General features: G+C 66.4%; 96 protein-coding genes, 2 tRNA genes and 3 pseudogenes (1 of these 101 only partly in view). 63 read left to right on the top strand and 38 right to left on the bottom strand.

What is annotated here, in order from left to right:
• Nucleotides 1–201 precede the first annotated feature (201 nt).
• Nucleotides 202–405, bottom strand: a pseudogene (locus F8S13_17685) (hypothetical protein).
• A gap of 173 nt (nt 406–578) precedes the next feature.
• On the opposite strand from F8S13_17685, the gene F8S13_17680 reads away from it, so the two are divergent.
• The 4 genes from F8S13_17680 (at nt 579) to F8S13_17665 (ending at nt 3,724) form a co-directional block, all read left to right on the top strand.
• Complete coding sequence (locus F8S13_17680) at nt 579–1,460, top strand: ROK family protein (protein KAB8141959.1); 882 nt, start codon at nt 579–581, stop codon at nt 1,458–1,460.
• 66 nt (nt 1,461–1,526) lie between these two features.
• Nucleotides 1,527–2,471, top strand: a complete 945-nt coding sequence (locus F8S13_17675) for an aldo/keto reductase (GenBank protein KAB8141958.1) — start codon at nt 1,527–1,529, stop codon at nt 2,469–2,471.
• A gap of 97 nt (nt 2,472–2,568) precedes the next feature.
• Nucleotides 2,569–3,354 carry an aminotransferase class I and II gene (locus tag F8S13_17670; GenBank protein KAB8141957.1) on the top strand — a complete coding sequence of 262 codons (786 nt, stop codon included), beginning with the start codon at nt 2,569–2,571 and terminating at the stop codon, nt 3,352–3,354.
• Nucleotides 3,332–3,724, top strand: a complete 393-nt coding sequence (locus tag F8S13_17665; GenBank protein KAB8141956.1) for a DUF3037 domain-containing protein — start codon at nt 3,332–3,334, stop codon at nt 3,722–3,724. Before F8S13_17670 ends, F8S13_17665 begins: the two co-directional genes overlap by 23 nt.
• 76 nt (nt 3,725–3,800) lie before the next feature.
• Here F8S13_17665 and F8S13_17660 read toward each other — a convergent pair whose 3' ends face one another.
• Nucleotides 3,801–6,944 (bottom strand): protein kinase, encoded by a 3,144-nt coding sequence (locus tag F8S13_17660; protein KAB8141955.1) that lies wholly within the window; start codon nt 6,942–6,944, stop codon nt 3,801–3,803.
• Nucleotides 6,945–8,015: 1,071 nt separating this feature from the next.
• Between F8S13_17660 and F8S13_17655 the strand changes: the two genes are divergently transcribed.
• Entirely contained in the window at nt 8,016–10,532 is a 2,517-nt protein-coding gene (locus F8S13_17655; GenBank protein KAB8141954.1) for a U32 family peptidase, read from the top strand.
• A 266-nt stretch (nt 10,533–10,798) separates the two neighbouring features.
• Here F8S13_17655 and F8S13_17650 read toward each other — a convergent pair whose 3' ends face one another.
• Nucleotides 10,799–11,950 (bottom strand): helix-turn-helix domain-containing protein, encoded by a 1,152-nt coding sequence (locus tag F8S13_17650; GenBank protein ID KAB8141953.1) that lies wholly within the window; start codon nt 11,948–11,950, stop codon nt 10,799–10,801.
• A gap of 150 nt (nt 11,951–12,100) precedes the next feature.
• Here F8S13_17650 and F8S13_17645 point away from each other — a divergent pair, with 150 nt between their 5' ends.
• Nucleotides 12,101–12,901: an SDR family oxidoreductase gene (locus F8S13_17645; GenBank protein ID KAB8141952.1), complete on the top strand. Its 801-nt coding sequence runs from the start codon at nt 12,101–12,103 to the stop codon at nt 12,899–12,901.
• A gap of 66 nt (nt 12,902–12,967) precedes the next feature.
• Here the strand turns inward: F8S13_17645 and F8S13_17640 are convergent, their stop codons facing one another.
• The 3 genes from F8S13_17640 to ligA form a co-directional block, all read right to left on the bottom strand.
• A complete protein-coding gene (locus F8S13_17640; protein ID KAB8141951.1) occupies nt 12,968–13,681 on the bottom strand; it encodes an SDR family NAD(P)-dependent oxidoreductase in 714 nt (237 codons plus the stop codon).
• 199 nt (nt 13,682–13,880) lie between these two features.
• Nucleotides 13,881–14,537: a phosphoribosylanthranilate isomerase gene (locus tag F8S13_17635; protein KAB8141950.1), complete on the bottom strand. Its 657-nt coding sequence runs from the start codon at nt 14,535–14,537 to the stop codon at nt 13,881–13,883.
• 10 nt (nt 14,538–14,547) lie between these two features.
• The gene (gene ligA, locus F8S13_17630) at nt 14,548–16,647 is read right to left on the bottom strand and encodes an NAD-dependent DNA ligase LigA (protein KAB8141949.1); all 2,100 of its coding nucleotides are present in this window, start codon (nt 16,645–16,647) and stop codon (nt 14,548–14,550) included.
• A 359-nt stretch (nt 16,648–17,006) separates the two neighbouring features.
• On the opposite strand from ligA, the gene F8S13_17625 reads away from it, so the two are divergent.
• Nucleotides 17,007–17,081, top strand: a tRNA-Asn gene (locus F8S13_17625).
• A 75-nt stretch (nt 17,082–17,156) separates the two neighbouring features.
• Nucleotides 17,157–17,753 (top strand): DUF4291 domain-containing protein, encoded by a 597-nt coding sequence (locus tag F8S13_17620; GenBank protein ID KAB8141948.1) that lies wholly within the window; start codon nt 17,157–17,159, stop codon nt 17,751–17,753.
• 226 nt (nt 17,754–17,979) lie between these two features.
• Here F8S13_17620 and F8S13_17615 read toward each other — a convergent pair whose 3' ends face one another.
• Nucleotides 17,980–18,594 (bottom strand): AP2 domain-containing protein, encoded by a 615-nt coding sequence (locus F8S13_17615; GenBank protein ID KAB8141947.1) that lies wholly within the window; start codon nt 18,592–18,594, stop codon nt 17,980–17,982.
• 322 nt (nt 18,595–18,916) lie between these two features.
• Nucleotides 18,917–19,729 (bottom strand): DUF92 domain-containing protein, encoded by an 813-nt coding sequence (locus tag F8S13_17610; protein ID KAB8141973.1) that lies wholly within the window; start codon nt 19,727–19,729, stop codon nt 18,917–18,919.
• A gap of 1,157 nt (nt 19,730–20,886) precedes the next feature.
• On the opposite strand from F8S13_17610, the gene F8S13_17605 reads away from it, so the two are divergent.
• From F8S13_17605 to F8S13_17595, 3 genes are all read left to right on the top strand, one after another.
• Nucleotides 20,887–21,075 (top strand): hypothetical protein, encoded by a 189-nt coding sequence (locus F8S13_17605; GenBank protein ID KAB8141946.1) that lies wholly within the window; start codon nt 20,887–20,889, stop codon nt 21,073–21,075.
• Between the two features lie 146 nt (nt 21,076–21,221).
• Entirely contained in the window at nt 21,222–22,070 is an 849-nt protein-coding gene (locus F8S13_17600) for a hypothetical protein (GenBank protein KAB8141945.1), read from the top strand.
• The gene (locus F8S13_17595) at nt 22,033–22,596 is read left to right on the top strand and encodes a 6-carboxytetrahydropterin synthase (protein ID KAB8141944.1); all 564 of its coding nucleotides are present in this window, start codon (nt 22,033–22,035) and stop codon (nt 22,594–22,596) included. The genes F8S13_17600 and F8S13_17595 overlap by 38 nt, the downstream gene beginning before the upstream one ends.
• Before the next feature lie 248 nt (nt 22,597–22,844).
• On the opposite strand, the gene F8S13_17590 is transcribed toward F8S13_17595, so the two are convergent.
• A complete protein-coding gene (locus tag F8S13_17590; protein ID KAB8141943.1) occupies nt 22,845–24,224 on the bottom strand; it encodes an Hsp70 family protein in 1,380 nt (459 codons plus the stop codon).
• 309 nt (nt 24,225–24,533) lie between these two features.
• Here F8S13_17590 and F8S13_17585 point away from each other — a divergent pair.
• The 10 genes and pseudogenes from F8S13_17585 to F8S13_17540 all read left to right on the top strand — a co-directional run bounded on the left by F8S13_17585 (nt 24,534) and on the right by F8S13_17540 (nt 31,368).
• Nucleotides 24,534–24,701: pseudogene (locus F8S13_17585) on the top strand (TIGR04222 domain-containing membrane protein).
• 189 nt (nt 24,702–24,890) lie between these two features.
• Nucleotides 24,891–25,511, top strand: coding sequence for an orotate phosphoribosyltransferase (gene pyrE, locus F8S13_17580; protein ID KAB8141942.1), 621 nt, complete (start codon nt 24,891–24,893; stop codon nt 25,509–25,511).
• A 39-nt stretch (nt 25,512–25,550) separates the two neighbouring features.
• Nucleotides 25,551–26,543 (top strand): alpha/beta fold hydrolase, encoded by a 993-nt coding sequence (locus F8S13_17575; GenBank protein ID KAB8141941.1) that lies wholly within the window; start codon nt 25,551–25,553, stop codon nt 26,541–26,543.
• 129 nt (nt 26,544–26,672) lie between these two features.
• Nucleotides 26,673–27,563, top strand: coding sequence for a hypothetical protein (locus F8S13_17570; GenBank protein KAB8141940.1), 891 nt, complete (start codon nt 26,673–26,675; stop codon nt 27,561–27,563).
• Nucleotides 27,564–27,816: 253 nt separating this feature from the next.
• Complete coding sequence (locus tag F8S13_17565; GenBank protein ID KAB8141939.1) at nt 27,817–28,182, top strand: winged helix-turn-helix transcriptional regulator; 366 nt, start codon at nt 27,817–27,819, stop codon at nt 28,180–28,182.
• Nucleotides 28,179–29,564, top strand: a complete 1,386-nt coding sequence (locus F8S13_17560) for an HD domain-containing protein (GenBank protein ID KAB8141938.1) — start codon at nt 28,179–28,181, stop codon at nt 29,562–29,564. The genes F8S13_17565 and F8S13_17560 overlap by 4 nt, the downstream gene beginning before the upstream one ends.
• Nucleotides 29,497–30,111, top strand: a complete 615-nt coding sequence (locus tag F8S13_17555) for a GNAT family N-acetyltransferase (protein ID KAB8141937.1) — start codon at nt 29,497–29,499, stop codon at nt 30,109–30,111. The genes F8S13_17560 and F8S13_17555 overlap by 68 nt, the downstream gene beginning before the upstream one ends.
• 155 nt (nt 30,112–30,266) lie before the next feature.
• Nucleotides 30,267–30,581, top strand: coding sequence for a 50S ribosomal protein L21 (gene rplU, locus F8S13_17550; GenBank protein ID KAB8141936.1), 315 nt, complete (start codon nt 30,267–30,269; stop codon nt 30,579–30,581).
• Between the two features lie 82 nt (nt 30,582–30,663).
• Nucleotides 30,664–30,954: a 50S ribosomal protein L27 gene (locus tag F8S13_17545; protein KAB8141935.1), complete on the top strand. Its 291-nt coding sequence runs from the start codon at nt 30,664–30,666 to the stop codon at nt 30,952–30,954.
• Between the two features lie 60 nt (nt 30,955–31,014).
• A complete protein-coding gene (locus F8S13_17540; protein KAB8141934.1) occupies nt 31,015–31,368 on the top strand; it encodes a type B 50S ribosomal protein L31 in 354 nt (117 codons plus the stop codon).
• A gap of 83 nt (nt 31,369–31,451) precedes the next feature.
• On the opposite strand, the gene F8S13_17535 is transcribed toward F8S13_17540, so the two are convergent.
• Complete coding sequence (locus tag F8S13_17535) at nt 31,452–32,429, bottom strand: transcriptional regulator (protein KAB8141933.1); 978 nt, start codon at nt 32,427–32,429, stop codon at nt 31,452–31,454.
• A 96-nt stretch (nt 32,430–32,525) separates the two neighbouring features.
• Entirely contained in the window at nt 32,526–32,861 is a 336-nt protein-coding gene (locus F8S13_17530) for a hypothetical protein (protein ID KAB8141932.1), read from the bottom strand.
• A gap of 804 nt (nt 32,862–33,665) precedes the next feature.
• On the opposite strand from F8S13_17530, the gene F8S13_17525 reads away from it, so the two are divergent.
• Genes F8S13_17525 through F8S13_17500 form a run of 6 tightly spaced genes read left to right on the top strand, consistent with a single transcriptional unit; the run spans nt 33,666 to nt 42,546 of the window.
• Nucleotides 33,666–35,057 carry a hypothetical protein gene (locus F8S13_17525; GenBank protein KAB8141931.1) on the top strand — a complete coding sequence of 464 codons (1,392 nt, stop codon included), beginning with the start codon at nt 33,666–33,668 and terminating at the stop codon, nt 35,055–35,057.
• 25 nt (nt 35,058–35,082) lie between these two features.
• Nucleotides 35,083–36,423, top strand: coding sequence for a hypothetical protein (locus F8S13_17520; GenBank protein KAB8141930.1), 1,341 nt, complete (start codon nt 35,083–35,085; stop codon nt 36,421–36,423).
• Complete coding sequence (locus tag F8S13_17515; GenBank protein KAB8141929.1) at nt 36,395–37,345, top strand: DUF58 domain-containing protein; 951 nt, start codon at nt 36,395–36,397, stop codon at nt 37,343–37,345. The genes F8S13_17520 and F8S13_17515 overlap by 29 nt, the downstream gene beginning before the upstream one ends.
• A gap of 35 nt (nt 37,346–37,380) precedes the next feature.
• Entirely contained in the window at nt 37,381–39,207 is a 1,827-nt protein-coding gene (locus F8S13_17510) for a VWA domain-containing protein (protein ID KAB8141928.1), read from the top strand.
• A 28-nt stretch (nt 39,208–39,235) separates the two neighbouring features.
• Nucleotides 39,236–41,761 carry a VWA domain-containing protein gene (locus tag F8S13_17505; protein ID KAB8141927.1) on the top strand — a complete coding sequence of 842 codons (2,526 nt, stop codon included), beginning with the start codon at nt 39,236–39,238 and terminating at the stop codon, nt 41,759–41,761.
• A gap of 5 nt (nt 41,762–41,766) precedes the next feature.
• Nucleotides 41,767–42,546: a glycerol acyltransferase gene (locus F8S13_17500; protein ID KAB8141926.1), complete on the top strand. Its 780-nt coding sequence runs from the start codon at nt 41,767–41,769 to the stop codon at nt 42,544–42,546.
• On the opposite strand, the gene F8S13_17495 is transcribed toward F8S13_17500, so the two are convergent.
• Entirely contained in the window at nt 42,491–43,408 is a 918-nt protein-coding gene (locus F8S13_17495; GenBank protein KAB8141925.1) for a carotenoid biosynthesis protein, read from the bottom strand. The two genes, F8S13_17500 and F8S13_17495, sit on opposite strands and share 56 nt — an antisense overlap.
• Before the next feature lie 86 nt (nt 43,409–43,494).
• Here F8S13_17495 and F8S13_17490 point away from each other — a divergent pair, with 86 nt between their 5' ends.
• Entirely contained in the window at nt 43,495–43,896 is a 402-nt protein-coding gene (locus F8S13_17490) for a response regulator (GenBank protein KAB8141924.1), read from the top strand.
• 66 nt (nt 43,897–43,962) lie between these two features.
• Here F8S13_17490 and F8S13_17485 read toward each other — a convergent pair whose 3' ends face one another.
• The gene (locus F8S13_17485; GenBank protein KAB8141923.1) at nt 43,963–45,156 is read right to left on the bottom strand and encodes a glycosyltransferase family 4 protein; all 1,194 of its coding nucleotides are present in this window, start codon (nt 45,154–45,156) and stop codon (nt 43,963–43,965) included.
• 339 nt (nt 45,157–45,495) lie between these two features.
• Between F8S13_17485 and F8S13_17480 the strand changes: the two are divergent.
• From F8S13_17480 to F8S13_17450, 7 genes and pseudogenes are all read left to right on the top strand, one after another.
• Nucleotides 45,496–46,101, top strand: a pseudogene (locus tag F8S13_17480) (hypothetical protein).
• Between the two features lie 639 nt (nt 46,102–46,740).
• Complete coding sequence (locus tag F8S13_17475) at nt 46,741–48,735, top strand: efflux RND transporter periplasmic adaptor subunit (protein KAB8141922.1); 1,995 nt, start codon at nt 46,741–46,743, stop codon at nt 48,733–48,735.
• Between the two features lie 39 nt (nt 48,736–48,774).
• Complete coding sequence (locus tag F8S13_17470) at nt 48,775–49,518, top strand: ABC transporter ATP-binding protein (protein KAB8141921.1); 744 nt, start codon at nt 48,775–48,777, stop codon at nt 49,516–49,518.
• Nucleotides 49,519–49,640: 122 nt separating this feature from the next.
• Entirely contained in the window at nt 49,641–50,894 is a 1,254-nt protein-coding gene (locus F8S13_17465; GenBank protein ID KAB8141920.1) for an FtsX-like permease family protein, read from the top strand.
• A 5-nt stretch (nt 50,895–50,899) separates the two neighbouring features.
• Complete coding sequence (locus F8S13_17460) at nt 50,900–52,150, top strand: FtsX-like permease family protein (protein KAB8141919.1); 1,251 nt, start codon at nt 50,900–50,902, stop codon at nt 52,148–52,150.
• A 496-nt stretch (nt 52,151–52,646) separates the two neighbouring features.
• The gene (locus F8S13_17455; GenBank protein KAB8141918.1) at nt 52,647–52,826 is read left to right on the top strand and encodes a hypothetical protein; all 180 of its coding nucleotides are present in this window, start codon (nt 52,647–52,649) and stop codon (nt 52,824–52,826) included.
• Between the two features lie 227 nt (nt 52,827–53,053).
• Nucleotides 53,054–54,889: a hypothetical protein gene (locus tag F8S13_17450; GenBank protein KAB8141917.1), complete on the top strand. Its 1,836-nt coding sequence runs from the start codon at nt 53,054–53,056 to the stop codon at nt 54,887–54,889.
• On the opposite strand, the gene F8S13_17445 is transcribed toward F8S13_17450, so the two are convergent.
• The 3 genes from F8S13_17445 to F8S13_17435 all read right to left on the bottom strand — a co-directional run bounded on the left by F8S13_17445 (nt 54,886) and on the right by F8S13_17435 (nt 60,848).
• Nucleotides 54,886–55,908 carry an STAS domain-containing protein gene (locus F8S13_17445; GenBank protein KAB8141916.1) on the bottom strand — a complete coding sequence of 341 codons (1,023 nt, stop codon included), beginning with the start codon at nt 55,906–55,908 and terminating at the stop codon, nt 54,886–54,888. The two genes, F8S13_17450 and F8S13_17445, sit on opposite strands and share 4 nt — an antisense overlap.
• A gap of 302 nt (nt 55,909–56,210) precedes the next feature.
• A complete protein-coding gene (locus tag F8S13_17440; protein ID KAB8141915.1) occupies nt 56,211–58,874 on the bottom strand; it encodes a hypothetical protein in 2,664 nt (887 codons plus the stop codon).
• A gap of 120 nt (nt 58,875–58,994) precedes the next feature.
• Nucleotides 58,995–60,848, bottom strand: coding sequence for a hypothetical protein (locus tag F8S13_17435; protein KAB8141914.1), 1,854 nt, complete (start codon nt 60,846–60,848; stop codon nt 58,995–58,997).
• A gap of 429 nt (nt 60,849–61,277) precedes the next feature.
• On the opposite strand from F8S13_17435, the gene F8S13_17430 reads away from it, so the two are divergent.
• From F8S13_17430 to F8S13_17415, 4 genes are all read left to right on the top strand, one after another.
• Entirely contained in the window at nt 61,278–61,742 is a 465-nt protein-coding gene (locus F8S13_17430; protein KAB8141913.1) for a transcriptional repressor, read from the top strand.
• 102 nt (nt 61,743–61,844) lie between these two features.
• Nucleotides 61,845–64,739, top strand: a complete 2,895-nt coding sequence (gene purL / locus F8S13_17425; GenBank protein ID KAB8141912.1) for a phosphoribosylformylglycinamidine synthase subunit PurL — start codon at nt 61,845–61,847, stop codon at nt 64,737–64,739.
• An 80-nt stretch (nt 64,740–64,819) separates the two neighbouring features.
• Nucleotides 64,820–65,635 (top strand): DUF1444 family protein, encoded by an 816-nt coding sequence (locus tag F8S13_17420; protein ID KAB8141911.1) that lies wholly within the window; start codon nt 64,820–64,822, stop codon nt 65,633–65,635.
• A 6-nt stretch (nt 65,636–65,641) separates the two neighbouring features.
• Nucleotides 65,642–66,367, top strand: a complete 726-nt coding sequence (locus F8S13_17415) for a hypothetical protein (protein KAB8141910.1) — start codon at nt 65,642–65,644, stop codon at nt 66,365–66,367.
• 80 nt (nt 66,368–66,447) lie between these two features.
• Here the strand turns inward: F8S13_17415 and F8S13_17410 are convergent, their stop codons facing one another.
• The 3 genes from F8S13_17410 to fabG all read right to left on the bottom strand — a co-directional run bounded on the left by F8S13_17410 (nt 66,448) and on the right by fabG (nt 70,304).
• On the bottom strand, nt 66,448–68,283 hold the full coding sequence (locus F8S13_17410; GenBank protein ID KAB8141909.1) for a SpoIIE family protein phosphatase: 1,836 nt from the start codon (nt 68,281–68,283) through the stop codon (nt 66,448–66,450).
• A 144-nt stretch (nt 68,284–68,427) separates the two neighbouring features.
• Nucleotides 68,428–69,084: an O-methyltransferase gene (locus F8S13_17405; protein ID KAB8141908.1), complete on the bottom strand. Its 657-nt coding sequence runs from the start codon at nt 69,082–69,084 to the stop codon at nt 68,428–68,430.
• Nucleotides 69,085–69,557: 473 nt separating this feature from the next.
• Complete coding sequence (fabG, locus tag F8S13_17400) at nt 69,558–70,304, bottom strand: 3-oxoacyl-[acyl-carrier-protein] reductase (protein ID KAB8141907.1); 747 nt, start codon at nt 70,302–70,304, stop codon at nt 69,558–69,560.
• A gap of 320 nt (nt 70,305–70,624) precedes the next feature.
• Between fabG and F8S13_17395 the strand changes: the two genes are divergently transcribed.
• The 7 genes from F8S13_17395 (at nt 70,625) to F8S13_17365 (ending at nt 77,538) form a co-directional block, all read left to right on the top strand.
• The gene (locus tag F8S13_17395) at nt 70,625–71,965 is read left to right on the top strand and encodes a UDP-glucose/GDP-mannose dehydrogenase family protein (GenBank protein KAB8141906.1); all 1,341 of its coding nucleotides are present in this window, start codon (nt 70,625–70,627) and stop codon (nt 71,963–71,965) included.
• Nucleotides 71,966–72,166: 201 nt separating this feature from the next.
• Entirely contained in the window at nt 72,167–72,589 is a 423-nt protein-coding gene (gene rpsF / locus F8S13_17390; protein KAB8141905.1) for a 30S ribosomal protein S6, read from the top strand.
• A 29-nt stretch (nt 72,590–72,618) separates the two neighbouring features.
• On the top strand, nt 72,619–73,068 hold the full coding sequence (locus F8S13_17385; protein ID KAB8141904.1) for a single-stranded DNA-binding protein: 450 nt from the start codon (nt 72,619–72,621) through the stop codon (nt 73,066–73,068).
• Nucleotides 73,069–73,118: 50 nt separating this feature from the next.
• Nucleotides 73,119–73,391 (top strand): 30S ribosomal protein S18, encoded by a 273-nt coding sequence (gene rpsR / locus F8S13_17380; GenBank protein ID KAB8141903.1) that lies wholly within the window; start codon nt 73,119–73,121, stop codon nt 73,389–73,391.
• Between the two features lie 135 nt (nt 73,392–73,526).
• Nucleotides 73,527–75,197, top strand: coding sequence for a peptidylprolyl isomerase (locus tag F8S13_17375; GenBank protein KAB8141902.1), 1,671 nt, complete (start codon nt 73,527–73,529; stop codon nt 75,195–75,197).
• Nucleotides 75,198–75,275: 78 nt separating this feature from the next.
• Nucleotides 75,276–76,190: a hypothetical protein gene (locus F8S13_17370; protein ID KAB8141901.1), complete on the top strand. Its 915-nt coding sequence runs from the start codon at nt 75,276–75,278 to the stop codon at nt 76,188–76,190.
• Between the two features lie 172 nt (nt 76,191–76,362).
• On the top strand, nt 76,363–77,538 hold the full coding sequence (locus F8S13_17365) for a phosphoglycerate kinase (GenBank protein KAB8141900.1): 1,176 nt from the start codon (nt 76,363–76,365) through the stop codon (nt 77,536–77,538).
• 78 nt (nt 77,539–77,616) lie between these two features.
• Here the strand turns inward: F8S13_17365 and F8S13_17360 are convergent, their stop codons facing one another.
• Nucleotides 77,617–77,868, bottom strand: coding sequence for a hypothetical protein (locus F8S13_17360; protein ID KAB8141899.1), 252 nt, complete (start codon nt 77,866–77,868; stop codon nt 77,617–77,619).
• 444 nt (nt 77,869–78,312) lie between these two features.
• Between F8S13_17360 and F8S13_17355 the strand changes: the two genes are divergently transcribed.
• From F8S13_17355 to F8S13_17345, 3 genes are read left to right on the top strand one after another with little or no spacing between them, the layout of a single operon-like run.
• Nucleotides 78,313–78,891: a sigma-70 family RNA polymerase sigma factor gene (locus F8S13_17355; GenBank protein ID KAB8141898.1), complete on the top strand. Its 579-nt coding sequence runs from the start codon at nt 78,313–78,315 to the stop codon at nt 78,889–78,891.
• On the top strand, nt 78,867–79,355 hold the full coding sequence (locus F8S13_17350; protein KAB8141897.1) for a hypothetical protein: 489 nt from the start codon (nt 78,867–78,869) through the stop codon (nt 79,353–79,355). The genes F8S13_17355 and F8S13_17350 overlap by 25 nt, the downstream gene beginning before the upstream one ends.
• Nucleotides 79,355–80,314: a polymer-forming cytoskeletal protein gene (locus F8S13_17345; GenBank protein KAB8141896.1), complete on the top strand. Its 960-nt coding sequence runs from the start codon at nt 79,355–79,357 to the stop codon at nt 80,312–80,314. Before F8S13_17350 ends, F8S13_17345 begins: the two co-directional genes overlap by 1 nt.
• 491 nt (nt 80,315–80,805) lie before the next feature.
• Here the strand turns inward: F8S13_17345 and F8S13_17340 are convergent, their stop codons facing one another.
• Together F8S13_17340 and lon are read right to left on the bottom strand one after the other, a co-directional pair.
• On the bottom strand, nt 80,806–81,426 hold the full coding sequence (locus tag F8S13_17340) for a DUF4367 domain-containing protein (GenBank protein KAB8141895.1): 621 nt from the start codon (nt 81,424–81,426) through the stop codon (nt 80,806–80,808).
• Nucleotides 81,427–81,538: 112 nt separating this feature from the next.
• Nucleotides 81,539–83,956 carry an endopeptidase La gene (gene lon / locus F8S13_17335; GenBank protein KAB8141894.1) on the bottom strand — a complete coding sequence of 806 codons (2,418 nt, stop codon included), beginning with the start codon at nt 83,954–83,956 and terminating at the stop codon, nt 81,539–81,541.
• Nucleotides 83,957–84,593: 637 nt separating this feature from the next.
• Between lon and F8S13_17330 the strand changes: the two genes are divergently transcribed.
• The gene (locus F8S13_17330; protein KAB8141893.1) at nt 84,594–84,977 is read left to right on the top strand and encodes a response regulator; all 384 of its coding nucleotides are present in this window, start codon (nt 84,594–84,596) and stop codon (nt 84,975–84,977) included.
• Nucleotides 84,978–85,062: 85 nt separating this feature from the next.
• Here F8S13_17330 and F8S13_17325 read toward each other — a convergent pair whose 3' ends face one another.
• Nucleotides 85,063–85,815: a triose-phosphate isomerase gene (locus F8S13_17325; protein KAB8141892.1), complete on the bottom strand. Its 753-nt coding sequence runs from the start codon at nt 85,813–85,815 to the stop codon at nt 85,063–85,065.
• Between the two features lie 107 nt (nt 85,816–85,922).
• Nucleotides 85,923–86,561 (bottom strand): peptidase M50, encoded by a 639-nt coding sequence (locus tag F8S13_17320; protein ID KAB8141972.1) that lies wholly within the window; start codon nt 86,559–86,561, stop codon nt 85,923–85,925.
• Nucleotides 86,562–86,831: 270 nt separating this feature from the next.
• On the opposite strand from F8S13_17320, the gene F8S13_17315 reads away from it, so the two are divergent.
• On the top strand, nt 86,832–87,380 hold the full coding sequence (locus F8S13_17315) for a sigma-70 family RNA polymerase sigma factor (GenBank protein ID KAB8141891.1): 549 nt from the start codon (nt 86,832–86,834) through the stop codon (nt 87,378–87,380).
• Nucleotides 87,381–87,454: 74 nt separating this feature from the next.
• Here the strand turns inward: F8S13_17315 and F8S13_17310 are convergent, their stop codons facing one another.
• The 10 genes from F8S13_17310 to F8S13_17265 form a co-directional block, all read right to left on the bottom strand.
• Nucleotides 87,455–87,910: a hypothetical protein gene (locus F8S13_17310; GenBank protein ID KAB8141890.1), complete on the bottom strand. Its 456-nt coding sequence runs from the start codon at nt 87,908–87,910 to the stop codon at nt 87,455–87,457.
• 150 nt (nt 87,911–88,060) lie between these two features.
• Entirely contained in the window at nt 88,061–88,360 is a 300-nt protein-coding gene (gene gatC / locus F8S13_17305; protein ID KAB8141889.1) for an Asp-tRNA(Asn)/Glu-tRNA(Gln) amidotransferase subunit GatC, read from the bottom strand.
• Between the two features lie 54 nt (nt 88,361–88,414).
• Nucleotides 88,415–89,866, bottom strand: coding sequence for a hypothetical protein (locus F8S13_17300; GenBank protein ID KAB8141888.1), 1,452 nt, complete (start codon nt 89,864–89,866; stop codon nt 88,415–88,417).
• Entirely contained in the window at nt 89,863–90,678 is an 816-nt protein-coding gene (locus F8S13_17295) for a TIGR00159 family protein (protein KAB8141887.1), read from the bottom strand. The genes F8S13_17300 and F8S13_17295 overlap by 4 nt, the downstream gene beginning before the upstream one ends.
• Before the next feature lie 111 nt (nt 90,679–90,789).
• Complete coding sequence (locus tag F8S13_17290; protein ID KAB8141886.1) at nt 90,790–94,125, bottom strand: tetratricopeptide repeat protein; 3,336 nt, start codon at nt 94,123–94,125, stop codon at nt 90,790–90,792.
• Nucleotides 94,126–94,334: 209 nt separating this feature from the next.
• Nucleotides 94,335–95,168 carry an AAA family ATPase gene (locus F8S13_17285; protein KAB8141885.1) on the bottom strand — a complete coding sequence of 278 codons (834 nt, stop codon included), beginning with the start codon at nt 95,166–95,168 and terminating at the stop codon, nt 94,335–94,337.
• Nucleotides 95,056–95,772, bottom strand: a complete 717-nt coding sequence (locus tag F8S13_17280) for a DnaD domain protein (protein KAB8141884.1) — start codon at nt 95,770–95,772, stop codon at nt 95,056–95,058. The genes F8S13_17285 and F8S13_17280 overlap by 113 nt, the downstream gene beginning before the upstream one ends.
• A 14-nt stretch (nt 95,773–95,786) precedes the next feature.
• Complete coding sequence (locus F8S13_17275; protein KAB8141883.1) at nt 95,787–97,379, bottom strand: hypothetical protein; 1,593 nt, start codon at nt 97,377–97,379, stop codon at nt 95,787–95,789.
• 176 nt (nt 97,380–97,555) lie between these two features.
• Nucleotides 97,556–100,333 carry a replicative DNA helicase gene (gene dnaB, locus F8S13_17270; GenBank protein KAB8141882.1) on the bottom strand — a complete coding sequence of 926 codons (2,778 nt, stop codon included), beginning with the start codon at nt 100,331–100,333 and terminating at the stop codon, nt 97,556–97,558.
• Nucleotides 100,334–100,527: 194 nt separating this feature from the next.
• Entirely contained in the window at nt 100,528–101,007 is a 480-nt protein-coding gene (locus tag F8S13_17265; GenBank protein KAB8141971.1) for a 50S ribosomal protein L9, read from the bottom strand.
• Nucleotides 101,008–101,356: 349 nt separating this feature from the next.
• Here F8S13_17265 and F8S13_17260 point away from each other — a divergent pair, with 349 nt between their 5' ends.
• The 10 genes from F8S13_17260 (at nt 101,357) to cobS (ending at nt 109,795) form a co-directional block, all read left to right on the top strand.
• On the top strand, nt 101,357–103,168 hold the full coding sequence (locus tag F8S13_17260) for a potassium transporter TrkA (GenBank protein ID KAB8141881.1): 1,812 nt from the start codon (nt 101,357–101,359) through the stop codon (nt 103,166–103,168).
• Between the two features lie 388 nt (nt 103,169–103,556).
• Nucleotides 103,557–104,366, top strand: coding sequence for an indole-3-glycerol phosphate synthase TrpC (gene trpC / locus F8S13_17255; protein ID KAB8141880.1), 810 nt, complete (start codon nt 103,557–103,559; stop codon nt 104,364–104,366).
• 179 nt (nt 104,367–104,545) lie between these two features.
• A complete protein-coding gene (locus F8S13_17250; GenBank protein ID KAB8141970.1) occupies nt 104,546–104,818 on the top strand; it encodes a DUF4190 domain-containing protein in 273 nt (90 codons plus the stop codon).
• Nucleotides 104,819–104,989: 171 nt separating this feature from the next.
• Nucleotides 104,990–105,535 carry an SH3 domain-containing protein gene (locus tag F8S13_17245; protein ID KAB8141879.1) on the top strand — a complete coding sequence of 182 codons (546 nt, stop codon included), beginning with the start codon at nt 104,990–104,992 and terminating at the stop codon, nt 105,533–105,535.
• A 101-nt stretch (nt 105,536–105,636) separates the two neighbouring features.
• Nucleotides 105,637–106,323 (top strand): HAD-IA family hydrolase, encoded by a 687-nt coding sequence (locus tag F8S13_17240; protein KAB8141878.1) that lies wholly within the window; start codon nt 105,637–105,639, stop codon nt 106,321–106,323.
• A gap of 472 nt (nt 106,324–106,795) precedes the next feature.
• On the top strand, nt 106,796–107,005 hold the full coding sequence (locus tag F8S13_17235; protein KAB8141877.1) for a hypothetical protein: 210 nt from the start codon (nt 106,796–106,798) through the stop codon (nt 107,003–107,005).
• Nucleotides 107,006–107,007: 2 nt separating this feature from the next.
• Nucleotides 107,008–107,916: a ribosome small subunit-dependent GTPase A gene (rsgA, locus tag F8S13_17230; protein KAB8141969.1), complete on the top strand. Its 909-nt coding sequence runs from the start codon at nt 107,008–107,010 to the stop codon at nt 107,914–107,916.
• Nucleotides 107,917–108,118: 202 nt separating this feature from the next.
• Nucleotides 108,119–108,331 (top strand): hypothetical protein, encoded by a 213-nt coding sequence (locus F8S13_17225; GenBank protein ID KAB8141876.1) that lies wholly within the window; start codon nt 108,119–108,121, stop codon nt 108,329–108,331.
• 75 nt (nt 108,332–108,406) lie between these two features.
• Nucleotides 108,407–109,012, top strand: a complete 606-nt coding sequence (locus F8S13_17220; GenBank protein KAB8141875.1) for a histidine phosphatase family protein — start codon at nt 108,407–108,409, stop codon at nt 109,010–109,012.
• A gap of 15 nt (nt 109,013–109,027) precedes the next feature.
• Nucleotides 109,028–109,795 carry an adenosylcobinamide-GDP ribazoletransferase gene (gene cobS, locus F8S13_17215; protein ID KAB8141874.1) on the top strand — a complete coding sequence of 256 codons (768 nt, stop codon included), beginning with the start codon at nt 109,028–109,030 and terminating at the stop codon, nt 109,793–109,795.
• A gap of 90 nt (nt 109,796–109,885) precedes the next feature.
• On the opposite strand, the gene F8S13_17210 is transcribed toward cobS, so the two are convergent.
• The 3 genes from F8S13_17210 to ppk1 form a co-directional block, all read right to left on the bottom strand.
• Entirely contained in the window at nt 109,886–111,091 is a 1,206-nt protein-coding gene (locus tag F8S13_17210; protein KAB8141873.1) for an AI-2E family transporter, read from the bottom strand.
• A 174-nt stretch (nt 111,092–111,265) separates the two neighbouring features.
• Entirely contained in the window at nt 111,266–111,832 is a 567-nt protein-coding gene (thpR, locus tag F8S13_17205; GenBank protein ID KAB8141872.1) for an RNA 2',3'-cyclic phosphodiesterase, read from the bottom strand.
• Nucleotides 111,832–113,952, bottom strand: a complete 2,121-nt coding sequence (gene ppk1 / locus F8S13_17200) for a polyphosphate kinase 1 (protein KAB8141871.1) — start codon at nt 113,950–113,952, stop codon at nt 111,832–111,834. Before ppk1 ends, thpR begins: the two co-directional genes overlap by 1 nt.
• A 360-nt stretch (nt 113,953–114,312) precedes the next feature.
• On the opposite strand from ppk1, the gene F8S13_17195 reads away from it, so the two are divergent.
• Both F8S13_17195 and F8S13_17190 read left to right on the top strand, forming a co-directional pair.
• Nucleotides 114,313–114,387 (top strand) — tRNA-Thr (locus tag F8S13_17195).
• Nucleotides 114,388–114,457: 70 nt separating this feature from the next.
• A complete protein-coding gene (locus F8S13_17190; GenBank protein ID KAB8141870.1) occupies nt 114,458–114,928 on the top strand; it encodes a GNAT family N-acetyltransferase in 471 nt (156 codons plus the stop codon).
• Nucleotides 114,929–115,031: 103 nt separating this feature from the next.
• On the opposite strand, the gene F8S13_17185 is transcribed toward F8S13_17190, so the two are convergent.
• Nucleotides 115,032–115,343, bottom strand: the final stretch of a protein-coding gene (locus tag F8S13_17185; protein KAB8141869.1) for a DUF4268 domain-containing protein. It continues 1,482 nt past the right edge of the window; the window shows 312 of its 1,794 coding nt (coding positions 1,483–1,794); its start codon lies beyond the right edge, outside the window; its stop codon occupies nt 115,032–115,034.

Here is a 115,343-nt window from a genome sequence, read left to right as displayed (position 1 = left end):
ATCCAAGGGTCGTTCCTTTGTGCTATGGGCGGATGCTGGTGCTGCGGTGCCTGTGGCAAGGCGGGTGCCGCCAGCGCGAGCGGTGATGCAGCGGCGGCGCGATGGCTTCTTGTGCTAGATTGTAGCAAGACGCCTGCCGCCTGTCATCTGCCAATAGTTGCTTTTGGATGGTGGTGATGCGCCACGTTTCCCGATACCTATGCCACGTTTCCCGATACCTGCGCCACGTTTCCCGATACCTGCGCCACGTTTCCCGATACCTGCGCCACGTTTCCCGATACCTGCGCCACGTTTCCCGATACCTGCGCCACGTCTCCCGATACCTGCGCCACGTTTCCCGATACCTGCGCCACGTTTCCCGATACCTGCGCCACGTTTCCCGATACCTGCGCCACGTCTCCCGATACCTGCGCCACCTGGCCCAGCTAGTGATGGAAGTCTGTTTTATATTGAGGAGGCATAGCCGCACCTGCCCACTTTGGTGGCTGCGCTCTATTCAATACGTGCGAACATGCGCTTGGTTTCGCGCTAAAGTGGCCTATAATGGGCGAGATGGACAGTGACAGGGAGGTCATGGTATGCCACTCTATGGAGCAATTGAGGCGGGCGGGACGAAGTGGGTGTGCGCGGTAGGGACCGGCCCGGATGATATCCGCGATCTTGTGCGGTTCCCCACCACCACCCCCGAGGAGACGCTGGGGCAGGCGGTCGCATTCTTTAGCTCGATGCCGGATCTCGCGGCGCTGGGCATCGGCTCGTTTGGCCCGGTGGATCTGCACCGCAGCTCGCCGACCTATGGCTATATTACCACCACGCCGAAGCCGGGGTGGACAAATACCGAGGTGGCCGGGGTGTTCGCGCGCGCGCTGGGCGTGCCGGTCGCCTTTGACACCGATGTGAATGCGGCGGCCCTGGGCGAGCATCGCTGGGGTGCGGCGCAGGGCTTGGAGTCGTGCGTGTACATCACGGTGGGCACTGGCATCGGCGGCGGGGTATTTGTGCAGGGGCGGCTGCTGCACGGGCTGCTGCACCCCGAGATCGGCCACATGCTGCTGCCCCGCGACCCCCAGCGCGACCCCTACACGGGCGCGTGCCCCTACCACGGCGACTGCCTTGAGGGTCTGGCGGCTGGCCCGGCGCTGCTGGGGCGCTATGGCCAGCGTGGCGAGACCCTGCCGCCGGACCACCCGGCCTGGGAGCTGGAGGCGCACTACCTGGCCCTGGCCTGCGCCAACCTGGTGCTGACCCTCTCGCCCCAGCGGATCATCCTAGGCGGCGGCGTGATGCACCAGCCGAGCATGTTCCCTATGCTGCGGGCCGAGCTGCTGCGGGTGCTGGGCGGCTATGTGCGCATGCCGCAGATCGAGCAGCAGATCGAGAGCTACGTGGTGCCGCCTGCGCTGGGCGACCGCGCGGGTGTGCTGGGCGCGCTGGCCCTGGCCCAGCAGGCCCTGGCCTAGCGGGGCGGCGCTCCCGCCCCATGGGCCGTAGTGCAGATGACATAAGCAAGCGAGAAGGAGCAAGCTGTGCAGTACCGAAGGCTTGGCGACGCTGGCATGAAGGTGAGCGCGATCGCGCTGGGCGGCTGGATTAACTATGGCGAGGGCAAGGTTGCCGAGGATGCGGCCAGCGCCACGGTGCGCCGCGCCTATGAGCAGGGCATCAACTTCTTCGACATCGCCGACATCTACGGCAACGGCGAGTCGGAGAAGCAGATGGGCGTGCTGTTGAAGGACTACCCGCGCCATACCCTGGTGATCTCCAGCAAGGTGTTCTGGCCGATGAGCGACGACATCAACGACCGCGGCCTCTCGCGCAAGCACATCTTCGAGAGCGTGGAGAAGAGCCTACGGCGGCTGGGCACCGACTACCTGGACATTTACTTCTGCCATCGGCCCGACCCCGAGACGCCGATTGAGGAGACGGTGCGGGCGATGGATGACCTGGTGCACCAGGGCAAGGTGCTGTACTGGGGCACATCCGAGTGGAGCGGCGAGCAGATCGCCGAGGCCTGCGCCATCGCCGACCAGCGCAACCTGTACGCCCCCAAGACCGAGCAGCCGCAGTACTCGATGCTCTACCGCGAGCGGGTGGAGCAGGAGATCCTGCCCGTGACCGAGCCGCACGGCCTGGGGCTGGTGGTGTGGTCGCCGCTGGGCCAGGGCATGCTCACTGGGAAGTATGACGACGGCCTGCCCGCCGACTCGCGCTTTGCCCGCGAGGGCTGGGCCAAGGAGCGCTTCATGACCGAGGCCAACATTGCCAAGGTGCGGGCGCTCAGGCCGATAGCCGAGGGGCTGGGTGTGAGCCGCGCCCAGCTGGCGCTGGCCTGGGTGCTGCGGCAGGGCGGCGTGAGCAGCGCGATCATCGGGGCGACGCGCCCGCAGCAGATCGACGACAACGTGGCTGCCGCCCAGGTGTCGCTGGATGCCGCCGCGCTGGATGCGATCGAGGCGGCGCTGCGCGACTAGATCCGACCTTCGGCGGCGGCGCGGCGCGCGACCCGCGCGGTACAATACCGCAGCGGCGCGCTGTGCTGCCGCATTATCCAACCATGGGTAGGAAACCATGCCCCTGCGAACTGTAGCCGCCACGCGCTATGTCACCCCCCTGCGCGAGGGCGGATCGCTGCCCGGCCTGATCGAGGCCGACGACGACGGGATGTACGTGCTGAAGTTTCGCGGCGCGGGCCAGGGCCTCAAGGCGCTGATCGCCGAGCTGGTGGTGGGCGAGCTAGGCCGCGCGCTGGGCCTGCCCGTGCCCGAGCTGGTGTTTGTGGATGTCGACGCGGCCCTGGGGCGAAACGAGGCCGACTTCGAGATAAAAGACCTGATCGAGAAGAGCGCCGGGCTGAATCTGGCGCTGGATTTCTTGCCCGGCTCGCTGCCCTACGATCCGGTAGTGGCCCCCGCGCTGGATCCCCAGCTGGCCTCGGCGGTGGTGTGGTTCGACGCGCTGACCACGAATGTGGACCGCACGCCGCGCAACACCAACATGCTGCTGTGGCACCGCCAGCTCTGGCTGATCGACCACGGCGCGGCGCTGTATGTGCACCACTCGTGGGACAACTGGCAGCAGCGCAGCCGCCTGCCCTTCGCCCAGATTAAAGACCACGTGCTGCTGCCCCAGGCCACCGCGCTGGCCGAGGCCGACGCCGCGCTCGCGCCCCGGCTCACGCCGGAGGTGATCGACGCCACGCTGGCGCTAGTGCCCGACGCCTGGCTGGCCGAGGATCACGCCTTCGCCAGCGCGGGCGAGGCGCGGGCCACATACCGGACGTATCTGCTTGGTCGGCTGGAATCGCCGCGCCTGTTTGCTGAGGAGGCTGACCGTGCCCGAGCGCGTGCCGTTTGACTATAGTGTGATCCGCGTGGTGCCCCGGATCGAGCGCGGCGAGAGCGTGAACGCGGGCGTGGTGCTCTACTGCCGCAGCCGCCGCTTTCTGGCGGCGCGGGTGGGGCTGGTGCGTGCCAGGCTGCTGGGCGTGGCCCCCGGGGCCGACTGCGAGGACATCGAGGCGCACCTGCGGGCCATCCCGCAGATCTGCGCGGGCGGGCGGGGCACTGGCCCGATCGGCGCGCTGCCGCAGCCCGACCGCTGGCACTGGCTGGTGGCCCCGCGCAGCACGATCATCCAGCCCGCGCCGGTGCACGGCGGGCTGTGCGAAGACCCGGCGACCACGCTGGATCGGCTGTTTGCCCTATACGTGGGCGATCAGGCCTAGGCGCGGGCTGGCGAAGATAAAAGACGAGGGCGGCGGGCATACACCCGCCGCCCTCGCTTTGTGCGCCGTGGTTCTGCTACTTGGTGGCCACGCGCGGGTTCGACCAGTAGAGCCCCACATTGCCGGGGTTCTCGACATTTTCGACATGCAGGGCCAGCGTGCCGCCCTGGCCAGCGAAGCCCGAGAGATCGGCGTCGATAGTCATCAGCTTGCCGTCCGCCGTCTTCTGCTGGTCGAAAATGATCTCGCCATTGAAGATCACTTGCACCTGCATGGTGGTGTTCTTGGTGCCGCTGGGGAAGCCCACCTCGGCGAGGAAGTGCTGGCCCTGGCCGATGCTGTTCAGCTCGAACTCGCCCATGATAAACCCGCTGTCGATGGCGCTGGGCACCGTGTAGAGCAGCCCGGTCACGGGCACCCAGCTGTGCTCTAGCTGGGCCAGGCCCTGGGTCTCGGCCCAGCCGCCTGCGTCTGCGCCCTGGTTGGGCTTGCCGAAGGTCACCGCATCGGATGTGCTGCTCGACCAGTGGGCCAGGGTGGCCCCGTCGTTTAGGCTCACATCCTTGGCCGGGGCCGGGGCCGATGTGGGCGTGGCCGTGGGCGCGCCCTCGGGCGTGGCGGTGGGGATGGGCGTTGCGGTGGGCGGCAGCGCCGTAGGGCTGGCCAGCGGCGTGGGCGAGATCTCCGGTACGGGCGTGGCGGTGGGCGGCACCGGCGTGGCGATCAGCACCTGGATGGTCTGCACCGTCTCTTTGCCGCCGCCCACGGCCTTGATGGTGATGTCGGTGTTGCCGCTGATCAGGTACTGGGTGCTGCCGCTGATGGGCAGATTGTTTGCCACCACGTTCCCATTGACGAGCAAGTCGACGCTCTGCGCATTGGCGACCTCCCAGGTGATGGTGATAGGCTGACCTGACGCCACCGCTCTGGGGCTCACGTCAAACACCGTGAAGCTGGGCGCGCCCGGCTCGGGCGTGGGTGTGAGCGAGGGCAGCGGCGTGGGCGATGGCTGCGCAGTGGTGACAGCTGTGCTGGTGGCCACGCCTGCCGAATTGCCGCCGCTGGGGCGGTTGAGCGTAAAGAACACCACAGCCAGCGCCAGCAGCAGCAGCGCCACCAGCGGCACGGCCGGGGGCATGGCGGCCTTGCGGGTGAACTGGCCGGTGGCGGCGGCTGGCTTCTCGCTGCCAGCCTGGGCGTTGACGGTGAAGACAAAGGTGTCGTCGCCGCCGAGCAGCCGCCCCTGGGCCTCGGCCATCATCATCACTGTGGCGGCCTCGCCCGGTTTCAGCGTCACGGTATCCTCGGAGAAGCTGAACAGCAGCTCCTGGGCGTCGTCCTCGGCGCTCAGCAGGAAGCTCTCGGCCTGGTTGCTATCGTTGCGCACCGTCAGCTGGTAGCCCGCGTCGCGCCGCCCGCTGGCCTTGCGGGGCGAGAGGCTGAGGCTGGATGCGGTGAAGGGCAGCACCGCCCAGCGCCCGCGCGCCGTGGCCGTCTCGCCCGAGGATGCGCGGGCGCGCACCAGGATCTGGTAGTCGCCCGCCAGGCTCTCGGGGTCGCGCGGCACGCCGATAGTGAGCGTCATGGGCGCGCGCCCGTGCGCGGGCACCTGCAGAGCCTGCTGGGGCACGCCCACCCACATGCCGGGCGCGCCCTCGACCGTGATCGTGACGCTCTCGGGCAGATCGGTGTTGTTCACCACGCTCAGGCCCAGCACCTCGCGCTGGCCGGGGGTGATGGTGAGCTGATCCTGCTCAAGCAGCAGCCGCAGCGGCGGGCCAGCGAGCGCGGCGCTGAAGGACTGGGTGGTCTGGGCCGGGGGCGGGGTGGTCTGCTGCTGCGGCGCTGCGGCTGCGCCCAGCATGCCCTGCAGCAGCGGGTCGAGCGCGGGCTTGGGCTGCTGGGCCTGGGCCGCGCCGAAGGGCGGCGAGAGCCGCAGCGTGAACGGCCCGGCCTGCACCAGCTTGTCGTAGGCCCAGGGCACGGGCACATTGGCCGGAAGCCGCAGCCCGTCGAGCAGCGTGCCGTTGGCCGAGCCAAGGTCGGTGATGGTGGTGGTCTGGCCGTTCCAGTCCACGCGCAGGTGGTAGCGCGAGATCTGCTCGTGCTCAAGCACGATCGAGCTGTCGGTGGCGCGGCCCAGCGTCAGGCCGCTGCCGGTGAGGTCGGCCCCGCGCACCGGCGCGCCCTGGCGGTCGAGCAGGTCGACGCGCGGGGTGTTGCTGGCCATCACGGTGGGCTGCTGGGCGGCGGGCACATTGGCCCGCACAGTGGCCTGCTGATCCGAGGGCGCGGGGTCGGCGGCGATCTGCTGGGTGGGCTGGCCCTCGGTGGGCAGCTGCACGGTGGGCACCGACTGCAGCTGCACCGTCTGCGCGGGCGAGCTGGCGCGGATGACGGGCGCGAGGGCCTGGGCCAGGTCGGCGGCGCTGGCGAAGCGCTGGGCCGGGGCCTTGGCCAGGCAGCGCAGGATCACCGCCTCTAGCTCGGGGGCGATCTGCTGGCGCACCATGCGCGGCGGCACGGGCGCGGCGCTGCCGTGCTTGGCCTGCGCGTCCTGCAGGGTCTTCACCGCGAAGGGCACGTAGCCGGTGGCCACCTCGTACAGCACCACGCCCAGCGCGTAGATGTCGCTCTGGGGCGTGAGCGCCACGCCCTGGGTCTGCTCGGGGGTGCTGTAGGCCAGGTTGACCTGCAGCGCGCTGCCCGCCGCCTCCAGCAGGCCGATGTCGCCCACGCGCCCGCGCCAGGTCTCGGCACCGCCCTGGGTGCGGCGCTGGGTCAGGATGTTCTCGGGGCGCAGGTGGCCGTGCACGAAGCCCGCCGCGTGGGCGGCGTGCAGGCCCTCGGCGGCCTGCCGCACGATCTCAAGGGCCTGGGCCAGCTCGCGCTGCTCGCGCTGGCCGATCCGCTTCTGAAGGAAGGTGCGCAGCGAGCCATCCTCGTAGAGCTCCATGGCGGTGTAGAGCCGCCCGCCCTGCTCGCCAAAATCCTCGATGTCGGCGATGTGCGCGCCGCGCACGTTGGCGGCGCGCTGCATGGCGGCGCTGAACCGCTGGGCGCTGCCGGGCAGCTCGGAGAGCCGGGCGCTCAGCACTTTGATCGCGGCGGGCCGGTTGAGCCGTACCTGGCGGGCGCGGAAGACCTGCCCGTTGGGGCCGCTGCCGATCAGCGATTCGAGTATATAGCTGCCAAAAGTCTGGCCTATCAGGTCCGACATTGCTGCTTCCTCTCAGCGGCGCTCGGCTGGGCCGTGCCGCACAAGCTTTGACTGGGCTAAGTGTATCGCGAAGATAGGCGAGATTGCAAGCGAGAAGATCGGTTTTTCTTCACCACGACGGCGCGAAGACACGAAGTTGTAAGCAATTGCGGCGGGCGAGCGGGGTGGCGGGTGCATGATCTGCGGTTTCTTTTCACCGCGAAGGCGCGAAGGGGTAAGCAAATGAGGCGGGCGAGCAGGGATGAAAAGCGGTCTGGCGGCGCGGGGGCGGCCCCGCCGCGTGAGGGGCGAGGCCCTGCGGGCTGGCGGCGGGCGCGGGCATGCGGCCCCGCCCATCCAGCGAAGGCGCGGCGATGCGGCACTGGCCATGATCCCTACCGCAGCGACGAGGCCCGGCCCCCACGAGGCGGGCTGGTTTTTCCAGCTCTGTGGGTCTGCTGCCTGCGCAGATGTCACTTTTGGGGCGGTTCCGCGTCGGGCCGACCGTAGGCAATGCGTGCAGTGTTGCGCGGTCGGGCCGACCGTTGCGGCCTCGATGATGTTGGGTTCTCATGGTTACTGGGTGGATGCCCTACGCGGGCGGCGACTAGGGGCCAGCCCCTAGTAACCCCGCCATGGGGCTACGCCCCCTTGGAACCCCCAATTTTGAGCGTTCCTATGCTGAAAGCTGGTGGCTGGTATTCGTGCATATGGCCATCAAAACGCTAGCGGCACCTTCGCCGCATGGGCCGGGTGGGTAGGGTTGGCGCTGGCGCTTTTTCTATGTTGCGGTGTGCTTTTGGTGTCTTGGTGGTGAATTGGGCTGTTTTCCCCTTCGCGCTTTCGCGTTCTCAAGGTTAGCGGTTGCCCGAATTCCCCTTCCCGCCTTGGAGTCTTGGAGTATTGGTGGTTATTCGTTTCCTCGCGCCTTCGCATCTTCGTGGTATTTGTCTCCTCCCCTTTGGAGCCTTGGAGTCTTGGTGGTAATTGGTTGCCGTGTGCCTTTGTGGGGTCGGCGTTTTGCGGGCGTATCTGCTATACTACCCAGTCGAATAACAAAACCAAGCGAAACGAGAGACTGGCACGCGCCCCATGAACAAGCAGATCAAACCCGAGATTATGAGCCCGGCGGGCTACTGGCCGCAGCTGCACGCCGCCATCGAGGCCGGTGCCGACGCAGTGTACTTTGGCCTCAAGCACTTCAGCGCCCGCGCCAAGGTGGGCTTCACGCTCACCGAGCTGCCCGAGGTGATGCGCACGCTGCACCTGCGCGGCGTGCGCGGCTACGTCACCTTCAACACCCTGGTGTTCGACCACGAGCTGGCCAAGGCCGCCGAGTCGCTGGCCGAGATCGCGGCCTGCGGGGTGGATGCGATCATCGTGCAGGATGTGGGCGTGGCCCAGCTGGCCCGCCAGATCGCGCCCGGGCTGGATGTGCACGGCTCGACCCAGATGTCGATCACCTCGGCGGAGGGCGTGGAGCTGGCCCGCAGCTTCGGGGTGAGCCGCGTGGTGCTGGGGCGCGAGCTGTCGCTGGCCGAGATCGGCGCGATCAGCGCGCAGACCGACTGCGAGCTGGAGATCTTCGTGCATGGGGCGCTGTGCGTGTCGTACTCGGGGCAGTGCTTCTCATCCGAGGCCTGGGGCGGGCGTAGCGCCAACCGTGGGCAGTGCGCCCAGGCCTGCCGCATGCCCTACGAGCTGCTGGTGGATGGCGAGCATAGGCCGCTGGGCGACGCGCGCTACCTGCTCTCGCCCGGCGACATGTACGCGCTGCACCAAGTGCCCGAGATCGTGCGGCTGGGTGTCTCGGCGCTGAAGATCGAGGGTCGCTACAAGGACGCCGACTATGTGGCGCTGACCACCGCCGCCTACCGCAAGGCGGTGGATGAGGCCTGGGCCGGGCTGCCGCTCTCGGCCACGCCGCAGGAGGAGCTGCAGCTGGAGCAGGTCTACTCGCGCGGGCTGGGGCCGCACTTTATCGGCGGCACCAACCACCAGCAGGTGGTGCGCGGGCGCGCGCCGCGCCACCGAGGCGTGCTGATGGGCAGCGTGGTGGCGGTGCGTGGCAGCTCGGTGCTGCTGGAGACCGAGCCAGCTAGCGAGGCCGCGCCGATCAAGGCCGGGGATGGCGTGGTGTTCGACGCGGCGGACTGGCGCAGCCCCCAGGAGCGCGAGGAGGGCGGGCGGGTCTACTACGCCGACGCGGCAGGCGAGGGCATGGTCGAGCTGCGCTTTGGCCCGGGGGCCATCGACACGCGGCGCATCCAGCCCGGCGACCTAGTGTGGCGCAGCCACGACCCCGAGCTGGAGAAGGTGGTGCGGCCCTATATCGAGGCCGCCGCGCCGGTGAGCCGCCAGCCGCTGCGGGCGCACGTGGTGGCCCACGTGGGCAGCCCGCTGACCGTGACGTTTGCGCTGGAGCGCCAGCCGTATGTGGCTGTGACCGTGGCCTCCGCTCAGCCGCTGGGCGCGGCCCAGAACCACGCCCTGGATGAGGCCAGCGCCAGCGAGCAGCTGGGGCGGCTGGGCGGCACGCCCTACGCGCTGGCCGAGCTGACGCTGGATGCGCAGGGCAGCCCCTTCGCGCCCAGCTCGCTGCTGAACCAGCTGCGGCGCGAGGCGGTAGAGCGGCTGGCCGCTGCCCAGGGCGCGTCGCGGGCCACGCCCACGGCCAGCCCGCAGGCCGCGCTGGATGCCGCGCTGGCCGTGCGGCCCGCCGCCGCGCCCGCGCCTGCCGCGCCGCAGCTGCACCTGCTGGTGCGCACCCCCGAGCAGCTAGAGGCCGCGCTGGACATGCGACCGGACAGCATCACGCTGGACTACCTGGAGCTGTACGGGCTGCGCCCGGCGGTGGAGCAGATCCTAGAGCGCGGCATCGCGGCGCGGGTGGCCAGCCCGCGCGTGCTGAAGCCCAGCGAGCAGAAGATCGTGCGCTTCCTGCTGAAGCTTGGCTGCCCCATTCTGGTGCGCTCCACCGGCTTGCTGCAGGCGCTCCAGGCCGAGGATCACCCCGAGCTGGTGGGTGACTTCAGCCTGAACGCGGCCAACGCGCTGACCGCGCGCACCATGCTGGGCCTTGGCCTGGGCCGGATCACGCCGACCCACGACCTGAACGCCGCCCAGATCGCCGCGCTGGCCCAGGAGGTGGGCGCGGGCGCGGTGGAGGTGATCGCGTACCAGCACCTGCCGGTGTTCCACACCGAGCACTGCGTGTTCTGCCGCTTCCTCTCCGAGGGCACCAGCTTCAAGGACTGCGGGCACCCCTGCGAGCAGCACCGCGTGGCGCTGCGCGACCAGCAGGGCCGCGCCCACCCGGTGATGGCCGACGTGGGCTGCCGCAACACGGTGTTCGGGGCCGAGGCCCAGGAGGGCAGCCGCCACCTGGCCGACTGGCTGAGCGCGGGTATCCGCCACCTGCGGCTGGAGTTCGTGCACGAGAGCGGGGCGCAGGTGGCCGAGGTGGTCGGGGCGTTCCGCGCGGCGCTGGCGGGCCAGATCGGCGGGGCCGAGCTGGGCCAGCGGCTGCGCCAGTCGACGCCGCAGGGCACCACACAGGGCAGCCTGTTCGTGCCCGAGGGCTACATGACCATCCCGCTGATGCAGTAGGTGCGGCTGGGCAGCATGGAGTCTTTGGTTTACCACCAAGACATCAAGGCACCAAGGATCTGAAGGGTCGAGCGCTGCGCAGATCCGAAGACGCAAGGTATTTAAACAGAAAAGCAGGGCTGGATGCAGATCCGGCCCTGCTTTTTTGCTGAGCAGCATGCGCTACGAGCCCCTAAGCGGTCGCGACGAGCATATATGTGCATACGCCACGCACCCCTGCTACGCCGAATGTATGCGGTTTGCGGCGTACAAGCGCATACGCAGCGCTAGCTAATGACTAGGCCGCGCACCCCGCGAGTCATGCGCCGCCGCCCAAGCTCGTCGACCACCCGCCGGTTCACCCCGATGGTGAAGCCGTGGGCTGCCAGGGCCTGCGCGAGCGCCTTGGGGCTGCGCGGGGCGCTGCCGCTCTCCGCGCACCAGCGGCGGTAGGAGGCCATAGCCGCGCTGTTTGCCGTCCAGGCCCCCTCGGCGCGGGCGCAGCACGCGGCCAGCCAAAGCCCCACAGTGTCGCCGCCGAGCGAGGGTGTGGGGCTATGCTCCTGTGGCGCGGGGCCGCCTGTGCGCTGCCGCCGCTGCTCGATTAGCTGGGCCAGCTTGCGCGGGGTATCGTGCTCGCCCAGCGGCGTGTAGACCGTGACCTTGAGATCGGGCGTGTCGAAGACCTGGAAGGTGAGCCGCTCGAAGGCCATGTAGCCCGCGTCGGGGTGATCGATCAGTTTGCGCCCCTCCTGCCCGCCGCGCACCTCGTGGTCGGGCCACCAGGTGCGGAACTCGGGGCTGCGCTCCTGCAGGTCGCGCACCAGCGCGGCCAGCTGGGCGTCGTCGGGGTGGCGCGCGCAGCTGGTGCGGAACTGGGCCAGCAGCATGCGGGCGTCCTCCTCCCACCCCACGATGAACTGCCGTGAGGCAGGCTGGGTGAAGATGTTCCAGATCGTGTTGCGTTCGCGCCCGCGCCGCTGCTGGTACTCGCCAAACAGCGCGCACCCCGCATCGTTCCACGCCAGGGTATCCCAGCGCCGTCCCGACACGAAGGCCGGGCGGTCAGCGAAGCCATCGATGAAGCGCTGGAGCGCGGGGGTGATGGCCTCATCCTGCTGCTCCTGGGTGGGCGGGGGCTGCTGCTGGGCCAGCAGGAACAGGTGGGTGCGTTCGTCGGCGCTCATGCGTAGCGCCTGGGCCAGCCGCTCAAGGATCTGGGTGGATGGGCGGATGGGCCGACCCTGCTCAAGCCAGGTGTACCAGTCCACGCTCACGCCCACCAACTGCGCCACCTCGGCCCGCCGCAGGCCGGGGGTCTTGCGGCGCGCGCCGCGCGGCATGCCTACATCCTCGGGGGTGGTGCGCGCCCTGCGGGTGCGCAGGAAGCTGCCTAGCTCGTGCAGGCGCGAGATCGGTGGCTGGGTCTGCTGGCTCATGGTGTCCCTCGCGGCGCGCTACCCTCATGCCAAGGAGCAGCACTCCTATGATCAACGCTCATCTTTTCCTAGTATCTCTGTGAGTATATCATCGAAGTGCGGGCGATGTGTCTGCCCAAATGGTGATGAGACGACAGGGGAGTGGACATAATGGATCTTCAGCTTACAGGAAAGCGGGCGCTGGTCACAGGTTCGAGCGCGGGGATCGGCGCGGCCATCGTGCGGCGGCTGGCCGCCGAGGGCGCGGAGGTGGTGGTGCACGGGCGCGACGAGCTACGCGCCAGCGCGGTGGCCGCCGCCATCCGCGCCAGCGGGGGCAGCGCCAGTGTAGCTCTGGGCGATCTGTCCAGCGACGCGGGGGCCGATGCGGTGGCGGCGGCGTCCACGGCGGGCGGGCCGATCGACATCCTAGTGAATAATGCGGGGGTGCTGGGCATGGCCTCATGGGCCGAGGCCAGCGCCGAGGCCTGGGCGCAGAAGTACAACATCAACGTGATCGGGGCGGTGCGCATGATCCAGCGGCTGGTGCCGCACATGCGCGAGCGCGGCTGGGGGCGCGTGATCCAGATCGGCGGCGGCCTCTCCATGCAGCCCTACGCCATGCAGCCCGACTACAGCGCCACGCTGGCCGCCCGCCACAACCTGGCGGTCTCGCTAGCCCGCGAGCTACGCAGCTCCGGCGTCACATCCAATGTCGTCTCCCCCGGCGCGGTGCTCACCGAGGAGATGCGGCCCATGCTCGTGGGCATGGCGGCAGCCCACGGCTGGGGCAGCGACGAGGCTGAGATGGAGCGTAATGCCGCTCAGGCCATCGCGCCAAACGACGTGGGCCGCTTTGCTCGCCCCGAGGAGATCGCGGCGGCGGTCGCATTCGTTGCCAGCCCGCTTGCGGCCTATGTGAGCGGGGCGACCATCCGCGTGGATGGCGGCACGATCCGCTCGGCGTTCTAGCGGTGGGCGTGGTAAGCGGGCGACCTGGGCATGCCAGGCCGCCCGCTTGTTGCCTGTGTGCCGGGCCTAGTGGCGCGCGGGCATGGCCATCTCGGCGGCCTCGCTGGTGGCGGCCTCCAGCATCTTGCGGGCCACGTCTTCGGCGCTGTCGATTTGATCGACCTCGGGGGCCTGGAAGCTGGGCTTGCCATCGATCATGGCGTTATGGCCAAACTCGGTGGCGGTCTGGCCGGGGTGGAACAGCAGCACGCGGATGTTCTGACCCGCCAGCTCGTTGCGCGCGGTCAGGGTCAGCCCGTTGAGGGCGTATTTGGTGGAGGCATACGCGCCGATCATCGGGATGGCCATCTTGCTCACGCCCGAGCTGATGTTCATGATCACGCCGCCGCCCTGGGCCTGCATCTTGGGGATGACCGCCTGCATCGCGTGCAGCGGCCCCATCACGTTCAGCTCGATGATCTGGCGGTAGCGCTCGGGGCTGATCTCCGCGACCGCGCTGACCAGCGCCTGCCCGGCGTTGTTGATCAGCAGGTCGATCTGGCCGAAGCGCTCGTGTGCGGCATCGACTAGGGCGCGCACCTGCGCCGAGTCGGTCATATCCGTCGGCACCACCAGCGGCTCGGCGTGGGCCGGAAGGCTTTTGGCCACCTCTTCCAGCTTACTAGCCGAGCGCGCCGCCAGCACGATCTTCGCGCCCGCCTCGGCGAACACGCGCGCCGCCGCAGCGCCGATGCCCATCGAAGCGCCGGTGATGATCACAACCTTGCCTGCTACGTCCATGATATTCTTCTCCTCATTATCGATTCTGGTGGTTGCCAAAGTGGTGTGGCGTGTGTAAAATGGAACCACGTTCCGCCTCTTGAAATGATTATATGGAACATTGTTCCGTTTGTCAAGCCCCATGTTTCCCATGAAAAAAGCGAGCTGGACATACATCCAGCCCGCTTTCTTCGCTTCGTGCCCGCGCCCTGGGGCTACATCAGCTCACTTGTGCCGCCGCCGCAATAAAGCGGCGCAGCTTGTCGGCGTCGAGCCTGCCGCTGGTGCGCACGCCCGCGCACACATCCAGCGCAAACGGCCCAACGGTGCGCGTGGCCGCCGCCACATTCTCGTGGGTGAGACCGCCCGCCAGAAACACTGGTAGGCCGCAGCGCTCCACAATGCGGCGGCTGATCTGCCAGTTGTGCACGCGCCCGGTGCCGCCCAGCTGCTCGATCGGCAGCGTGGGGTCGCCCGGGTCGAGCAGCAGCGCATCCACATGAGTCGCCGCGCGGCACGCCTCCTCCACCGCCGCCTCGCCAGCGACATGGATGACCTGCACTAGGCGAATGCCGGGCAGCGCCTGGCGCAGCGCCGCGTAGGTGGCGGGCTGCTGCGCATCCACCAGCTGGATGGTGCTGGCCCCCATGCGCCGCTGCTGCTCTATGATCGTGGCCGCATCCTGCGCGCTGGTAAGCAGGAAGGTGGCGATCGGCGGCGGCACCGTCGCCACAATCGCGGCGATCATGTCCTCGCCGATCGCGCCCGGCCCGCTGGGCATAGCCGACACGAAGCCCAGCGCCGCCGCCCCCGCCATGATCGCCAGCTGGGCCTCCTCCATCGAGCGGATGCAGCAGACCTTCACCCGTGTGTACATCGCGGCGCTCCTACAGATCCATCGATATCTGGCCGCCGTCCGGCGCGCTTGGGGCCTCGGGCGCTGGCTCGTCACCCGCTGGCGCGGTATCCTGCGGGCCGACCAGGGCCAGCAGCGCATCCTCGTCGAGCTGCGCGATGCCCAGGGCCACCGCCTTGGTGTACTTCGAGCCGCCCGGGTCGGCCCCCACCACCAAGTAGCTGGTCTTCTTGGTCACGCTGCCTGTCACCTTGCCGCCGTTCGCCTCGATCAGCTCGCTGGCCTGCTCGCGGCTGAGCGTGGGCAGCGTGCCGGTGATCACGAATGTCTTGCCCGCCAGCGCGGCGCTGGCCAGCGGCAGCTGCGGGGCGGCGGTGGGGTTCACGCCCAGCTGCTTGAGCTTGGCCACCAGATCGCGGTTGGCCTGGATGGCGAAGAACTGGCGCACGCTCTTGGCCACCGCCGGGCCGATGCCCTCCAGCGCCACGATCTCCTCCTCGGTCGCGTCGGCCAGCGCATCCAGCGACCCGAAGCGCAGCGCCAGCGCCTTGGCCGCCACCTCGCCCACAAAGCGGATACCTAGGCCCGTGATCAGGCGGAACAGCGGGCGCTGCTTGGCCTCCTCGATCGCCGCCAGCAGGTTGCTGATCCGGCGCTCGCCGAAGCCCTCCATCCCCGCGAACGACTCGCGCCCCAGCAGGAATAGGTCGCCCACATCCTTTACCAGCCCGATCTCCACAAACAGCTGGGCCTGCTTTTCGCCGATGCCCACGATGTCCATCGCCCCGCGCGAGACAAAGTGCTCGATCCGGCGCACCAGCTGGGCCGGGCAGATCGCGAAGTTCGGGCAGCGGTAGGCCGCCTCGCCCTCGATCCGCTCCAGCGCGGTGCCGCAGGCCGGGCATGTCAGCGGCATCGTCCAGGGCTGCTCGCTGCCATCGCGGCGCGACACCACCGGCCCCACGATGTAGGGGATCACGTCGCCCGCCCGCTTCACCGTCACATAGTCGCCGATCCGCAGGTCGCGCTCGGCGATGTAGTCGGCGTTGTGCAGGCTCACGTTGCGCACCGTCACGCCGCCCAGGCTCACCGGCTCGATGATCGCGCCCGGCGTGATCACGCCGGTGCGGCCCACGTTTACGGTGATGTCCACCAGCTTGCTGGTGGTCTCGCGGGCCGGGAACTTGAACGCGATCGCCCAGCGCGGGTCGCGGCCCACCACGCCCAGCCGCTCCTGCTGCGCGAAGCTGTCCACCTTCAGCACGATCCCGTCGACCTCGTAGGCCAGCGTGTCACGGCGCGACATCCACTCGCGGCAGTACTCCAGGGCCTGCTCAAAATCCTCAAACCGGCGGGCGTCGCTGTTCACCGGGAAGCCCAGCTGGCGGAAGTAGCCCAGCAGCTCCCACTGGCTCGCGATCTCCACACCCGCGAACGGCCCCACCGCGTAGGCGAAGAAGCTCAGCGGGCGCGTGGCTGTCACGCTCGGGTCTTTCTGGCGCAGCGATCCGGCGGCGGCGTTGCGCGGGTTGGCCGCGATCCGCTCGCCTGCCGCCGCCAGCCGCTGGTTCAGCTTCTCGAAATCGGCGGAGCGCATGTAGACCTCGCCGCGCACCTCGATCCGGCTGGGCTGCGGGGCCGAGGGCTGCAGCGCGAGCGGGACAGACTTGATCGTCCGCAGGTTGGCGCTCACGTCCTCGCCCACCGCGCCGTCGCCGCGCGTCGCGCCGTGGTGGAACTTGCCCTGCTCATAGGTGAGCGCGATGGCCAGCCCGTCGATCTTCGGCTCGCACACCCATGCCACCTCGGCGCCCTGGCCCAGCAGCTTCAGCACGCGGTCGCGCCAGGCCCGCAGGTCGCCGTCGTCAAACGCGTTGCCCAGCGAGAGCATCGGCACGGGGTGCTCGACCTTGGCGAACTTCTCCGAGGGCGCGCCGCCCACCCGCTGCGTGGGCGAGTCGGGCGCGATCAGCTCGGGGTGCGCCGCCTCGATGGCGCGCAGCTCGCGCAGCAGCGCGTCGTACTCGGCGTCGCTCACGCTGGGGTCATCCAGCACATAGTAGCGGTAGTTATGGTCGCGGATCTGCGCGGTCAGCTCGGCCACGCGCGCGGCAGGGTCTGTAGTTGTCATCGTCGGCTCCAACAGTCGATCACTTGTTCGTCTCCATTATAGCCTATCGCCCAAATCCCCACCTGGGGCGCTGGTGCGAGCTATCATCAGGGAAAAAACAGCCCATCCTCGGCCATGCTAGCCTCGTCGCTGCGGTGCAGATCATGGCCAGCGGCACCCCGCACCCCCCCGCGCGTGATGGGCGAGGCCGCAGCGTTTTTTGCCAAAACCGCGACAATAGCCCCTTCGCATACACGCCCAGCGGCACACCGCTATGGCTTCTGGATGGGCTATTCCCGCCGATTTGACAAGATCGGGTGCTGCGTGTATAATCACCCACGTTGCGAGCGAGAGAGAAACAAGCGAACAACAACAACTGATCCCCGATAGCTCAATGGTAGAGCGACTGACTGTTAATCAGTAGGTTCCTGGTTCGAGACCAGGTCGGGGAGCCAACGCATAGGCGGTAGACGGGAATAACCCACTCGTCTGCCGCCTTTGTGTTTTTCCTGCCCAAGTGCCAACCCCCTATGCCCAGCACCAACCAGATCCGCGCCGACTACGACGCCCAGAGCATCACTATCTACCAGGCCTATGGTTCAGCCATCGCCCAGGCGGCGCTCAAGGCCCAGCGCTTCGTGCCGCCCTTCTCGCTTTCCCGCATGACATGGATCAAGCCCTCGTTCCTCTGGCTGATGGAGCGCAGCAACTGGGGCCAGAAATCCGGCCAGGAGCACATCCTGGCGGTGCGGATCACACGGGCAGGCTGGGATGCCGCACTGGAGCAGGGTGTGCTCACCAGCTTCGAGCCAGCCGCCCACGGCACCAGCCAGCGCTGGCAGCAGCAGTTTGCCCAGGCCGCTGTCCACATCCAGTGGGACCCCGAGCGCTCCCTCCGTGGGGCTGACATGGGCTGTGGCAGTATTCAGGTCGGCCTCAGTCGCCATGTTATCCAGCGCTATGTGGAGGAGTGGGTGCTAGAGATCCGCGACCTCACCCCACAGGTGCGCAAGATCCACGCGCTGCTGCGGGCTGGCCAGGCCGAAAAGGCCCGCCGCCTGCTGCCGCCCGAGCGCACCTACCCCGTCGCCCCCAAGATCGCCAGTTGGCTGCTGATCGATGGGTAGCCGTTCGATCGGGCCGAATCGCATGCGGGGCGGGCTTTGGCAGCCCTAGCCGATGAAATTGCATAGCCAAAGGCTGCTCTCACATCCGTAGGGCCTAGCTTGTTCATGGAAAGCGCTTCTACCAGCTTTTATCACAGAATGCTTATCGTTGAGATACATTTGTAATAGAAAAGCCACCTGCGATATTCGCAGGTGGCTTTCGTTTCTGTTCCAGCGGAGGTATGCGTTATGCGCGCTTCTGCTTGAGCATCTGGGTCAGCTCGGGCCAATCGGGCAAATCGGCCCACTCGTTCTCGGGGGCCACCGGTACCTCGGAGATCGCGATCTCCTTCAGCGGCTCGGCCTCGGGCTGGCGCTTGGGGCGGGTGGTGCGGTTGGTGTGCACCTCCTCGATCGGCGTCAGCTGGCGCTTCGACTCGTGCTCCATGCGGGCCTTCACGGCCAGCTTGAAGGCCTTGCGCTCGCCGTGGCGGGCGATCGAGTAGGTGGTGCGGCCCACCTTGCCCTCGTCGGTGATCCAGGTGGCCTCGTAGACTTCGGTGTTGCCGCGCTTGCGGCGGCGCACCCCGATCACGCCAGTCTTATTGCGCGACGAGAGGCCGACCACCTGCCGGGTGGTGTGGGGTTTGCCGATGGTCTTCTCGGTGGTGTCGCGCCACTCGATGGCGTCGTGAAGCGCTGCGAGGCGATCGCCGCACACATTATCGCTGAAGAACTTCGTGTAGAGCTGGCCCTTCCATTGAATACGAACATTGTAGCCATGTGTATTCTTTGAAGGTTGATCAACACGCGTGATGTTTTTGTGTTTGGTAGTTCGATTCTTGTTAGAACGCACAGTCATTGTTGGTCTACCCTTCTTTACTAACGTGTATGATGGCGATCTGATTGCGGCTGGTATACGTGGATACCGCCTGTCGAACCTATCGCCGTTGACGATTGGCCGTAGCAGCGAGACGTGGCTGCGGCCGCCAGCTGGCTTGTTGCCCGGATGAAGGTGCGAAATACCGGGTGGTGAGAAAAAGGCAACAACGAGCTATCAACACCCAACGAAGAATGGGCGTTGCTGGTATCTCCATGGAAACTCGTCGACGTACTTCAATACACCGCTAGAACTATAGTATGACACAAGAAATATTCTTGCGCAAGAGGAAGTTGAAGATTCGTTAAGATATCGTCATATACAGCAGGAGCGCCACGATCCCGCCGATCAGCGAGCTGAGCAAGTTCACGGCGTCGTTATTCATCCAGCGCCAGCCACGTGCAAGGGAATGTGTGACGCCTTGGGCTGCCGGGCGCTCAGTCTCGTTGCCCAGCGGGTCGTGGTACATAGCCTGCACGGTTGCGCCCAGCAGGCTATCGGCCAGGTTGCCGCAGGTGCCGCCCACGCAGGCGATCAGCGGCAGCCAGAGCAGCGCATTTCCACGCTCGACCAAGGTGATAAGCGCGAAACATGCGCCGATGGCGAGTGCTCCCAGCGCCCCAGCTGCTGTGCCCACAAGGCTGATGCCCCCAGAGGTACCGCGTGGTACGGGTTTCATGGTCAGGATGCTGTGTGGCGCTGCGCTGCTCAAGATGCCAAGCTCGGTGGCCCAGGTGTCGGCGGTGACGGTCGCAAGCACGCCAACAAACAGCAGCAGCTGCCAAGGCTCCCCGCTCAGCCCAAATGCCAGCGAGATCAGCGCGCCGACCCCGCCATTTGCCATGGCCTGGGCAAAATCACGCTGGCCGCCTTTCTCGAATTTTTCGCCAGCCAGGGCCTGTTTCCTGCGCTGTTTATAGTGCGAAAGCAGGCTGGATGTGGTGAAGAAGAAGATCAGGGTGAGGCCGAATGCCCAGCCTCCAAACCCAAAAGTTAGGGTACCTGTTATAACAGCTCCAATCCAGCCATCCCATGTAAGCGATTTCCGTCGATATGCGATCCAGCCGATCAAGGTGCTGAGAATCAGCCCTAGAAAAATGCGTAGAGGAGAGATCATAGTTGGTAAGGAGCAGAAAAAAGGAAGCGTATAGCTAGGCAACGTATTTATTTCGTTGGGTTGCGATTTTCTAGATGAAAGTGATTGTTGGAAAATCCTCACCCAAAGCCTTTTGTTTAGTGGATTATAGGAGCAGTATCGAACACTGGAATAACCAAAAGTAGCGGTCTGCTTCAGCTCTACTAATGCTATTAGTTGGTTTTAAATCGACCATCTTCGCAACTCCATGGTGAAGACCATGATGGTTGAAGCGATGTAATTGCCTGATACCAAGCCCAATGCGCTGTGTCAGTAATGTGTGAGATATGCAGTCGCAGCCAGATTGCGCATGTGGGCGATGCCACAAGCGTAGGGTGGCGCACTCGCAGGTGGGTTGTGCTGAGTGCTAGCTGAGCCTAGTAGGAAGCTGCGTGTGGGCGACGGTGCCTGCAAGCGCTACCAATACCGCGACAGGGCGATACCCCATGATCGTGCTACAAGAATCGTGCTTGTCTGTCTGTGCAACGTTGCAGTGCTTTTGTAGATGCGTATAGCAATTATACGCCAGAACAGAAGTAGACGTTGCAGGGATTGTTCAGGTATGACGTATATAGATACTACTATACAGCAAGAAATCGGCCATGATAATGAGGATTCTGTGATGATTGGAGAGCGCTTTTTGCCGCGCGTACGCTTCGGCATGAATATGGCAGCACAACCACAAACCTGGCTTAAAGCAACTATCTTGATCTCAATCAGCTGCATCCTTGTGGTGCGTATTTCTCTCTTCTTGCCTTCTCGGTGGTAAAAAATAGTCTGTGTATCCAGACTGCATAGGCCCGGGCTGCGGCCATCGGAGCTATGGGTTCTCCAGACGCGATGCGCTGGGGAAAATTGGCACCGTTCTCTTCAGCACGCTATGTCTCTCTGCAACCAGTTGCCCTCTTGCCCTCGCGCCTTCATGGCTTCGTGGTCTTCGTTTTCTTGTGTTTCCGTGGCCTCTTGGCGGCTTGGTGGTAAAAACTGCTGCCGGACGAGAATGTATTGGCCTTGGTTGCCCCAGACCTTCTGGGCATAGGTTTATGATATGTGGTATAATGCTTCAAGCCGTCGGTAGACATACAGTATGGTGTCCTGTTTGCCGAGCAAATTTTTTCAAAACGGGAGCGAAGAAAGCAATGGCTGAGAAGAAGTCAAAGACGGACGTTACGTCCCGCGACAAGAGCGGACGCGCTACGAACCATACCTGCACCAACTGTGGCGAGAACATCGGCAACGACCGCGAGATGGTGGTTGTGATGGATGGCCGCCGCAGCAACAAGACGTACCACCACCGCACATGCTTCCAGAAGAGCATCGGCCAGTAGCCGCCGCCCTTTCAGGATTTCAGAGCAGCCCCGGTTCTCGGGGCTGCTTTTTGTTTCCGCCCATGCCCCTTGCAGCCGCCGATGGCCGCGCCCCGGAGTGCAAGTCGGGCGCTACCCCTGCTCTTCGCTGAGCATGGCGCACACCCATGGATGATCGCACATCTCTTGAATTCCCGCGAAGCGGCGCGACCACTGTGGCATTTGCCTTCGAGCCACAGCTGCTGCGCTGCAAGGCCGTAGGCCCTGGCGGCACACCGCTGTGGGTGCTAATTGATACCGGCACCGACCCATCGGCGCTGGACGTGCGGCTTGCGCGGCGGCTGGCCCTGCCCGTGGGCGGCAGCGGCCAGGGCTATAGCGCGAGCACGGTGGTGGCCTTTACCGAGACCACGCTGCCCTGGCTGCGGCTGGGCGATCTGACCATCCGCAACCTATTTGCCCCAGCCCTTGACCTCAGCTTTTTTCCCTTCCCGGTGGATGTGGTGCTTGGCTACAATGTGCTGCATCAGCTGGCGCTGCATATCGACTATGCCCAACGCCAGCTTACGCTGCTGCACCCCGAGCTTGGCGTAGGCGCGCTGGGCGGTGCGGCGCGCGTGCTGCCGCTGGTGTTTGCCGAGCACCTGCCGGGGCTGCAGGGGCTGGAGCTGGATGGGGTGGCCTTGCCGATCGCCGCGATCGACACCGGCTCGAACGGCGATCTGTCGATGGGCGCGGCGGCTGCGGCGCTGCTTGGCATCGGTGCGCCGCCCGATGCGCAGCCATGCGAGGCGATCGACTTCGGCGGGCGGCGAGAGATCGCGGTGCGCCCCAGCGGCGTGGTGCGGCTTGGCCCCTGGGCGCTGCACGATGTGGTGGTCGATGCGCAGGTGGGCGGTGGGTGCGCGGCGGGCGGTGCTGGGCGTGTTACTATTGGCAACGGGCTACTCTCGCGCTTTCGCAGGGTGGCGCTCGACTATGAGCGGGCGCTGCTGGCGCTGGAGCCGAGACCGTAGGTTTGTTGTTCTAACCGCCGAGGAGTGTATGGGCCAGTTCTGTGTGCATGTGAGTAAGGATAATCTGATTTTTGCCGCTGGTCACTTTGTCTCCTACAACGGGGGCCGGGTCGAGCCGCTGCATGGCCATAACTATCGTCTGAGCGTCACGGTGGAAGGCCCGGTAGAGGAGAACGCCTATGTGTTCAACTTTGTGACGCTCAAGCGCATGATGAAGCGGATCGCCGATGAGCTTGACCACCGCATGCTGCTGCCGCGCAATAACCCGATCATCCAGGTGGAGCCGCAGGGCGATGGCGGTGTGGTGGTGCGGGTTGCCGAGCGCTGGTACCGCTTTCCTGGCGAGGACGTGGTGGTGCTCGATATTCCCAACACCACCGCCGAGATGCTGGCGCAGTACCTCTGCTCGCGCTTTGTGGCCGAGCTGGCGCTGCTGGGTGATGCAGGGCACCTGACGGCGATCGAGGTGACAGTCGAGGAGACCTTTGGCCAAGAGGCGGTGTACCGCGAGACGCTTGGCGCGTAGCTCCCGCCGCGCGACGATGAGGAAAGCCCTGCCACCAAGCTCGGTGGCAGGGCTTTTCTGTTGGGGCTGGGCGTGCCCGCGCTGGCTAGCACTTGGGGCAGTCGTCGTCGGCGTAGGGGCCGTGCTCGGGGCAGTCGTTGCCTGGCTCATCTAGGTCGTTCGGCTCGCTGTGTGCCATTGCTGTGCTCCTTTCAGAAGTTCTGAGCACAGCTTAGCTTTTGCGGCCACCTACTACCAAGATACACAGATTACGTCAGTGTGACCGATTGCTCCTCGGCGAGCTGGCGCCAGAATACCTCCTCGCCAGCGGCCACGGCCAGGCCTGAGGCCACACCGGTGAACACATCCATCTCGCGCAGCTTCTCGGCCCCGAACTTCTCGGTGAGCAGGGTGACAAAGCGCGGGATGCGCGAGGATCCGCCGGTGCGCAGCACCACGTCGATGTCGGCGGGGCGCTTGCCCGAGGCCTCCAGCGCACGGTCGATGCAGGCCCCCACCTCGCGCACGTCGGGGCCGATCAGGCGGTTGAAATCCCAGCGCTCCAGCGGCTCGTCGAAGTCGATGCCGGGCACGTGCATGCTGATCGCCGTCTCTCGCGCGTCGCTGAGGCCCACCTTGGCGCGCTCAACCGCCTCGTACATAGGCAGGCCGTAGTTCTCGCGCACCAGCGTGCGCAGGGCCTGCAGCTCGTGGGGCTTGTCGCCGGTGCGGATGGCCTCGTCGATCAGGTCGAGGTAGCGCGGCTGTGTCAGGTCGACGATGCTCTGCCACTCGCTCAGGTGGTCGAGCAGCACGGCGGGCAGCGGCAGCTTGCGCGCGCCCAGGGTCGCGCCTGCGCCGAAGTGCGGCAGCAGCTTGCCCATCACAATCCGCCGGTCCAGCAGGTCGCCGCCGATCGGCACGCCGTCGGTGGCCAGCACCTCGCGGTTGCCCTTGCCGTCGATCCGCATCACTGTCACATCCAGCGTGCCGCCGCCGAAGTCGAACACCAGGATGTGCTGCTGCTCGTGGGCGGTGGAGGCGTAGGCCAGCGCCGCCGCCGTCGGCTCGGGAAGGAAGGTGATGGGCGGCAGCCCGGCCAGCTCGGCGGCCTGGCGCATGCGGCTGATCGCCAGCGCGTCGAGCCGGGGATCGTGGGCGTAGTGCACTGGCCTCCCGACCACCATGCCCTCGACCTTCTCGCCCAGATCTTTTTCGATCTGCGTGAGGATCATCTTCAGCACGATGCCGATCAGGGCCTCAAGCGTGTAGCGGGTGCCGAACACATCGGTGCCGGTGAATGAGGAGTCGCGCAGGTGCGACTTGAGCGACTGGAATAGCCGACCCGGCGTGTTGGTGTCGACCACGGCGTAGAGCGACTGCATCACCGTGCCGACCTCGGCCATGGTCACTTCGGCCTCGCCGATGTAGCGCCACTCGTACTCGATCTCGCGCCCCACGTTGCCCTCGGCGAAGCGGTTGATCGCCTCGCGACCGATGCTGGGCACGCCCTCGCGGGTGATAAACAGCGTCGAGCGCATGACCGTCGGGCTGGCGTTGACCGGATCGAGGTTGAGGAGCGAGATGCGTCCATCGCGGTAGATGGCCGCGCTGGAGTTGGTGGTTCCAAAATCAAGTCCGACGCGCATGTGCAGACCTCCTTCGTTGTTTATCAGGCGGCGCTCCCTTTTTTTGCATGACAAAAGAAGCCGATGGCCGGGGCGCATCGACTTTCGGGAGTTCCACGTTTTCGCACAGGGGCGCAGTATAGCGCATTCTTCCCCCTGCGACAATACGCCATGAGGCGGAGCTAGGGTCTCTATGTTCTCGACAGAGTGCTGATTCTTCTACTACCAAGACTCCAAGACTCCAAGGAACACAAGACCCGATGGAAGAACCGAAGACACGATGGAGGGATCGCTTCATCTTTCTGTGGTGGTGGGTCGATCTGCGGTGGTGGGTCGATCTGCGGTGGTGGTGGGTCGATCTGCGGCGGTGGTGGGTCGATCTGCGGCGGTGGTGGGTCGATCTGCGGCGGTGGTGGGTCGATCTGCGGTGGTGGTGGGTCGATCTGCGGTGGTGGTGGGTCGATCTGCGGCGGTGGTGGGTCGATCTGCGGTGCCTGATCGGGGATCAGGGATGCGCCCTCTTTTTTCTCTAGCATCTTCGCGTCTTTGTGGTGCATGCGTTTCTTTGCTCCCTTGGTGGTAAAAAATCTTCCGCCCTAGCAGCGATCTGCGCTGCTATTTGCGGCCCCCTAGGCGGTATGTTAGCATTGCGGCGATGAGCGTTTTCGATACCCATAAGGGGCAACTATGCCAGTAACTTCTGCTGAGGTGGCGCGCACGCTGCTGGGCGCGCATGCGGTGCTGCTGCGACCCGACTCGCCTTTTACCTTCGCATCCGGCCTGCGGTCGCCGGTGTACTGCGACAACCGGCTGCTGCTGGGCGATGTGGCGGCCCGCCGCGTGGTGGCGCAGGCCTTCGCCGAGCGCGTGACCGGGGCCGAGGTGCTGGCCGGGCCAGCCACCGGCGGCATCCCATGGGCGGCCTGGGCATCCGAGATCTGCGGGCTGCCAATGGCCTATGTGCGATCCGAGCCCAAGGCCCACGGGCGCGGCCAGCAGATTGAGGGCGCACCGCTAGAGGGCCGACGGGTGCTGCTGCTGGAGGATACGGTGAGCACGGGCGGCAGCGTGCTGAACGCGGCGGACGCCGTGCGCGCCGCCGGGGCCGAGCTGCTGGGCGTGATCTGCATCTTCACCTGGGGCTGGGCCGAGACCGACTCCGCCTTCGCGCAGCGCGACCTGCCGCTGACCCCGCTGGCCACGCTGGCCGACCTGCTGGCGGTGGCGGCGGAAGATGGCGCGCTGGCCGACTCGCAGCGGGCTGCGGTGGAGGCGTGGGCCGCCGACCCGAAGGGCTGGGGCAAGTAGCGCTGTGGCCATGTGGCGCATCCCTGTGGGGTGCGCCACATGGCATGCCAGCTAGGGCTTGGCCACAACCTTGCCGCGCGGCACGTTCACGATCTCGGCCTCGTCCTCCTCTTCGGCGGGGGCCTGCGCGGAGTGGTCAACGTTGTACCCGCTGATCTGGCTGGCGCGCAGGGTGCGCCGCCGGTACTCGTCGGTGATCTTCTGGGCCAGTTTCTGAAGCCATGCTGGCATATGCGACTCATTTCTGCGCTCATTCTTTCCGCTGTGTCTGATTATAGCGACATGTTCTCTTTGTATCAAAAGGTGAAGCCGATGACCTCCTCGTATGGCATGCTGATCTTGCATGGCTTCACGGGCACGCGGGCGACGGTCGCGCCGCTGGTGCCGGTGGCCGAATCGCTGGGCATGGCCTGGTCGCTGCCGCAGCTGCGCGGCCACTGGACGAAGCCCGAGGACATGGTGGGCGCGACCTACCAGGACATGCTGGCCGATGCGCTGGCCGCCTACGACGGGCTGCGGGCCAGGGTGGACCATGTGGTGGTGGCCGGGCTGTCGGTGGGCGGCCTGATCACGCTGGATCTGGCCACGCGCCGCCCCGATGTGCGGGCGCTGGCCGTGCTGGCCCCGGCGCTGCGCTACGCCAACCGGCTGGCCCCACTGGCCCCGCTGCTGTCGCGGTTCATCGCGCGCTTTGGCGGCGGCGACCCCTACAGCGGCTACTCCGACCCGCGCTACGCCGAGGGCATCGGCAACTACGAGTGGTTCCCCACCGCCACCTTCGCCACCGTCATCCAGGCGGTGGGCGGCGTCGAGCGGCGGCTGGGCCAGATCACCGCGCCCGTGCTGGTGGCGGGGTCGCGGGTTGATCGCGTGATCCCCGCGCGGGCATCGCAGATCGTGTACGACAAGCTGGGGTCGCGCCAGAAGGAGATGGCCTGGTTCGATCAGACCGGCCACGAGATGCTGATCGACTGCGAGGGCGAGGCGGTGTGCCAGCGGGTGCGCACCTTCTTCGCGCCGCTGGTGGGCTAGATTGCGGCTGCGGCGCAAGATTGATCCAGAATGGTACCTTTGAAAATGAGCACGCATGTGCTATACTGTAGGCTACACCGTCCGCATACGGCGGGCACAGGGTGGAGAAACAGACACAGAGGTACGAGTATGGATGATGTGAGCTTCTCTCGCGGGCCAGCGCGCCGCCCGCAGCCACGCGTGGCCGATCCGCTTCTGCAGTGGGCGACCGGGCTTCAGACCAACGACCGCAGGCTGTACGCCGGCTGGCTGGCCGAGGCCGGGCGCTCGCAGGCCCTGGATGAGGCCATGCAAGAGGCCGGGTTCAGCCAGGTGACGATCAAGCACGGCAGCGGCAACCTCGTGACGCACTGGGCGGTTGAGACCGCGAACCTGTATGTGATCGCCGACGGCGTGCAGACCATCGCCGAGATGCAGCACAGCGCCGACCGCTTCGGGATCGCGTTTGGCTGGCGCACGCTGCAGGGTGGGCGGCAGCAGTCGCAGATCCGCTTCCGCGCGCTGCTGGATGAGCTGACCGAGGTGGGCTACACCGAGCCGCTGCTGGTGACGGCCAAGGGCACGCTGACGGGCGACATCATCGCCGCGCTGGCCCGCCAGTACGAGGTGCTGGATGCGGTCGATGCCTTCCGCAAGCAGCAGGGCAAGCCCGAGCTGCAGCCGCCCTTCTACGCCTGCAGCATCCCGCTCGGCCCCGGCAAGGATGTGACGCGCGGCACCGGCGGGCAGACCAAAGATATCACCCCTGTGGTGGCTGCCATCCCCCAGCCTGTGACCCGCGACTATCTGATGGCCCACTGGATCAAGAAGCCGCTGGTGCCGATCATCGAGTCGCTGATGGAGCCGACCATCGCGTGGTCGGTGGCCACATCCACCCAGATCGCCGCTGGCGAGGACACCTCGGCCCAGCCGCAGGGCGAGGAGGAGCTTCAGGTGGCTGGCGCGCGTGGGGCCGCACCGCAGCGCGCCGCCGCAAGCAACGGGGCCGCTCGGCGCGGGATGGACGAAGATCTTCTCTAGCGTGCCCCAAAAATAGGCGGGTACTCCGTTTATTCCTCTGCAAGAGCGTTCGTGGGGGCAGTGCTGCGCAGGCGGCACTGCCCCCACACGTGTTTTTGGCACCGCTATGGCCGATGGTAGCGGAATTCGCTGCACATAACAAAGAGATCTACCTTGTCAAGTCACTTTTGATTTGCTAGTATGAACCTATTCACTATGTCTCCATGTGCAAGGTCGCGTATGTGGTCTAGTCTCATGGAACGGGAGCGACACGATGCGTTATAGCGATCAGATTTGTATGCGCTACCAGCATGCCATAGAAATTATTGGGAAACGCTGGACTGGCCTTATTCTCAAAGTGCTTATCGATGGCCCGCTGCGCTTTAACGAGCTGGCCGAGCGGCTGCAGGTGGTGAGCGACCGGATGCTCTCCGAGCGCCTGAAGGAGCTTGAGGCGGTGGGGGTGATCGAGCGGCGCGTGCTGCCCGAGACGCCGGTGCGGGTTGAGTACCGCCTGACCGAGAAGGGCCGCGCGCTCAGCCCGGTGATCGAGGCCATCGAGGCCTGGAGCCAGTCGTGGTGCGACTCCTCCACCTGCGAGCACGCCGAGCACGCACAGGCTGTGGCCGAGGTCGCATGACCCAGCCCGCCGAGCAGATCGAGGCGGCGCTGGCGCTGGCCCGGCCTGCGCTGGAGCGGATAGCGGCGGCGGGGGGCTATGGTCTGCTGGTGGGCGGCGCGGTGCGCGATGCGCTGCTGGGTCGCCCAAACAGCGATATCGATATCGAGGTGTATGGGCTTGGCCCAGCCGAGCTTGCCGCCGCGCTGTCCCCGTTGGGCAGCGCGCATGCGGTCGGTCGGTCATTCGGCGTGATCAAGCTGCAGCTGGCCGATGGCGTGGCGCTAGATGTGGCCCTGCCGCAGCGCCGCAGCCGCCCGGTGGCGGGCGCGCGCGGCACCATCGCCGCGCCCGACCCCACGCTCACCCCGCGCGAGGCATCCGCCCGCCGCGACTTCACCATCAACGCCCTGGCGATCACCGCCGAGGGCGAGCTGCTCGACTTCTGGGGCGGGGCCGACGACCTGCGCCAGGGGCGGCTGCGGCATGTCTCCGACAGCTTCGGCGACGACCCGCTGCGCGTGCTGCGCGCCGTGCAGTTTTCGGCGCGCTTCGGGTTCCAGCTCGACCCTGGCACAGCCGCATTGTGCCGCAGCCTGCTGCCGCAGGCCCAGGGCATCGCCAGCGAGCGGATCTGGGGCGAGTGGCAGAAGTGGGCCTCGGCGCGGCACCCTATGGCTGGGCTGCGCACGCTAGATGCCAGCGGCTGGCTGGCGCTCTACCCCGAGCTGGCGGCGCTGCAGGGCTGCCAGCAGCCCCCCGAGTACCACCCCGAGGGCGACGTGTGGATGCACACCTGCTATGTGTGCGAGAGCGCCGCCGCGATCGCCGAGCGCGAGGGGTTAGGCGACGAGGCGCGGCGCACCCTGGTGCTGGCCGCGCTCTGCCACGACCTGGGCAAGCCAGCCACCACCACCCACGAGCGCGGGCGGATCCGCAGCCCCGGCCACGCCGAGGCGGGCGCGCCGCTAGCCGAGGCCCTGCTGGCGCGCATGGGTGCGTTCGCCCATGTGGTGGCGCAGGTGCTGCCGCTGGTGCGCGAGCATATGAGCCACTTCGAGAAGCCTCGGGCGCGCACTGTGCGGCGGCTGGCGGCCCGGCTCGCGCCCGCCACCATGGAGCAGTGGGCGCAGCTGGTGGAGGCCGACCGCAGCGGTCGCCCGCCGCTGCCGCCCGAGAACCCCGCCGCCACGTTCCTGGCCTACGCCCGCGATCTGGCCGTGGCCATAGCGCCGCCCCAGCCGCTGCTCACCGGGCGCGCGCTGCTGGCGGCGGGCTACGCCCCCGGCCCAGCGCTGGGCGCGGTGCTGCGCGCCGCCTACGAGGCCCAGCTCGATGAGCGCTTCGCCACGCCCGAGGAGGCGCTGGGCTGGGCGCTTGCCGCCTATCCAGCCGAGAGGTGAGATCTTCAGCATGGTCATACCCACCCCTGCCCACGCGCTGGTCATGCGCCGCGCCACCCAGGCCGATGCCGTCGCCATAGGCGAGATCATGGCCGAGGCGGGCCAGTGGCTGCTGCGGCGCGGCATCCGCCAGTGGCCGGGCTACCCCGAGCCAGATCTGATCCAGCGCCGCCTGCAGCATGCCGAGATCTACATGGCCGAGCTTGGCGGCGCGGCGGTCGGCACGCTCACGCTGCAGCAGCAAGACCCCGAGATCTGGGGCGAGCTGCCGCCCGACGCGCTGTATGTGCATGGCCTGGCCATCCGGCGCAGCGCTGGCGGGCGGGGCCTGGGCGGGCGCATGCTGGCCTGGGCCGCCGAGCAGGCGGCAGTGCGCGGCAGGGCCTTTCTGCGGCTGGACTGCATGGGCCAGAATACCGCGCTCTGTAGCTACTACGAGCGGCATGGCTTCGCCCCCTGCGGCGTGGTGCAGCTGGGCGGCTGGCAGTGCGCTCGCTACCAGCGTAGCGCGGCGCTGCCCTGGCCAGAAGCGGCGCGGCGCGCCTGAGAGAGGATTCTTTTGGCGCATGGGGCTGCGCCGCAGCGCCCATTTGACAGCCGCCTAGCGCTTTGCTATAATGCGCAACAGCTTGAAATGTGACGACAGTGAGGGTGGCTACACCACTCTCTTTTTTCGTGTCGGACCGAATAGGGAGTGGCACCGTGTACGCTATAATCCGAGACCGCGGCATGCAGTACCGCGTTGAAGAGGGTCAGGTTCTGGATGTGGCCCTGCTGGGCGACATCGCCGAGGGCGAGTTCGAGCTGGGTGAGGTGCTGGTGCTTGGCGGCGATACGCCGCTGGTCGGCACGCCCACCGTGAGCGGAGCGAAAGTTTTTGCGAAAGTGGTGAGCGGCGAAGTCAAGGGCGATAAGATCATCATCTTCAAGTTCAAGAACAAGAAGCGCTACCGCCGCCGCACTGGCCACCGCCAGAAGTACACCCGCATCGCCATTAGCCGGATCGAGAGCAAGTAACAAAAGCAGTATCTGGTAGTCAGTGCTTTTATGTGTCTACTGACTACAGACCACAAACTTTACTGACTACTGGAGGTTTCCAATGGCGCATAAAAAAGGTGTTGGCAGCTCGCGCAACGGCCGCGATAGCAATCCGCAGTATCTCGGCGTGAAGCGCTTCGGCGGCCAGTACGTGAAGGCGGGCGAGGTGATCGTGCGCCAGCACGGCACGAAGATCAAGCCGGGCGTCGGCGTGGCCCTTGGCCGCGACTACACCATCTACTCCAAGGTGGATGGCGTCGTCACCTTCGGCTTCTTCTCGCGCACCCAGAAGAAAGTCAGCGTGCTTCCGGTGACACAGCCCGAGGTCGCTGAGGCTGTTGCCGCTGATTAGTCGCGCGCTGCGGCGGCGCGGCGCGCGCTGGCCGCTCGCGAAATATTTGGAGCATAGGCTGTGAAAAAAGATATTCATCCGAAAGACTATCGCCCGGTCGTGTTTAAGGATCTGTCCTCGGGCGATACGTTCCTGGTCCGCTCGACCATCCGCACCGACAAGACGATTGTCTGGAGCGACGGCAACACCTACCCGCTGGCCACCGTCGATGTGACCAGCTACTCGCACCCGTTCTACACGGGCGAGCAGCGCATCGTCGACACCGCTGGCCAGGTCGACCGCTTCATGCGCCGCCTGCAGAACTCGCAGGCGCAGCAGGCCGAGGCCGCTCGCCGCCGCGACGAGAAGAGCAAGGCCGAGCCGAAGAAGCCCAGCCTGCTCCAGGAGATCTACGGCGAGGAGGAGCAGGGCTAGTTTCCCTGCCCCACGCGCCGCCCGGCCCCCAGCGCACACGCGCCGGGGGCCGGGTTTTTTGTGCCTTGCGCTGTGGGTCGGGGCTAGTCGGCGGCGGCGGCGCGCTGGCTGTACATGGCCGCCATGCGCCGCGCGTGGGCCGCCACATCCTCGCGCAGCTCGCGCGGGGCCAGCACCTCCACATCGCTGCCCCAGCCCAGCACCCACGCGCGGATCTCGCGGGTGCCGCCCAGGTACAGCCGCATGTCGCAGCCGCCGTCGGCGGTGCTGGTGATCTGCTGGCTCTGGTGCCACATGCTCTCGCGCACGCGGTCGGCCACGGCGGGGCTGAAGTGCAGCAGCACCTCCACCTCCTGCTCGCTCATCACGCTCCACGACGACGAGAGAAAATCGTAGGGGTCGAAGTCCTCGGGCACGGCGTAGCTGCCATCCATCAGGTCGGCGCGCACGATCCGCTCGATCTTGAAGGTGCGGATGGCGTCGCGCAGCTCGTCGTAGCCGATCACGTAGGACGCAGGCTCGCTGCGGGCTGCCTCAAGGAAGTAGGGGTGGATGACCCGCTCGGTGGTCTCGCCGCTGGCGCTGCGGTACGAGAGCAGCACCGGGCGCTTGTCGGCCCAGGCGCGGGTGATCACCTCCAGCACGCGGATGTAGCTGGTGCGCAGCGGGCGCGACTGGATCAGCTCGGCGGCGCGCGAGATATGCTGCGCGATCGTGGAGTCGGGCAGGCTGGTGGCCAGCTTCGAGAGCGCGGCCACCACGTGGGGGTTGTGCTCGTCGCTGTGGTGGGCCAGCAGGCGCACCGCGAAGAACAGGGCGATCGCCTCATTCAGGTTCAGCCGCACCGTCGAGAGGTAGGACTCGCGGTCGATCCCGTAGCGGTTGTCGGCCTCCCACACCGGGATGCCCATGTCATCCAGCGTCTGCAGGTCGCGGTAGATCGTGCGGCGGTCGACGCCGCAGCGCTCGGCCAGCTCGACGACGCGCAGCCCCTGGGGGGCGTTGTACAGGCTGTGCTCTAGCCGCTGCAGGCGAGCGGCGCGGCTCTGAATGCGATCCATGGCTGGTGTGGTGGGTATGGCCGGGGAAGCGCCCCCCGCCCGTGGCGAAAGAGGAGAAGGTGCGGCGCGAGGCCTAGCCCCGCGCCGCGCCGCCCGCTAGAACATGCCGTTGCTGCGGGCGAAGTACAGGGCGAACATCGCTACGAACAGCAGCACCGTCCACAGCGCGATCAGGCGCAGGTCGCTGGCCACGAAGCCGTACTCCTTGGTGTAGTCGATCGGCTCGGGGGTGCGGGCCGTGCCGCTGCGCAGCCGCCGGGCCACGCGGCTGGATGCGGCTGGGGCTGGGGCCGCTGCCGCCAGCGGCGCGGTCGGCGTCGCCACCTGATCGGCGGCCAGTTCGGCGGTCTCGTAGGGCTGGGGCGCGCTCGGGCGGCGCTGCTGGGCAGCAGCATTCGCGCGGCGGCGCTGCGCACGTGATTGGGCAGGCATCTATATCCTCCATGCTGGCTCTTGTCGACAGTGCCCAGCGGGCATATGTGGGCGCTATTATACCACTAGATGGCCCTGACATCGGCTGCGGGCCAGCGCCGCAGCGGGGAAATCTAGCGGCGGGTGCGGTGAACTCCCCTGCCGTGTTGGTGCCCCTGTCTGGGCACTGCCCCTCACATGGTGTCACTTTTGGAGTGGTTCTGCGTCGGCCCGACCGTGGGCAATGCTTGAAGTGTTGCCCGGTCGGGTCGACCGGTTGCGGCTTCGATGAAGGTGATCTTTTTGTTTGGTGGGTGGATGCCCTGCGCGGGCGGCGCCGAGGGGCCAGCCCCTCGGAACCCCGCCAGGGGGCATCGCCCCCTTGGAACCCCCAATGTGTAGCCTTCCTGTGTCGAAATCCGACGGCTGATGTTCGTGCATAGGGCCAGCTTGCACGAGTAGCACCTTCGCCGCATGGGATAGGTGGGTAGGGTTGTGGTTGTGGCGGGAATAGGTGATTGTGGCCCGCGAATGTATGCCGACGGCCTCGCCCATCCGGCGAAGGCGCAGACATATGCCTGCTGGCCATAATCATCACCAAAGCGGGAATGCTGGGATCAGCGCTGGCAGGCCATTTTTTCTGCTGTTTTTGGGCTGGGTTGGATGGCGTTGTTGCTTTGGGGCGGTGAAGATTCTTCGCACCTGCGTGGTAAGACGGCTCGCTCAGAGCCTTTGAGTCTCACCTGGGTCTCAGGCTGAAGCGGCGGCGCGTATGGTACACTTCCCGTGTCGATTATCCCTACTCCTGGCTACGAGGTGGTCCTCGTGAGATATCTGCTTCGCCTTCTGCTGGCGGCCATGGTGGCGATGCTGCTGCCGCACGCCGCATTCGCCCAGACAACCGAGTGGCGCGAGCTGCGCACGAGGTCGTTCGCCATCCTCTACGCCGCAGGCGATGAGGCCACCGCCCAGACCTACGCTGGCTTCGCCGACGCGATCTACGACGAGACATCCGCGATCTTCGGGCACCAGGTGGCCACGCCCATATCGCTGCGGCTCTACCCCACCTGGGACAGCTACGTGGCGGTCAACCCGCTGGCCGCTGGCCTGCAGGGCATCGTGGCCCACGCCGACTACCAGCGCCACGAGGTGGTGGTGGTGGTCTCGCAGACCGCGCGCCAGAGCGAGACCGAGGTGCAGAACAACGTGCGCCACGAGCTGACCCATATTGTCGCCTCGGATCTGTCGGGGAACCGCCTGAACGTGCTGTTTCAGGAGGGCATCGCGCAGTATGTCGAGCACGCCGCGCCCGAGCTAGAGACGCGGGTCAGCCTGCTGCGGCGGGCTGTGGCCAACGACGCGCTGATGCGCTGGAGCGACCTGGATGACCGGCAGATGTTCTACGACCACTCCGAGGTGAGCTACCCCCAGAGCCTGTCGATCACCGCATTTCTGATCGAGAAGTACACCTTTGCCACCTTCCGCAGCTTTCTGACCACCAGCGCCAGCAGCACCGGCTACCGATCTGCGCTTGAGCGCACCTACGGCATGCCCGCCGACCAGCTGGAGAAGGCCTGGCGCGACTGGCTGCCCGAGTACCTGGCGGGCGGCTATCGGCGCAACGCCATCTCGGCCTACGATCTCTCGCACGCCCAGCAGCTGCTGGGCGAGGCGCGCTACACCGAGGCCGCCGACGAGCTGACGCAGGCGCTGGCGTGGCTGCGCACCACCGACCAGAGCGCGGTGGCGGGCCAGGCCGAGGCGCTGCTGGAGCGGGCCAAGCAGGGCCAGCAGGCGCTGGCCCTGGCCAGCGACGCCCGCGCCAAGCTTGAGGCGGGCGACTACGCAGGCGCGGCGCTGGCCACCCAGCAGGCCCAGCAGGCCTACGCTGGCCTGGGCGACACCATGCAGGATGCGGTGCTGGGCGAGTACGCCGCGAGGGCCAGCCGGGGGCAGGCCGCGCAGAGCGCCCTGGATCAGGCGGGCGCGCTGGCCGATGGGCTGCGCTACCCCGAGGCCCGCGCCGCCGCCGACCGCGCCGCCGCCGAGTTCGCCGCGCTGGGCAATAGCGCCAGCGCCCAGCAGGCCCTGCTGATGCGCGCCACGCTGGATCAGTACCAGTCGTGGCTGGGCCTGGGGTTGCTGGTGCTGGGCGCGCTGGGCGTGATGGCCAGCATCTGGCGGCGGCTCGCCGTGGTGGAGGCCGACGCGTGGTGAGCCATAGCACTGAGGAAGAACGCCTATGAGTGGAACACTTGGCCAACATCTGGATGCGCTTGCCCGCGAGCGCTGGCGGCGGCAGCTGCTGCGCAGCGGGCTGCGCGCCCTGTGGGTGGCGGCGGGCATCTGGTGCGCTGGCTTGGGCGGGCACCTGATCATGGGCTGGCCGCTGCGGGCCGATCTGCTGGGCCTGCTCTCGCTGGCGGTGCTGCTGGCGGCGGGCGTGGCGATGGCGCGCATGCGGCTGGGCCTGGCCCAGGCCGCGCGGCGGCTCGATCGGCGATTTCACCTGGATGAGCAGCTGGCCACCGCGCTGGAGCTGGCCCGCGAGCGCCAGCCGAGCGGGTCGCTGGCGGCGCGGGTGGTGGCCGAGTCGGCGCAGACGATCACGCTGGTGGCCCGCCAGATCGCGCGGCAGCAGGCCGCGCCCCTGAGCGACGCGATCATGCTGGGGGCCATGCTGCTGATGCTGGGCGGCATGGGCCTGCTGTGGTCGATCTCGCCCCACGCCGACGCGGCGGCGCTGGCCCCGCTGCCCAACCTGGTGACCCCCGAGCAGCAGCAGCAGATCGAGGCCGCGCAGCCCACGCCGGATGCGGGCGGGCCGCAGGCGGGCGAGCAGGGCGGGGCCGCCGGAAGCGAGGCGGGCAGCCAGCCGAGCCAGGCCGACCCGGCGCTGCTCGGCCCGATCGCCGACGCGCTGCGCGGCCAGGGCGTCACGCGGCCCGCCGCCGAGGCGCTCGACCAGGGCGATGTGGGCGGCGCGGCGCAGACCCTGCGCGAGCTGGCCGACCAGGCCGGGCAGATCTCCATGCAGACGCGGCGCAACCTCTCGCGCGGGCTGGAGCAGGCCGCCGACCAGATTGGCGAGCGCAGCCCCGAGCTGGCCTCGCAGCTGCGCGAGAGCGCGGGCAACCTGCTGCGCGGCGACACGGCCTCGGCGCAGGCGCTGGAGGATCTGGCCAGCGCGCTGGAGCAGTCGCAGCAGCCCCAGCAGCCCCAGCAGCAGGCCAGCCAGGGCGACCAGGGCGATCAGCAGGGCGATCAGCAGGGCGACCAAGGCGATCAGCAGGGCGGCGCGCCCAGCCCCGGCAGCACGGGCAATGCGCCCGCAGGCGAGCAGCGCGAGACGGATATGCCCAACCTGAGCAGCAACGGCAGTCCGCTTGAGCTTGATGCCCAGGGCGAGAACGCCGAGGGCGCGGGATCGAGCGACCAGCAGCCGACCACCGCCGAGGTGGTGCCCTCGCAGAGCGGCCAGGGCGGGCAGAGTGGACAGCAGCAGCAGGCAGCCATCGGGGCCGACCCGCTGCGGGTACCGGCGGAGGAGCGCGATGTGGTTCAAGACTATTTTACGCCGTAGGGGCGCGCCCGCCAGCGCCGCGCCGCGCCGTGGCGGGCCGTTCCGCGCGAACGAGGCTATGCTGCGGCGGCTGGAGCGCCTGACGGTCGATGCCAGCCGCTCGCTGCAGGGCAACCCCAACAGCGGCGAGCACCCCAGCCGCCACCAGCTGCCCATGGCGATCTTCAGCGAGCACCGGCCCTACAGCCCCGGCGACGACTACCGCACCGTGGATTGGAACGCCTACGCCCGCCACGAGCAGGTGGTGGTGAAGCTGGGCGAGGCCGAGCAGGATGTGGATGTGCACGTGCTGGTGGACTGCTCGCGCTCCATGGACTATGGCGCGCCCAGCAAGCTGGTGGCCGCGCAGCAGTTTGCCGCTGCGGTGGGCTACATCGCCCTGGCCCACAGCGACCGCGTGCGGGTGACGCCGTTCAGCGCCGCGCGGCTGGCTGGCTTCGGCCCGGCGCAGGGCAAGGGGCGCGCCCCCGAGCTGCTGCGCTTCATCGAGCGGCTGGCCCCGGCCAGCGCCACCTCGCTGGCCGATGTGCTGCGCGGCTACGCCCGCCAGCACGAGCGCGGCGGCCTGCTGGTGATCTGCTCGGATCTGCTGGCCGCGCCCGCCGACACCCTGTCCGAGGGGCTGCGATCGCTGACGCCGCCGCGCTGGCAGGTGCTGGTGGCCCACACGCTTGAGGCGGGCGAGCTGTCGCCCGCGCTAGGCGGCCTGGTCGATCTAGAGGATGCCGAGACCGGTGAGCGGATCGCGGTGCAGCTGGATGAGGCTGCGCTCCAGCAGTATCGCCAGAACGTGGAGCGCTGGCAGCGCGAGATCGCCGAGGCCTGCGGGCGCTACGGCGCATCCTACGTGCAGGTGCTGGCCGACTGGCCCTTTGAGCGCGCGGTGCTGCCCTACCTGCGGCTCCGCCGGATGGTTCGCTAGCGGGCGGAGCGGCGCAGGGTCGCCCGCCCTTTTCAATGCACATGCAGTTTCTCCTTCCCATAGGCCTGCTGGCGCTGCTGGCGCTGCCCGTGATCGTGCTGCTGCACATCATCCGCGAGCGCCGCCGCCGCCAGGTGGTGCCCAGCCTGCTGCACTGGCGCGATCTGCCGCGCCCCCAGGGCGGGCAGCGGCTCAGCCAGCTACCGATCTCGCCGCTGCTGCTGCTGCAGCTGCTGGCCGCGCTGCTGCTGGCGCTGGCGCTGGCCCGCCCGCAGCTGCTGGCCGCGCCGCTGGGCCAGGCCACCCAGCTGGTGCTGGTGATCGACACATCCACCAGCATGGCCGCCCGGGATGGCAGCTCGACCCGCTTCGACCAGGCCGTGGGCCGCGCCCGCGCGCTGCTGGGCACGCTGCCCCCCGGCGGCAGCGCCACGCTGATCGCGGCGGGCAGCGTGCCCCAGGTGGTGGCCCAGGGCGACCGCGCCGCCGCCGAGGCCGCGCTGGGCCAGCTGCGCCCCGGCGGTACCGTGCAAGACATGGGGCCTGCCCTGGCCCTGGCCGATGCGGCGGTGGACGCACAGCACACCGCGCGGATCGTGGTGCTGACCGACGGCGGCGGCCCGCGCCCCGACGCCTATGTGGCGGCAGCCCCGATTGACTGGCAGCAGATCGGCGGCGCGGCGGCGAATCGGGCGATCATCGCGTTTGCGGCGCGGGCGGCAGGTGGCAAGACCCAGGTCTACGCTCGCGTGGCCAACTATGGCGATTCCTCATTTGATGGCATGCTGCGGCTTTTCTCCGGCGATGAGGCGCTGGATGCGCGGCCTGTGCAGATCGCGGCCAACGCCGAGGCCGAGCAGACCTGGACGCTGCCCGCAGGCGGCGACGCCCTGCGGCTGGAGCTGGACGGCGGCGACGCCCTGCCCGATGACGACACCGCTGTGCTCAGCCTGGCCCCCGAGCGGCCCATCCGCGTGCTGCTGGTGGCCGAGGACGCCGAGCCGCTTCAGCGGGCGCTCAAGGCGGTGCCGGGGGCGCAGGTTTCCTATGTGCCGCCCAGCCAATATGCCGCCCAGCAGGATGTGGATGTGACGGTGTTTGATACGTTCTTGCCGAATGAGTGGCCGGCGGGCGCGGCGCTGGCGATCTACCCGCCGACCAGCGCGCTGCTGCCGGGCATCGCCGCTCAGCCAGTCGATATCAGCGGCGAGACGCTGGAGACCGGCGGATCGCTGCTGGGCGGGCTGGGGCTGGGCGGGGTGAACTTTGGGCTGGTGCGCGGCGTGGAGCCGTACAGCGGCACCGCCACCCTGCTGCGCGCTGGTGAGACCCCGCTGATCCAGCGCGGGCAGGTCGACGGGCGCAGCCTAGCGATCTGGTCGTTCGACATCCACCAGGGCAATATCGCCACGCGGCTGGCCTTCCCGCTGCTGGTGTCGCGCACCCTGCGCGATCTGGCCCCCACCGCGCCGCCCGCGTCGCTGGTGGCGGGCGCGACCATGGTGCTGCGCCCCGACCCGCGCACCACCACGGTGGAGCTGGTTGCGCCCAACGGTCAAGTGCAGCGCATGCCGGGCGGGGCCTCGGTGACGCTTGGCCCGCTGGCCCAGGCGGGCTGGTACGACCTGATCGAGCGCGGCCCCAGCGGCGAGCGCTACCGTGGCAAGATCGCGGTGAACGCCGGTGCGGCGGCAGAGTCGAGCCTGCGCCAGCAGCCCGCGCCCACGCTGAGCGCTGCGGCTGCCGCCCAGGGCGGCCTGCTGCGCCGCACCACCGACCTCTGGCCGGGGCTGGCGCTGCTGGCCGCCGCCATCCTGATCTTCGAGTGGCTCTATATCCATCGGCCTCTCGCCGCACGGTGATGCCGCATATGCGCTTTTCTAGGGGATTATGATATTTCGCACACCGCTGGCCCTGCTGCTGCTGCTGCTGCTGCCTATCGCCGTGCTGATCTGGCGCTCGCGCCGAGGTCGCACGGCAGCGCTGGCCCTCGCGCTGCGGCTGGGGATTTTGGCCCTGGTCGTGCTGGCGCTGGCCGATCCGGTGCTGGCCCAGAAGACCATGGCCCACGGCGCGCTGGTGGTGCTGGCCGATCAGTCGGCCAGCCTGGGCGACCAGGGCCGCGCGGTGCTGCTGGCCCGTGCCCAGGCGATCATGCGGCGCGATGGTGCGGCCTATGACTCGGCCCACCTGCTGCTGTTTGGGAAGAATCAGGCCGCCGCGCCCGATCAGGTGGATGCCGACGCCAGCGATCTGGCGGCGGCCCTGCGCGCGGCGGGCGGCCTGATCGGCGGCGGCCAGGGGCGCGTGGTGCTGCTCTCGGATGGCGGCCAGACCCAGGGCGACGCCCTGGCCGAGGCGCGCTCGCTTGGGGCGCGGGGCATCCCGGTGGATACGGCGGGCTACGCCACCAGCGCCGCCGCCGAGGTGTGGGTGTCTGCGCTGGATATCCCCGCCACGCTGCGCCAGGGCGAGGAGTTCGACGCGGTGGTGACGGTGTCTAGCACCGGCCAGGCCACCGGCGAGATCCAGCTCTCCGAGGGGGAAACTGTGCTGGCTGCCCAGCAGATCGCGCTCACCGGCGGCGAGCAGCAGGTGAGCTTCACCACCCGCGCCACCGCCCAGGGTGTGATGCGTCTGACGGCCCAGGTGACCGCACAGCCCGACGCCGAGCCGCGCAACAACAGCGCCTCGGCCACGGCGCTGGTGGCCGCGCCGCCCAACGTGCTGCTGGTGGAGGGCGTGGGCGGCGGGGCCGCGCCGCTGCGCGTGGGTCTGCGCAGCGCAGGCGTGCAGACCCAGGTCATCCAGGCCCGCTCGCTGCCCGCGCAGATGGATGTGCTCGATCAGTTCGACGGCGTGGTGCTGGTGGATGTGAGCGCGGGCGAGATGACCCTAGACCAGATGGCGGCGCTGCGCGAGTTTGTGCGCAGCGAGGGGCGCGGCCTGGTGGCCACGGGCGGGCGGGCCAGCTTCACGCTGGGGGCCTACAAGGGCACCCCGCTTGAGGAGGTGCTGCCGGTGCAGATGGACCCGCCGCCCCGCCCCAAGCGCGCCGATGTGGCCATGCTGCTGGTGATCGATCGCTCGGCCAGCATGGGTGGGGCCGCACCATCCAAGTTCGACATGGCCAAGGAGGCGGCCATGCTGGCCACCGACTCGCTGCGCGATGAGGACCGCATTGGGGTGCTGACCTTTGACACCGGCGTGAGCTGGACGGTGCCGTTTCAGCAGATTGGCACCGGGCTGAGCGTCGCCCAGATCCAGGAGGAGATCGGCACGCTGGCCATGGGCGGCGGCACCGACATCCTGGCCGCGCTGCAGGAGTCGCTGCCCCAGCTGGCCACACAGCCCAGCACGGTGCGCCACGCTGTGCTGCTGACCGACGGGCGCTCGTTCACCGACGAGTACCCGCTCTATAAGCAGCTGGTCGAGCAGGCCCGCACGATGGATATCACGCTTTCCACCATCGCGATCGGCAGCGATGCCGACACCGAGCTGCTGCAGCTGCTGGCCAGCTGGGGGGCGGGGCGCTACTATTTCGCCGCATCCGCCGACGACATCCCGCGCCTCACGCTGCTGGAGAGCGAGATCGCCCGCGCCGAGCCGCAGTTCGAGGGCGATTTCCGCGCCACGCAGATCGCACCGCACCCGCTGCTGCGCGATTTTCCCGCCTATCGCCTGCCCCAGCTGGGCGGCTATGTGGCCACCACGCTCAAACCCCAGGCCGAGCTGGTGCTCAAGTCGCCCGAGGAGGATCCGGTGCTGGCGGTCTGGCAGTATGGCCTGGGCCGCGCCGTGGCCTGGACGCCCAGCGTCGAGACGCCCTGGGCACCAAACTGGTCGAACTGGGATGAGTATGGCCGATTCTGGGCCGACATCATCCGCTACACCCTGCCCGACGCCGACAGCGGCCTAACCCAGGCCCGCGCCACGGCCAGCGCCCAGGGCGTGGTGATCAGCGTCGACTCGCTCAACCCCGGCGGGGCCACCGTCGATCTGGCCGACACCCAGGCTGCCATCACCATGCCCGATGGTACGCTGCACCGCGTCACGCTGCGCCAGGTGGCCCCAGGCCGCTACACCGAGACCGTGGTGCTGCCGAGTGATGGTGCCTATGCGGTGGACATAACGCAGCTGAAGGACGGCGAGCAGCGCGCGGTCAGCATCGGCTATGTGCAGCCCTACCCTGCCGAGTACCTGCCCGTCACAGGTGGCGATGCGCTGCTGGCGCAGATCAGCGCGGCCAGCGGCGGCGGCAGGCTTGCCGATGCTGCGGGTGCGCCCACAGCATCGGCGGCGGATGAGTCGAGCGAGCCGCTGGGCCTCGCGCCCTGGCTGCTGCTGGCGGCGGCCCTGCTCTGGCCGGTGGAGATCGCCGAGCGCCGTGGCTGGCTGCGCCGAGCGCCGAGGTAGCGCCCATGTCTGCTCCCCACCCCGATGTGGCCCCGCTTCCCGCCATCCCCGCGCGCCACTGGCGGCTGGGCGAGGAGCTGGTCTACCGACTGCTGATCGAGTGGCCTACGCGCCGCAGCTTTAGCCGCGTTTGGCTGAAGCTCGATGGCCCGCTGCCCCACCCCGCCGACGGCCCGCTGATCTGCGCCATGAACCACGTGTCGTGGTGGGATGGCTACGCCGCCATGCTGCTGCAGCGCAAGCTGCTGCGCCGCACCTTCCAGCCCTACCTGATGATGGATGTGCGCCAGCTGCGCCGCTATCAGTTTTTTACATGGCTGGGGGTGTTTTCGGTCGATCTGGAAGATCGCGAGCAGGCGCGGCGCTCGGTGGCCTATATCGCGCGGCGGCTGGCCGAGCGGCGCGACCGCGTGCTGTGGATCTTCCCGCAGGGTGAAATACTGCCCAACGATCAGCGCCCGCTGCGCATCTACCCAGGGGTGGCCACGGTCGCCCAGCGGGCGGGCGGCGCGCGCATCTGGCCGGTGGCGCTGCGCTACGAGTTCCGCAACGAGCAGCGCCCCGAGCTGTTCATCCGCTGCGGGCCGCCCCACGCCGCGCCTGCGGGCGAGCGCGCCGCGCTGCGCGACGTGCGCGCCAGCCTTACCGCCCAGGTGGATGCCCTGCGCGACGAGGTGAACGCAGGCCAGACCCAGGGCTACCGCCTGCTCATGGGTGGCATCCCTGGCATCAACCGCCTGAGCGACGCGCTGACCGCCGCCATTCGCCCACGGCCAGCGCGCTAAGCGCGACCAGCACCAGCAGGCCGATGGCGCTGGCCGCCAGGTAGCCCCGCGCCGCATTTACGATAGTGAACATAACGGTGGAGAGCGTGTAGAGCAGCAGCGGCAGCGCATGGAAGAGCCAGATCTCGTGGGCGCGGTAGCGCTGGGCAGCGCGCCGCAGCCAGCCCCACGGGGGCAGATGTCGCTGCAGCCAGCGGTCGCTGGGGCGGTAGGCTGCCGCCTGCGCGGCGGGCTTGCGCGTGCCCAGCAGCGCGCCGAGCGCCCAGCTCATGATCAGGCCTACGCACCACCAGGCCACAAAGTTGGCGGTCGGCACGCCATAGTAGGGGCCGTGGTCGATCCATTCCCAGTAGCGGTTGATCTGCGTGGCCACCGTCTCGATCTGCAGGTCGAGCAGCAGGATGAGCGTCGCGGCGGCGAGCAGCTGCAGCGTGCGGCCCCGCCCAGGCGCGATCTGCCGCGCGATCTCGTAGGCGGCGGTGGAGGACATCAGCCAGGCCATGGTGATGGGCAGCGGCACCACGCCCAGCAGCTGCGGCTGCAGCTGCTCGGTGTAGCGGTAGCGCCCGAAGGGCACCCCGCTGGTCTCGCCCAGGTACTCCACCCCAAAGCCCAGCGCCAGCACCAGCAGCGCTGCTGCCAGGCCCGCCCGCCCGTAGCCCCAGGCCATCCAGGCCAGCATTGCGCCGCCCTGTAGTACCAGCAGCACCCCGCCGAAGCCCAGGCCCCACGTGGGCACGCGATCTAGCGCTACCAGTACGATCGATCCTGGCAGCAGGACGGCGTAAAACCAGAACAGAGTGGCGGTGAGGTAGCGCCAAAATGAGTGGCGTGTAGACGAGCTTGATGACATATTATTCATTTGTGTGGCCTTAGCGCCTATGGTACCATTATGGCCCGTGCTCAATGGCGGGCTGCGGGCACAATGAGGATTGGAAGGGTATTGTCATGACCCAGCCGAAACAGATCCGGCTTTTGCTTATCGAGGATGACGGCGGGATCGCCAATGTCATCAAGCTCGGTCTTCGTGATCTGGGTATCACTCACACCATTGACCACGCCTTCACCGCCGAGGAGGCGCTGGCCCTCTTTCACGAACATCACTACGATCTTCTGCTGAGCGACTATAATCTACGTGGCAAAAATGGGCTGGATCTCATCCGCGAGATCAAGCAGGAGGGCTCCACCATTCCCACGGTCCTGGTGACGGCCTACGACACCGCGACGATCCGCCGCGAGGCCACCAGCGCCGGGGTCAACCGCTTCGTCTCGAAGCCATTTTTTATCGATGAGTTCATCGATCTGGTGCGCAGCCTCATCCCTGCCCAGGCCAGCGAGCTTGGCCTCTAGCGCCTCCCCACACGATCGCGAACGCCGCCCACCAGCCCCGCTGGTAGGCGGCGTTTTTCATGCGGCCTATGGTCGCCCCACGATGCTCTGGTAGATCGACACCACGTCGGCGCACATGCGCTTCGACGAGAAATAATCCTCGACCCGCTGGCGGCCAGCCCGGCCAAACTGCGCGCGCAGCTCGGCGCTCTGGGCCAGCTGGAGGATGCATGTGCCGAGCGCCTCGATGTCTTTGGGCGCGGGCAGGAACCCGGTCTCGCCATCTACCACGATCTCCTCTGGCCCGGCCTGCCGCCACGCCACCACCGGCTTGTTCAGCGCCATTGCCTCGATATACACCATGCCAAACGGCTCTTCCCAGGATGGCATGGTGTACATGTCGAAGCTCTCCATCAGCTGGGGGATGTCGGTGCGGAAGCCAGTGAAAATGATGTTCTGGCTGATGCCTAGCTCGGCGGCCTGGGTCTTCAGCTCCTCGGTGAAGCTGCCGCCGCCGGGGTGGGCACGCGGGTCGTCCTCGCCCACAATCACCAGCCGGTAGTCGGGCATCTGATCCTTGACGCGGGCCAGGGCGTCGAGCAAGTCGCGGTGGCCCTTGTAGAGGAACAGCCGCGAGACCACGCCCATCACCACCGCGCCCTCGGGGATGCCCAGGCTGGCGCGCACCTCGCGCGCGGTCGAGCGGCTGTTCCAGCGCTGGCTGGCCAGATCCAGGCTGTTCAGCACGGTGTGCACCTTGCCCGCAGCGAACCCCGCATCCACAATCGACTTGGCCGAGAAGGGCGACACGGCGATGATCGCATCGGCGTTGCGCAGCGCCCACTTCACGTTGGATGCCAGCCAGTCGCCGTAGCTCACGTGCATGTGCACCACGCTGCGCGCGCCGGTGAGCTTGGCCAGCAGCGTGCCATAGAAGGCGTCGCGCGGCTTCTCGGTGCCGTGGATGACCTGGATGCGGTGGGCGCGGATGAAGCCCGCCAGCCCCAGCAGCCCGCCGAAGGTGCGCACCAGGTTGGCCGCGTAGTCGCCAGCGCCGCGCATGTCCTCACGCGATCGGCCAAATTCGGTTGGCCGCACCACGATGCCCGGGATTTTTTCGAAGTAGAGCTTGGCCGAGATCTCGGGCGTTTCGCGCAGGGCCTGGGTGAGCGCCACGCTCAGCGATACCTGCGAGCGATCCATATAGCGTAAGAGCTGCGCGTGCAGCTCCGAGTCGGCCCCGTAGAACGACTGCGACTGCATGAACATCACATTTATCACAGCGATTGGTCTCCTGTCACATCGGCTGCTGCGGTAGAAGCCATAGTAACTATAGCGGAAAAAGATGCTGGCTGTGATGAACGCCCGCGTCGTTTGTCTAACGATATCGTCATGTTGCCGCGTGCGGGTTAGGCCGGATCGTGCGGCCTAGGCGGCGGGTGCTAGCGCTGGTTGTTTGCCGAGTATGTCTGGAAGGATTTTAGAGGGTATCTAGGGGTGTAGATAGCTCACGCGATGATGGTGGCAATGTTCTTGCATAAGAGCTTGGCAGGAACATGGAGCGAAAGGCCGCAGCCGCAATGGCGTGGCGGCGGCAGAACACAATGAAGGAGCGATACCATGACGAAGACAGTAGTTGGCCTGTTCGATACGCGTGAGGCCGCCCTGCATAGCATCCAGCACCTGACCGACCTGGGCATCCCGCGCGATCAGCTGAGCGTGCTTGCCCGTGGCGAGACCGATAACGATGTGAACACCCTGGTTGATAATAGCAGCACCGACAGCGCCGCTACCGGCGCAACCACCGGCGCGATCGGCGGCGGTGTGCTGGGCGGGGCGCTGGGCCTGCTGGTGGGCATCGGCGCGCTGGCCATCCCGGGCGTCGGCCCGGTGCTGGCCGTCGGCCCGCTGGCTGCGGCGCTGGGCGCTGCTGGCACCACCACCCTGGTGGGCGCGGGCATCGGCGCGGTGAGCGGCGGCCTGCTGGGCGCACTGGTGGGCGCGGGCATCCCCGAGGAGGATGCGAGCTACTACGCCGAGGGCCTGCGCCGTGGCGGCACCTTGGTGGTGGCCCACGTCGACGACTCGCTGGTGGGCCAGACCTACAGCGTGCTGCGCCAGCAGGGTGCGATCGACATCGACGAGCGCGGCGGCGAGTGGCGCTCGGAGGGCTGGGAGCGCTTCGACCCCAATGGTAACGCCTGGGAGCGCAGCAGCAAGGTTGGCACGGCCACCGGCACGGCGGCTGGCGCGGCCACCGGCGCGGCGATCGGCTCGGTAGGCGGCCCGGTGGGCACCGTGATCGGCGGCATCGCTGGCGCGGCCACCGGCGCGGCGGCTGGCGCTGCTGGCGACGCCATCGGCGAGGAGGCCACCGACGATGATACCACGAAGGCCAGCTCGTACGAGCGCCAGGTTGGCCGCGACCCGGTGATGAGCGGCGCCAACGACGACCGTCCGATCGTCTCCGGCGAGCGCCGCAGCGGCGCGCGGATCTACGGCGACGGCGCGCGCTACGACTGGGACGAGCAGGCCAGCGCCCCGGTGATCGTGGGCACCGCCAACACCGGCGGCGTGGTGGCCCCGGTGGCCCCGGCCCGCTACACCGGCGACGCGGCCAGCGACGAGGCCGAGCGCGAGGCCACCAACGACGTTGGTAGCCGCAAGGGGCAGGTGCGCCCCACCGAGTAGCCCGCGCTAAACAGCTATGAATCTGGCGGTGGCGAGATCATCATGATCTCGCCACCGCCTTTTTGCATCTTTCGTCGCCGCTCGGCGTACATGGTTCCGTGCTGCGATCCGGAGCTATGAGAGCAGAGCACAAGATCTACGAATGCTGCCCGAGATCATACAAAAGTATGAGATATGAAGGACGTGTGTAGAAATGTGCAACCCGATATAGCGCGATGGCGTCAAAACACACAGGTTAGGGCAGCTATTGTTTTTAGCAGAGGAGCGACTAAACACATGGCGGCAGTCGCAACAGAGCGGAAAAAAGGTCGTGGGAACAGGCGGTGGATCATCGGCGGGATCGTGGGCCTGGTGCTGGTGGGGCTGTGCGGCGGCGGGGCCTTTCTGGCCCAGTCGTCGGCGCGCACGGCAGCAGAGCAGCTGGCCGCATCCAAGTGGAAGACCGCCGAGGTCACCAGCGGCACCATCGACGCATCGGTGAGCGGCACGGGGAATGTGGCCGCCGCGAGCGAGGCGGGGCTTCAGTTTTCCACCACCGGCACCGTGAAGCAGATTTTTGTCAAAGAGGGCGATGCGGTGAAGGCGGGCCAGCCGCTCGCCCAGCTCGATACGGCCGACCTAGAGCTGGCGGTCGATAGCGCCCAGGCCGACCTGAAGCAGGCCAAGGCCGAGTACGACAAGCTGATGGCCGGGGCCACCCCCGAGGAGATCGCCCAGGCCAAGGCCGCGCTCGACCAGGCCCGTGGCCAGTATACCCAGACGGTGGGCAGCGTCACCAAATCCGACATCGACGCGGCCAAGGCCAACCTGACCAAGGCCAAAGAGGCTTTGGCTCAGCTTGAGGCTGGCCCGAAGTCCGCCGATCAGCGCAGCTACCAGTCGGCGCTCGATCAGGCCCAGGCCAACCTGCAGAATCAGCGCGACAGCCTCTCGCAGGCCAAGACCAACGCCAAGGCCTCGCTCGATCAGGCCGTCAACTCGCTGTCGCAGGCCCAGGCCGCCTACAGCGTGGCCAAGCACAATTGGGACTACGTGCAGGAGACCGGGCGCGACCCGGTGAACCCCAGCGTGACCGGCGCCGACGGCAAGAAGAGCGCCAACACCCTGAACGATGGCGCGCGCCAGCAGTACTACAGCAACTATGTGCAGGCCGAGACCTCGCTGCACAACGCCGAGTCGGCGGTGGCCCAGGCTCAGGCCGCCTACGACACCGCGCGCCAGAACGAGATCGTGGGCGTGCAGAGCGCCCAGCAGCAGCTGGACAAGGCCCAGGGCGACATGGATGAGCTGAACGCCGGGGCCAAGGCCGACGAGCTGGCCGCCGCGCGCGCCCAGGTGGCCAGCGCCCAGGCCGAGCTGGATCGGCTGACTGGCGCGAATCGCAGCGGCAGCCTCGCGTCTGCCCGCGCTGGCGTGGCCTCATCCGAGGCGGCGCTGGCCAAGCTCACCGCTGGCCCGCTGGCCACCGATCTGGCCACCGCCGAGGCTGGCGTGGCCCGCGCCGAGGCCGCGCTCAAGCGCGCCCAGCGCAACCTGGAGCAGGCCACCCTTTCCGCGCCCTTCGACGGCACTGTGGCCAAGATCAATATCCAAGTCGGCGAGCCATCGAGCGGCTCGGTCAGCTCGTCGAGCAGCACGAGCAGCAGCGGCAGTGGCGGCGCGATTGACTTTGCGGATTTGAGCGCCTATCATATCGATGTGCCCATCGACGAACTCGATATCGCCCAGGTTGCGCCCAAGCAAGCCGTCCGCATCACGCTCGATGCCATGCCCGATAGCGATATCACGGGTGTAGTGGCGAGCATCGCACCTGTGGCCACCAAGAACACCCAGGGCACCACCACCTACGAGGTCACAGTCAACATCACGCCTGGTGACAGCCATGTGATGTCGGGCATGACCGCGTCGGTGGACATTATCACCCAGCAGAAGACGGATGCGGTGCTCGTGCCACGCCGCGCCATACAGATTGAAAATGGCAAGAATTATGTCTGGGTACCCTCATCCGGCCAGCCCGACCCTGCCACAGGCCGCCCAGCCAGCGAGCGCCGCGATGTGACGCTGGGATTGACCAACACCGAGTTTGCCGAGGTGACAAGCGGCCTGAAGGCGGGTGACACCGTGCTGGTCGCCGAAGCCAGCTCGGTGATGAACCCGATGGAGAATTAGCCTTGCGCCCAGCGTGGCGCGTACGACAGGGGTGAGCCAATGAGTGCGCTGATTGAGGTTCGGGGGCTGACCAAGGTCTACCAGATGGGCGATCTTGAGGTGCAGGCGCTGCGCGGGGTCGATCTGACCATTGATGAGGGCGAGATGGTGGCGATCATGGGGCCGTCGGGGTCAGGAAAATCGACCCTGATGAACATAATCGGCTGCCTCGACCTGCCCAGCGCCGGCAGCTACTTTCTGGATGGTGTCGATGTCGGCAGCCTAAATGACAACCAGCTGGCCGCCATCCGCAACCAGAAGATCGGCTTTGTCTTTCAGCAGTACATGCTGCTGCAGCGCACATCGGCAGTGCGCAATGTCGAGCTGCCGCTGCTCTATAGCGACACCCCTGGCAATCGCCACGCCCGCGCGGTGGCCGCGCTCACGGCGGTGGGTATGGGCGAGCGGCTCGGCCACAAGCCCAACGAGCTGTCGGGCGGCCAGCAGCAGCGCGTGGCCATCGCCCGCGCCCTGGTGAACGAGCCGCGCATCATCATGGCCGACGAGCCGACCGGCGCGCTCGACTCGCGCACGGGCGAGGAGATCATGGGCATCTTCCAGCAGCTCAACCGCGAGCAGGGCATCACCGTCATCCTGGTGACGCACGACGCCGAGGTGGGCCGCCACGCCAACCGCACGATCAGCATCCGCGACGGCGCTATCTCCAGCGACGTGGCGGTGCACGACCGGATCATCATCCCCGCGCCCGCGACCTCGGGCGCGCTGCTGGAGACCCACGCCTAGCTGCCTGGGTGGGCCACGCCAGATTGTAGAGAGCCGCACGCGCCGCGCCGCGCCCCTGCCGAGCGCCAGCTTTGCTGGAGGCGTGGGGCGGCGTGCGCCTTGCAGGCCAGAGGGCTTCGCAGATGCATATTCTTGAGTCGTTCCGAATCGCATTCACGGCGCTGGGCACCAACAAGCTGCGCTCGCTGCTCACCATGCTGGGCATCATCATCGGTGTGGCCTCGGTGATCGGCATGCTGGCGATCGGCCAGGGGTTGCGCACCTTTCTCGACCAGCAGTTTGCCAGTTTCGGGGTGGGTGTGTTCTACGCCGCGCCCTTCGTCAATACGCGCAAGGCCGATGTGGCGCTGTCCGCGCGTCTGACCGCCGCCGATATCGAGGCCGTGGGCCAGCCGGGCGTGGCCCCGGCGGTGAAGGCTATCTCCTACGACTGGAGCGACAACCTGCCGATCTCGGCGGGCGGCAAGCGCGCCACCCACTCGGTGCGGGCGGTGACGCCTAGCTTTTTCGCCATCAGCGAGAATACGCTGGGGCCAGGCCGCTTTTTCACCGATGACGAGAACCACGCCTCCATGCGCCTCGCGGTGATCGGCGAGGGCATCGCCGAGGACTACTTCGGCGGTGCCAACGAGGCCATGGGCCAGCGCATCTCGGTCAACGGCGTGGCCTTCGATGTGGTGGGCGTGCTGGTCAACAAATCTAGCGGTGGCGGCCCGTTCTCCGACACGCGGGTGACAGTGTATGTGCCTTACCAGACTGGCAAGGAGCGCCTGTTCCGCAACCAGATGTCCTCGCGGGTGGATATCAACACCGCCACCATCCAGGCGGTGGATGCCAACCAGTCCGCCGAGGCCATCCGCCAGGTGACCGAGATCATCCGCGAGCGCCACCGGCTGACCTACCAGGACAATGATTTTACGATCATTGACCTCGGCCAGCTGATCCAGACGGTCAACGGCATCATCGCAGGGTTTAACATGTTCCTTGTCACCATTGCGGCGATCTCGCTGGTGGTGGGCGGCGTGGGCATCATGAACATCATGCTGGTGAGCGTGGCCGAGCGCACCCGCGAGATCGGGCTGCGCAAGGCGGTGGGCGCGCGCCACATGGACATCCTGCAGCAGTTCCTGATCGAGTCGCTGGTGCTCAGCCTGATCGGCGGGGTGCTGGGCATCGCGCTGGGCTACATGTTCTCGATGCTGGGCACCTTTGTGCTGGTGGTGCTGTTCGAGGCCGAGGGCGCGGTGGCCCAGGTGACGCTGGGCGCGGTCGCGCTGGCCACCGGCATCTCGGCGCTGATCGGCATCTTCTTCGGCTTTGTGCCGGCGCTGCAGGCCGCCCGCCTGCGCCCGATCGAAGCCCTGCGCTATGAGTGATCGCCATGCAAATTCTTGAGTCGTTCCGAATCGCGCTTGCCGCGCTGTCCTCCAATAAGCTGCGCGCCGTGCTGACCATGTTTGGCATCATCATTGGCGTGGGCGCGGTGGTTGGCATCCTATCAATCGGCAATGGCCTGTCCGACTACTTCAACGCGCAGTTTCAGCAGATGGGCGTGGGCATCTTCTATATCACGCCCAGCCAGCCCAGTGCCGCCGATGATGCGGGGCTGAAGGTCGAGCTGAACGCCGACGATGCCTACGCCATCATGAGCTCGGGCGCGGTGCCTGCGGTGCGCTCGGTGGTGATCGAGTATAGCGGCAACGCGCTGGTGAGCGCTGGCGGCGACCGCTACTACTACCCGGTCAAGGGCGTCACGCCCAATAGCTTCACGGTCTCCGACAACACGCTGGGCGCGGGCCGCTACTACACCGATGCCGAGGAGCAGGCGCGCGCCCGCGTGGCGGTGATCGGGGCCGACGTGGCGACGGCGCTCTACGGCGGCTACGATGCCGCGGTGGGCCAGCGCATCTCGCTGAATGGCAGCTCGTTCGAGGTGGTGGGCGTGCTCACCACCGAAAGCTCGCAGATGTCGTTCAACACCCCGAAGGAGACGGTGTTTCTGCCCTACGCCACCGCTCGCGAGCGCCTGTTCCGCAATCAGGTGAACCGCCGCGTGGATGTGGGCCAGCTGACGGTGCAGGCGGTGGACAAGAGCCAGGTGAACGATGCGATCGACCAGGTGACGGCGCTGCTGCGCGAGCGGCACCGCCTGACCGGCGAGCTGAATAACTTCTCGGTCGATAACCCCGAGCAGCAGGCCCAGCAGGCCCAGGCCTCGATCCTGGCGCTGAACGGCTTTCTAGGGGTGATCGCTGGTATCTCGCTGCTGGTGGGCGGCATCGGCATCATGAACATCATGCTGGTGAGCGTGACCCAGCGCACCCGCGAGATCGGGCTGCGCAAGGCGGTGGGCGCGCGCTCGTGGGACATCCTGATGCAGTTCTTGATCGAGGCGCTGACCCTGTGCCTGATCGGCGGGCTGCTGGGGGTGGGCTGCGGCTACCTGATGTCGTTCGCGGGTACCTACGTGCTGCAGAATATCTTCATGGCCAAGGACTCGGCGGCCTCGGTTTCGATGAGCTCGGTGGTGCTGGCCACGGCGGTGGCGGGCGCGATCGGCGTGGGCTTCGGCTTCTTCCCGGCGCTGCGGGCCTCGCGGCTTAACCCCATCCAGGCGCTGCGCAACGACTAGCGCCGCTGCGGTGGGCGGTAGTATTCTCTTTCGTGCAGTGGGCAGAACGCGCCCACTGCATTTTTTGTGCCATTGAGTAGGGTTTTGGCGCATAGCAGTGGCTGTCTGGTTGTGTGAGATGTTATGGTCAAAGAGTATCTGGCTCTCTATTCATATATGGTGATATGTATGAGAATAAAATAATAATCATGGCTAGTATGCAAGAAAATGGTTTTTGTATATATAATAGTGCTAGTATTTTTAAAGTGACCTTTAGAATTGATTTAATATATAGAGAATCTACTATCATGAAAATTATGAACATACTGTGATAAATAGGATATCTGCTGTTATTGTCAGGAATATGTCAGATAGTAAGCGACCTCAGCAGGTGTAATATCTGCTATGGTTGTCGGGCACACATATCCAAAGATGAGCTGGAGAATATTCTTTGTGCTCTCTATGCGGCGATGCGTGCATTTGCCCGTGTGTTTGAACAACCAAGGGAGGTACCTGAATGAGCCAGACACACACTCAGAGCAGCTTTGTGGCGCGGTGGTGGTTTGCCATTGTGCTGTTTATCGGCCTCGTGCTGCTGGCGCTGCTCACGACGCCCAGCGGCCACGCCTTTATGGGTCGGGCGCTGGTGGCGACAGACTATGTGTACAACGTCTACCTGTCGTTGATCTATAAGTAGCGATCCGCCTAGTATAGGGACTGCCAACTTCCCCTGCATTGAATCCCCTATGCACCACCCGTTCTCATCCCGATAGAGCAGCTCGCTGATCGATCAAACTGGGAGTTCGTTGCTTGGGGCCGCGCCCCCAACTCTCCCGCTGTGCGCCTGGCGCACGGGCGAATCGCTGCGGGCTGCTAGCCTATCTTGGCGCGCGGTGACGCCGCGCGCCAAGCCCTGCAATGCCCATGCCTCACTCTACCCGCGAGCGGCCAGCTGCGATCGCGCTGGGCGCGCTGTTTCTGCTGCACATTCTGCTCTATATCTGGCTGGTGCCGCCCTGGCAGCACTACGACGAGCCGACCCACCTTGAGTACGCCCTGCTCATCCGCGATCTGGGCCGCCTGCCCACCCACGACGAGCAGATCCCCGAGCTGCGCCGCACAATCGCCGCGTCGATGCTGGCCCATGGCTTCTACCAGAACCCCGATCTGCCGCTGACCGCCCCCGACCTGGATGATCCCGACCTATCGCTGGGCATCAACGAGCGCGGCCACCCGCCGCTCTACTATGCGCTGGTGGCGCTGGCCACCCAGCCCTGGCGCGGCCAGCCGATCGAGCCGCAGCTCTACGCGGCGCGCGGCGTGGGCCTGGCCATGGGGGCGCTGCTGTTTGCGGCGGCCTGGGGCGCGCTGCGCCTGCTGCTGGGCGGGCGCTGGCAGCTGCGCTGCGCCGTGCTGGCGGCGCTGGCCCTTCAGCCTGCCCTAGCCGACAACATGAGCGGGGTGAACAGCGATGTGCTGGCCAGCCCGGTGGCGGCCCTGGTGCTGCTGGCGGCGCTGGCGGCGACGCGGCGGCCCGGCTGGCGCACGGCGCTGCTGTGTGCGCTGGTGCTGCTGCTGGCCTGGAACGTCAAGCGCACACTGCTGCTCTACTCGCTGGTCATCCCGCTGGCCTGGCTGGGGGTGGCGCCTGCGCTGGTGCGGCGGGCGGCGCTGGGCGCGTGCGCCGCTGCGGCGGTCGCCGCGCTGGCCTGGCTGGTCGCCCAGCCCTGGCCGCTGGCCGACTGGCAGGGCAGCGCCGCCGCGCTCACCCGCCACGCTCCTGCGGCCTACAGCGGCGGCGAGGCCTTCGCGCTGGCCCAGGGCGAGCAGCTGAACCAGCAGGTCTACCCCTATCGCCTGGGCACGCTCGACGCCCGCGCGCTGACCGTGAGCGCCTGGGTGTGGGCCGAGCGACCGCTGGAGGCGCAGCCGCTGGCGCTGCACGTGGGCGACCAGAGCGCCCAGCCCACCGTGGCGCTCGGCCCCGAGTGGCGGCTGGTGAGCGCCACGCTGGAGCTGGCGGAGAATACGCAGCCGGTGGCTATTGCGCTGCGCGGTGCCGATATGGATGTGATGCTGCAGATCGATGGGGTGGCGCTGACAGGTGGCGCTGCGCCGCTGGCCGACACCCCCGCGCCCGATGGTGTGTTCGAGCCGGGCTTGCTGGATGCGGCGGGCGGCCCCAACCTGGCGCGCAACCCCGAGGCCGAGCGCCGGATCGTGCCGCTGCCTGCGCCGCTGGCCCGCCGAGCCGAGCGCTCGCTGGGCCAGGCCGGGCTGGCCCAGACCCTGAGCAGCCTGGGCAACTGGCGCTGGGTGGCGGCGGTCTACCCGCGCCAGCTCTGGCTGCTGCTGATTGGATCGTGGGGGATCTTCGGGTGGGGCCAGTATGCGGTCGGCCCCGGCTGGTTTACGCCGCTGGTGCTGCTGGTGCTGCTGGCGCTGCTGGGGGCCTGCCGCTGGGCGGTGCGGCGCGTGGGGCAGGGCGGTGCGCCGCTGCCGTGGCTGCTGTGCGCCGCCGCCGTGGCGCTGGGCTGGGGCGTGGCCCTGCTGCGGGTGCACAGCCAGCCCTTCCCTGGCACCATGTTCTGGAGCTTTGGCCGCTACACGCTGGTGGCGGCGCTGCCCAGCGCCTGCGTGCTGGTGCTGGGCCTGCGCGCCGCGCTGCCCGCCCGCCTGCGCGGCCAGGCCACTGCGGCACAGCTTGGCTTTCTGGCCCTGTTTGCGCTGGCCGCGCTCAGCGTGTTTGCGCTGCGCTAGGCCCCGCGCAGCACCATGCGGATGCCATCTTGCAGCCGCCCGACGGCGCGAATGCCCTCGGTGCCCACATCCTCCATGGCCATGGTGTAGGCCATCTCGGCGCGCATGCCGGTGACGAGCGTGCGTGCCCCGATCAGGCGGATGCCGTGCCCCAGCTGGTCGATCCACTCCACCACCGCGCCATCCACCATCGTTACGCCAGTCAGATCGACGATCAGCGTGTGGGCGCGCTGGCTGTACATCTGGTGCAGCACCATGCTGCTGATGCGGCTGGTGCGCTGCGCGTCGATATGCCCCACCAGCGGCAGCACCAGCACCCCGTCGAGCACCGGGATGAGCGGGGTCTCCAGATCGTTGACGAGGCTGAAGAGCTTGTTGATCTGCTCGTTGTTGCTGGAGAGGCTCTGGTTGGCCTCAAGCAGGGCCTGCTGCTGCTGCTCAAGGTTGCGCTGGGCGGTCTGCGCCTCGGCGGTTTTGGCGCGGGCGTCGTGGAGCGAGCGCTCAAGCGTGCGCACGATCAGCCAGAACATGCCAGCCGCCATCGTGATGATGATGGTGGGGCTGATCTGGGTCTGGATGTTCTCGCCCATCACGTAGAGCAGCAGCAGCGCGAACACTGGCATCAGGCCGAAGATAGGTACGGCTGAGCTGCCGATGACCATGCCCGAGATTAGGATGGGAAAGAGGTGCACATCCGAGGTGAGGCCATACAGCGGGTTGACCTGGCGCAGCACCCAGGAGATGACCACGTTGGCTACAATCAGCGTAATGCAGAGCAGGAACCCGCCGGGGTTGACTGCGCCATAGTGAGCCATAGCAAAGGTGAGCGCGCAGATCGCGATCTCGAGCAGGAAGATCGGAGTCAGGATGCCGATCGATTGCCTCTGGGGCCTGCTGATCACCACGAGCGCGACAATGATCACGGTGAGCGCGACAATGATCGCCCCGCCTTTGAGCAGCCGCCCTCGTATGACGGTCTCGTTGTTGCTCGACCGAATCGACAGAAAGAAGTGTTCCATAGCATGCCCTTCTTTGCATACGAGAGGTGCGGAAACAAGCGTGATCGATGTCGTGGTGGTTAGGATCTGGGTTTTGTTTGGTCGGTGAGGTGATCGCGATGACCCCACTGCGTGTGCTTGCGAAGAGCAGCGAGATACAGGGATATACGCGTAAGTTCTGTGCGTGTTTTGGAACTTTGGAGCCTGGCCCAGTATACCACTGTTGCCAGAAGTTTGGTAGCGTGTCTTTTCTGTGATCAGTCCAGCCGCATGAATACCACAGGCAGCTGGATGCAAGAAACCAGCTGCCCGTGGTATTCACCCTAACGCATCACAAGGGGCAGGAACATGTGGTCGGCCTGGGCCACGCGGGCTGGCGTCAGCGGGTCGCCCAGGATGAGGAAGGTGCGGATCGCCGATTCTGCGGTCGGGTCGCTGCTCAGCAGCTCGGCGTAGCCCGCCTGTGCCAGCGCGCCTACGCTCGGCTGCGCGGGCAGCCCCTGCCACAGCGCCTGGTAGAAGCCGCGCTGCAGGGCGCGGTGGCCCAGCACCACGCCCTCGCCGCTGGAACCCCAGGTGGCCACCGCACCACCCTCGCGCCGGATCAGCAGCCGCTCGTCGATCGAGGTGCTGTAGAAGTTAGGGGCCTGGAATGCGCTGGTGAGGCATGTCATCGAGAGCACGATCGGCATATTGGCGCTGTTTGTGAAGCTATCCGGGTCGTAGAGCGAGAGCAGCGTGTTGGGGCTGGCCGCCACATCGGTCACGCCCCACTGGGTCACATAGCCGTGGCCGATATAGTTGACCAGGGCGGCCCCGCCGTCGAGCAGGCTGCGCGTGCGGCTGTAGGCCTGCTGCGCGCTTGGCTCGTAGATGCCGCTGCGCGCTACCGTTGGGTCGTAGTACATGCGGGCCGTGGTGATCTTACTAGGTGCCATGTTGGCGATCTCGTCGGCCATGGCCGCGAAGTCGCCTGCGCTATCCTGGCTGCCGTCGGCCTGGTTGTAGTTGTCGGCCACGAAGCCGACGCGCGAGGCGAACTCCGGGCTGGGCAAGCTGCTCTCATAGCGCACGATCTTGGCGGCGATATCGCCCACCTGGGTCGCATCCTTGGCCGGGATGCGCCCGATCAGGATGTCGGGTAGGGTATCATCCAGCGGCGAGCTGCCATCCAGCTGGGCATAGCAGGTCTCGCAGGCGGTCTCGCCGATCCAGGGGTCGACCGGCGCGAGATAGGGCGGGATGATATTGATGTTGTTGGCCTGCTCGTCGCTGGTCGGGCGCGCGTAGTCGAAGGGGTCGTTGGTGCCGTCGCCCACTAGGGTGGCGGCCACCAGCCGCCCGCCGCCCTGGGCGTAGGCCGCGCGCAGGAAGCTGCGGATGGCCTCGGGGCCGAGCTGGCCGCCGCCCCATGTGTCGTAGATCGCCTGCGGGTCGACCATAGCCACCTGGTAGCCCTGGCCCTGCCGCAGCGCCACCAGCGGCGCGAGGGCGCTGGCCCACTCGCTGGGGGCGATGTAGATGACCTGGGCCGTCAGCGCCGCGCCGAGGTCGGGTGGGGTGTAGGCAGCCACGGCGGGAGTGCCCAGCGTGCCGCCCTTGGCCACTAGATAGCGGTGCCCGGCCTTGGCCTGGAAGGCGCTGCCGCTGATCGCGATGCGCCCCGGCGCGGCAGGGCTGGTGATGTCGTAGAGCCGCGCGCCGCCGAGCCCGGCCAGCTGGTAGGCCCCTGCGACCGTTGTCAGGAACGAGGCCCCGCCCGCGCTAAAGTCGAGGGTGGCGGGCATCGCCCATGCGATCTGATCGATCAGGATGTCGTCGTAGGTCGGCCCGTTGACGGCGCTGATGATCAGCTGCGGGCCATTTTGCGCCAGCGGGATGCGCTGCGACCAGCTGCCGCCGCTGGCCCAGCTGATCTGGCCGGATGCGCTGCCGGTGCTCACGCGCAGCGTGTGGCTGGCGGTCTTCGATTGGGCGTCGCGCACTGCGCCAGTGATGGTGTAGGTGGCGGTCCCGGCGATGCGGGGCAGACGCAGATCGAGCGTGGCGGTGATCCGCGCGGTGTCCTGGAACTGGTTGAACGAGCTGAGCCGCCCCGAGAACCAGTGATCCTGCTGCGGGCCGGGGTACTGCGAGTCGTAGAGGGCGGGCCTGCGCCAGGTGCCTAGCTCGTAGGCGCTGGTGCGCGGGCTGCCGCTGGCGGGCGCCGTGCTCGCGCCGATGCGCAGCGCCGCCTGCCGCCCGTCGGCGGTGAGCCAGTAGGTGTCGCTGCGGTTCCAGCGGTCGCCGACTGTGGGGGCGTAGAAGAACAGCGTGTCGCCCGCGCCCAGCACGCCATTGCCATCGGCGTCGTTCACCTCCAGCGCGATCTGCATCTCGCCCTTCCAGAGCCGCAGCTGCGCGATCGCCGCGCTGGGCAGCTGCCCTCCGGCGACCTGCTGGATCCCCGCTGTCGAGACGACCAGCTTGGTGGCGGCCTTCGTGGTGATCGGGCTGGGCGTGGGCGCGGCGATGCCCTGCTGGCCGCGCGTGCCCATGGCCGGGGCCTCGCCCAGCGCCTGCGCCCCTGCCAGGCTGGCGCGCAGCGCGGTGGCTCGCATGGCCACGCCGCCGCTCTGGTAGAGCGGGCTGATCGCCACCACCACCATGCTCACGCCGCGCTGTGTGCCGCGCGCGATGATGAACACGGGCTGCTCGGGCAGCCGGTCGGTCGCGCCCGGCGGGGGCTGGGGTACGCGGCGGATCGGCTCGTTGCTGGGGGCCGATTGCAGCTGGGTGATGGCGGGCTGCTGCGGCTGGCCCGTGGTGCGCAGCGTGATCAGGCGCATGGGCAGCTGGATGGCCCCATAGTCGACCAGGGGTAGGCTTTCCGCCGCATCCCAGGCGATCTCGTAGGCCTGGGATGCGGGGGCGGCGACGCTGGTGGCGGCAGGCCAGCAGCTGCAGAGAAGCAGAATCAAAAGCACGAGCGGGCGGTGGTGGCGCATGGCTATCCCTTGGTGCGTGTGGTTTGGGCAGGATGACCCTCTTATGATACACCGATTCGCTACCGCCATGGCTCCAGCCCGCCGCGCTCGATCGAGCGCGGCGGGCTGGAGCGCCGTGCATCAGTGCGTCACCAGCGGGAGGTAGATGTGGCTTGGCGCGGCGGCGGGGCCACCGACTGCCGCTGGGCCGTAGCGCTGGCCCGCGCCCTCTGCCGTGATCTCCTCCAGCCAGTAGCGCTCGCCATCTACCGGCGCGCTGTCCTGCCAGGTGTAGCTGCCGCCCTGGACACCCCGGGCCGCCACCAGCGGCGAGACCCGCGCCGCGCCCGCGCTGGTGGTGCCGCGCAGCACGTAGAAGCCCACCGTGTCTTGCTCGGCAGCGGTGCGCCACGCCACCGTGGCTTTGCCGCCCGCCCGCGTGGCGGTGAGGCTGGCCAGGGTGATGGCGGTGGGCGGCCCTGCGGCGGGCACGCGGTCGAGATCGGTGGTGATGATCGGCGGGTAGGGGTTGCCGATCGAGTCGTCGAAGCTCATCTGCGCGATGTTCTCAAGCTGCTGGGGTGCGTCGGCATCCACCTGCGCCATCACGCGCACGCTGCCGCGCTGTCCGGCCATGATCGGCTCGTTCAGGCTGAAGCGCACCTGCTGGCCGCTGAGCGCGCAGCTGCCCGTGAACGGCGCGTCGATCGCGCAGCCCAGGTAGGTCAGCCCGTCGGGCAGGGTGTCCACCAGCTCGACATGGTGGGCCGAGCCGGGCGTGGCCGTGCTGTCCGAGGTGTTGGCGAAGTTGAGCGCGTAGGTCAGCTGCTGGCCGCGTAGCGCCTGGGTCACGCCGTCGCTCTTGGCCAGCGTGATCACGGGCGTGGGCGGCTGGTTGAAGAATAGCACGCCCGAGGATGCCTCGACCACATATTGGTTCTTGAACGCGGTGGCCGACGGGTACTCCACGCAGACGCGCATGCGCCACCAGCCCACATCCTGCGCGCCGATGGTGAAGCTGTCGCCGCCGCGCTGGGGCACGCCGCCGATAGTGTCGGGGCTGGGCGGGTTGTTCCACAGCATATTTTTCGAGACGCTGCCCACGATCTCGCTGGGGTAGCTGGAGCCAGCGGGCGGGTAGTAGCTTACCGATTCGCGGCCCATCACATCGCGGTCGAGGTCGAAGTTGTTAAAGGTGACGCTGGGCAGCCCGAGGCCCACGAAGGTGTAGAAATCTTGGCACGACAGATCGGTGGGCGCGGCGCTGGCGTCGGGGTACTGCTGAAACGAGGTGTGCAGCATGCCCAGCACCAGCTCGTCGCCGCTGCCCACCACGCCATCGGGGTCATCCACCAGGTTGGCGTTGCCCAGCAGGGCCGAGGCCGCGCTGCTGATGCCGCCGCACGCGCCGCCCACGCAGTCGGGGTCGTGGCCGAGCCGCAGCACCCAGGCGTTGTCGTCATTCTTTTCGGTCTTGGTGGTTAGGGTGTACTCGCCGCAGCCGCTGGCGGCGGCGCTGGGCGTGAGTGTGGCCAGCTCGACCCAGCGCTGGTTGCTGCCGCCGTTGGGCGTGTAGGTCTGGCTATACACCGTGCCACCTGCGGTCGTCAGCGTGAAGCTGGTGCTGTCGGCGTAGCTGGTGTCGGTGGTCTCGGCGGGCGGGGTGCTGTTGTCGCGGATCTCGTCATCGGCCAGGATGCCGCTGGCCGGATCTGGCTCCATAACCTCGGGGTCGAAGAGGGCGAAGGTGAGCGAAAGCCCAGCGGGCCACGTGCATGGGACGTAGATCTGAAATTCATGGCCTACCGCGCTGTTTCCCCCGCTGGTGCTGGTGTAGAAATCGCCGGTGGCAAGGCTCGCCTCTGGTCCGCTGGTCTGGACAAAGGCGGTGGTGTTGCTGGGCGGCAGATCGACCGCGTGCGCCGTGATGGCAGGCAGCAGCCCGGCCAGCAGGGCACCGCAGAACATCCAGCGGAGGGTGTCAACAGAGCGCATAGAGAACCTGTCCTTTTGGTGAGAACGGATAAGCTGCCCGGCCCGAGGCGCGAAAAAGCCACCCCGTGGGCGAGATGGCGGCAGCGATTCTGGGGCGATCCCGAGCTGCGCCGCTCATCATCTCTTTGGTGATTGATCTGGGGTGCCTTTGTTCCTCCATAGTAAACATAAACGTTAGGAATAGCCAAATAGGACTAGGCTCTAACCGTATTTTATGAACGCTAGTACTATTCTGAATTAGGACCACAGTCATGCATGCATTATACGGGAGTCCTGCCCAGGTTCAAGGGTGTGAAGATAAACAAGCGATTTCATTTCGCGATACGAAGGATTGTGGTGGACATAAGTGGATATGGCCATGGTGAAGGCCAAAGCCTCGGCGCTCCGTGCTATAATGCAGGGCACACCGCTAAAGGAAGGAGCAAGGGGATGAACTGGGTTGATCGAGTGCTCGCATCGCTAAGCGCCAGCGGCCACCGCGTGACTGGGCCGCGCCGCGCGATCCTAGAGCGCATCAGCCAGTACACCCAGCCCTTCACCGCCGAGCAGCTCTGGATCGACATCGGCGCGCAGCCCGCCGCCGACTGCGTGATCGGGCGGGCCACCGTGTACCGCACGGTCGACCTGCTGGTCGAGGCCAGCTGGCTGGCCCGCGTGCACTGGAGCCGCAACAAAGAGACCGCCGCCGAGGCCGAGCACGCCTATGTGCCGGTGGAGCAAGGCCACCAGCACCACCTGGTGTGCAAGAGCTGCGGCCAGGTGATCGCCTTCGAGGGCTGCGACATCGATGCGCTGCTGGGCGGCCTGGCCAAGCGCCTCAACTTCCGCATCGAGGGCCACTGGCTGGAGGCCTACGGCCTCTGCCAGCTCTGCCAGCGACAGGCCCGCGCCTAGCGCTGCATCCTGCCCCGCCGCGCGCCCAGGCGGCGTACCCACTTGTGGTACAATCCCATCGCAGTCGATAGCAAGCCTTCCACGATGGGATAAAACGAAGCTATGGCCCAATTCCTCGTCACCGTGCGCTCGCGACTTTCGAGCGCTGCCCCGCACCAACTCTATCTGATCGATGCCGATATGGACGCCGCGACCATCCAGCGGTTTACCGCCGAGCTGCTGCACGACCCAGTGGTGCAGGATGCCGCGGTGTCGCCGCTGGGCGCGCTTGACGATCTGGCGCTGCCCGAGGGCGCGTGGGGGATCGAGGTCGCCTACCTGCCCGGTGTGACCGACAACGAGGCCGAGAGCATCCGCATCGGCGCCGAGCGCCTTGGCCTGCCCGTGCCGCACGTGGTCCGCACGCTGCGCCGCCACCTCGCCGCCAGCCCCGACGCCCAGGCCGAGGCCGTGCTGCGCGAGGTCTGCAACCCGCTGGTGCAGACCGCCATCACCCTGCGCGGCGGCGCGGATGTGCTGGCCCAGCGCGCCGCGTTCTACACCCACCTGCTGCAGACGCCTGCCGACACCACGCCGCACATCGCCCGCGTGGACATGCTGGACGCGGACGACGAGGAGCTGCTGCGGATCAGCCGCGAGGGCATTCTGGCGCTGGATCTTGAGGAGATGCGCGCCATCCAGGCCTTCTTCCGCGCCGAGGGTCGCCAGCCCACCGACGGCGAGCTGGAGACGCTGGCCCAGACATGGAGCGAGCACTGCTCGCACAAGACCTTCAAGGCCAAGGTGCGCTACCGCTCGGCGGGCGACAGCTCGCTGCCCGCCGACGCGCAGCGCTATCCGGCGCTGGCCCAGCTGGCCCAGCCTGGCGAGGTGGCGATCGACAGCCTGATCAAAACCTTCCTGATCAAGTCCACCAACGAGATCCTGGCCAGCCACACCGACCCGTGGGTTCTCTCGGTGTTTGTGGACAACGCAGGCATTGTGGCGTTTGGCCCCGACCACGAGGTCTCGATCAAGGTCGAGACCCACAACCACCCCTCGGCGCTTGAGCCGTTCGGTGGCGCGAACACCGGCGTGGGCGGCGTGATCCGCGACGTGCTGGGGGTGTCGGCCAAGCCGATCGCCAACACCGACGTGCTGTGCTTCGGCCCGCTGGACCTGCCCGAGGCCGACCTGACCAGCGGCGTGCTGCACCCGCGCACCATCGCGTCGGGCGTGGTGGCGGGCGTGCGCGACTACGGCAACAAGCTGGGCATCCCCACCGTGAACGGCGCGGTGCTGTACGAGGAGGGCTACACTGCCAACCCGCTGGTGTTCTGCGGCACCGTGGGCCTCGCGCCGCGCGGCAGCAACCCCCACCACCTCCAGCCCGGCGACGCCGTGGTGGTGCTGGGCGGCCGCACTGGCCGCGACGGCATCCACGGCGCGACCTTCTCGTCGGTGGAGCTGACCCACACCACCGCCCAGGATGTGGGCAGCGCGGTGCAGATCGGCGACCCGATCACCGAAAAGAAGGTGCTAGATGTGCTGCTGCAGGCCCGCGACCGTGGCCTCTACAGCGCGATCACCGACTGCGGCGCGGGCGGCCTTTCCTCCGCCGTGGGCGAGATGGGGGCCGAGACCGGCGTGCGCGTGATCTTGGACGATGTGCCGCTGAAATACGCTGGCCTGCAGCCCTGGGAGATCTGGCTCTCCGAGGCCCAGGAGCGCATGGTCATCTCGGTGCCGCAGCCGCACCTGCCCGAGCTGCTGGCGCTCTGCGAGGCCGAGGATGTCGAGGCCACCGTGATCGGCGAGTTCACCGGCGATGGCCGCCTGACGGTGCTGCATCGCGGCGCGACCGTGGTGGACATGGCCATGGCCTTCGTGCACGATGGCCGCCCGCAGCGCCAGCTGGCCGCCGAGTGGGCCGCGCCCGCCGCGCCCGCTGCCGCGCCAGCGCCCGCCGACCCCACCCAAGAGCTGAAGCGCCTGCTGGCCCACCCCAATATCGCATCCAAGGAGCCGATCATCCGCACCTACGACCACGAGGTCGGCGGGCGCACCGTGGTGAAGCCCCTGGTGGGCGTCGAGCGATCTGGCCCCGGCGACGCGGCGGTGCTGCGGCCACTGCCCACCAGCCCCGAGGGCTTCGCGCTGGCCAGCGGCATCAACCCGCGCTACGGCGAGGTAGACCCCTACTGGATGGCGCTGGCCGTGGTGGATGAGGCGCTGCGCAACGTGGTGGCCGTGGGCGGCGACCCGCGTCGCGCCGCCGTGCTCGACAACTTCTGCTGGGGCGACCCGCGCCTGACCGACCGGATGGCCGGGCTGGTGCGCGCCGTGGCGGGCTGCTACGACGCCGCGCTGGCCTACGGCACGCCCTTCATCTCCGGCAAGGACTCGCTGAACAACGAGTACCGCGGCGCAGATGGCGCGCGCCACGCCATCCCGCCCACGCTGCTGATCACCGCCCTAGCCCATGTGCCCGACGTGGCCAAGTCGGTGACGATGGATGTGAAGGAGGCGGGCAACCGCATCTACGCGGTGGGCCTCACCAAGGATGAGCGGCTGGGCGCGCATAGCCCGGCGGCATCCGGCCTGCCCAAGGTCGATCTGGCCACCGCACCCGCGCTGCTGGCTGCGCTCCACCAGGCCATCCAGGCCGGTCTGGTGCGCTCCTGCCACGATCTGAGCGAGGGCGGCCTAGCCGTGGCCGCCGCCGAGATGTCCTTCGCTGGTGGCCTCGGCCTAGCGCTTGATCTGGCCAAGGCCCCGGCCAGCGGCCCGCTGGCGGGCGAGGCGCTGCTGTTCTCCGAGTCGCCCACGCGCTTCCTGGTGGAGGTGCGCCCGCAGGACGCCGCCGCCTTCGAGGCCGCGCTGGCTGGCCTGCCCGCCGCCGACATCGGCGAGGTCACCGCCGCTGGCGAGCTGCGGATCGCCCACGGTGCCGCGCCGCTGGTGCAGGCCTCGATCACCGAGCTTCAGGCCGCCTGGCAGGGCACCCAGGTCGTCTAGAAGCCCACCCCTGATCTCCCTGGCGAGGGTGGCGTGGCAAGCGCCGCCCTCGCCTACGCTATCTAGAGGAATGGTTCCCCATGGAAGCAGATGATGTGATTGGCGTGATGGACGCCGAGCAGTTTGCCACCTACCTAGAGAAGCGGCTGACGCTTTTCGACGAGATTGTGCCGCTCTACCGCGAGGGTATGCAGATGCGGCTGAGCGTGGCCGATGAGCCGGTGGAGTGCGATCTGCAGCCCTTCTTTGAGGCCTACCAGAAGCGCCCCGAGCTGCTGGATGCGATCGTGCAGACGCTGGTGCGCGTGATCCAGGGCGAGCAGCGCCCATCGGGCGAGAGCGACTACACCACGCTGGCCGACCGCATCTTCCCTATGCTCAAGCGCGTCGATCTGCTGGTGGGGGTGCGCGAGCGCAACCTGCCCATGCTGGCCTACCGCGATTTCCTCGCCGACTTGATCATCACCTACGTGGTCGAGGAGCAGGGCGGCGTCACCTATATCAACGAGGAGCACCTGGAGCGCTGGGATGTGAACGTGCAGGATCTGCACGAGCAGGCGGTGGAGAACCTGCGCCGCCGCACAGGCGAGATCAGCGCGGTCAGCAGCGGCCAGGCCGAGCAGCGCCTGTTCATCTTCAACAGCGGGGATGGCTACGACGCCACCCGGATGCTGCTGTTCGACCTGCTGGAGAGCTGGGCGCAGCACACCCCCGGTAATTTGGTGATCGGCATCCCCAACCGCGATTTCCTGATCGCCTTCAGCGACGCCGACCCCGACATCTTGAGCAATATCGCCATCCAGATCCAGTCGGATTCCGCCCAGCGCCAGCACGGCCTGACCGATCAGCTCTTCACGCTTTCGGGCGGGCAGGTGCGCGCATACGAGTGGGAGTAGAGCGCTGTGCAGCTTGTGATCACGATCCTGACCGTAGTGCTGTTTGCCCTGTCGGTGTATCTGTGGTGGCGCGAGCATAGCCCGATGTACTGCATCGCGCTGTTCGCAGGTATGTTTGGCACGCTGGCCTCGCCGCTCTGGCAGCTGCTCTATCGCTTTTCCTACGACCCAGCCCTAGGACGCGCGGTCGCCTACCTTGGCTTTGGGGTGCCCGGCGTGGTGGTGATGGGCGGCTGGCTGCTGGTGCTGCCCGCGCTGCTGATCTTCTACCTCACCCGGGTGGGATGGTGGTTCTCGGGCTATCTCAGCGGCTGGCTTGCGTTTGTGCTGTTTGTCGTCTTCCATATGCTGATCGAGGTCTTCGGCACCAAGGCCATGTGGTTCAGCTACGACTCGGCGGTCTACCTGCCCTTCGGCATCCAGCTGGCCGTGATCTCGGCGCTGATGAACGCCCTGATCACCCTTGGCACGCTCTCGGTGCTCATCCTGTCGCAGCGCTACGCGCTCACCAGCCTGCTGCTGATCTTGCTGCCCACGCCGCTGGTGCTCAGCCTGTTCATCCATGGCCTGCTGGGCGCGCCGCTCTACGCCACGCTGTTTTTGCAGCTGCACCGCATCACCAGCGGCTGGGCCACCAGCATCGGCGTGCTGGGCACGATCGGGCTGCTGGCCTGGGGCGCGCACACCATGGCCAGCGTGCTGGCCAGCCAGCAGGGGCCGCGCGGCATCTAGCCCCGCCCGTGATCGCAGCGCAGCAGAAGGGGCGCGTGGCCAGCCTGGCCACGCGCCCCTTCTGCTCGCGGCGGCCCGCGCTAGGCGCTGGGCGGCTGCCGCTTGATCACGATCATGGTGATGTCATCGGTCTGGGGCGTGCTGCCCGCGAAGGCGCTGACCGCCGCCGTGATCCGCTCGACGATCTGCTGCGGCGGCAGGTGGTGGTAGGCCTCCAGCACCTGGGCCAGCCGCTCATCCTCGAACAGCTGGCGGCGCGAGTTCATGGCCTCGGTCACGCCGTCGGTGTAGAGCACCAGCACGTCGCCGTAGTCTAGCCGGATGCTGCGCTGCTCGAAGCGCGGCTCCTGCACCACCCCCAGCACGATCCCCTGCGCCTCTAGCAGCTGGGCGCGCCCGCTGGCCGCGCGGAACAGCACCGGGTAGCAGTGCCCGCCGCTGGCGAAGCTCAGCACGCCGCTCGGCGGGTCGATGATGCCGTAGAAGGCGGTGACAAACAGGCCCGTGCGCGCATCCTCCAGCAGCATGCGGTTGGCGAAGTGCAGCACATCCTCGGGGCTGCGCCCGCTCAGCGCGCTGGCCCGTAGCAGCGTGCGCGAGAGCACCATGAACAGCGCGGCGGGCACGCCCTTGCCAGTCACGTCGGCGATCACCACGCCCAGTCGCCCATCCAGCGGCTGGCTGGCGCTGGGCTTGCCCCAGCGCGCGCGTGGCCCGCTGGGCGTCTCGGAGGCCCGCTCCAGCGCGATAAAGTCGTAGAAGTCGCCGCCCACCTGCCGCGCGGCGCGGTAGAACGCCGCGATCTCGAACCCAGGCACGTTGGGGTTGCGCTCGGGCAGGAAGCTGGCCTGGATATCGCTGGCCAGATCGAGCTCCTGCTCCAGCCGCTGCCGCTCGTTCGACTCCTGCTGCAGCCGCTCGCGCTCTAGCGCCTGCGCCGCCTGCGCAGCCAGCATGGCCAGCAGCTGCTCGTCATCCTGGCTGAAGCTGCGGTGGCTGCGAGTGTTGACCATCAGCTGCCCCACCACCACGCCGCCGATGCTTACATCCTTGGAGAGGTGGCTGCGGAACTTCTGGGCCGACAGCATCTTGGGCAGGCTCTCCAGCGCATCCTCGTGCAGGCTGTGGCTCTTCTCGGGCAGGTACCACAGGTGCGGGTTCTGCTCATCCAGCGCGGCGGGCAGCCCGCTGGCGGGCAGGAACCGCCAGCCGTGCGCCGCCACCAGCCGTGCCACACCAGCAGCCTCGTCGGCCACCACAAAGGCGCAGGCCTCGATCTCCAGCAGCCGCGCGCCCACCCGCGCGATCCGGTGCAGCGCCGATCCGATCGCGTCCGACTCCAGCAGATCCTGCGAGAGCTGCAGGATGATCGCCTGCTCCTGCACGCGGCGGATCTTCACCTGCTCGTTGAGCCGCATGCGCGTGATCGCGATCCCCAGCATCATGCCCACGGTGGAGAGCAGCTGCAGCTGGGCAGGGTTGAAGCGGCCAAACTCGGTGGTGGCCACGTTCAGGATGCCCAGCAGCTCGTTGCCCAGCAGCAGCGGCACCGAGGCGTGCTGGTACAGCCCGCGCTTGTCGCCGATCGCGTAGCGCAGGCGGCTGCACCGCACCATGTTCACGGCCTTGGTCAGCTTGCCGTCGTTGCACATGTCCTGGCAGTCGCACGAGTCGTTCCAGGCCGGGCCGGGGTAGTCGATCGCGGGCGGCAGCCCATAGCGGGCCACTAGGCGGAAGATGCTGTGCTCGTCGCGCAGGAAGATCCAGCCGGTGTTCAGCTGCATCATATCGACCACATGGCGCAGCGACGCCTCAAGCGCGTCGCGCACATCCTCGGCCTGATTCAGCACCTGCGAGAGTGCGTTGAGCGTGGTCAGTTCGGTCATCCGGCGCTGCGAGTCACTTTGCGAAGGCATATAGGGTAGAAAGATAGCTGGGCCGAGGCCCGCTGGTAGGCGCATGCCGTGGGGCTGCGTTGCGGTTTGACAGGTGGCGGCGACAAAAAACCGAAGACCTCGTCACGATGTCTCCGGTTTTTCGGCGTGGCTTGCGGCGGCGGCTCAGCCGAGCTTGCGGCAGAGCGCCACGCCGTCGCGCACGGGGATGATCACCGACTCAAGCTCGGGGTGCTGCATGATCGCGCGGTTGAACTGCTGGATACCGCGCACCGTGGGGGCCGCATCTTCCTCCTCCAGCACCAGCGCGTTGCACAGCACATTGTCCACGATCAGCATGCCGCCGGGGCGGATGAGCGGGATGCACATGTCCAGCGCCTGCAGGATCTCGACCTCGTCGGTCAGGTTACGCAGGATGTCCAGGAAGATCAGGTCGTATGGCCCGGCCAGCAGGCGTAGCTGCTGGAACCACTCGCCCTCGTGGATGGAGAAGTGCTCGCCGTAGCCTGCCGCGCCGATCATCTCGCGGGCCAGCTGGATGCGCTCGGGCTTGCGCTCGATCGCGTCGAGCCTGCCGCCCAAGGGCGCGATGGCGCGCAGCAGCCACATGGCGGCGTAGCCAGTGGCGGTGCCGATCTCCAGCGCCTCGCGAGCGCCCATGCTCTTGGCGATCAGGTACAGAAACTGCCCCTCGACCGGGCCGACTAGCGGCAGCCCACGGGTGCGCGCGCGGCGCTCAAGCTCGGCAAAGGCGGCTGGGCGCTCGGGCATGAGATCCTGCAGGTAATCCTCGATCGCGATGTTGGTGATGTCGTCGCGCATTGGACCATCCTCCTGGCGCATGTGGGCAGTACAGTTTGCTAGATTGTACCACAGGTGTCATCGGGTGCGGCCCAGATCCGCATGCCGCTTTGGGGCCTGTGCGCTTTCGATGCCGGGAGGATTTTTACCACGAAGGTGCGAGGGGAAGAAAAGGGTATGGGACTAGTGGCATCTCACCCATCCCATGCGGCGAGGGTGCTGCTGATGTTTTGTTGGCCATATGCACGACCACTAGCAGCCCATCAATCAAAAATAAGAACCACCGCTATCATGAATGGCACAACGACTATTTCTATTAACTATTGTATTTAGTATGTGTATAAAAGATCAAGGATTGCTTGATATAGCTACATTATTGTGAGGTGTTGCATATACACATGAAAAATGGCCGAGGGCGGGTGAAAAATGGCCGAGCGCTAGGAAAATATCGCAAGCTGTGCGGACGCGTGGCGCCACGCGCCCGCACCGCCACCCTACGGCATCACCCAGCCGCCATCCACCGTCAGCACATGGCCGGTGATGTACGACGCCCCCGGCGACACCAGGAACGACACCGCGTGCGCCACCTCCTCGGGCCTGCCGAAGCGCTTGAGCGCGATCACCTCAAGCGCCCACGAGCGCAGCGCGGCGGGCAGGTCGGTCAGCAGCTCGGTCTCGATATAGCCGGGGGCCACCACGTTGGCCGTGATGCCATCTAGCGCCACCTCGCGGGCCAGCGCCCGCGTGAAGCCCACCAGCCCGGCCTTGGCCGCGGCGTAGTTGGCCTGGCCCACATTGCCCGCCAGCCCCGCCAGCGACCCAATGTTCACGATCCGGCCATAGCCCTGGGCGCGCATGGCGCTCAGCACCGCGCGGCAGCACACGAACACGCCGGTCAGATTGGTCTCCAGCACCGCATCCCACTGCGAATCCTTCAGCCGCATGAACGGCGCATCGGCGGTGATGCCCGCGTTGTTCACCAGCATGTCGATCTTGCCCCAGCGCTCGCGGGCCGCATCCAGCATGGCGGCCACCGCCGCCTCGTCGGCCACATCGGCGGGGTAGATCATGCACTCGCCACCCAGCTGGGCGATCTGCTCGGCCACATCGCGTGCGGCGGCCTCGTTCCGCTGGTAGTTCACGAGCACGCGCGCCCCCTGGCGGGCCAGATCCAACGCGATAGCGCGCCCGATCCCCCGCGACGCGCCGGTCACAACGCCCACCTGGCCCGCAAGATCCATGACATCCTCCCCAGTCGAAGCAGCGATGGTTACAAGAGCGAATACGTGGGAGATCCTATCACTATGCGCAGATCCCTGCAATAGGGTACAATAGCCCGCGCTTGTGCCAGGGCTTCTGCGGCCTACCTGGGCATGGCGGATGACATTTTTGTTACTTGCAAATGCGCAGAGCGCTCTATAATGATGCAGTACAGAATCGTCAAGCAACAGCGGCACAATCCGTGCGCTTGGGGTGGCGGCGGTGACCGGCGTCATTGCTTGTTCATACCCACGGCGTATGCTGGCACGAGCACTGTACGAAACTACACGAGGAGGCTAAGTTGAGGAATATCTGCGTTGTTGGGACGGGCTACGTCGGCCTGGTGACAGGCGTCTGCTTTGCCGATCTTGGGAACAACGTGACATGCGTCGATGTCGACCCGCGCAAGCTTGAGATGCTGCGCGGCGGCAAGTCGCCGATCTATGAGCCGGGGCTGGAAGAGCTGCTTGAGCGCAACATCCGCGCCGGGCGCATCTCGTTCACCGACAGCTACACGATTGGGATGGATGGCGCAGACTTCGTGTTCATCACCGTGGGCACGCCCATGGGCAACGACGGCGCTGCCGATCTGAAGTACATCCGCGCCGCAGCCCGCAGCATCGGCGAGGCCATCTCTGGCCCGATCATCGTGATCGACAAGAGCACCGTGCCGGTGGGCACCGGCGACATGGTGGCCGAGATCATCCGCGAGCACGCCCGCGCCGACATCCCCTTCCAGGTGGTCTCGAACCCCGAGTTCCTGCGCGAGGGCTCGGCGGTGAGCGACTTCTTCAAGCCCGACCGTATCGTGCTGGGCTGCTCGGATCGCGCCTCGGCGGAGAGCGTGGCCAGCCTGCACGAGGTGCTGGGCGCGCCCGTGATCATCACCGACCTGCGCACCGCCGAGATGATCAAGTACGCATCCAACGCCTTCTTGGCCACCCGCATCTCGTTCATCAACGAGATCGCCCAGATCTGCGAGAAGCTGGGCGCGGATGTGAAGGAAGTGGCGCGCGGCATGGGCGTGGACAAGCGCATCGGGCCGCACTTCCTAGATGCAGGCATTGGCTACGGCGGCTCGTGCTTCCCCAAGGACGTGCTGGCGCTGCACCACATGGCCGCCAGCGCAGGCTGCCACCCCCAGCTGCTCCAGGCTGTGATGGACATCAACCACGACGCCCGCACCCGCTTTGTCAGCAAGGTCGAGACTCTGCTGGGCGAGCTGGAGGGCACCACCGTGGGCGTGCTGGGCCTGGCCTTCAAGCCCAACACCGACGACATGCGCGAGGCCCCCTCGATCGAGATCATCAAGACCCTGGAGGAGCGCGGCGTGCGCGTGAAGGCCTACGACCCAGTGGCCATGGAGCACGCCGACGACATGCTGCCCAGCGTCACCTTCTGCGCCACCGCCTACGACGCCGCGAAGGAGGCCGACGCCATCCTGATCGTGACCGAGTGGAACGAGTTTAAGCAGCTCGACTGGGAGCGCCTGCGCCGCTACATGCGCCGCCCGATCGTGGTGGATGGCCGCAACCTCTACGAGCAGGCCGAGATGGCCAAGCGCGGCTTTATCTACTGGGGTGTGGGCCGCGGAGAGCAGCCCAAGGCCAGCGAGGCCAGCCCGGTGGCCGCCGAGGGCTAGCGCCCACCGCCCGAACGCACGTCGCCCAATGGCCGCGCCAGCGCACCCCAGCTGCTGGCGCGGCCATTGGCGTTTTGCAGCCATCCACCCCCTGTGCTATAATGCCCGCTTGTGAATTTTGAAGCTTCTACCTCTCCGCTCATGTCGAACAGTCGCGCGTTCGCATGAAACCGCGAGAGAGGTACCACCACAGGAGGAATCATGCGCGAGCGTCTGCGTGATTACGAACTCATGATTGTCATCTCGCCTCTTCGCTCCAGCGAAGAGGATGTGAACGCCACCATCACCCGCATCCAGCAGAGCCTGGGCAGCGTGGGTGGCGAGCTCACGTCGTCCGACTTCTCGGCCCCCTGGGGCCGCCGCAAGCTGGCCTACTCCATCCGCCGCTACGCCGAGGGCGAGGCGAGCCGCCGCTCGTTCACCGAGGGCTTCTACGTGCTCATCCGCTTCACCCTGGCCACCGCCCAGATCACCGAGTTCGAGCGCCAGCTGAAGCTGAACGATGCGGTCATCCGCTACCTGATCACGCTGGTCGATCAGCGCGGCCAGCAGCCCATCTCCGACGGCTCGGATCTGGAGCCGCAGACCGAGGGTGGCGAGCAGGGCGGCCAGGACGAGGAGTAGCTTTGGCTGGAGTGTAAAAAGGTAGTGCGATGGCGAGAGATCTGAACAAAGTGATGGTGATAGGCCGCCTAGGCCGCGACCCCGAGATGCGCTATACCCCCGGCGGCAGCCCGGTGACGACCTTTAGCGTCGCCGCGAGCCGGCAGTGGAAAGACGGCAGTGGCGAGAACCGCGAGGAGACCGAGTGGTTCAACGTCGTGGCCTGGAATAAGCTCGCCGAGATCTGCAAGGAGTACCTGCGCAAGGCCAGCCGCGTCTATATCGAGGGCCGCCTGCAGACCCGTCAGTGGCAAGATCAGGAAGGCCAGACGCACTACCGCACCGAAGTCATCGCCTCCGATATGATCATCCTGGACGGCAAGAACGAGGGCCGCGCCTTCCGCGACTCGTCGTTCGACGATTTCGAGCCGCGCCCAGCCCCGCGCAGCACACCATCGCGCAGCTCGCTGGACATCGGCGACGAAGATATCCCGTTTTAATGATGCAAGGTAGCGTCTTGCGACGCTCTGGATAGAGGATAAGAAGCACTATGAGCGAATCACGACAGCGTGGCGGCGCGGGTGCCAACCGCCGCAAGTTTGTTGCACGGCGCAAGGTCTGCGTGTACTGCGCCGAGAAGATCCGGACCCCCGACTACAAGGATGTCAAGCGCCTGCAGCGCTTCGTGTCCGAGCGCGGCAAGATCATGCCCCGCCGCCGCACGGGCACCTGCGCCAAGCACCAGCGCGGCCTGACGGTCGCCATCAAGCGCGCCCGCCACCTGGCCCTGCTGCCCTTTGTGGCGGCGCATACCCGCGGTTGATAGCGTTCTCACATAGACCAGAGCCAGCGCGCGCCACGTTGGCCCGCCTGGCTGGCCTATGCGCTTCGAGCCGGTCCGCCTTCGATGGGCATAGGGAAGTCTCTCCCTATGCCCATGTTTGTATGTAACGAACCGATGGCAAATACAAAAAAAACGCAGCGCACTAGCGCAGAAGCCCAGCGCGTCGCCGTCGCCGAACGGCGGGCGAGCGCCCGCCGCCTTCGTGAAGCCCGCCGCCAGCGCATGGTGATCAGCATCGCCGCTGGCGCGGTGGGTGTGGCCATCATCGCAATTCTTATCGGCGTGCTGTACGACCAAGTCTACATTCCGTCGCGCCCGGTGGCCCAGGCCGCTGGCGCGTCGCTCTCGCGCGGCGACTACGCCAGCGAGCGCCGCCACCAGATCGCCCGCGATATCAACGCCACGCTCGACCTGATCTACCGCTACGGCTCGCAGATCGGCGACCAGTTCGCCCAGCGCGTGCCGCAGCTGAACGCCGATGCCGAGCCGCGCACCCTGCGCGCCGCCGCCGTGGATGATGCGACCGTCGAGAGCTGGATCGAGCAGAAGCTGATCGAGCACGGCGCCGCCGCCCTGAGCATCCAGGCCAGCGACGCCGAGGTGGCCCAGCGCCTGATCGGCGATCTCAACCAGGCCTTCCCTCCGCTCACCGCGCCGGTGTCCAGCACCACAGGCATCACCGCCACCGCCGCCGCGCCGACGGCTACCGCTGCGCCCAGCGCTGCTGCCACCGCCACCGCCGCGCTGACCGAGACGATGCCGACGATCGCCCCCACCTCTACGCCGGTGCCTACACCCAAGCTCGAAGAGGCTAGCGGCCAGCTCGATGCTGCGGTCAAGCGGCTCTACGATGGCTTCACCGCCCAGATCGTGGGCATGACGCCGTACCTGACTGTCGACGACTTCCGCACGGCCCTGGTCGACCAGTACCGCCGCCAGGTGCTTACCGAGAAGATCCAGGTCCAGCTGGTCAAAGAGGAGTCCTTCACCGCCACCACCGACCCCTCAAGCATCGAGGTGCGCCATATCCTGGTGAAGGTGTCGACCCCCGAGGGCGCGTCCGACGCCGACAAAGAGGCCGCCTTCGCCAAGGCCAAGCCCGAGGCCGAGTCGCTGCTGCGCCAGGCCCAGGGCGGTGCCGATTTCGCCGAGCTGGCCAAGGCCAACTCGCAGGATGCCACCACCGCCCCCAACGGCGGCCTGCTTGGCTCCTTCGATAAGGATGGCAAGACCCAGGACGGCACCCAGATCGACCCAGCCTTCCTGGCCGCTGCGCTGAAGCTGACCGAGCCGAAGCAGATCGCCAGCGAGGTGGTGCGCACGCCGTTCGGTTGGCACGTCATCCAGCTGGAAAGCCGCGTGGTTCCCACCAAGGAGGACCAGCTGCGCGAGGCTCGTACCAAGGCGTTCGACGCCTGGGTGGCCAAGCAGCGTACGGAGAACGGTGTCGCGCGCTTCCCGGCGCAGACGCCGACCGCCACCGCCGCGCCCACCGACGCCGCCGCGACGGCTCAGCCGCTGCCCACCGCCCCGCTGGGCGGCTTGCCCACCGTGGTGAGCGATACTACCGCGCTTGGCACGCCTACCGCCGAGGCGACGGCCACCGCCGAGGCGACAGTCGAGGCATCAGCCACCGCCGAGGCGACGGCCACTGCCGAGGCGACAGTCGAGGCATCAGCCACCGCCGAGGCGACAGTCGAGGCGACGGCCACCGCCGAGGCGACAGTCGAGGCGACGGCCACCACCGGGGCTGATGCTGCCGCCACCGCGACAGCGCAGCCGTAATCATTAGCTGGGCAGAAGGCCAGCGCGCTTTCAGGGCACCCGCCTTGGCCGCACCGGCCTTCTGCCTTTTTTACCCCTATGAGACGCTGGCAACCACTTTCAGGCGCTGGCCGCTGGGTCGCCCTGGCGATGCTGCTGATCCTGCTGGGCGTGACCGTATTCGACGGCCTCCAGATCGTGCGCGTGTTCGCCGCGCCGCCCGAGAACTGGCCTGTGAACCTGGGCCTGTATGTGCGGGTGGTGATCTTCTTGGCGCTGCTGCTCTGCTGCGCGGCGCTCACCTATCGGGTGGCTGCCGCCTTCACGCTCAGCTACGACCTCGACCGCAACGGCCTCTATATCAACTGGCTGGGCAACCGCGCCGTCGTGCCGCTGGAAAAGATCTCGCATCTGGATGTGGGGCTGGGCGACATGGGCAAGGGCTGGGGGCCGGTGCATGCGATTGGCTACTACTCGGGCCAGCAGTGGCTCGCCGATGGCCGATCAATCCACCGCTTCTCCACGCTTCCCAACGATCGCAGCCTGGTGGTGCATACCGACGAGGCGATCTATGCTATCTCGCCGAAAGACACCGATGCCTTTGTGCAAGATCTTGAGCAGCGGCGCAATCTAGGCGCGGCCAAGACGCTCAGCACTGCGGTGGAGCCGGGGCGCATGTTCCTCTACGCCTTCTGGCACGACACCACCGTGCGCGGGCTGCTGATCGCGGCTTTCGCGATCAACCTGGTGGTGCTGGGCCTGCTGGCGGCGCGCTACCCCGAGCTGGCTAGCTCGGTCGAGATGCGCTTCAACGCGGTCGGCCAGGCCGCCGCGCTGCGCCCCCGCCACGATCTGCTGTTCCTGCCGCTGGCCGCCTTCCTGCTGAGCCTTGTGAACACCGGCCTAGGCCTGCTGCTCTACCGGCGGCAGAAGCTAGGCGCTCGCCTGCTGCAGGGGGCCTCGGTGGTGGTGCAGCTGATGTTCAGCGTCGCTGTGCTCACCATTATCCACTAGCAGAAACCCCGCCGCTTCCAGAAGCGCCAGCTGCACAATGCAGCTGGCGCTTCTGGCGTGTTTGGATGCGCTTGCAAGATCATAACCAACTCGCCCCCATTCTAAACGGCCACCCGCAGACCCTGTGCTACAATAGGAGCGCCCAAAATGTACTTTGAAGGAGACATTTCATATGGCGAAGAAGACCGTGCGCGACATCTCGTGGGGCGGCAAACGTGCTCTGGTGCGCGTTGATTTTAACGTCCCCATGGAAGATGGCAAGATCACCGATGATACCCGCATCCGCGCAGCTATCCCCACCATCCAGTACCTGCTGGAGAATGGTGCCGCCGTTGTTCTGATGTCGCACTTTGGCCGCCCCAAGAAGAAGGTCGTGGAGACCATGCGGCTCGCCCCGGCGGGCGCGCGCCTGGCCGAGCTGCTTGGCCGCCCGGTGACGGCGCTGAAGACCACCACCGGTGCCGAGGCCGAGGCCGCCGCCGCCGCGCTGAAGGCCGGCGATGTGCTGCTGCTGGAGAACACCCGCTTCGACGCCCGCGAAGAGGCCAACGACCCCGAGATGTCGCAGGAGCTGGCCAAGCTGGGCGATGTGTATGTGAACGACGCCTTCGGCGCTGCACACCGCGCCCACGCCTCGACCGAGGGTGTGGCCCACTACCTGCCCGCCGTGAGCGGCCTGCTGCTGGAGAAAGAGATCGAGGAGCTTGGTAGCCTGCTTGGCAACCCCGCCCGCCCCTATGTGGCGATCATGGGCGGCGCGAAGATCAGCGACAAGGTCGAGGTGATCAACAACCTGATCAAGGTGGTTGACTACCTGCTGATCGGCGGCGGTATGGCCAACACCTTCTTCCTGGCGCAGGGCAAGAACCTGGGCGCTTCGCTGGTGGAGCGCGACGCTGTGGAGACGGCCAAGGGCATTGTGGCGGGCGAGTACGCCTCGAAGCTGCTGCTGCCGGTCGATCTGGTGGTGGCCGACAAGATGGAGCAGGGCGCAGAGATCAAGGTGGTGGCACCGGATGCCATCCCCGACGGCTGGCGCGCGCTGGATATCGGCCCCGAGTCGGTCAAGCTGTTTGGCGAGAAGGTGCGCGGCGCGAAGACGGTGTTCTGGAACGGCCCGATGGGCTACTTCGAGGATGATCGTTTTGCCGAGGGCACCCGTGGCGTCGCTAAGGCCATGGGCGAGAGCCAGGGCCGCACGGTGATCGGCGGCGGCGACTCGGTGGCGGCGGTAGAGCAGATGAACCTTGCCGACAAGATCGGCCACATCTCCACTGGCGGCGGCGCATCGCTAGAGCTGCTGGAGGGCAAGGCCCTGCCGGGCGTCACTGCGCTGGGCGACAAGTAGGCAACATAAAAAAAGCCGCGCACGGCTATGCGTGGGCATCGCCCACGCGTACCGTGCGCGCCTGTTTGTGTAGTAAGACTACAGGCCCTCTGTTTCCAGCCACTGAGCTACTGCGGCATCATCCGCACCAGCATTGCCCCCGGGGATATAGCGATACTGATCACCATACCCATCCATAACCTTGTTGCGTATTTCTTCCATCGCAGCGCTGGAGTCCGACTCGTTGATGGTCACTACGGTACCAGTTGCAAGATCGAGATACGAACTTATTGCGGGATCAGCCATTGCGAGGGCGGCGCGGATCGCGCCGCGATCGAACGCTACTGCCACTGAAACATCTCCTCGGGTTATCACCCGCATAAACGGCGCGGTTCGACGTCCTGGTTGATACGCCGTTACCGGAGCTTTAGGTTCCCCGGTCCACCGCGCGCATGGTACACGATGCCCTATAGTTCTGCAAGCTGTAGTTCTTACCAATCTTGTGATACCTTCCTCACAGTATAAGCCAAAAAGAGGTCTATTGCAATTGTTTGTGTCTATATTGTGAAAAATAGGCTCAGTGTAGACCAGACTGTAGGTGTAAAATCAAATGACAGATAGGCAAAAGCCTAACATTTAATGATATACTGATGAGTTCTTGCGGTATATATGGTTTAAAAGGTATCGGAGATTTTTGCTTTTTGCGGTATCATAGATTTGTCATTTGGTGGCGCTAACGAATCTGAAACCTTTTTCAGTCCGCAGCGTACATCCCAGTAGAACAAAAGGTGGAGCATGGATCCACAAGCCGAAGAGCTTGAATGGATACAACAAGCCCTCGGGGGCCAGAAGCAGGCGTTCGGCATGTTGATGCAGCGCTACACAGGGGCTGTCTACGGGCTTTCCTACCGGATGCTCGGCAACCCCCAAGATGCTGAGGACGCCACGCAGGAGATCTTCCTGCGGGCATACTCGCACCTTAGTGCGTTTGACCGATCGAGGAAACTTTCCACATGGCTGCTGTCAATCGCGTCGAACTACTGTATCGATCGGCTGCGCCGCAGGCACTACAACTGGATGACGCTCGACGACGTAGCCTACTGGCTGCCCAGCGAGCGCGCTGGCCCAGAGCGCACCGCGCTTGAAACCGAGCAGCGCGCGCTGGTGCGGGGCGCGCTGCAGCGCCTGCCCGATACCTACCGCCTTGTTGCGGTGCTTCGCTATATGAATGAGCTTTCGTACGACGAGATCGGCCAGATCACCGGCCTGCCCGAAAGCACGATCAAGACCCGGCTTCACCGCGCCCGGAATATGCTCGCCGAATTTCTCGGCTCTGAGAGATCAAGTTTATGGGATACCGAGATAACCTCCTAGATGTCGATGACACCCTAACCGATCCGGCGCTGAAAGGGCTCCTTGATCCTGCCGCTGATCTCGCTGATGCCGATCAACTCACTTCTGATCTTGTTTCGCGCACGCTGGGCAAGCTTCCGCCCGTACCACCCGCCGCTGCGGCACAGCGCAGCGCAGCGCAGCGGCGGCGGCGCACTATCGTGCTCGGCATGCTGGGCACGCTGCTCCTTGCCGTGGCGGCGTTTAATATCTGGGGCGTGGTGGGCAATGGCCCGCAGCTAGCCTTCGCCTTTGGCGATGGCCGCACTGGGCCAAGCGCTGTGCTGCTCAGTATCCAGCTGGCGGCGAAGCCGCTCTGGAATACGATCCGGGCGACACAGGTATCGTTTCTCGTAGGCGCGCTGCTCGTGACTATTGCCAGCCTCCTCGCAGTCTGGCAGATCGTCCATCGCCTACAGTCGCGCTATGATCCGGAGGTGCTGTAATGGGTATTTTTCAAACGATCTGTACCCGCTGGTACGCGTGGATATTGCTGGCGCTGGTGTTTGTTATCCTTCCCGCGTCGGCGCTGGCCGGGGGCGGCGATACCTACCGCGTGCCGCCCGGCGAGCACGCCGTGGGCGATGTGGCCACGATCGCACAGCCGATCGTGGTGGATGGCGATGTCGAGGGTGATGTCACCAGTTGGAGTGGAGATATCATGGTGAACGGCCATGTATCGGGCGATGTGGTGAGCTATACGGGCCATGTGTACATCGCGGCAACCGCCAGCATTGACGGCAGCGTGATGTCGATCGGCGGCGGCATCGATCGCGCCGCGCAGGCCCAGGTGGCCCGCGCCACCATCGGCAACGCCAATGAGAATGTGGCGCTCTCAAGCATGATGGGCGTGATCGTCCCCTCCGGCGGTACACCCGCATCCTCATCGGCGCTGGCGGGCCGGGTCATCCTCGGTCTGATGGCAGGCTTGTTTGTGCTGGCCTTTGTGCTGGCGGGCAGCGCTATCTGGCCGAATCGCACCTTTGCCACAGCCCTGATGCTTCAGGCCGTGCCGCAGCGCGCGATTGTGGTGGGCGCGCTGAGCACGGTGGCGGTTGCCGCTATCTCGCTCCCGCTGGTCGGGCTGTTGGCCGCGTCGGTGGTCGGCCTGCCGCTGCTGCTGGTGCTGCTGGTGGGTATTAATGCACCGTATGTGTATGGCCTTGCCGCCATGGCGCGCTCGCTATCGCTGGCGCTGGGCGATGCGCTCCGGCCAGCGCCAGTGCCACACCGTGGCGCTATTGCTGCCCTCGCGGGGGTGGCCGTGCTGGTCGCCGTGGTCTGCGCGCTGAACCCGCTGGGTGGGCTGCTGCTGTTCTATGCGATCGCCTCCCCTGGCCTGGGCGCGGTCATCCTGAGCCGCGCGGGGCTGATTGTTCCGGCTCCGGTACGCCTGGGCGAGTGATCCTCAGCGTCTCTTTCAGGTGTATACAGCAAAAGCGCGGCGAGAAGATCCATCGATCTTCTCGCCGCGCTTTTGTATGAAGATGCGCAGACCCGCTGTGCCTATCTGCTGCTCTCGGATATGCCGCTCGCAAGCCAGAAATGAGGGCCGAAGTTTTGCCGTAGTTGCTCCGATGCCGCGCCGAAGGGGCATGCTGCTAAGCTGTGCTCATTGAAACCGCACGGCAACGCCTACACAGCAAGGAGCGCAGCACTATGAAAAACGTGACCATCTATGCACACGGCAACGGTGGCGACTGCCCGGAGCACGGCCCGCACTCGGGCGGCGACTGCCCCCGTTGCGGCTAGCGCACACCACGATATGGCTTGGCAACACTACACCAAGGAGCTACCACAATGCACAAGCAAAGCCCCATTATCTGCGCGAACGACGACTGCCCAGAGCACGGCCCGCATTCGGGCGACGACTGCCCCCGCTGCGGCTAGCGCGTGCTATTGCTCCTTCCCTGCGACGATGTTTTGAATTGCAGTTAGCTCGTTGGGAACCATCGATTCTGCCACGAGGATCAGCTCCTGCTCGCTGATATTACGGCTGTAGATAAAGTACTTGACCTTATTTTTGATAAATACAAATTCCCGCTGCTCTCCATCTGTGGTCAATGTGGCCATCTCGCCATCATACTCCACCGAGCGGCTCTCGCCGTTTAGTACCAGGCTATCTGTTGCCCCGCCTCCCACGATGATCTTGCGCGTGTCGCTATTGAACGTAACGATATAGAAGCCAGTAGATGTGCTTCCCATCTCGTTCGCATGCGGCACCCGCGACTCGCTTGGCGAGACATACATGCCATCTGGCAGGTATGCTGGCCAGAGATACACGAAGGCGCTGGTGGCTGGGCTCGGCGTGCTGCCTGGGATGGCGGTGGGCTGGCTCGGCACGACCTGCAGCCTGGGGGTTGCGGTGGCCAGCGGTCCTTTTTCCGGGGCCAGTAGTGCCTCGGCGATGGTTGGCACCGTGGTGGGCGCCACGGTAGGGGTTGATCGCGTTGTGCTGGAGCAGCCCGCGAGAATCGTGCAGCACAGCACGATGAGGGTGGTAGATATAATTTTCATGGGGTTATGATAGCGCACCTGCGGCACGGTGCCAAACCGAGGGTATATACGAAGCCCCCTGAGCTGTAGGCGCTTTCTCGCGCTGTAGCTCAGGGGGCTTTGCTGCTTACACCTAGGCAGCTGGCTGCGCTGGCGGCTGAGCAGCCTGTGTCAGCGCGATCTTCAGCACCTCATCCATAGATGAGACCGGGATCAGCTGCAGATCTTCGCGTACTTTCTTCGGCAGATCCACGATATCCTTGACATTGTCCTTGGGCAGGATGAAGGTGCGGATACCGGCGCGGTGTGCGGCCAGCGTCTTCTCCTTCAGGCCGCCGATCGGCAGCACCTTGCCGCGCAGCGTGACCTCACCTGTCATCGCCACGTCGCGCCGCACCGGTTTGCCCGTCATCGCGCTGATCAGCGCGGTGGTGAGCGTGATGCCTGCCGAGGGGCCATCCTTTGGCACCGCGCCCTCGGGCACGTGGATGTGGATGTTGTGCTCGTCGAAGTAGTTCGGGTCCACGCCCAGATCCGACGCGCGGAACCGCGCGTAGCTCATCGCGGTCTGCGCCGACTCCTTCATCACATCGCCGAGCTGCCCAGTCAGCTGCATGCCGCCCTTGCCGCGCACCGGCAGCACCTCGATCGACAGCACATCGCCACCTGCAGGCGACCACGAGACGCCGGTGGCGACGCCGATCTCGTCCTGCTCTTCGGCCAAGCCATAAGAGAAGCGCTCTGGCCCCAGGTAGGTGGCAATGCCGTCGGCATCGACCACAAATGGTGTCACTTCTTCGCCCGCATCGATGGCTGCGGCCACCTTGCGTGCGATTTTGCGGCACAGGCTGGCCACCTCGCGCTCTAGGCTGCGCACGCCTGCCTCGCGGGTGTACTCGCGGATGAGCTTGAGCATCGCCCCGTCGGTCAGCGTCAGCTGCTCCTCGGTCAGGCCGTGGAACTCGCGCTGCTTGGGCACCAGGAAGCCCTGCGCGATGCCCAGCTTCTCGTCCTCGGTGTAGCCGCCGATCTCGATCACCTCCATGCGGTCGCGGAGCGGCCCAGGGATCGGCTCAAGCTGGTTGGCGGTGGCGATAAACACCACCTGCGAGAGATCGTAGGGGATCTCCAGGTAGTGGTCCGAAAACGCGTTGTTCTGCTCGGGGTCCAGCACCTCCAGCAGCGCCGATGTCGGGTCGCCGCGGAAATCCTGTCCGACTTTGTCGATCTCGTCCATGATGTAGAGTGGGTAGCGCGATTTGGCCGTCTTCATGCCCTGGATGATCCGGCCCGGCATCGCGCCGATGTAGGTGCGGCGGTGCCCGCGGATCTCGGCCTCGTCGCGGATGCCGCCGAGGCTGGTGCGCACAAACTGCCGCCCCAGCGATTTGGCGATCGAGCGGCCCAGGCTGGTCTTACCCACACCGGGCGGCCCCACAAAGCAGAGGATCGGGCTGCGCATCTTGTTGCCGGCCAGCTTGCGCACGGCCAGGTATTCGAGGATGCGCTCCTTGACCTTCTCGAGGCCGTAGTGGTCCTCATCCAGCACGCGCTGGGCCTCGCTGATACTGATCTCGGGCAGCTCTTCGTCGGCCCAAGGCAGGTTCAAGATCCAGTCGAGGTAGGTGCGGATGACGCTGGACTCGGGGCTGTTCATGCCCTGCTGGGCCAGCCGCTTCAGCTCGTGGGTGGCCTGGTCTTTGACATAGTCAGGGGCCTTGAGCTCGCTGATCTTGCGGCGCAGCTCATCCACCGGATCGTCCGACTCGTCATCCTCGCCCAGCTCGCGGCGGATGACACGCATCTGCTCGCGCAGGAAGTACTCGCGCTGGCTCTGGTCGAGCACCTCTTTGGTATCCTGCTGGATCTTCTGGCGCAGCTTCAGCAGCTCCAGCTGGCGTGCCAGCAGCAGGTAGGTCTTGCGCAGGCGCTCCACCGCATCCAGCTCGTTGAGGATCTCTAGCCGCTCGGTGAAGGTGAACGCGGGCGCATAGGTGACAATATCGGCCAGGTGGCCGGGCTTGTCGATCCGGTGGACAAAGGCCACCGCGTCTTGCGGCACCTCGCCCATATAATCTACCACCTCGTCGATCTGCTGCTTGACCGTGTCGATCAGCGCCTCGACCTCCATCCCGACCACGTCTTCATCGTTGACGGGGGTGCACTTGACGCGGTAGAACGGCTCGCTCTGCACGATATCGCCGGTGGCGGCGCGGGTCTGCCCTTCTAGGATGATCCGCACCGTCCCATCGGGCAGCTTGACGAACTCGCCGAGCCGCGCCATCACGCCGACAGGCGGAAGCTGCTGGGGCTGGCCAGTTTTATAGCCTTCAATTTCATCTTCCGAGACGAAGATGAGCAGTACTTCCTGATCCTCGCCCCATGCCTGCTCCATCGCGCGGAACGACTTGCCCTGACCGACCTGAAGTGGCACGGTCATGTGCGGCATGATCACCATCTCGCCAAGGACGACGAGCGGTAGCTCACGTTCCACTGCGCTGAATTCTTCTTCGGGAAGCTCGTGATCGAGAAGATCCGAGACTTGGCTCATCGTATTCCTCACTTTTTGGCCATCATCGCCTGTAGATCCACGTAACAACGATTTGGGGCGATCATTTGTCTTCTTTCATAGCACAGAACAATAGTAGTATCAATGACAGATTCATCACGTAGTGTTTTGCTCTGCGGCTATGATTCTCTGCATGGTACCACAAAACCATAGGTTTGCGGTAGTTCTCCAAGCGCCTGTTTTTCAGCTGTTCGGCAGTAAGCGTTTTTGCGGGTGCTGGCAGGCTTTTGCCGATTAGGCTTCAACCTTTGTCACGATATTGCGTTAGGTACGTGGTAGGAGAGAGGTAGGGTCGGCGGTGAATAGATAGAAATAGGACTAGAGAAAAAAGCAAAAATGTGATATTGTCAACGTGATCACAGCTATGTTCTATCCTAACCTTCTGGCGTAGCGGATGGTCGGCGGCTTGATTGGCCCGCTAGGATCACCCTTCCCCCAGGTGTGTAGTGCGCTCGATTCGCGTGGCCCAAGCGGGCGATCGCAATACTTTGTGTCCCATACTAAAGAATCACAGCTACGTGATCAATCCGATCATATGTTGTGTAGCACACTGGGATCGTCTCTCGGTATTATATATAACACGACACAACCGACGTTCTAGCTCTTGTGGTGGTGATCAATGCCCGAATACACTATCCTGATTGTCGATGATGAAGCCAACCAGCGTTTTATGCTTGAGCAGGCGCTCTTCTCGCCGGACAAGTGGTCGATCAAGACAGTATCGAGCGGGCCAGAGGCGCTTGCCCACGCGCTTGAGCAGCTCCCCGATCTGATCATCACCGACTACCATATGCTCTCTATGAATGGTCTTGAGCTAGTGACCGCCCTCCGCCAGCATGGCATCAGCTCGCACATCATCATGATGACGGCCTACAGCTCGCCCGAGCTGATGGAGGCAGCGCAGGATCTGCAGGTCGATCACTACCTTGCCAAGCCAGTACCGATCAAGGTGCTGCGCTGCTTGACTGCAACAACGATCGGCACACCGCTCCTACATCTTTGAACGTTGAATATGGCCGATTTTGCAAAGAAGATGGCGCGCAGCGTTGCTGCGCGCCATCTTCTTTCTGTATGTCAGTCAATCGAGCCTAGCGGTAGCCGATGATCCGCAGGAAGCTGCTGGCGCTCAGCGCCGCGCCGCCTACCAGCGCGCCATCGATGTCCTGCTGGGCCATCAGTTCGTCGATGTTGTCGGGCTTCACGCTGCCGCCGTAGAGGATGCGGATCTCCTCGGCCAGCTCGGCGCCCGCGATCTCCACTAGGGTCTTGCGGATAGCCGCGTGCATCGCCTGAGCATCGGCGCTGCTGGCGGTGTCGCCGGTGCCGATGGCCCACACCGGCTCATAGGCGATCACCACCTCGCGCAGGCCCTCGGCGGTCAGCCCGGCCAGGCCGGCCTTCAGCTGGCCTAGCACCACATCCTCGGCGCGGCCGCTGTCGCGCTCGGGCTTGGTCTCGCCCACGCACAGCACCGGGCGGATGCCGTGCTTCAGCGCCGCGACCACCTTCTTCTGGATGATCGCATCGGTGTCGCCGAAGATCTGGCGGCGCTCGCTGTGGCCCACGATCGTGTAGCTGCAGCCAAGCTCCTTCAGCATGGCGGGTGCGATGGCGGCGGTATAGGCGCCCTGCTCCTCATAGAACACATCCTGCGCCCCCAGGCGGATGGGCGTGTTCTGGAGCAGCGGGTTGAGGGCGTAGAGCGCGGTGTAGGGCGGGCACACCAGCACCTCGCGGTCCGACGTATCAGGCAGCTCGCGCAGCAGGGCCTCGACCAGCTCGACGCCCTCGGCCACGGTCTTGTGCATTTTCCAGTTCCCAGCGATAAGCGGGGTTCGCATAGCTCAATACTCCATGTTAAAACGACCTTGGCCTATTGTACCTAATTTTGGCCAGGTGTTGTGTAGACGAAGGGCAACATCAGGCGGGCAAGCTGCAACGCTGCCAGCTAGCGCAGCAGGCCGCTGGCCAGGGCGTAGAGGGTGCTGAGCACGGTTTCGTTCTGCAGCACAAAGACCAGCACAAGCCCCACGGCTATCGTCACCGCAAACACGATCTTGTTCCAGGCAAACACCTTTGCGCCATCGAAGGGGCCAGCTGGGATCATGTTGAACAGGCCCAGCCAGGCATTCAGCGTAAAGCCCATGTAGCAGAGCCGCTGCAGCCAGTCGGGCGTGTTGGCCAGTTGCCCCGAGAGCAGGAGCACAGAGATTGTCAGGAAGAAGATCAGCGAGAGCACGAAGTTGGACACTGGCCCAGCCAGTGCGATCTTGCCATTTTGCGCCTTCGAGAGCATGCCGCGGTACCATACCGCCCCAGGTGCGGCCAGAAACGCTCCGGCCAGCGCGATCAGCAGCGACAGGCCCAGCATGCGCTTGTCGGCGATGAAGTGGGCCTCGGCGCCGTAGCTGCGTGCCACCACGCGGTGGGCCAGCTCGTGCAGCACAAACCCAAGCCCGCACACCACTGATGCGATGGCGAGGATGCTCAGAAACACTGGGGTCATAACCAAGCTGAGGTTTCCCCCGATGCTTGAGAGCGAGAAGGCCAGCGTGGTGCCAGCCCAGGCCAGCGCCAGATCTGGCAGGTCGCTCTGGCGGCTGTTGAGGGTCGCATTGCTTGGGGTGTTGAGCCAGTTATTCAAGGAAATCTCCCTGCGATGAGTCGGATTATCGCTCTATTCTATCATCATATTTGACAGGGCAGTGCATCCATGTCGTCGCCTCGCACGGTGTATAGCCCATGGAGACCCCATGCGGCGCTGGTTACAGGTGGGTAGCGTGCGCTCGCTATACTCCTTCCACGTACTCGGACTGGCGGCTGACTAGCCCCACCTCGCACGTTCTAGGAAGTGATTATGCAGCCCACTACTACCACAGATGCAGAGCTCGTGGTGCGCGCCAAAGCAGGCGATCATGGTGCGTTTGCCCAGATCTACGAGCGCTACGCATCGGCGATCTATCGCTACATCTATTTCCGCGTTGGCGAGGTCGAGCTGGCCGAGGATCTTCAGGCCGAGGTATTCCTTCGTATGTTTGAAGGGCTGGATCGCTATGAAGATCGCGGCTGGCCGATCTCGGCGTGGCTCTACCGGATCGCCCACGACCGCACCGTCGACATCATCCGCCGCCGCCGGAAGCGCCACCAGGTGCCTCTAGAGAACTGGGAGGGCAGCTGCGAAGGCCCCGAGCAGGCGGTCAGCGCGCGGCTAGAGCACGAGGAGCTGCGCCGCACCCTGGCCGATCTCACCGACGACCAGCGCGAGGTCATCCTGCTGCGCTTTATGTCCGACATGTCGGTGCAAGAGGTTGCCGAGCGCCTAGGCCGCACCGAGGGCTCGGTCAAGGCGCTGCAGCACCGCGGCATCCAGTCGCTGGCCCGCCGGATGCAGACCAACGCGGCCTAGCTTCCCTTCCGAATACGAAACCGGCACCGAGCACAAGGCTCGGTGCCGGTTTTTTGCGCCGCTGGCCCAGCAGCTTACGGGCGAATGGTGACGTTGGTGATCACGCGGCGGACGCTGTCGGCGGTGTTGCGCGCCGCTAGGATGTAGGTGGCGTACACATCGGATCGCCCCAAGATGAGCGGGGCCGATGCGAGCAGCAGCAGCACGGCGGGAACGAACCAGATCGCACCGAAGGCGCTGCCCACAAAGAACATGATCAGGCCCGCGCCCACCAGGGTATTGAGCAGCGCGGTGTTCGAGCGCTGGGGGTAGGGGTTAGCGATCACGTCGCGCAGGTTGCCCAGCACCAGCAGCACGCCTGCGGCCAGCGCAAAGTAGGCGTTCAGCCCTGCGGTGAGCAGGCTGCCGATGAACCACAGGGCGATGAGCGCCAGGATGCCGATGCCGATGTAGAGGTAGAGCGGCTTGATGCCAAAAGGTGTGCGCGTGCCGCTCTGATACCTGTAGTTATTGCCATTCGAGCCGTTCATGAGAAAGCCCCTCTCTGTCTATACCTGATATGCGCCGTGCTTGCGCAGCTGTTCAATAGCTCTGTTATGTTGGTACGATTGGGGCGTGTGGTTTGTTGCAGGGAAATGAGGAGGTGCGCCATACCCGATGGCATGGCGCACTTGGGCGCGCTAGCTATTGTTTTCGTCGAAGATGGCCTTGACACGGAACATGTTCTGGCTCTGGCGCGGCGCATTGGCAAGCGCCTCGTCGACCGGCATGGATGGGCGGATGGTGTCATCGCGCATGACGTTCACCAGATCGGTCACCTGCGCGGTGAGGGGGACGCCCTCGACATCCACCTCGCTGAGCTTGTCGATATAGCTGAGAATATTTGAGAGCTGGTGCTGCATGGTCTCAAGCTCGCTGTCGGAAAGCTTGAGGCGGGCAAGATGCGCAACGTGCGCGACATCCTCTTTTGTCAGCGGCATGGTTTTTCTCCATTTGTCTCGATTGGCGTATTGTACCATAGGCCACCTGTGGCGCTAGGGCGTGCTGGTCGGCTCGGCGGTCGCCGCAGGCGCTTCCTGCTGGGCCTGGGTGGTCTCGGCGGGCGCGCTGGTGGGCGGCTCGGCAGGCGCGCTGGTGGGCGGCTCGGCGGTGGTGGCAGGCGCGGGCGTGCTGGTGGGTGGTTCGGCAGTGGTGTCTGGCACGGGCGTACCTGTGGGTGGCGCGGGCGTGCTGGTGGCCGTCGGCTCTTGCCGCAGGGTGACGGTGACGCGCGGCAGCCCGCTGAGCGTGATGCCCTCGGGCAGGCTAAAGCTGGGTGTGAGCGTATAGACGCCTGGCCCACTGCCCGACATGTCGACCGTGCCCTGGATCTGGCGGGTGTTGAGCGTGCTGATCGTGCTGGTATCGCCGCTTAGGCGCAGCTGCACAATGTTGGGGCTTATACTGACCGTAAGACCCTGCCCAACGTTAATGGCGACCACCTCGGCAGGCAGGGTGGTGCTAAATGCCTGGGCGATCGGCTCGGTGTTGATCACCACCTCGACGCTGGATGGCTCGCTGGCGAGCAGCGTGACCCCGGCGGGCGGCTGGAGCTTCACGGTGCGCGAGATGGTGCCGCTGCCCCCTGCGATGGGCACTGGCTCGGTGGCGATGCTCTGCACAGCGTCGAGCGAGCCAGAGCTGCCGGTGAGCGTCACGAACTCGGGCGTGACCGCGATCGAGCTGACCAGCTGGCCGCTGGCCGGGCTGCCTTCTACCATCGGGATGATCGGCACGCGCTTGATGCCCACGCTTGAGACGATCGGGATGAGCACATCGACCGAGGCTGGCGTGATGGTCACGCCGGTGATAACATTGCCGTTCTCATCCACCGGCTCGATGGGGCGCGGCGAGTTGTAGTTGGCGGTGAGCTGATTCACATTGGCACTGATCTGCGCGGTAGCAATGCGCTCGATCCGATTTTCTGGCCCGCTGACGGTGATGCGCTCGATCCGCTTTCCGGCGCTGGACAGCTCCGGCTCGCGCTGCTCGAAGCTGAAGGGCACGTTGCCTTCCACCTCCACGGTGAGCGGAACCGTCTTGGTGATCACCTGCTCGATGCGGATGGGGATGAGGCTTGGGTCGGCTTTGAACAGGATGCGCGAGAGCCCGTCGCGGGTGGTCGATACGTTGATCGGCACCTGGTGGTCGCCTGCGCCTAGGTTGGTGACATCGGCGAAGGCGTGCACATCGCTCTGCCGTAGGCTCTGCAGCAGATTCTGAGGGCCTTCGGCGCTGACCGTGATGGTGGCCTGGTTGGCGGTCGGCAGGCCATTTCGGTCTACGGTGATCAGGCTGGGGCCAAGGTTGTCTATTTTGACAGGCACATCTTGGTAGACGGCAGTGTCGCTGGGATTTTCGCGGAACGAGACATAGACCCAGAGCGCGAAGGCCAGCCCGATCGAGAGGATCAGGCGCAGGCCGGTGCTGCGTAGCCAGTGCATCATTTTGCCGCCTCCTCAAGGGGTACTTTCAACAGCCCCGCGAGCAGGCTCTTGAGCCGCGCCTCGTTGAGGTAGCTGACCATGCGCCCATCGTTCACCAGCGATATTGCCCCGGTCTCCTCGGAGACAACCACGGCGATGGCGTCGGACTGCTCGGTGATGCCCTTGGCAGCGCGGTGGCGGGTGCCATAGCGGCGCTGGCCGACCACATCTTCGGAGAGCGGCAGCACCACGTTGGCGGCCAGGATGCGGTTGCCCCGGATGATTACGGCCATGTCGTGCAGCGGCGAGTTGGGGTAGAAGATGTTGAGCAGCAGCGGCACCGCCAGCCGCGAGTCGAGCGTGACGCCGCGGTCGGCGTATTCTTGCAGCCCGGTCTCGCGCTCGATCACCATCAGTGCGCCGACGCCTTGCTGCGAGAGCTGCTGGGCGGCGCGGGCGATGCCGTTGATAGTCTCAAGGCTCTCGGAGTGGTTGGTGCGCGAGAATGGGCGAGCGAAGAGGTCGTTGGTGCCACCCAGCTTCTCAAGGGCGCGGCGCAGCTCGGGCTGGAAGATCACGGGTATGGCGACAAACAGCGCGGGCTGGATGACGCGCTCGATCAGCCAGTCGAGGGTCTGGAGGCGCAGCACCGAGCTCAGCAGGAACGAGAGCGCCAGCAGGATGCCGAATCCGCGCAGCAGCTGTACGGCGCGGGTGCCGCGGATGACCCCGAAGAGCCAGTAGAAGATGAGCGCGACGGTGGCAATATCGAGGAGGGCGAAAAAATCAATAGAGGAATTTATGCGTCGTATGACCTCGGTGATACTATCCATGAGATTTAGCACTATGGTAAGGCAGCCTGCTGCCTCCTCTCGGTGAGGCGACAGCAGGCTGTCATGAAAAGATCTAGGCGGAAGCCCACCAGGTTTGCAGCCGCTACCGGGCTATTTGGCGCGCATCTGCTGCTGGTCGAGCATACGTTTGGCCGCCGACTGGAGTGCCTCGACACGCTCGGCCTCCACGTCGGGCATCTTCGAGAGGCGCGAGTAGATGCGCACGGCCTGCTCGTACTCCTCGCGGCGCATCAGCACATCGCCCAGCTGGAAGTAGGCCTCGACATCGTTCTGGTTGATGCCGATGATCTGGTGCAGCTCGGCGATCGCGTTGTCGTAGTCGCGCTGCTGCAGGAAGAGCCGCACGATCTGCTTCTTTTCCCCGATCGCGTCGGTTGTGCGGCCAGCCAGGGTATACATAAACGAGAGCCACTGGCGGGCCTCGACATCGTTTGGCGCGATCTTTACGATCTTGTCGTAGACCTCGCGGGCCTTGTCGTGCTGGCCGAGCGTCCAGTGCACATCGGCCACCTGCTGCAGGCTGGCCACGGCATCCTTGATCTGGCCGGCCTTGCGCTGCTGCTCGGCCACCTTGGTGAGGCCCTCGATACCCTTGTCGAGGTAGCCGCGCCGGATGTTGAGCTGCGCCCAGTGTAGGCCGACCGGTATATTGTTCGGGGCGATCTGCAGGCCGTACTCTAGCGACTCGATGGCCTTATCGAGATCCTGCTGGCGCTCGTAGTGCGTGGCCAGCTCTTCAAGCTGGGTGATCGCCTCGTTCAGCTTACCCTGGCGGAAGTAGATATCGGCCAGCTTGGTGTAGATTGTGCGGTCGTAGGGCAGGTGCTGCTTGGCCTCCTGAAGCGCCCGCTCGGCACCTTCGAGATCGCCCGAGGCGGCGAACGCCTCGGCCATGCGGCGCACGATATCGCCCTGCGAGAGCGGTGTGGCGAAGGGGTAGCGGGCGAACTCGGGGCTGGGCGGGTTGGCCGATGCCACCGCCTGGCCGCGCTTCAGCTGCTCCAGCGCGTCGTCGGCCTGGCCGAGGGCGATATAGCTGTCGGCCAGGGCCTGGTGAACCAGGGTGAGCGGCAGCATCGGATCCTCGTCGGACTGCAGCAGGTCGATGGCCTGCTCGAACTCGAGCAGCGCCGAGGGGTGCTGGCTAGCCGCCTGCTGGATGATGCCGAGGATGTAGTGCAAGATGGCGACATCCTGCACCAGCAGGGTGCTTCGGTACTCGGCCTGCACATCGGCCAGGGCCGCGCCGTGCTGCAGGCCCTTGAGCCGATCGAGCAGGGTGGCCAGCGATTGCCAGACGGCGGCGGGCTGGTCGCCCATCAGGGCCAGCGCGGCGTTGACGCGGGCGATGCCCACGACGTTGGTCTGGTCGAGCTCAAGAGCGCGGCGGAACTCGTCGAGGGCGGCCTCGTAGCGCTCAAGCTTGAGCAGGGCCTGGCCGTACTGCCCGTGCAGCGGCGCGCTGTTGGGTGCCCACTGCAGGCCGCGGCGGTACTCCTCAAGGGCCTTGTTGGTCTGGCCCATGCGGAAGTAGGCGCTGGCCACCTGGGCCAGCTGCTCGGCGGCCTCGTCGACGCGGGTGTCGTTCTTGAGCAGCTCGGCGAGGCGGGCGCGGGCGTTGATCGTGTCGGGCGAGAGGTCGATCAGGCGGTAGTAGACATCGATTGCGCGGCGCGGCTCGCTGCGGGCCATGTAGGTATCGATCAGCAGCTGGTATTTAGTCAGCGCCTCCTCGGGTTTGCCCTCGCGCTCGTAGATCTCGCCTAGGCGCAGGTGGATGGCTAGGTAGTTTGGCTCAAGCCGGATGACCTCCATGCAGGCATCGATGGCGGCCAGCATGAGGTTCTGCTCGATGTACTTCTCGCTGGCGGCCACATATTTCTCGGCCACATCATCCAGCCCGGCGGTGTCGAGCGGGGCGAGCGGCTTGAAGTCTGGCTTGATCGGCGCGGGCAGGCTGGCCAGATCGCCGAGCGGGTCGGCGGGCGCTGCTGGTGCGGCGGGGGTGGATGCGAACAGATCGTCGCCGCTGCTGGGCGCAGGGGTGCGGTCAGGGCGCAGGAAGTCGGTGATAGGCCGGATCTTGCCCCATGTCTCGGGCATCGGCTCGCTGGCTGGCGGGGCGGCGGGCGGCGGCGCGGCGGGATCGGGGGCGACCAGCGCGCCGGTGCCCAGCGTGCGCAGCTTGGCGAACATGTTGCGCTCGGTCAGCTCTTTGGCCTTGCGGCGGAAGTCCTCGGCGCGCTCGCGGCCCCAGCGCTTGGAGCCGAGGAAGTTGGCGAGGGTCGAGTAGAGCGAGGCGGCGCGGGCGATGTCGTTGATCTGGATGTAGATGTTGGCCGCGCTCTCATACATCTGGATGAGGTCTTCGGACTCGGCCTTACCGATCGACTGGAGGTCGACCAGGCGGATGGTCTGCTCGTACTCCTGGGCGGCCTTGGGCAGCTGGCCGAGGGCCTCGTAGGATGTGCCAAGCGAATAGTGGGCCGAGAGCGCGTACTCGCTGTCGGCGGATGCCTTCTGCAGCATCTCGACGGCGGGCTGGTGGTCGCCGCGCTCTTGGTAGAGCAGGCCGAGGCTATAGTAGACATCGGGGCGGTCGGCCCCCAGCTTGGCGGCGCGCTCGTACTGCTCGATCGCGCCGCTGTTGTCGCCGCGCTCCTGCAGCTCCTGGGCTTGGGCCACGATCTTCTCGATGGTGAACTGCTGGCCGCGCAGGCTGCCGGTGGCCCCCGAGCCGCCCAGCGCGCCCAGGCCGCCGGTGCCTAGGCCGCCGGTGGGGCGGCGCTGGCCGGGCGCGGGCGCGCTGTCGAACGAGGCCGAGGCCGCCGACTCGATGGCGCTGTGGAGCGAGGCCATGTACTCTTTGATCTCGCGGCTGCTGGGGCTGAGCCGCAGGGCCTCGTCGGCGTAGCGCTCGGCCTCTTGCAGCTGGCCGTGGTCCTGATGGCTCTTGGCCAGCGCCATGTACTCGTTGGCCGCGTCGGATGTGTTGCCCGCATCCTGCAGCATCTTGGCCAGCCGCAGCCGCTGGTCATCCGCGCCGGGGCGGAGCCGCAGCACATCGTGCAGGGCCTCGATCGCCTTCATTGTCAGGCGGCGGCTAAGCTGGAGGTCGACCAGCTGGGTGTAGGCCGCCACCGCAGGGACGATGTTGCCCATCTGCTCGTTGACGCGGGCGATATATTCTAGGAAGAAGGGGTTGTTGGCGTCGGCGGCGCGCAGCTCCTCGAAGATCTGGAGGGCCTGCGAGTATTTATTGGTGTTGAACAGCGCAACTGCCACTGCCGATCGCGCGTCTAGATCCTGCGGAAACTCCTGCAGAGCGCGAACAGCTTGTTTCAGCGCGTCTTCCCACTGTGCTTGTCGCGCCGCCTCGCGGCTCTGCTCCATCGCGCGGTCATACAGGGCTCGGTTGCCTGCCATTGAGCGCCTCCCAATACTGGCGTAACGATGACTGCAATGTTCACTACATGCAAGGAATCCACGTCTGGCGGCGTGTTGTGCATATGATAGCACATATTCGGAAGCCAGCGCATTGCAGGAAGGTTGCAAGCTCTTGGTATTTTACGCGGGGTCGCGGCGCGGCCATCCCAGGCGTATGCGGGGCGGGCCTGGGATGGCCCGGCGAGGCGCTAGTAGCGGCGTCGGTAGGGCGCGTAGGGCTTGCGCTGCACACGCTGCTCGATCGTCAGGCGGCGGTAGTCGCCCGCGTCGATCAGGATGATGTCCTGGCTGAGCGGCCTATCGGCCATGCGCGAGAAGATGCGCGGGTCGATGTCCTCGGGCTTGCGGTTGGATGTGATCACGGTGGGCAGCGCGTAGTTGTAGCGGTGGTTGATGATCTGGAAGAGCTTCTCCTTGGCCCAGGGCGTGGTGCTCTCGGTGCCCAGGTCATCCAGCACCAGCAGCGCGGCGTCGCGGATCTGCTCGAAGCGCTGGTCGTAGGCCGACTCGCTGGAGGGGCCGAAGGTAGATCGCAGGTGGTCGAGCAGGTCGGGCACGATCGCGAACAGCACCTTGGTGTGGTGGCGCAGGGCCTCGTTGGCGATCGATGCGGCCAGGTGGGTCTTGCCTACGCCGTAGTTGCCGAACAGGATGAGCCAGCCCTGCGGCTTGCGGGCGAAGCGCAGGGCGCGCTCGTAGGCCAGCTTGATGCCAGGGATGTCGGGGTTGAAGGTCTCGAAGGTTTTGTCGCGGAAGGCGTCGAGGTTGCTGATCCGCTCCAGCTCGGCGTGGGCGCGCAGCTCCTTCTCGGCGATCTTGCACGAGCATGGGAAGAGCACGCCGAAGTGGGGGTGGCCGAAGGGCACCGCCTCTTTGAAGTAGCCGATGCCGCCGCAGATCGGGCAGACGTCAGTCGGCGCTGGTGTCGCCTCCTCGTCGGAAGAGGTCGCCATACTGGCCGTTCGTATATTTCTCAATATCGATAGGTCGCTCGGCGTGATCGGCCGCATGTTGTCGTCCATTGGTTGCCCACCTCTCCAGAATCTTGCGGATATAGCGCCACGAGCGCGCGTTGGAGCGCACCGCCTCGCGCATAGCGTCTTCGACCCAGTGGCGGGGGTAGTGGTCCTCCGCCTCGCGTAGCTCGTCGAGCAGCATGGGGGTGACGATGCCGATGTTCTGCTCGTAGAGCGCGATCAGGCTTGTGCCCTCGTCCTCGGCTGGCTGGTTGGGGGCCAGGGCCGCGCCCGCCGCACTGGCCTGCTCGGCCCAGGTGCGGTTGGCGGTGGTGTTGACCACGTACCAGCTGGCCACGCGGCCCTCATCCGGCAGGGCCACGCGCAGGATGGTGGTGCGGCGCACGGCGGCCTCCACGCCCTCGGCCAGCAGATCCTCGGGCGGGCGCAGCTTCGAGATGGCCCGCAGGCTGCGCTTTAGGGTGCGGTCGGCCAGCAGCTCGTCCCAGCTGACGCGGCGCGGCGTGGGGCCACGGGTGCGGCTGAGCCGGTGGAAGATGTGCAGCGTCACCTTCAGCTCGCTGGGCAGGGTGATGGCCGGGATGACCTCGGTGAACAGCTCGGGCGGCAGGCCCACCAGGTGCTCGGTTGTGAACTCGGTAAATGCCATGGCTGGCGGCCTCGCTATCGGCTGGGCGGGCGGCTGGGGCGGTGCAGCTTGCGCTCGAAGCGCTTGCGCGCGATGCGGATGGCCGCTGCCAGCAGCCCCAGGCCCACCACCGCCACGACGATGGTGATGATCACGCTGTGATGTTTGTCGAAGCCATCGACCACGTTGAAGGTGTCGGCCAAAAAGGAGGAGATGGCCATGAACCCGACGATCACGCCCAGCGTGATGCCTAGCACGTTGGTGCGCTGGCCCTGCCACTGCAGCCGCATGTCGTTGTAGTACGAGAGAAAAAAGTTGAGCTGCTCGACGTTGGTGTTGACCAGATCGAGGGTCTCCTCGATCGCCAGCTTGCCGATCAGGTGCTCGAACTTGTGGCGCACATAGTCGGCGCGGAAGGCGCTAGCCGAGATCGCCATGCTGCGCAGCTCGGGCAGCACGTCGAAGATGTCGGACAGGCTGGTGGCTAGGTGGTCAAGCAGGGCGATGTCGCTTTTGCTCAGGTAGCCGTCGGTGACCTTGTGGGTCAGCCCTGGGATGCTGACTAGCAGGTCGGTGGTGCGGCGCTCGATCTGCTGGGCCTCGGAGCGAAAGGCGATCAGGTGCTCGATCCCGCGCATGATGCCCTTCCAGTAGGTCGGGTAGGCCTCCAGATCCAGACCGCGCGGCCCGCCCAGGTAGGCCATGCTGCTGGTGATCAGCGGCACGTAGAGCAGCGCGCTCTCGCCGGTGAACAGGCACAGCTCGTCATCCCAGGTCGAGACATCGTTGGCCATCAGGTCGCTGGCGTGGCTGCCGCCGTAGCTGGGGTAGCTGCGCACGCCGCCGCGCTCGATCATCACGCCCTCCATGAAGGTGGCGATGGTGGGCGCGTACTCGCGCTTCAGCTGCTCGGGCGTGAGGATGATGTCGCCACGGGTGATCTTGCGCAGCGTATAGACCACGTAGCGGTCGAGCCGCACGGTGTGCTTGAACTGGGTGGCGTCGGTGAAGCGGATCTTGCCGCGGTACTCGCCGGTGGCCACCGTGATCTGCCGCCCGATCGAGCGCAGAAACGCCTCAAGCATCAGCATGCCCAGCGCCCACTGGTCCTGCGGGGCGCAGTCGCCGGGGCGGCTGGGCAGCTCCAGCAGCTGCTCGGTGCAGGCGATCAGCGGCATGTCCTCCAGCGGCAGGTCGAGCGTGATCATGGCCAGGCCATTGCGCGTGAGGCGCAGTCGGGGCGTCCAGCGCGTCCAGCGGCCCACGTTGGCGCAGCCCTGGCTAGCCATCAGCTGGCGCATGTCGGCATCCCAGCCCGCGCGGTAGGTGGGGAAGAAGTGGTTGTAGATCAGGCGCGAGCGGAAGATCCGCAGGTCGTAGCCGGTGCGCTCGACGGCGGCCTGCTCGGCGTCGAGCTGGAAGGGGGCCTGGGGCTGGAGCCCACGGATGGCGGCGGCGAAGGACTCGGAGCCGCGCAGGTGGCGGAACATGTCGGCGTCGGCGGGGTCGACGAAGCTGCCCAGGTTGATCACCAGCACTAGGCGCAGGGTGCCGGTGGCGCGCAGCAGGTGCTCGGGCGGCAGGGTCGGGCTATTCGTCTGTGTTGGCGCGAGCGTGATCATGTCCATAGGGCGAACGGATGTTTGTTGCTATTATACGCCGAAAAGGCCAGCCGACCAGGGCCTTACGGCTTTTTTACCACCAAGGCTCCAAGACCCCTAAGGGGCAAAGAGAACGGTCGATTTGCCACCAATCTGCCAAGATGCGAAAAGACAGCGGACAGAGCGCAGCGACCCTGGCCGCGCTAGTAGCCCTCGGGCGTGCGGTACGAGAGATCGGAGAAGCGCGTGGTGGCGGCGTCGAAGCGCATAGGCACCACGCCCACCGGGCCGTTGCGGTGCTTGGCCAGGTGGATCTCGGCGATGCCCTTCTTGTCGGTCTCCGGCTCGTACAGCTCCTCGCGGTAGATGAACAGCACGATGTCCGCATCTTGCTCAATGGAGTTGTGGACCGTGATATCGTTTGCGACAAAGTTGTGCAGCTCATCCACGGTCAGATCGTAGACCGCCTCCTCGCCATCTGGCTCGATGCTGATGATCTCATCCCAGTAAACGTCGCTTTGGGCTTGGTTCTCACCAATCGCGATAGCGCGTTCCTGCAACATACTGTTTGGCATTGCCAGCCGCTGTCCCTGCTCAAGCTCGTCTAGCCGCTTCCAGCCCTGGATGGTGAGGAATTTGTGGTTGCCGGTTGCTCGGATGGATCGCCCAAGCCTTGTGGTGAGCTTGTAGACTGGCTTCACGCCAGTGCAGAATGCGTTGGTGACAGGGCGTGGCTCAAGCTTCCATGTTTCGGTATTGAGTGCCAGCACGCGGAATCCGCTCTGGCCGACAAGCTCATCGATCCGGCGCGATATGCCCTCATCGGGCAGGTAGACCATGCTCTCGCCTGTGAGGCAGCCCGACTCGCGCAGGTCCGACAGCATCGGCACGTGGCTGGTGCGGCCCTCGACGGCGCGGGAGAGCTGCGAGAGCGCCAGCACGGGCACGTTTAGCTCGCGGGCCAGCGCCTTGAGCCCGCGCGAGATCTCGCTGACCTCCTGCACGCGGTTTTCCTTGCCGCGCCCCTGCATCAGCTGGAGGTAGTCGATGATCACCAGGTCGATGCCCACGCGCGACTGGAGGCGGCGGGCCTTGCTGCGCACCTCCATAATGCTCATGCCCGCCGTGTCCTCAATGTAGATCGGCATGGATGCCAGGCGGCTCATCGCCTCCATCACGGTCTGCAGCTGGTTGTCGCGGATGTGGCCGGTGCGCAGCTTGTGGGTGTCGATGCCGGTCTCCATGGCGATCAGGCGCTGCACCAGCTGGTCGCGGCTCATCTCCAGGCTGAAGATGCCGACCACGCCGTTGCCGTGGCTGGCCACGCCGTGGGCCAGGCTCATGGCGAACGAGGTGTTGTGGACCACCACATCCTGGGCGATGAAGTTTTCGCCGCGCGGGATGGTGAGGTCGTAGACGTGGTGCGGGCCGATGGCCTCGATGCTGGCCACCGCATCCCAGGCGATGCTCGGCTCGGCCTGGCTGTCGGCCAGAGCCTCGGGGGGCAGGCCGTAGGCTGCGGCGGCAGGGGCCAGGGCGCGTGCGGCGCGCCGGGCCAGCGGGCTGGGCGCGGGCTGCCCGGCCCAGCCGATGCGGCGCTGGTAGCGCTCCACATCGGCGGGCTGGGCGATGCGGATGCGCCAGATCTCGCCCTCGCTGGCCAGCGCGGCGAACACGCCGAAGCGCACCAGCGCGTGGTGGATGTCGGCGGCCAGCTGGCGGGATGGTGTGGCGATGTGGATCTGCGCGCCCTGGGGCGCGAGCGCCACGCGGCCAGCGCTGCTCACCACGGCGCGTAGCAGCTCGGCCAGGGCGCGGCGGCTCCAGGCCCAGGCCTCGGCGGGGAAGCCGCGCCCTGGCGCGACCCACTGGCCCAGCCACGCGGCCAGCTGGCTATGGCCGGGCAGGAACCGCGCGGCGATGGCGCTGGCCTCGGCGGTGATCTGCGGGTCGGCGGGGCACACCGGCGCAGCGTCGCTTGCGCCGCAGCCCAGGGCGTAGCCCAGTAGCCGCACCAGCTCGGGCGGCAGCGGCTCGGCCCGCCCGAAGATCGGCAGCTCGCCCGCCACCGCGATCGGCTGGCCCAGGCGCAGCTGGGCCAGGGGCCGCCAGCCAGCGCGGGTGTAGAAGGGGTGCTGCGCCGTCACCTCCACCTCGCGCCCGCTGGCCGTGCGCACGCGGAAGCAGGGCTGCACCCCGCTGTCCACCCAGCTGGCGATCAGGGCCGGGCGCAGCTGGCCGCCCGCCGCCATGCTGCACACGGCGGGGATCTGCCGCCGCACGTACTCGTCGAGCCGCACGCGCTCGCCGGTGGCGGGGTTATCGATCAGGGTGTGGCCGGGCAGGCACTTGCCCACGGCGGGGCGGGCCGCCAGGATCAGCAGGTCAGAGCGCTGCAGGCCGCCGGTGATCTCGTCGAAGTCGCGGAAGCCGGTGGGCACGCCCACCACCTCGCCGCGGTGCTCCTGTAGGTAGTTGATCTGCTCGTAGTAGTTATCGATCACCTGCCCGATGTGGATGAAATCCTGGGTCGAGCGGCGCTGCGAGACCTCGAACAGGGTCGACTCGGCCTTGTCGAGCGTGTCCTCGATGTCCTTGCTCTCGTCGTAGCCGATCTGGGCGATCTGGCTGCCCGCCATGATCAGGCGGCGCTGGAGCGCGGTGCGCTGCACGATCTGGGCGTAGTACTCGATATGGTAGGAGGACGGCACCGAGTCGACCAGGCCCAGCAGGTAGGGCAGGCCGCCGATGGTGTCCAGCCGATCGTGGCGGCGCAGCTCGTCGGAGACGGTGCGGCTGTCGGGCGGCACGCGGTTGTTGTAGCAGGTCACCATCGCCTCGTAGATCCAGGCGTGCTGCTCAAGGTAGAAGTCTTCTGGCTGGAGCCACGCCGCCACCGCGATGATCGCATCGCGGTTCAGCAGCACCGAACCCAGTACGGCACGCTCGGCGTCGGTGTTTGATGGGAGTGCTTTATCCATACGTTATCCTACGGCCATACCCGTGTTATCGACGGCTCGTTCAGATCTTATCCACAAATCCCCTAAGACGCGATAATGTGCCAGCCCCCAGGGGGAGTGGCACATTACCAGCGTACACGCACATGAGTTGTAGGGGAAGAGCAAAAGATGAAAACTACATAACAGCTGAGATTTCTCTTTTGCGCTGGGGGAGGCTACTCGGCAGCCTCGGGAACCTGCAGCGCGCCCTCTTCGCTCTCGGCCACGACGTTGATCATCGGCTCGACGCCGGAGATCAGGCGGATCTTGACCGGGTAGATGCCGATGCGCTTGATCGGCTCATCCAGCTGGATGGCGCGGCGGTCGATGGTCTCGCCCACCAGAGCCGAGAGCTTCTCGGCGATGTCGGCGTTGGTGATCGAGCCGTAGAGGCGATCCAGGTCGCCGGTGCGGGCGGTGAAGCGGATGGTCTGCCCGTTGATCTTGGTGGCCTGCGCCTCGAAGATGTGGCGCTGCGCCTGCAGCTTCTTCTCGCTGGCTACCTTGCGCTCCTCGGCCTGCTTGATCTGGCCACGGGTCGCCATCACGGCGAAGCCCTGGGGGATGAGGTAGTTGCGGCCGTAGCCACCCGAGACTTCGAGGATCTCACCAGCGCTGCCCAGTTTGGTCACGTCCTGGGTCAGCAGGACTTTCATTTTCGAACCCACAGTTTTCCTCCAAACATTCGACGCGCCGGGAGTAAATTCTAACGGTTTGTCTCACAAAGCGTCGCCAAATGTAGATTCACAATCTAAAATTCAAGCGGTCCATATGATACCATAGTAGCGTTAGAACCGTCAATTTGATATCATCGCCGTGCAGAGGATATCCGCTCTGTGCGAGTCGATTCTTTGCTGTAGGGGTCGGCTAAGATGGCTCTTTCTCTGCCCCTTTTTTCTTGGCGTCTTGGTGGTAAAGAGATTTGGTGATGAACTGGTGGTGAGGAGGCAACGGCCCGCGCCTGCAGCCGGGCTGCGCCGCCGTGTTGTGTGAGGATGCCGCGCTATGTTTCGACAACGCCCCCGCAGCCTGGGCCGCCGCCGCTACTCGCTGGCGCGGCTGGTGCGGGCCAACGCGTTCGACCTGTTCCAGCTGATCCGCGAGTCGCGGTATGGCCTGGGCGGCTTCGCCCTGGTGATGCTGGTGGGCATGGTCTACATCCACTTCGCCTTCGGCCTGAGCTACGCCGAGAGCCTGTACGAGACGTTCCGCATGCTGACGCTGCAGAGCGGGCTGGCCTTCCCGCGCGACCCTGGCGGCATGGCGCTGTTCTTCCTGGTGCCGCTGCTGGGGCTGGCGCTCATCCTCGACAGCGTGTTCCGCTTTGGGCGGCGGCTGCTGGACAAGGGCAGCCGCCAGGAGGGCTGGCAGGTGTCGCTGGCCTCGACCTACCAGGGGCATGTGGTGGTGTGCGGCATCGGGCGCGTGGGCCTGCGGGTGGTGACTCACCTGCTGGCCGCTGGCCACAAGGTGGTGGTGGTCGAGCAGCGCTGGGAGAGCGCGTTTGTGCCCCGCGCGCTGGAGCTGAAGGTGCCGGTGGTGGCGGGCGACGCGCGCTCGCTGGCGGTGCTGCGCCAGGCCGGGGTGCAGCGCGCCAGCGCGGTGGTGCTGTGCATCGACGGCGACCTGGTGAACATCGAGGTGGCGCTGAAGGTGCGCTCGCTGCGCCCCGGCCTGCGGGTTATCCTGCGCGTGTTCAGCGATGACCTCGACCAGAATCTGGAGGAGGCCTTTGGCCGCAACTCGGTGTTCAGCGCCTCGGCGCTGGCCGCGCCCACCTTCGCCGCCGCCGCCGTGAGCCGCGATGTGCGCGCCGTGCTGGGCCTGGATGCCTGCGCGCTGGGCGTGGTGGAGCTGACGATCGCGCCCGAGAGCCTGATGTCGGGCTTCGCGCGCAAGGTGGAGGAGGAGTACGGCATCCGCGTGATCGAGCACCGCAATGCGCGGGGCAAGCTGCTGCCGCCGGTGGCCATGCGCCAGCTGGAATCGGGCGACCACGTGCTGCTGCTTGGCCCGCTGGCGGCGCTGGATGCGCTGCGGCAGAAGAACGTGCCGCGCAGCAAGGCCCACGCCATCCTCGGCTCGCTGCCGCCCCACGGGCCCACTCGCCAGCACCACCGCGTGATCGTGTGCGGGCTGGGCAAGGTGGGCTACCGTGTGGTGCGCCAGCTGCACCAGCAGCCCGACCCGCCCAGCATCGTGTGCATCTACAGCGAGCGCACGCGGCAGGAGTTTGTGCACAGCCTGGCGGCGCTGGATGGCGTGACGCTGATCGAGGGCGATGCCCGCAGCGCCGCGCTGCTGCAGGATGCCGGGCTGGGCGAGGCCTACTCGGTGGTGGCCGTGACGTCGGACGACTTTGTGAACCTGCAGATCTGCCTGAGCGCCCGCCGTGCCCGCAAGGATGTGCATCTGGTGATGCGCCTGTTCAGCGATGTGCTGGTCGAGCAGTTCGAGTCGCTGTTCGGCATGCGCACCGTCTACAGCGCCTCGGCGCTGGCCGCGCCTACGCTGGCGGCGGCGGGCATGCTGGGCGATGTGCGCGCGGCGTTCTACTGCGGCGATTCGCTGTTTGCCACCGACGAGTTTGCCCTGGCCGAGGGCGACCCGCTGCTGGGCAGCTCCATCCGCCAGCTGCGCGAGTCGCGCGATATCGTGGCGATCACGCTCTGCCGTGGCGGCGAGGTGGCGACCCTGCCCGCGCACGACCTGGCTCTGGCCGAGGGCGATGCGCTGATGGTGCTGGGCACGCTCGATGCGCTGGCGGCCCTGCGCGCCTACCGTGCGGCACCCGCCCCGGCGGCGCGGCGGTACTAGGCACGCAGGGCCGGGCGCTTTTATCGTATTGCTTCAGGGTGCTTTTGATAGTATGCGATGCTGTATGAAGTTTAGAGCGGATGCGTTAATCCCAGGCTGGATGCGTTAACCTCAAGCTGGATGCGCTAATCTCAACACGGATGTGCGATACTCAGGATATTTCTTGCATGCCTCACAGAGCATTTCTGCATCATTGCGGTATGCATTTATCGTGTGCTCTTGGGTGCTTGGCGTAGAGGCCTAATCGAGAACGCATGGTCCATGGAGGGCCAGCGACGATCAACTTTTCGCCACGAACGCTCGTATATGCTAGAGAACCCTGGCGGGCGGCGCGGCCAGCCGCCATGCTACAATAGGGCAAAGCCGATGGAGCAAGGATAGCTGACCAATGACGACACCTTCAGAGACCGTGCTCGCCCGCATCCTAAGCCATAAGTACCGCGAGGTCGCCGAGCGCGCCGAGCGCGTGCCGCTCGCGCAGCTGCAGGCGCGGCTGGCCGACGCCCCGCCCGTGCGCGACTTCGCCGCCGCGCTGCGCCGCGACCGCCCCGCGCTGATCGCCGAGGTGAAGAAGGCCTCGCCTTCCAAGGGCGTGCTGGTCGAGAACTTCGACCCGCTGGCGCTGGCCAGCACCTACGCCGCCAGCGGGGCCGCCGCCATCTCGGTGCTCACCGACGAGCGGTTTTTTCAGGGCAGCCTCGACTACCTGACCGCCATCCGCCAGATCCCAGGCATCCCGCCGCTGCTGCGCAAGGATTTCCTGGTCGATTCCTACCAGGTGGTGGAGGCGCGGGCGGCGGGCGCGGATGCGGTGCTGCTGATCGTGGCGGCGCTGGAGGATGCCAAGCTGGCCGAGCTGCTGCGCATGACCTACAGCCTAGGCATGCACGCCCTGGTCGAGGTGCACGACGTGGCCGAGCTGGGCCGCGCGCTGGCCCTGGGCGTGCAGGTGCTGGGCGTGAACAACCGCAGCCTGCACACCTTCCAGACCACGCTGGATACGACCGCGCAGGTGGCCGCCGCGCTGCCCGCCAAGGGTCGCCCGGTGTTTGTGAGCGAGAGCGGGATCTTTACGGCGGCACATGTGGAGCAGGTGCGCGCCCTGGGCGTGGATGCCGTGCTGGTGGGCGAGGCGATAGTGACCGCCCCCGACGTGGCGGCCAAGGCGCGCGAGCTTTCAGGAGGGACAGAGCGGTGAAATGTGCTGTTTGTCAGATGGAGCTGGTCGCAGGCTCGGTGTTCTGCACCAACTGCGGCGCGCGCGTGCCCGCCGCTGGGTCGAGCGAGGGCCAGCAGACCATATCTATGCAGCGGGAGCGCTACGACATCCCGCAGGCCAGCATGCCGCCCATGCCGGTGGGGCATGTGGTGCCGACCATGCCTGCGGTGGTGCCCACCAGCACGCTGGCGATCCTGAGCCTAGTGTTCAGCATCCTAGGCGTGGTGGCCCTGCCGCTGATCGGCTCGCTGGCGGGGATCGTGCTGGGCCATATGGCGCGGCGCGAGATCCGCGACTCGTATGGCACCAAGACCGGCGATGGCATCGCGGTGGCGGGCCTGGTCATCGGCTACCTGGCCATGGGCCTGGTTCTGCTGGCCGGGTGCGCCTTCATGCTGCTGTTTGTGGCGGCGGTCGGCACCTCGATGTGATCGCGCCAGCCCACAGGCAGCCCCGCATGGCATAGCGCTGTGCGGGGCTACTTTTTGCGCGCTGCGGCTGCTTTGAGATGATGTTGTCACCCTGCCACCGCTGCGCCGTATCGCGCATGGTCGGGCTGATATGCTATACTGCGCCCGACCGGTGAACGCAGGAGGTAGGGTGTGCCAAGCAAGATCCGCAACAGCGACTGGGAAGAACTGTTTGGCCCGCGCGCACCAAAGCGGGGCGGCCCGCTCAATGTGCTGGTGAATCTGATCGTGACGATCGTGGTGTTGTGCCTGCTGGGTGTGGGCTGGAGCTACCTGATGCGCTTCCGCGACGAGCGGCAGCAGCAGGCCGCCGAGCAGGCCAAGCTCGCGTGGGCCACCGCCTATGCCCAGGCCACCGCCTCGGCCATGGCGCTGACCGCCGAGGCCCAGGCCGCCGCGCTGACCGCCGAGGCCCAGCCCACCCCCGAGCCGAACATCGGCACGGGCACGGTGACGAACGGCGGCAACCTGCGCCGCGACCCCACGGTGAGCGAGGCGAATGTGATCGGCCTGATCTGGCCGGGCGACCAGGTGCTGTTCCTTGAGAAGAACGAGGATGCCAGCTGGTACCACATCCGCATCGTCGCGCCCGCCGCCGAGCGCGGGGGCGCGGGCGTGGCTGCGGGCGTGGATGGCTGGGCCTCAGCATCGCTGCTCTCGCCGCCGACGACACCATAGCCGCAGGCGCGGGCGTGTGGGGCACATGGGGCAGTGTGGCTTGGCCGCACACCCCATGTGCCCCTGTTGTTTGAGAAGCTGCAACATGAGGAAGAACCGCCATGATTCGGGCGCTGATCTTTGATTTTGACGGGCTGATCTTTGATACCGAGACCATAGATTTTGAGACATGGGGCGCGATCTACGCCAGCCACGGCCAGGTGCTTGACCACGCACAGTGGATCGTGGGCGTAGGCACGCGCGGTGCCTTCGACGCGGCGGTGGAGCTGTCGCAGCGGCTGGGCGGCCAGCCCAGCGCCGAGGAGCTGCGCGAGCTGTTCGTGGGCCGCTACCGCACGGCCAGCCTGGCCGCGCCGCTGCGCCCCGGCGTGGTGGCCCTGCTGCAGCAGGGCCGCGACATGGGCCTGCCCATGGTGATCGCATCTAGCTCGGATCGCGGCTGGGTGGATGGCTGGCTGGCCCACCACGAGATCAGCCACTTCTTCCAGGGCTTCCGTGGCCGCGAGGACGTGGCCCACGTCAAGCCTGCCCCCGACCTCTACCTCAGCGCCAGCGCCATGCTGGGCGTGCCCCCCGCCGAGTGCCTGGTGTTCGAGGACTCGCCCAACGGCATGCGCGCCGCCGCCGCCGCAGGCATGCGCTGCGTGGCCGTGCCCATCCCGGTGAACGCGGGCGTGGCGCTGCCGCCTGTGGCCCTGCGCCTGGGCACCCTGGCCGACATGCCGCTGGCCGAGATCCTGGCCCGCGTCGACCCCGCCGAGGCCCCCGCGATCATCGGCCAAAAGTAGGACGGCTGCATGCTTGACATGTCCAAGGTCGGCATGCTATTCTTGGGCATATTCACAAGACCTTCTGTAATCGTGCGTGAGATTCCGAAGAAAGGCGGGTAGGACACATGGCTATGATAGTGACCATAAACACCACAAGCTATCCAGCCAGTGATCGTCTTGAAGTGACGATCATCGCGACTGCCCATGGCCATGCTGTGCCCAAATTCCGGAGGCTCAGGCGCTGATTCTCAGCTACTGAATGAGCTACCAGGCTGTGGGCAAGCAGAAATCAATTGCCCACGGCCTTTCTTTTTGCCGTGGGGGTACGCCCTGCGGCTTTTTGTTCCCGTGCCGCAGCAGATGAACCGAGTAACAAACGAGCGAACCGAGGTTGCTGATGGTATTGCAGCTTGCATCGAACGAACCCAGCGCACGCAACGAATGGCGGACGACCGCTCATAGTCATGATACGAGTTCAAGGAGCACGGAATTGATCATCCAGAAGCGCGACGGCTCCTTAGTCGAAGAGCCGTACACAACGCACGATCCTGATCACCAGGATCGCTACTATGCCGAGGTAGCCCCCAATGGGCTAGATGAACAGGCCAGCCTCGTCGAGCGGATTATCTCGATGGCCTTTGATGTCCTAGGCGCGCGCCACCTAGAGGTGCGGGTGCGCAGCAGCAAGGAGGCCGCGTGACCATTCGTGGAACCGTGCTGAGGGCGCAGAGTGGCTTCTTCTGGGTGCGCACCGACGAGGGCGTGCTGGAGTGCACGCTGCGCGGGCGGCTCAAGCGAGAGCGCCAGTCGAGCGATATCGCCGTGATCGGCGACGAGGTGGATGTGGCCCAGGTCTCGCCGACCCACGGTGCCATCGAGGCGGTGCTGCCGCGCAGCACCAAGCTGGCCCGCCGCGCCGTGGGCAGCAAGGGCGTGTGGAAAGAGGATGTGATCGTGGCCAACGTGGGCCAGGTGCTGCTGGTGATGGCCTGCGCCAACCCATCCTTCAGCCCGCGCATGCTCGACCGCTACCTCGTGCTCACCGAGGCCAGCGAGCTGGATGCGGTGATCGTGGCCAACAAGGCCGACCTTGTGGGCGAGGAGCAGGCCCGCGCCATGTTCGCCACCTACGAGCGGATCGGCTACACCGTGATCTACACCAGCACCAAGCAGGGCCAGGGCATCCAGCAGCTGCGCGATCAGCTGGCCGGGCGCATCAGCGCGGTCACGGGCAAGTCGGGCGTGGGCAAGAGCAGCCTGCTGAATGCGGTGCAGCCCGGCCTGGGCCTGGCCACCGGCGACGTGAGCGCCACGCTCACCAAGGGCCGCCACACCACCACCGTGGCCGAGCTGATCCAGCTGGATCTGCCGGGCGGCGGCTATGTGGCCGACACGCCGGGCATCCGCGAGCTGGGCCTGTGGCGCTTCCCCGTGGAGGAGCTGGAGTGGTGCTTCCGCGAGTTTCGCCCCTTCCTGGGCGAGTGCCGCTTCGCCGGGTGCACCCACACCCACGAGCCAGACTGCGCGGTGCGCGCGGCGCTGGAGCAGGGCGAGATCGCGCCCGAGCGCTACGACAGCTACGCCCGCCTGCACGAGAATCCATCGGACTAGATCTTCCACGCAGCCGGGGCGCAGTGCGCCTCCGGCCTTCTGCGTTTTCGCCTTGCCGTGCGCCGCGTGCGCCAGAAAGGAGCCGGATATGTCGGACTGTACGCCGTCGGTCATCCACCACCCGTCCGCTGCTTTGGCTTTCTGCTTGACATAGAGCGGGGCGCAGGAGCTTGGCCACGCCTCGCAGGAGGATCGCACCGCGATGCCACGTGTGCATATTCAGGAACAGGACGCCGCATGGTTTGAGGAGCACGACGACGAGCCGCAGCTGCTGATGGCCGCCGTGGGCGAGCAGCGCCCCGAGCGCCGTGGTGCCGCCGAGCGCGGCGGCCAGGGTGTGCGCCGCATCAACGGCTCGGATGCGCTCGACCGCAAGCGCGCCGAGCGCCGCAAGAGCCAGCGGCGCAGAGGTTAGGCGGCGAAGATCGTGCATAATGGGCGAGGGTGGATCTGCCACCCCCGCCCATTTTTGATGTAGAAGGGAACCACTATGCGAACGAGCATCTGGCTGGTGCGCCATGGCCAGACCGCGCTGAACAAAGAGCGCCGCTACCAGAGCCACAGCCCGGCCTCGCTGACGCCCTACGGCCAGCAGCAGGCCCAGGCGCTGGCCCAGCGGCTGCGGCGCATCCCGTTTGGCCAGGCGGTGGCCAGCCCCACCCCGCGCACCCTGGCCACCGCCCAGGCCGCGCTGGTCGGGCGCGCTACCCCCATCGCCCCCGACCCCCGCTGGGCCGAGGCCGACCACGGCCAGTGGGAAGGCCTGACCTACCGCGAGGTGCAGGCCCGCTTCCCCGCCGATGCTGCCGCGCGCTTCGCCGACCCGCTGCACGGGCGACCCATGGGCGGCGAGAGCCTGGCCGAGGTGCGCGACCGTGTTATGATGGCCTGGGCCGAGCTGGCCCAGGCCCAGGGCGGGCGCTTTCTGGTCGTCACCCACGCCACGCCTATCCAGCTGGTGCTGTGCGCGCTCTGCCAGCAGCCGCCCACGCTGCACTGGCGCTGGCGGATCGACCTGGGCAGCGTGACGGCGATCGACCTCTACGGTGAGACGCCGATCATCCGCATGGTGAACGAGGTGCCGCGTGTGCGGTGATGTGGAGAATACACAATGCAGCCTGAACAGCCCGAGCAGCCCGCGAGTGCTCTGGATGGCCTGGCCGAGGCCATCCGCTTTCTGACGATCATCCCCATCCCCTTCTGGCGCTCGCACCCGCAGGGCATGGCGCGCTCCTTCCCGTTCTTCCCGCTGGCCGGGCTGGTGCTGGGCACGCTGCTGGCCCTTGCCTATGCGCTGGGCCGCGCGCTATGGAGCGACATGGTGGGCGCGGTGCTGGCGGTGGCGCTGTGGGCCATCCTCACATCCGGCCTGCACCTGGATGGCCTGAGCGACACCTTCGACGCGGTGATGAGCTGGCGATCGCGCGAGCGCAAGCTGGAGATCATGCGCGACAGCCGGATCGGCGCGATGGGCGCGATCGCGCTGGTGTCGGTGATGCTGCTGAAGCTGGCCTTCCTGGTGGCGGCGGGCGGGCACGCCTGGGCGGCGCTGCTGGTGGCCCCGGCCTTCGGGCGGTGGGCTATGGTCTACGCCATGGTGCGCTTCCCGCTGGCGCGCAAGGATGGCCTGGGCCGCTCGGTGCAGCAGCATGTGCGCATGCTCCATGTGGCGCTGGCGGGCGTGGTGGCGCTGGCGGCGGCGCTGCTGCTGGGCGGCCCCGCCGGGCTGCTGGCGCTGGCGCTGGGCCTGCCTGCGGCGCATCTGCTGGCCCGCTGGTGGACCAACGACCTGGGCGGCCTGACCGGCGACACGTACGGCGCGCTGTGCGAGCTTTCCGAGGTGGTGGTGCTGGCGACCATGAGCCTGGCCATCTGGTAGCGCCCGCCCACAGCGCGGTCAGAATGAGGATTGGGGAGCATCCCAGCGTGCGACAAAAAAGCTCGGGGCGTGCACCCCGAGCCGTCGGCCTTATTTCTGGGGGACTGTAGGTGGGTCGGCGATCGGCTCGATCACCAGGGTGGGCGGCTCCTCGCGCTGGGCGGCCTGGGCCACCTCGAAGCCCTTGCGGTCGAAGATGAACTGCGTGACCGAGGCCAGCACCCCCGCGATCGGGATGCCGAACAGCAGGCCCCACGCCCCGGCCACCGTGCCGCCCACCAGCATGGCCGCGAATACCAGCAGCGGCGACAGCCCTACGATCTGGCCCACCAGGCGCGGCATGATCATGTTGAAAACCACCTGCTGGAGCCCCAGCAGCGCGATGATCAGCCAGATCGTGCGGTCGGGCGTGTTGATCAGCGCCACGATCACAGGCGGGATGAGCGCCAGCGGCCCGCCGAAGATCGGAATGATCACGCACAGCCCGGCGATCAGGCTGGCCAGCGCGATATCCTGAAAGCCAAATGCCATCATGATCACCGAGGTGCCGATGCCGTACAGCAGCGACTGCAGCAGCTGCGAGCGTAGGTAGCCGCCGAAGGTGCGGTCGACGATGTGCAAGAAGGTGGCGACCTCGCCGCGCCAGTCGGCGGGCAGCAGCCGCATACCGCTCTGGATGAGGCGCGAGCCGTCGATCATCATGTAGAAGCTGAGGATGAGCACAAAGATCAGGTTGAGCATCACCGTGGCGATGCTGCTGGCGATGTTCAGCGACTGCTTGAGCGCCTCGCTGCCCAGCGATGCGAACTGGGCCATGATCGTCTCGGGCTGGATGATCCGCGTCAGGTCGACATGGATGCCAAACTGATTGAGGTAGGCCTGGCCATCCTGCATGTACTTCAGCGTCTGGTCGCCCGCGTTGGGCATGGTCTCCTGCATGGCCGAGAGCTGGGTCATGATGATCGGGAAAAACAGGAAGATCACGCCGATCAGGATGGCCAGAATGCCGAGGTAGACCAGCGCCACCGCCGCCTTGTAGGGCAGGGGCGTCATGGGCGTGGTGAAGGCCAGGCGGCGCGCGCGCGGGTCGAAGCGCAGCACCGGCATAGGCAGCTCGACCCGCGCCAGGCTTTCGGCCAGGGGCTTGAGCGCCAGCACCACCAGCCAGGCCATGGCGAACATGATCAGCGGCGAGGCCAGCGCGCTCACCACCGTGAACATGCGGTCGATCAGGAAGATGCTGGTGGCGATGGCCAGCAGCCACATCAGGATGTACTTGAGTCGTTCAGCCGTCATGCACTCCTCGCGGAAGAGAATGTGCCTGTTGGGGGTGCTTGTTTGCGCCCAACCTGCTTTTTTTTGAGATGAGGCCGGGGGTGGAGCGCTGGGATGGTGGGGTGTGATACGAGCTCCTAGCCGACGAAGCACCGCCCCGCCGTGCGATTGCGGCTTCTCTGCCGCATTGCGACGCTATCCTAGCGCTATTGTATCACGTTCGCTGTAGTGTGGGCCATGGGGCTGCGTCTGGCTCTCGTAGAGGGTGATGTGGCTGGCCAGCCAGTCGGCGGGCGCGGGCGGCGGGGCGCTGGCCAGATCGCGCGCGATCTGGGCGAGTTGGGCGGGCGCGGCCTCGCGGTGCACGCGCCCCAGCGTGATGTGGGGCGCGTAGGCGCGCTGCTCCGGCTCGAAGCCCAGCGGCTGGAGCGCGCGCACAAGGTCGGCCTGCAGGGCACGCAGCGCGGCGATGCCGCCGCCCACGCCCAGCCACAGCACCTGTGGGCTGCTGGTGCTGGGGAAGGCCCCGTGGCCGTCGAGCTGCAGCGCGATCGGCTGGTGCCGCGCCGCCACGGCGCGCGCGGCCTGGCCCACCGGCCCCAGCAGCGCCTCGTCGGTCTCGCCCAGGAATACCAGGGTCAGGTGCAGGCCCTCGGGCGCGCTCCAGCGCACCGGCGGGCTGGCCGCCTCCAGCGGGCGGCGGGCGGCCAGGGCCGCGTCTTTGGTGGGGGCGGGCATGTCGATGGCCAGAAAGAGCCGCATCAGATCGAAGGCTTTCCGCTCATAAAGATCTCCTGCGAGTCGAAGGGCCGTTCGCCGTGCGGCTCGACCCGCACATAGCTGCCGTCGGCCAGCAGGTCGCGGGCGCGGGTGTTGTCATCCAGGTAGGCCTGCAGCAGCTGGGCGCGCACGAACTGGGCCAGCGCCGGATCTTCGATCGGGAAGATCGCCTCGACGCGCCTATCGAGGTTGCGCTGCATCATGTCGGCGCTGCCGCAGTAGACCTCCGGCTCGCCATCGTTGTGGAAGTAGAAGATTCGGCTGTGCTCCAGGAAGCGCCCGACGATGCTGCGCACCCGGATGTTCTCGCTCATGCCCAGGATGCCGGGCCGCAGCGCGCACATCCCGCGCACGATCAGGTCGATCTTCACGCCCACCACCGAGGCGCTGTAGAGCGCGTCGATCATTTTGGGGTCCACGCAGGCGTTCATCTTCATGATGATGTGGGCGGGGCGTCCCGAGGCGGCGTGGCTCATCTCGCGCTCGATCAGGCGCACTAGGCCCTGCCGCAGCTCCACGGGCGCGATCAGCAGCTTGCGGTAGTGGCTCTGCCGCGAGTATCCCGTGAGGAAGTTGAACAGCTCGGAGACATCGGCACCGATGTCGGGGCGGCATGTCAGCACGCCCAGGTCGGTGTAGATGCGGGCCGAGGTGGCGTTGTAGTTGCCGGTGCCCAGGTGCACATAGCGCCGCAGGCCATCGTGCTCGCGCCGCACGATCAGGGCCAGCTTGGCGTGGGTCTTCAGGCCCACCAGGCCGTAGACCACGTGCACGCCCACGCGCTCCAGCGCCCTGGCCCAGGTGATGTTGTTCTCCTCGTCGAAGCGGGCCTTCAGCTCCACCAGCACCGTCACCTGCTTGTCCTGCTCGCGGGCGTGCATCAGCGCCTTCACGATCGGCGAGTTCGAGCCGACGCGGTAGAGCGTCTGCTTGATCGCCAGCACCTTGGGGTCTTCGGCGGCGGACTGGATGAGGTCGACCACGGGCTGGAACGAGTCGTAGGGGTGGTGCAGCAGGATGTCCTGCTGGCGGATGGCCGCGAACATGTCCGACGAGGTGTGCGAGCGCAGCACGGTGGGGATGTGGGGGTAGAACGGCGGATCTTTGAGGTCGGGCCGGTCTAGCTTGGTGAGCGCGAACATGTCGGCCAGGCCGATGGCCACGTCGCTCTCGTAGAGATCCTCGGGGGTAAGATTGAGGTTGTAGAGCAGCACCTCGCGCACCCGCTCCGAGAGCGTGCGCTCGAACGAGAGCCGCACCACCGCGCCGAAGCGGCGCTGGCGCACGCTCAACTCGATCGTGCGCAGCAGGTCGGCGGCCTCCTCCTCCTGGATCTCCATGTCGGCGTTGCGGGTGACGCGGAAGGCGTAGGACTCGACCACCTCTAGCCCTGGGAAGAGCGCGTGGATGTTGTCGGCGATCACCTGCTCCAGCCAGGTGAACGAGTAGCGCCGCTCGGGCGGGACGCTGTCCGGCCCGTTGCAGGCGCTCTCCACCGGCACCAGTCGCGGCAGCACGGCGGGCACCTTCACGCGGGCGAACAGCTCGCCCTCCTCGGGGTCTTTGATCACCACCGCCAGGTTGATGCTCAGGTTCGAGATGTGCGGGAAGGGGTGGCTGGGGTCGAAGGCCAGCGGCGTGAGCACGGGGAAGACCTCGCGCTCGAAGTACTCGCGGCACGACTGGCGCTGGGCCTCGTTCAGGTCGGCGTAGTCTAGCAGGTGGATGCCCTGCTGGTGCAGCTTGGGCACGATGTCCTCCAGCCAGCACTGGTTGACGATCTTGCGCTGGCGCAGCACCTCCTTGCGGATGACGGCCAGCTGCTCGTTGGGCGTGCGGCCATCCGCCGAGCGCTCGGTCACGCCCTCGGCCACCTGCTGCTTGATGCCAGCCACGCGGATCATAAAGAACTCGTCGAGGTTGGTCTCGAAGATCGAGATGAACTTGACGCGCTCCAGCAGCGGGTTGCGCTGGTCGAGCGCCTCTTCGAGCACGCGGTAGTTAAACGCGAGCCAGCTCAGCTCGCGGTTGATGAAGCGCTCGGGCGTGGAGAGCATGGGCGATGGCTCGGGGGAGTGTGTAGGCTCAAGGCTGACAGCCATAGGGTATACCTCGTGAATCACCTGCCGCTGGGCAGGGCTGGTACGGTGCAGTATAGCATAATCGCCCTTGGTTAAGGGCCTGTTAAGTGGCGCTTCGCGCAGCTGTCAGGGCGCGGGGCGGGGCAGAGATGCATGTTTTAGAGTCTTGCTAGCACAGCGGTCCTCGCCCCGCCAGGGCCGAAGATTTCTACCACGAAGACGCGAAGGCTCGAAGGTTGCTCTTCCTTTTTTCTTGGTGTCTTGGAGTCTTGGTAGTGAACGAATCAGTGTTCTGTCGAGAGCGCATAGCCCCTGCTCGCCCCGCGCAGCAATTTGCATTCCCCGGCCTCCTATGCTATAATCCGCACGTCGTTGCGACACGCCGGTGTAGCTCAGTGGTAGAGCAGCTGTTTCGTAAACAGCAGGTCGTCGGTTCGAGACCGACCACCGGCTCCATACAGAAGCCCCAGGGTTCAACCCCTGGGGCTTTTTGGTGCTCGTATGCGGTGATAAAAGGAGCTGCCCTGTGGAAAATGCTACCCTAACCATCCGCCCGGTCGATGGCGAGAGCTGGCGCGGCGTCGCGCGGCTGGAGGTCGCGCCCGAGCAGCGGGCATTTGTGGCCGAGCCGGCCTACTACCTAGCGCTGTGCGCCTACGGCCAGCTGTGGCAGCCGCTGGCCGTGCTGCTGGGCGACGAGGTGATCGGCTTCTGCATGTGGGCGGTGGATCCCGCCGACGGCAGCTGCTGGCTGGGCGGAATCCTAATCGACCGGGCGCACCAGGGCCGGGGCTACGGGCGGCGGGCGCTGCAGGCCGCGCTGGCGCTGCTGGCCCAGCAGCATGGCCACCGCAGCTTCGCGCTCTCGTACCAGCCCGCCAACGCGGCGGCCAAAGCGCTCTACGCCTCGCTGGGCTTCCGCGAGACGGGCGAGGTGGAGGATGACGAGGTGGTGGCGCGGCTGGCGCTGGGCGATGTGCTTCATCCGAGGGCGTAGCGATGCTCCTGATGTAGGGAGCTTTCGTCAACACGCCTGCGCGATTGTTCGGGCAGGCGTGTTTCAATTTTTCCGTGCGATCATACGGCGAGTCAGCGGATCGCTAGCGCTTTTCTGCCTCCGCCCCCACCTCGGCCAGGTGCCTGCGCAGCACGGGGGCGATCTTCGTGGCGGTGGCCACGGCCCAGGCGCGCAGCTGCGCCAGTGTGGCCTCCTCGGCGGCGATGCTGCCGGGCGTGTAGCTGGCCACGCGCGCTGGGTTATAGGCATCTAGGCGCTCCCAGTCCAGCTGCTCGCCAAGCTCGGCCTCGATCTGCTTGCGGCGCTCGGCCAGCAGGTCGAACAGCTCCTTGGAGCGCTCCTTGGTGTCGGCTTCGATGTACAGCTCGATGCGGAAACGCTTCATGCGCGCAAA

Source organism: Chloroflexia bacterium SDU3-3 (genome assembly GCA_009268125.1).
GTDB lineage: Bacteria > Chloroflexota > Chloroflexia > Chloroflexales > Roseiflexaceae > SDU3-3.
This window is presented reverse-complemented; position numbering and strand designations above follow the sequence as displayed.

Excerpts from the sequence above, each read along its gene's own strand:
- F8S13_17680 (KAB8141959.1), top strand. The coding sequence starts at position 579 with ATGCCACTCTATGGAGCAATTGAGGCGGGCGGGACGAAGTGGGTGTGC.
- F8S13_17670 (KAB8141957.1), top strand. The coding sequence starts at position 2,569 with ATGCCCCTGCGAACTGTAGCCGCCACGCGCTATGTCACCCCCCTGCGC.
- F8S13_17660 (KAB8141955.1), bottom strand. The coding sequence starts at position 6,944 with ATGTCGGACCTGATAGGCCAGACTTTTGGCAGCTATATACTCGAATCG.
- F8S13_17655 (KAB8141954.1), top strand. The coding sequence starts at position 8,016 with ATGAACAAGCAGATCAAACCCGAGATTATGAGCCCGGCGGGCTACTGG.
- F8S13_17650 (KAB8141953.1), bottom strand. The coding sequence starts at position 11,950 with ATGAGCCAGCAGACCCAGCCACCGATCTCGCGCCTGCACGAGCTAGGC.
- F8S13_17645 (KAB8141952.1), top strand. The coding sequence starts at position 12,101 with ATGGATCTTCAGCTTACAGGAAAGCGGGCGCTGGTCACAGGTTCGAGC.
- F8S13_17640 (KAB8141951.1), bottom strand. The coding sequence starts at position 13,681 with ATGGACGTAGCAGGCAAGGTTGTGATCATCACCGGCGCTTCGATGGGC.
- F8S13_17635 (KAB8141950.1), bottom strand. The coding sequence starts at position 14,537 with ATGTACACACGGGTGAAGGTCTGCTGCATCCGCTCGATGGAGGAGGCC.
- ligA (KAB8141949.1), bottom strand. The coding sequence starts at position 16,647 with ATGACAACTACAGACCCTGCCGCGCGCGTGGCCGAGCTGACCGCGCAG.
- F8S13_17620 (KAB8141948.1), top strand. The coding sequence starts at position 17,157 with ATGCCCAGCACCAACCAGATCCGCGCCGACTACGACGCCCAGAGCATC.
- F8S13_17615 (KAB8141947.1), bottom strand. The coding sequence starts at position 18,594 with ATGACTGTGCGTTCTAACAAGAATCGAACTACCAAACACAAAAACATC.
- F8S13_17610 (KAB8141973.1), bottom strand. The coding sequence starts at position 19,729 with ATGATCTCTCCTCTACGCATTTTTCTAGGGCTGATTCTCAGCACCTTG.
- F8S13_17605 (KAB8141946.1), top strand. The coding sequence starts at position 20,887 with ATGGCTGAGAAGAAGTCAAAGACGGACGTTACGTCCCGCGACAAGAGC.
- F8S13_17600 (KAB8141945.1), top strand. The coding sequence starts at position 21,222 with ATGGATGATCGCACATCTCTTGAATTCCCGCGAAGCGGCGCGACCACT.
- F8S13_17595 (KAB8141944.1), top strand. The coding sequence starts at position 22,033 with ATGAGCGGGCGCTGCTGGCGCTGGAGCCGAGACCGTAGGTTTGTTGTT.
- F8S13_17590 (KAB8141943.1), bottom strand. The coding sequence starts at position 24,224 with ATGCGCGTCGGACTTGATTTTGGAACCACCAACTCCAGCGCGGCCATC.
- pyrE (KAB8141942.1), top strand. The coding sequence starts at position 24,891 with ATGCCAGTAACTTCTGCTGAGGTGGCGCGCACGCTGCTGGGCGCGCAT.
- F8S13_17575 (KAB8141941.1), top strand. The coding sequence starts at position 25,551 with ATGGCATGCCAGCTAGGGCTTGGCCACAACCTTGCCGCGCGGCACGTT.
- F8S13_17570 (KAB8141940.1), top strand. The coding sequence starts at position 26,673 with ATGGATGATGTGAGCTTCTCTCGCGGGCCAGCGCGCCGCCCGCAGCCA.
- F8S13_17565 (KAB8141939.1), top strand. The coding sequence starts at position 27,817 with ATGCGTTATAGCGATCAGATTTGTATGCGCTACCAGCATGCCATAGAA.
- F8S13_17560 (KAB8141938.1), top strand. The coding sequence starts at position 28,179 with ATGACCCAGCCCGCCGAGCAGATCGAGGCGGCGCTGGCGCTGGCCCGG.
- F8S13_17555 (KAB8141937.1), top strand. The coding sequence starts at position 29,497 with ATGAGCGCTTCGCCACGCCCGAGGAGGCGCTGGGCTGGGCGCTTGCCG.
- F8S13_17545 (KAB8141935.1), top strand. The coding sequence starts at position 30,664 with ATGGCGCATAAAAAAGGTGTTGGCAGCTCGCGCAACGGCCGCGATAGC.
- F8S13_17535 (KAB8141933.1), bottom strand. The coding sequence starts at position 32,429 with ATGGATCGCATTCAGAGCCGCGCCGCTCGCCTGCAGCGGCTAGAGCAC.
- F8S13_17530 (KAB8141932.1), bottom strand. The coding sequence starts at position 32,861 with ATGCCTGCCCAATCACGTGCGCAGCGCCGCCGCGCGAATGCTGCTGCC.
- F8S13_17520 (KAB8141930.1), top strand. The coding sequence starts at position 35,083 with ATGAGTGGAACACTTGGCCAACATCTGGATGCGCTTGCCCGCGAGCGC.
- F8S13_17515 (KAB8141929.1), top strand. The coding sequence starts at position 36,395 with ATGTGGTTCAAGACTATTTTACGCCGTAGGGGCGCGCCCGCCAGCGCC.
- F8S13_17510 (KAB8141928.1), top strand. The coding sequence starts at position 37,381 with ATGCACATGCAGTTTCTCCTTCCCATAGGCCTGCTGGCGCTGCTGGCG.
- F8S13_17505 (KAB8141927.1), top strand. The coding sequence starts at position 39,236 with ATGATATTTCGCACACCGCTGGCCCTGCTGCTGCTGCTGCTGCTGCCT.
- F8S13_17500 (KAB8141926.1), top strand. The coding sequence starts at position 41,767 with ATGTCTGCTCCCCACCCCGATGTGGCCCCGCTTCCCGCCATCCCCGCG.
- F8S13_17495 (KAB8141925.1), bottom strand. The coding sequence starts at position 43,408 with ATGAATAATATGTCATCAAGCTCGTCTACACGCCACTCATTTTGGCGC.
- F8S13_17490 (KAB8141924.1), top strand. The coding sequence starts at position 43,495 with ATGACCCAGCCGAAACAGATCCGGCTTTTGCTTATCGAGGATGACGGC.
- F8S13_17475 (KAB8141922.1), top strand. The coding sequence starts at position 46,741 with ATGAAGGACGTGTGTAGAAATGTGCAACCCGATATAGCGCGATGGCGT.
- F8S13_17470 (KAB8141921.1), top strand. The coding sequence starts at position 48,775 with ATGAGTGCGCTGATTGAGGTTCGGGGGCTGACCAAGGTCTACCAGATG.
- F8S13_17465 (KAB8141920.1), top strand. The coding sequence starts at position 49,641 with ATGCATATTCTTGAGTCGTTCCGAATCGCATTCACGGCGCTGGGCACC.
- F8S13_17460 (KAB8141919.1), top strand. The coding sequence starts at position 50,900 with ATGCAAATTCTTGAGTCGTTCCGAATCGCGCTTGCCGCGCTGTCCTCC.
- F8S13_17455 (KAB8141918.1), top strand. The coding sequence starts at position 52,647 with ATGAGCCAGACACACACTCAGAGCAGCTTTGTGGCGCGGTGGTGGTTT.
- F8S13_17450 (KAB8141917.1), top strand. The coding sequence starts at position 53,054 with ATGCCTCACTCTACCCGCGAGCGGCCAGCTGCGATCGCGCTGGGCGCG.
- F8S13_17445 (KAB8141916.1), bottom strand. The coding sequence starts at position 55,908 with ATGGAACACTTCTTTCTGTCGATTCGGTCGAGCAACAACGAGACCGTC.
- F8S13_17440 (KAB8141915.1), bottom strand. The coding sequence starts at position 58,874 with ATGCGCCACCACCGCCCGCTCGTGCTTTTGATTCTGCTTCTCTGCAGC.
- F8S13_17435 (KAB8141914.1), bottom strand. The coding sequence starts at position 60,848 with ATGCGCTCTGTTGACACCCTCCGCTGGATGTTCTGCGGTGCCCTGCTG.
- F8S13_17430 (KAB8141913.1), top strand. The coding sequence starts at position 61,278 with ATGAACTGGGTTGATCGAGTGCTCGCATCGCTAAGCGCCAGCGGCCAC.
- purL (KAB8141912.1), top strand. The coding sequence starts at position 61,845 with ATGGCCCAATTCCTCGTCACCGTGCGCTCGCGACTTTCGAGCGCTGCC.
- F8S13_17420 (KAB8141911.1), top strand. The coding sequence starts at position 64,820 with ATGGAAGCAGATGATGTGATTGGCGTGATGGACGCCGAGCAGTTTGCC.
- F8S13_17410 (KAB8141909.1), bottom strand. The coding sequence starts at position 68,283 with ATGCCTTCGCAAAGTGACTCGCAGCGCCGGATGACCGAACTGACCACG.
- F8S13_17405 (KAB8141908.1), bottom strand. The coding sequence starts at position 69,084 with ATGCGCGACGACATCACCAACATCGCGATCGAGGATTACCTGCAGGAT.
- fabG (KAB8141907.1), bottom strand. The coding sequence starts at position 70,304 with ATGGATCTTGCGGGCCAGGTGGGCGTTGTGACCGGCGCGTCGCGGGGG.
- rpsF (KAB8141905.1), top strand. The coding sequence starts at position 72,167 with ATGCGCGAGCGTCTGCGTGATTACGAACTCATGATTGTCATCTCGCCT.
- F8S13_17385 (KAB8141904.1), top strand. The coding sequence starts at position 72,619 with ATGGCGAGAGATCTGAACAAAGTGATGGTGATAGGCCGCCTAGGCCGC.
- rpsR (KAB8141903.1), top strand. The coding sequence starts at position 73,119 with ATGAGCGAATCACGACAGCGTGGCGGCGCGGGTGCCAACCGCCGCAAG.
- F8S13_17375 (KAB8141902.1), top strand. The coding sequence starts at position 73,527 with ATGGCAAATACAAAAAAAACGCAGCGCACTAGCGCAGAAGCCCAGCGC.
- F8S13_17370 (KAB8141901.1), top strand. The coding sequence starts at position 75,276 with ATGAGACGCTGGCAACCACTTTCAGGCGCTGGCCGCTGGGTCGCCCTG.
- F8S13_17365 (KAB8141900.1), top strand. The coding sequence starts at position 76,363 with ATGGCGAAGAAGACCGTGCGCGACATCTCGTGGGGCGGCAAACGTGCT.
- F8S13_17355 (KAB8141898.1), top strand. The coding sequence starts at position 78,313 with ATGGATCCACAAGCCGAAGAGCTTGAATGGATACAACAAGCCCTCGGG.
- F8S13_17350 (KAB8141897.1), top strand. The coding sequence starts at position 78,867 with ATGGGATACCGAGATAACCTCCTAGATGTCGATGACACCCTAACCGAT.
- F8S13_17345 (KAB8141896.1), top strand. The coding sequence starts at position 79,355 with ATGGGTATTTTTCAAACGATCTGTACCCGCTGGTACGCGTGGATATTG.
- F8S13_17340 (KAB8141895.1), bottom strand. The coding sequence starts at position 81,426 with ATGAAAATTATATCTACCACCCTCATCGTGCTGTGCTGCACGATTCTC.
- lon (KAB8141894.1), bottom strand. The coding sequence starts at position 83,956 with ATGAGCCAAGTCTCGGATCTTCTCGATCACGAGCTTCCCGAAGAAGAA.
- F8S13_17330 (KAB8141893.1), top strand. The coding sequence starts at position 84,594 with ATGCCCGAATACACTATCCTGATTGTCGATGATGAAGCCAACCAGCGT.
- F8S13_17325 (KAB8141892.1), bottom strand. The coding sequence starts at position 85,815 with ATGCGAACCCCGCTTATCGCTGGGAACTGGAAAATGCACAAGACCGTG.
- F8S13_17315 (KAB8141891.1), top strand. The coding sequence starts at position 86,832 with ATGCAGCCCACTACTACCACAGATGCAGAGCTCGTGGTGCGCGCCAAA.
- F8S13_17310 (KAB8141890.1), bottom strand. The coding sequence starts at position 87,910 with ATGAACGGCTCGAATGGCAATAACTACAGGTATCAGAGCGGCACGCGC.
- gatC (KAB8141889.1), bottom strand. The coding sequence starts at position 88,360 with ATGCCGCTGACAAAAGAGGATGTCGCGCACGTTGCGCATCTTGCCCGC.
- F8S13_17300 (KAB8141888.1), bottom strand. The coding sequence starts at position 89,866 with ATGATGCACTGGCTACGCAGCACCGGCCTGCGCCTGATCCTCTCGATC.
- F8S13_17295 (KAB8141887.1), bottom strand. The coding sequence starts at position 90,678 with ATGGATAGTATCACCGAGGTCATACGACGCATAAATTCCTCTATTGAT.
- F8S13_17290 (KAB8141886.1), bottom strand. The coding sequence starts at position 94,125 with ATGGCAGGCAACCGAGCCCTGTATGACCGCGCGATGGAGCAGAGCCGC.
- F8S13_17285 (KAB8141885.1), bottom strand. The coding sequence starts at position 95,168 with ATGGACGACAACATGCGGCCGATCACGCCGAGCGACCTATCGATATTG.
- F8S13_17280 (KAB8141884.1), bottom strand. The coding sequence starts at position 95,772 with ATGGCATTTACCGAGTTCACAACCGAGCACCTGGTGGGCCTGCCGCCC.
- F8S13_17275 (KAB8141883.1), bottom strand. The coding sequence starts at position 97,379 with ATGGACATGATCACGCTCGCGCCAACACAGACGAATAGCCCGACCCTG.
- dnaB (KAB8141882.1), bottom strand. The coding sequence starts at position 100,333 with ATGGATAAAGCACTCCCATCAAACACCGACGCCGAGCGTGCCGTACTG.
- F8S13_17265 (KAB8141971.1), bottom strand. The coding sequence starts at position 101,007 with ATGAAAGTCCTGCTGACCCAGGACGTGACCAAACTGGGCAGCGCTGGT.
- F8S13_17260 (KAB8141881.1), top strand. The coding sequence starts at position 101,357 with ATGTTTCGACAACGCCCCCGCAGCCTGGGCCGCCGCCGCTACTCGCTG.
- trpC (KAB8141880.1), top strand. The coding sequence starts at position 103,557 with ATGACGACACCTTCAGAGACCGTGCTCGCCCGCATCCTAAGCCATAAG.
- F8S13_17250 (KAB8141970.1), top strand. The coding sequence starts at position 104,546 with ATGCCTGCGGTGGTGCCCACCAGCACGCTGGCGATCCTGAGCCTAGTG.
- F8S13_17240 (KAB8141878.1), top strand. The coding sequence starts at position 105,637 with ATGATTCGGGCGCTGATCTTTGATTTTGACGGGCTGATCTTTGATACC.
- F8S13_17225 (KAB8141876.1), top strand. The coding sequence starts at position 108,119 with ATGCCACGTGTGCATATTCAGGAACAGGACGCCGCATGGTTTGAGGAG.
- F8S13_17220 (KAB8141875.1), top strand. The coding sequence starts at position 108,407 with ATGCGAACGAGCATCTGGCTGGTGCGCCATGGCCAGACCGCGCTGAAC.
- cobS (KAB8141874.1), top strand. The coding sequence starts at position 109,028 with ATGCAGCCTGAACAGCCCGAGCAGCCCGCGAGTGCTCTGGATGGCCTG.
- F8S13_17210 (KAB8141873.1), bottom strand. The coding sequence starts at position 111,091 with ATGACGGCTGAACGACTCAAGTACATCCTGATGTGGCTGCTGGCCATC.
- thpR (KAB8141872.1), bottom strand. The coding sequence starts at position 111,832 with ATGCGGCTCTTTCTGGCCATCGACATGCCCGCCCCCACCAAAGACGCG.
- ppk1 (KAB8141871.1), bottom strand. The coding sequence starts at position 113,952 with ATGGCTGTCAGCCTTGAGCCTACACACTCCCCCGAGCCATCGCCCATG.